Source organism: Burkholderia sp. GbtcB21, from assembly GCF_019091065.1.
GTDB lineage: Bacteria > Pseudomonadota > Gammaproteobacteria > Burkholderiales > Burkholderiaceae > Burkholderia > Burkholderia pyrrocinia_C.
Window position 1 is genome coordinate 193,508 of sequence record NZ_JAGXKA010000011.1, and the last position, 87,373, is coordinate 280,880.

Annotated in this window: 80 protein-coding genes and 4 pseudogenes (1 of these 84 only partly in view); 43 read left to right on the top strand and 41 right to left on the bottom strand. The window is 65.1% G+C overall.

Translation table 11 applies throughout. The annotated features are described in order from the left end of the window. Positions 1-1,028, bottom strand: partial view of a replication initiation protein gene (locus KVT39_RS23835; protein WP_034181505.1) — the 5' portion only. Its footprint begins 340 nt before the window's first position; only the first 1,028 of its 1,368 coding nucleotides appear in the window; its start codon is at positions 1,026-1,028; its stop codon lies off the left edge, out of view. 1,823 nt (positions 1,029-2,851) lie between these two features. Between KVT39_RS23835 and KVT39_RS23840 the strand changes: the two genes are divergently transcribed. Continuing rightward, on the top strand, positions 2,852-4,033 hold the full coding sequence (locus KVT39_RS23840) for a DNA-binding protein (protein WP_034181504.1): 1,182 nt from the start codon (positions 2,852-2,854) through the stop codon (positions 4,031-4,033). A gap of 138 nt (positions 4,034-4,171) precedes the next feature. Here KVT39_RS23840 and KVT39_RS23845 read toward each other — a convergent pair whose 3' ends face one another. The 3 genes from KVT39_RS23845 to KVT39_RS23855 form a co-directional block, all read right to left on the bottom strand. Next, positions 4,172-5,197: a tyrosine-type recombinase/integrase gene (locus KVT39_RS23845; RefSeq protein WP_217590338.1), complete on the bottom strand. Its 1,026-nt coding sequence runs from the start codon at positions 5,195-5,197 to the stop codon at positions 4,172-4,174. A 101-nt stretch (positions 5,198-5,298) separates the two neighbouring features. After that, a complete protein-coding gene (locus KVT39_RS23850) occupies positions 5,299-5,676 on the bottom strand; it encodes a DUF2471 family protein (protein WP_105391299.1) in 378 nt (125 codons plus the stop codon). A gap of 130 nt (positions 5,677-5,806) precedes the next feature. Continuing rightward, positions 5,807-6,418: a helix-turn-helix domain-containing protein gene (locus KVT39_RS23855; protein ID WP_217590339.1), complete on the bottom strand. Its 612-nt coding sequence runs from the start codon at positions 6,416-6,418 to the stop codon at positions 5,807-5,809. Between the two features lie 161 nt (positions 6,419-6,579). Here KVT39_RS23855 and KVT39_RS23860 point away from each other — a divergent pair, with 161 nt between their 5' ends. Continuing rightward, a complete protein-coding gene (locus KVT39_RS23860) occupies positions 6,580-7,779 on the top strand; it encodes a glycine C-acetyltransferase (RefSeq protein ID WP_072444974.1) in 1,200 nt (399 codons plus the stop codon). A 13-nt stretch (positions 7,780-7,792) separates the two neighbouring features. Continuing rightward, the gene (gene tdh / locus KVT39_RS23865) at positions 7,793-8,821 is read left to right on the top strand and encodes an L-threonine 3-dehydrogenase (RefSeq protein WP_034187547.1); all 1,029 of its coding nucleotides are present in this window, start codon (positions 7,793-7,795) and stop codon (positions 8,819-8,821) included. A gap of 389 nt (positions 8,822-9,210) precedes the next feature. On the opposite strand, the gene KVT39_RS23870 is transcribed toward tdh, so the two are convergent. Then, positions 9,211-9,627 carry a hypothetical protein gene (locus KVT39_RS23870; protein WP_131946016.1) on the bottom strand — a complete coding sequence of 139 codons (417 nt, stop codon included), beginning with the start codon at positions 9,625-9,627 and terminating at the stop codon, positions 9,211-9,213. Then, positions 9,624-10,262, bottom strand: coding sequence for a GNAT family N-acetyltransferase (locus KVT39_RS23875; RefSeq protein WP_217590340.1), 639 nt, complete (start codon positions 10,260-10,262; stop codon positions 9,624-9,626). The genes KVT39_RS23870 and KVT39_RS23875 overlap by 4 nt, the downstream gene beginning before the upstream one ends. A gap of 192 nt (positions 10,263-10,454) precedes the next feature. On the opposite strand from KVT39_RS23875, the gene KVT39_RS23880 reads away from it, so the two are divergent. Both KVT39_RS23880 and KVT39_RS23885 read left to right on the top strand, forming a co-directional pair. Beyond that, entirely contained in the window at positions 10,455-11,060 is a 606-nt protein-coding gene (locus tag KVT39_RS23880; protein ID WP_217590341.1) for a TetR/AcrR family transcriptional regulator, read from the top strand. 65 nt (positions 11,061-11,125) lie between these two features. Beyond that, entirely contained in the window at positions 11,126-11,605 is a 480-nt protein-coding gene (locus tag KVT39_RS23885; RefSeq protein WP_217590342.1) for a nuclear transport factor 2 family protein, read from the top strand. Between the two features lie 496 nt (positions 11,606-12,101). On the opposite strand, the gene KVT39_RS23890 is transcribed toward KVT39_RS23885, so the two are convergent. After that, a complete protein-coding gene (locus tag KVT39_RS23890) occupies positions 12,102-13,187 on the bottom strand; it encodes a tartrate dehydrogenase (RefSeq protein ID WP_072444984.1) in 1,086 nt (361 codons plus the stop codon). A gap of 116 nt (positions 13,188-13,303) precedes the next feature. Here KVT39_RS23890 and KVT39_RS23895 point away from each other — a divergent pair, with 116 nt between their 5' ends. Beyond that, positions 13,304-14,227 carry a LysR substrate-binding domain-containing protein gene (locus tag KVT39_RS23895; RefSeq protein ID WP_034181493.1) on the top strand — a complete coding sequence of 308 codons (924 nt, stop codon included), beginning with the start codon at positions 13,304-13,306 and terminating at the stop codon, positions 14,225-14,227. Between the two features lie 175 nt (positions 14,228-14,402). On the opposite strand, the gene argC is transcribed toward KVT39_RS23895, so the two are convergent. Then, entirely contained in the window at positions 14,403-15,341 is a 939-nt protein-coding gene (gene argC, locus KVT39_RS23900) for an N-acetyl-gamma-glutamyl-phosphate reductase (protein WP_217590343.1), read from the bottom strand. Between the two features lie 121 nt (positions 15,342-15,462). Between argC and KVT39_RS23905 the strand changes: the two genes are divergently transcribed. Then, positions 15,463-16,347 carry a LysR family transcriptional regulator gene (locus KVT39_RS23905; RefSeq protein WP_217590344.1) on the top strand — a complete coding sequence of 295 codons (885 nt, stop codon included), beginning with the start codon at positions 15,463-15,465 and terminating at the stop codon, positions 16,345-16,347. Between the two features lie 141 nt (positions 16,348-16,488). On the opposite strand, the gene KVT39_RS23910 is transcribed toward KVT39_RS23905, so the two are convergent. Together KVT39_RS23910 and KVT39_RS23915 are read right to left on the bottom strand one after the other, a co-directional pair. Continuing rightward, on the bottom strand, positions 16,489-16,953 hold the full coding sequence (locus KVT39_RS23910) for a hypothetical protein (RefSeq protein WP_034181490.1): 465 nt from the start codon (positions 16,951-16,953) through the stop codon (positions 16,489-16,491). Between the two features lie 67 nt (positions 16,954-17,020). Then, positions 17,021-18,238 carry a patatin-like phospholipase family protein gene (locus tag KVT39_RS23915; protein ID WP_034181489.1) on the bottom strand — a complete coding sequence of 406 codons (1,218 nt, stop codon included), beginning with the start codon at positions 18,236-18,238 and terminating at the stop codon, positions 17,021-17,023. Between the two features lie 86 nt (positions 18,239-18,324). On the opposite strand from KVT39_RS23915, the pseudogene KVT39_RS38080 reads away from it, so the two are divergent. Next, a pseudogene (locus KVT39_RS38080) lies at positions 18,325-18,456 on the top strand (RNA-guided endonuclease TnpB family protein); the annotation flags it as partial. Positions 18,457-18,514: 58 nt separating this feature from the next. Here the strand turns inward: KVT39_RS38080 and KVT39_RS23920 are convergent. Together KVT39_RS23920 and KVT39_RS23925 are read right to left on the bottom strand one after the other, a co-directional pair. Beyond that, entirely contained in the window at positions 18,515-19,300 is a 786-nt protein-coding gene (locus tag KVT39_RS23920) for a 3-hydroxybutyrate dehydrogenase (protein ID WP_105391308.1), read from the bottom strand. Positions 19,301-19,350: 50 nt separating this feature from the next. Next, complete coding sequence (locus tag KVT39_RS23925) at positions 19,351-20,091, bottom strand: acetoacetate decarboxylase (protein WP_034181487.1); 741 nt, start codon at positions 20,089-20,091, stop codon at positions 19,351-19,353. A 442-nt stretch (positions 20,092-20,533) separates the two neighbouring features. On the opposite strand from KVT39_RS23925, the gene KVT39_RS23930 reads away from it, so the two are divergent. Next, the gene (locus KVT39_RS23930; protein ID WP_034181812.1) at positions 20,534-21,115 is read left to right on the top strand and encodes an undecaprenyl-diphosphatase; all 582 of its coding nucleotides are present in this window, start codon (positions 20,534-20,536) and stop codon (positions 21,113-21,115) included. 26 nt (positions 21,116-21,141) lie between these two features. On the opposite strand, the gene KVT39_RS23935 is transcribed toward KVT39_RS23930, so the two are convergent. From KVT39_RS23935 to KVT39_RS23945, 3 genes are all read right to left on the bottom strand, one after another. Continuing rightward, a complete protein-coding gene (locus KVT39_RS23935) occupies positions 21,142-21,375 on the bottom strand; it encodes a hypothetical protein (protein ID WP_034181811.1) in 234 nt (77 codons plus the stop codon). A gap of 197 nt (positions 21,376-21,572) precedes the next feature. Further along, complete coding sequence (locus tag KVT39_RS23940; RefSeq protein ID WP_217590345.1) at positions 21,573-22,394, bottom strand: siderophore-interacting protein; 822 nt, start codon at positions 22,392-22,394, stop codon at positions 21,573-21,575. Between the two features lie 37 nt (positions 22,395-22,431). Next, positions 22,432-23,142 carry a PadR family transcriptional regulator gene (locus tag KVT39_RS23945; RefSeq protein ID WP_034181810.1) on the bottom strand — a complete coding sequence of 237 codons (711 nt, stop codon included), beginning with the start codon at positions 23,140-23,142 and terminating at the stop codon, positions 22,432-22,434. 808 nt (positions 23,143-23,950) lie between these two features. Between KVT39_RS23945 and KVT39_RS23950 the strand changes: the two genes are divergently transcribed. From KVT39_RS23950 to KVT39_RS23970, 5 genes are all read left to right on the top strand, one after another. Further along, a complete protein-coding gene (locus KVT39_RS23950) occupies positions 23,951-24,952 on the top strand; it encodes an FHA domain-containing protein (RefSeq protein WP_034181485.1) in 1,002 nt (333 codons plus the stop codon). Further along, positions 24,949-28,998 carry a TOMM system kinase/cyclase fusion protein gene (locus KVT39_RS23955; protein WP_217590346.1) on the top strand — a complete coding sequence of 1,350 codons (4,050 nt, stop codon included), beginning with the start codon at positions 24,949-24,951 and terminating at the stop codon, positions 28,996-28,998. The genes KVT39_RS23950 and KVT39_RS23955 overlap by 4 nt, the downstream gene beginning before the upstream one ends. A 33-nt stretch (positions 28,999-29,031) precedes the next feature. After that, the gene (locus KVT39_RS23960; protein WP_217590347.1) at positions 29,032-29,376 is read left to right on the top strand and encodes a BMA_0021/BMA_0022 family TOMM bacteriocin; all 345 of its coding nucleotides are present in this window, start codon (positions 29,032-29,034) and stop codon (positions 29,374-29,376) included. Positions 29,377-29,393: 17 nt separating this feature from the next. Further along, entirely contained in the window at positions 29,394-29,756 is a 363-nt protein-coding gene (locus tag KVT39_RS23965; protein WP_034181483.1) for a BMA_0021/BMA_0022 family TOMM bacteriocin, read from the top strand. An 88-nt stretch (positions 29,757-29,844) separates the two neighbouring features. Further along, positions 29,845-32,082, top strand: a complete 2,238-nt coding sequence (locus KVT39_RS23970) for a TOMM precursor leader peptide-binding protein (protein ID WP_217590348.1) — start codon at positions 29,845-29,847, stop codon at positions 32,080-32,082. A gap of 119 nt (positions 32,083-32,201) precedes the next feature. On the opposite strand, the gene KVT39_RS23975 is transcribed toward KVT39_RS23970, so the two are convergent. From KVT39_RS23975 to KVT39_RS24020, 10 genes are all read right to left on the bottom strand, one after another. Next, positions 32,202-32,774: an AidA/PixA family protein gene (locus KVT39_RS23975; protein WP_105391315.1), complete on the bottom strand. Its 573-nt coding sequence runs from the start codon at positions 32,772-32,774 to the stop codon at positions 32,202-32,204. 220 nt (positions 32,775-32,994) lie between these two features. Continuing rightward, entirely contained in the window at positions 32,995-33,549 is a 555-nt protein-coding gene (locus KVT39_RS23980) for an AidA/PixA family protein (protein WP_105391316.1), read from the bottom strand. Positions 33,550-33,782: 233 nt separating this feature from the next. Beyond that, complete coding sequence (locus tag KVT39_RS23985) at positions 33,783-34,943, bottom strand: NAD(P)/FAD-dependent oxidoreductase (RefSeq protein WP_175749682.1); 1,161 nt, start codon at positions 34,941-34,943, stop codon at positions 33,783-33,785. Between the two features lie 33 nt (positions 34,944-34,976). Then, positions 34,977-37,097: a LodA/GoxA family CTQ-dependent oxidase gene (locus KVT39_RS23990; RefSeq protein ID WP_175749683.1), complete on the bottom strand. Its 2,121-nt coding sequence runs from the start codon at positions 37,095-37,097 to the stop codon at positions 34,977-34,979. Positions 37,098-37,179: 82 nt separating this feature from the next. Continuing rightward, positions 37,180-38,460: a hypothetical protein gene (locus KVT39_RS23995; protein WP_146120842.1), complete on the bottom strand. Its 1,281-nt coding sequence runs from the start codon at positions 38,458-38,460 to the stop codon at positions 37,180-37,182. Positions 38,461-38,985: 525 nt separating this feature from the next. Then, positions 38,986-40,077 carry a porin gene (locus KVT39_RS24000; protein ID WP_217590349.1) on the bottom strand — a complete coding sequence of 364 codons (1,092 nt, stop codon included), beginning with the start codon at positions 40,075-40,077 and terminating at the stop codon, positions 38,986-38,988. A gap of 176 nt (positions 40,078-40,253) precedes the next feature. Then, entirely contained in the window at positions 40,254-40,976 is a 723-nt protein-coding gene (locus KVT39_RS24005; RefSeq protein WP_217590350.1) for an SDR family NAD(P)-dependent oxidoreductase, read from the bottom strand. Then, positions 40,954-42,075, bottom strand: coding sequence for a 2,3-butanediol dehydrogenase (locus KVT39_RS24010; RefSeq protein ID WP_217590351.1), 1,122 nt, complete (start codon positions 42,073-42,075; stop codon positions 40,954-40,956). The genes KVT39_RS24005 and KVT39_RS24010 overlap by 23 nt, the downstream gene beginning before the upstream one ends. 1 nt (position 42,076) lies before the next feature. Then, positions 42,077-43,381: an MFS transporter gene (locus KVT39_RS24015; RefSeq protein WP_217590352.1), complete on the bottom strand. Its 1,305-nt coding sequence runs from the start codon at positions 43,379-43,381 to the stop codon at positions 42,077-42,079. Between the two features lie 18 nt (positions 43,382-43,399). Then, positions 43,400-43,933, bottom strand: coding sequence for a 2,4'-dihydroxyacetophenone dioxygenase family protein (locus KVT39_RS24020; protein WP_217590353.1), 534 nt, complete (start codon positions 43,931-43,933; stop codon positions 43,400-43,402). Positions 43,934-44,117: 184 nt separating this feature from the next. On the opposite strand from KVT39_RS24020, the gene KVT39_RS24025 reads away from it, so the two are divergent. Continuing rightward, positions 44,118-45,098, top strand: a complete 981-nt coding sequence (locus tag KVT39_RS24025; protein ID WP_034181472.1) for a helix-turn-helix domain-containing protein — start codon at positions 44,118-44,120, stop codon at positions 45,096-45,098. A gap of 77 nt (positions 45,099-45,175) precedes the next feature. Here the strand turns inward: KVT39_RS24025 and KVT39_RS24030 are convergent, their stop codons facing one another. Beyond that, positions 45,176-46,123: an aldo/keto reductase gene (locus KVT39_RS24030; RefSeq protein ID WP_175749689.1), complete on the bottom strand. Its 948-nt coding sequence runs from the start codon at positions 46,121-46,123 to the stop codon at positions 45,176-45,178. A gap of 386 nt (positions 46,124-46,509) precedes the next feature. After that, a complete protein-coding gene (locus tag KVT39_RS24035) occupies positions 46,510-47,130 on the bottom strand; it encodes a LysE/ArgO family amino acid transporter (RefSeq protein ID WP_034181470.1) in 621 nt (206 codons plus the stop codon). 118 nt (positions 47,131-47,248) lie between these two features. On the opposite strand from KVT39_RS24035, the gene KVT39_RS24040 reads away from it, so the two are divergent. After that, positions 47,249-48,142 (top strand): LysR family transcriptional regulator ArgP, encoded by an 894-nt coding sequence (locus KVT39_RS24040; RefSeq protein ID WP_175749691.1) that lies wholly within the window; start codon positions 47,249-47,251, stop codon positions 48,140-48,142. A gap of 48 nt (positions 48,143-48,190) precedes the next feature. Here KVT39_RS24040 and fnr read toward each other — a convergent pair whose 3' ends face one another. The 4 genes from fnr to KVT39_RS24060 form a co-directional block, all read right to left on the bottom strand. Further along, complete coding sequence (gene fnr, locus KVT39_RS24045) at positions 48,191-48,937, bottom strand: fumarate/nitrate reduction transcriptional regulator Fnr (protein WP_034181468.1); 747 nt, start codon at positions 48,935-48,937, stop codon at positions 48,191-48,193. Between the two features lie 103 nt (positions 48,938-49,040). Next, positions 49,041-49,508: a universal stress protein gene (locus KVT39_RS24050; RefSeq protein ID WP_034181467.1), complete on the bottom strand. Its 468-nt coding sequence runs from the start codon at positions 49,506-49,508 to the stop codon at positions 49,041-49,043. Between the two features lie 399 nt (positions 49,509-49,907). After that, a complete protein-coding gene (locus KVT39_RS24055; RefSeq protein ID WP_175749692.1) occupies positions 49,908-50,075 on the bottom strand; it encodes a hypothetical protein in 168 nt (55 codons plus the stop codon). 29 nt (positions 50,076-50,104) lie between these two features. Beyond that, positions 50,105-50,515: a DUF3005 domain-containing protein gene (locus KVT39_RS24060; protein ID WP_175749693.1), complete on the bottom strand. Its 411-nt coding sequence runs from the start codon at positions 50,513-50,515 to the stop codon at positions 50,105-50,107. A gap of 277 nt (positions 50,516-50,792) precedes the next feature. Here KVT39_RS24060 and KVT39_RS24065 point away from each other — a divergent pair, with 277 nt between their 5' ends. Then, positions 50,793-51,026, top strand: a complete 234-nt coding sequence (locus KVT39_RS24065) for a hypothetical protein (RefSeq protein ID WP_034181465.1) — start codon at positions 50,793-50,795, stop codon at positions 51,024-51,026. A 138-nt stretch (positions 51,027-51,164) separates the two neighbouring features. Next, complete coding sequence (gene epsC / locus KVT39_RS24070; RefSeq protein WP_034181464.1) at positions 51,165-52,085, top strand: serine O-acetyltransferase EpsC; 921 nt, start codon at positions 51,165-51,167, stop codon at positions 52,083-52,085. 36 nt (positions 52,086-52,121) lie between these two features. Here epsC and KVT39_RS24075 read toward each other — a convergent pair whose 3' ends face one another. The 3 genes from KVT39_RS24075 to KVT39_RS24085 all read right to left on the bottom strand — a co-directional run bounded on the left by KVT39_RS24075 (position 52,122) and on the right by KVT39_RS24085 (position 54,579). After that, on the bottom strand, positions 52,122-52,925 hold the full coding sequence (locus KVT39_RS24075) for an SDR family oxidoreductase (protein ID WP_105391328.1): 804 nt from the start codon (positions 52,923-52,925) through the stop codon (positions 52,122-52,124). Then, positions 52,925-53,554 (bottom strand): GTP cyclohydrolase I FolE, encoded by a 630-nt coding sequence (folE, locus tag KVT39_RS24080; RefSeq protein WP_034181462.1) that lies wholly within the window; start codon positions 53,552-53,554, stop codon positions 52,925-52,927. The genes KVT39_RS24075 and folE overlap by 1 nt, the downstream gene beginning before the upstream one ends. Positions 53,555-53,652: 98 nt before the next feature. Beyond that, positions 53,653-54,579 (bottom strand): LysR family transcriptional regulator, encoded by a 927-nt coding sequence (locus tag KVT39_RS24085; RefSeq protein ID WP_217590372.1) that lies wholly within the window; start codon positions 54,577-54,579, stop codon positions 53,653-53,655. A 116-nt stretch (positions 54,580-54,695) separates the two neighbouring features. On the opposite strand from KVT39_RS24085, the gene pobA reads away from it, so the two are divergent. The 7 genes from pobA to KVT39_RS24120 all read left to right on the top strand — a co-directional run bounded on the left by pobA (position 54,696) and on the right by KVT39_RS24120 (position 61,659). After that, positions 54,696-55,928 carry a 4-hydroxybenzoate 3-monooxygenase gene (gene pobA / locus KVT39_RS24090; protein ID WP_217590354.1) on the top strand — a complete coding sequence of 411 codons (1,233 nt, stop codon included), beginning with the start codon at positions 54,696-54,698 and terminating at the stop codon, positions 55,926-55,928. Between the two features lie 141 nt (positions 55,929-56,069). Continuing rightward, a complete protein-coding gene (locus tag KVT39_RS24095; protein WP_034181459.1) occupies positions 56,070-56,786 on the top strand; it encodes a 3-oxoacid CoA-transferase subunit A in 717 nt (238 codons plus the stop codon). A gap of 13 nt (positions 56,787-56,799) precedes the next feature. Next, positions 56,800-57,456: a CoA transferase subunit B gene (locus KVT39_RS24100; RefSeq protein WP_047903702.1), complete on the top strand. Its 657-nt coding sequence runs from the start codon at positions 56,800-56,802 to the stop codon at positions 57,454-57,456. Between the two features lie 88 nt (positions 57,457-57,544). Then, complete coding sequence (locus KVT39_RS24105) at positions 57,545-58,918, top strand: 3-carboxy-cis,cis-muconate cycloisomerase (protein WP_217590355.1); 1,374 nt, start codon at positions 57,545-57,547, stop codon at positions 58,916-58,918. Beyond that, positions 58,918-59,703, top strand: a complete 786-nt coding sequence (gene pcaD, locus KVT39_RS24110; protein ID WP_175959826.1) for a 3-oxoadipate enol-lactonase — start codon at positions 58,918-58,920, stop codon at positions 59,701-59,703. The genes KVT39_RS24105 and pcaD overlap by 1 nt, the downstream gene beginning before the upstream one ends. Positions 59,704-59,713: 10 nt before the next feature. Next, complete coding sequence (gene pcaC / locus KVT39_RS24115) at positions 59,714-60,100, top strand: 4-carboxymuconolactone decarboxylase (RefSeq protein ID WP_217590356.1); 387 nt, start codon at positions 59,714-59,716, stop codon at positions 60,098-60,100. 200 nt (positions 60,101-60,300) lie between these two features. Continuing rightward, positions 60,301-61,659 carry an MFS transporter gene (locus KVT39_RS24120; RefSeq protein ID WP_217590357.1) on the top strand — a complete coding sequence of 453 codons (1,359 nt, stop codon included), beginning with the start codon at positions 60,301-60,303 and terminating at the stop codon, positions 61,657-61,659. A 57-nt stretch (positions 61,660-61,716) separates the two neighbouring features. Here the strand turns inward: KVT39_RS24120 and KVT39_RS24125 are convergent, their stop codons facing one another. From KVT39_RS24125 to KVT39_RS24135, 3 genes and pseudogenes are all read right to left on the bottom strand, one after another. Further along, a complete protein-coding gene (locus tag KVT39_RS24125; protein WP_111019268.1) occupies positions 61,717-61,965 on the bottom strand; it encodes a hypothetical protein in 249 nt (82 codons plus the stop codon). A gap of 106 nt (positions 61,966-62,071) precedes the next feature. Then, positions 62,072-62,689 carry a LysE family translocator gene (locus KVT39_RS24130; protein ID WP_175749696.1) on the bottom strand — a complete coding sequence of 206 codons (618 nt, stop codon included), beginning with the start codon at positions 62,687-62,689 and terminating at the stop codon, positions 62,072-62,074. A gap of 850 nt (positions 62,690-63,539) precedes the next feature. Continuing rightward, a pseudogene (locus KVT39_RS24135) lies at positions 63,540-64,754 on the bottom strand (IS3 family transposase); the annotation flags it as partial. Positions 64,755-65,475: 721 nt separating this feature from the next. Here KVT39_RS24135 and KVT39_RS24140 point away from each other — a divergent pair. The 6 genes from KVT39_RS24140 to KVT39_RS24165 all read left to right on the top strand — a co-directional run bounded on the left by KVT39_RS24140 (position 65,476) and on the right by KVT39_RS24165 (position 72,294). Then, entirely contained in the window at positions 65,476-67,008 is a 1,533-nt protein-coding gene (locus tag KVT39_RS24140) for a PAS domain-containing sensor histidine kinase (RefSeq protein WP_105391333.1), read from the top strand. Beyond that, positions 66,990-68,369, top strand: coding sequence for a sigma-54 dependent transcriptional regulator (locus tag KVT39_RS24145; protein WP_105391334.1), 1,380 nt, complete (start codon positions 66,990-66,992; stop codon positions 68,367-68,369). Before KVT39_RS24140 ends, KVT39_RS24145 begins: the two co-directional genes overlap by 19 nt. 334 nt (positions 68,370-68,703) lie before the next feature. Then, complete coding sequence (locus KVT39_RS24150) at positions 68,704-70,434, top strand: methyl-accepting chemotaxis protein (protein WP_217590358.1); 1,731 nt, start codon at positions 68,704-68,706, stop codon at positions 70,432-70,434. Positions 70,435-70,468: 34 nt separating this feature from the next. Then, positions 70,469-70,993, top strand: coding sequence for a hypothetical protein (locus KVT39_RS24155; RefSeq protein WP_217590359.1), 525 nt, complete (start codon positions 70,469-70,471; stop codon positions 70,991-70,993). Between the two features lie 99 nt (positions 70,994-71,092). Then, positions 71,093-71,629, top strand: a complete 537-nt coding sequence (locus KVT39_RS24160) for a chemotaxis protein CheW (RefSeq protein ID WP_217590360.1) — start codon at positions 71,093-71,095, stop codon at positions 71,627-71,629. 269 nt (positions 71,630-71,898) lie between these two features. Further along, positions 71,899-72,294, top strand: a complete 396-nt coding sequence (locus KVT39_RS24165) for a hypothetical protein (RefSeq protein ID WP_131945718.1) — start codon at positions 71,899-71,901, stop codon at positions 72,292-72,294. 26 nt (positions 72,295-72,320) lie between these two features. Here KVT39_RS24165 and KVT39_RS24170 read toward each other — a convergent pair whose 3' ends face one another. Beyond that, positions 72,321-72,542, bottom strand: coding sequence for a hypothetical protein (locus tag KVT39_RS24170; RefSeq protein WP_175746989.1), 222 nt, complete (start codon positions 72,540-72,542; stop codon positions 72,321-72,323). 31 nt (positions 72,543-72,573) lie between these two features. On the opposite strand from KVT39_RS24170, the gene KVT39_RS24175 reads away from it, so the two are divergent. From KVT39_RS24175 to KVT39_RS24215, 9 genes are all read left to right on the top strand, one after another. After that, positions 72,574-73,715, top strand: a protein-coding gene (locus KVT39_RS24175; protein WP_175746988.1) for an IS3 family transposase whose coding sequence is annotated in 2 segments (ribosomal slippage) — positions 72,574-72,826 and positions 72,826-73,715 — 1,143 coding nt in all. Because the reading frame shifts where the segments join, the coding sequence is not laid out codon by codon here. 224 nt (positions 73,716-73,939) lie between these two features. Continuing rightward, a complete protein-coding gene (locus KVT39_RS24180) occupies positions 73,940-74,287 on the top strand; it encodes a DUF4148 domain-containing protein (RefSeq protein ID WP_034181451.1) in 348 nt (115 codons plus the stop codon). 321 nt (positions 74,288-74,608) lie between these two features. Beyond that, positions 74,609-75,520 carry a LysR family transcriptional regulator gene (locus tag KVT39_RS24185; protein WP_217590361.1) on the top strand — a complete coding sequence of 304 codons (912 nt, stop codon included), beginning with the start codon at positions 74,609-74,611 and terminating at the stop codon, positions 75,518-75,520. A gap of 426 nt (positions 75,521-75,946) precedes the next feature. Then, positions 75,947-77,695 (top strand): D-lactate dehydrogenase, encoded by a 1,749-nt coding sequence (gene dld / locus KVT39_RS24190; protein ID WP_217590362.1) that lies wholly within the window; start codon positions 75,947-75,949, stop codon positions 77,693-77,695. A gap of 211 nt (positions 77,696-77,906) precedes the next feature. Next, positions 77,907-78,650 (top strand): (Fe-S)-binding protein, encoded by a 744-nt coding sequence (locus KVT39_RS24195; protein WP_105391342.1) that lies wholly within the window; start codon positions 77,907-77,909, stop codon positions 78,648-78,650. Next, the gene (locus KVT39_RS24200) at positions 78,647-80,020 is read left to right on the top strand and encodes a lactate utilization protein B (RefSeq protein WP_131946223.1); all 1,374 of its coding nucleotides are present in this window, start codon (positions 78,647-78,649) and stop codon (positions 80,018-80,020) included. The genes KVT39_RS24195 and KVT39_RS24200 overlap by 4 nt, the downstream gene beginning before the upstream one ends. Further along, positions 80,017-80,616: an LUD domain-containing protein gene (locus KVT39_RS24205; protein WP_131946222.1), complete on the top strand. Its 600-nt coding sequence runs from the start codon at positions 80,017-80,019 to the stop codon at positions 80,614-80,616. Before KVT39_RS24200 ends, KVT39_RS24205 begins: the two co-directional genes overlap by 4 nt. A 17-nt stretch (positions 80,617-80,633) precedes the next feature. Continuing rightward, the gene (locus KVT39_RS24210) at positions 80,634-82,790 is read left to right on the top strand and encodes an FUSC family protein (RefSeq protein WP_217590363.1); all 2,157 of its coding nucleotides are present in this window, start codon (positions 80,634-80,636) and stop codon (positions 82,788-82,790) included. Beyond that, positions 82,787-83,959, top strand: a complete 1,173-nt coding sequence (locus KVT39_RS24215) for a porin (protein WP_217590364.1) — start codon at positions 82,787-82,789, stop codon at positions 83,957-83,959. Before KVT39_RS24210 ends, KVT39_RS24215 begins: the two co-directional genes overlap by 4 nt. Before the next feature lie 225 nt (positions 83,960-84,184). On the opposite strand, the pseudogene KVT39_RS24220 reads toward KVT39_RS24215, so the two are convergent. Next, positions 84,185-84,544 (bottom strand): annotated as a pseudogene (locus KVT39_RS24220) (porin); the annotation flags it as partial. A gap of 85 nt (positions 84,545-84,629) precedes the next feature. Here KVT39_RS24220 and KVT39_RS24225 point away from each other — a divergent pair. Beyond that, positions 84,630-84,773: pseudogene (locus KVT39_RS24225) on the top strand (chromate resistance protein ChrB domain-containing protein); the annotation flags it as partial. Between the two features lie 4 nt (positions 84,774-84,777). Here KVT39_RS24225 and KVT39_RS24230 read toward each other — a convergent pair. Next, complete coding sequence (locus KVT39_RS24230; protein ID WP_217590366.1) at positions 84,778-85,251, bottom strand: DUF4426 domain-containing protein; 474 nt, start codon at positions 85,249-85,251, stop codon at positions 84,778-84,780. A gap of 222 nt (positions 85,252-85,473) precedes the next feature. Next, entirely contained in the window at positions 85,474-85,941 is a 468-nt protein-coding gene (locus KVT39_RS24235) for a CreA family protein (protein ID WP_254640620.1), read from the bottom strand. Positions 85,942-86,212: 271 nt separating this feature from the next. Here KVT39_RS24235 and KVT39_RS24240 point away from each other — a divergent pair, with 271 nt between their 5' ends. Together KVT39_RS24240 and KVT39_RS24245 are read left to right on the top strand one after the other, a co-directional pair. Then, positions 86,213-86,689 (top strand): carboxypeptidase regulatory-like domain-containing protein, encoded by a 477-nt coding sequence (locus tag KVT39_RS24240; protein ID WP_217590368.1) that lies wholly within the window; start codon positions 86,213-86,215, stop codon positions 86,687-86,689. Between the two features lie 281 nt (positions 86,690-86,970). Continuing rightward, the gene (locus KVT39_RS24245) at positions 86,971-87,312 is read left to right on the top strand and encodes a DUF1924 domain-containing protein (RefSeq protein ID WP_254640629.1); all 342 of its coding nucleotides are present in this window, start codon (positions 86,971-86,973) and stop codon (positions 87,310-87,312) included. Positions 87,313-87,373 lie beyond the last annotated feature (61 nt).

Sequence of the window (87,373 nt, forward strand, 5' to 3'; positions counted from 1 at the left end):
TCGACCGACTCGACCGGCGGCGCGTAACCCTTCTTCAACGCATCCTTGAACAGCGCCGGCGCGCTGCGCACCGGCGGCAGCGTCGTGCTGCGCAGCCGCTGCTCGGTCATCTGCAGTGCGGCGCGAATCCGGTTCTCTTCGCTGTCCGCGTAGAGCGTCTGCGCTTCCTTCAGCGGGATCCCGAGTTTCACCATCCGGTCGACCAGCGTGCTGTCGAACACGTTCGGGTGTTCGTCGAGCGCGAGCATCGGCTGCTTGCGCTCAGTCACGCGGAACTGGATCTCCGCGACCCGGCGCCCTTCACGGTGCTCGATCAGCTCGACGAAGATGTTGGTGACCGCGTTGACTTCCGCGATCGCCGGACGCAGATAGTCGCGCTTGAAGTACTTGTACTCGCGCTTCGCCTCGTCGCCGGCTTCGGTGTCGGGCGTACCCGACAGGATCGGCCGCCACCATTCCCACGGCTCGCGCATCGTCAGGTGGCTCGGGTTCGTCAGATAGCGCACGCAGATCTCGTACAGCGCGAGGCCGGCGCTGCTGCGCAGCTGGCTCTGGAACTGCAGGCTCAGGCGCGCATACTGGACCGGGTCGAGCAGCTTTTTCTTGATCTTCGGTGCGAACGAGAATTCGACCCACACGCGGCGGGTCGCCGGATCCTCGAGAATTTCCGCGTCGGCGATCAGCGTCGAGATCCCCCACTTGCGGCCCGGCTTCTGGCTCGACGTCCCCGTACTCCATTCGACCTGCACCGACACCATGCGGCGCAGGTGTTCCTTCACCAGGGCGGTGTCGTTCGAATCGAAGGCGGAGTTTGCGACGATATCCGACAGCAGCGCGCGATACGTATCGCCCGAGTCGTCGGCCTGCTGCGCGACGGCCAGCAGGACGTTGAACAGCTTGCGGGTCAGGAGCGTGATCTTGCCGCTCTTCGGCTGAATTGCGATCGCCTCGACGGCCTTGCGCAACTCGGCTGAACTGGCACTCACCACATCCACATCGGTTTTCTTGGCGCGCTTCGTCGTGGCCATACGTCGGGTCGGAGGAGAAGTTTTCCGGAAGGATAGCGCCTGCGGTGATGTGCGTCCAGAACGACATGCTCACCATAGCCGGTGAAGCGCGCGTGCAAAATGACACTCACCCCAACCGCTCCCGAAAACGCTCACCGGTCCGGAATTGCGGCGTTCCGGACTCGTCCAGACGTGCCGCGGGATGCGCCGATTCACAGAATTTCCCCTGTGCATGACACGTGCGAAACTCGCTCCCGTATCGGCTCACCTTTCGATTTGTCGTAATTTTGCGACTGCACGTCCGTGAGTTCGCCACAGGGTCGCGATCGCACCTCACGGGACGTCCCCGACCGCGCCGCATCGGGCTGTATGCATGTACAGGCACGGCTCGCAGAGAGATCGTGATCGCATCCAGCACCCGGAAACGCGCCGTCGGAACCGGCCCGCGCCGCCCGATCGAACCTGCTTTGCCGGCCCGGGCGCGCATTGTACAGCGCCCAAATCGAGCCGGGTCCCGAAAATGCTCACCTTGAGCACAGCTTGCCCTTTCGTCTCGATGCCGTCGAATGTCCGGCACACGCGGGATTGGCTACCGGAGTCTCCCGAAAATGCTCACCTCATTGAAAAAATGCGGCACAGCAACGGGCACGGAAAGAGCTCCCGAAAAACCTCACCGTAACTGTCGCGGTATCAAAAACTCCAATGCCTTCCGATACTTATGCACAGAAGGCATTTGGCTGTGCCCGACAGACATCCCCCCGAAAAACCTCACCTTTCGACGGGAGTCCTTCATACGACGACCGTATGTCAGCTCCCGAAAATTCTCACCTGTGCCAAAAAGGGGCACAGCAAAAACGAGATTTCTTCCAGTCCTGGCGGGCTTTTCGGCGAATCCGACCGCTCACAGGTCCCGAAAAGCCTCACCTTTGACCATTTTTCGAGCAAATACCGTTCCCGAAAATGCTCACCTGTGGCCACGATCACAGCCTGTGATCCATGCCCCGAAAAAGCTCACCTCAGCGAGACCAGGGCAGGAAAACCCGGATTTCCCTCCCGAAAAGCCTCACCTTTAGTGCATCACAGGCCCCGGAAAGCACTTTTGCTGTGCAAAATGGCATTCGTTTCCCGGAAATCCTCACACCAAATTCCCGTGGAGTCCCGTGAAATCTCACCTTTCGCCAAAATTGCCTAAAAGATGGGCAGAATAGGGGCGCGAAGAGGGTCCCGCAAATTCTCACCTATGTCTGCACAGGCAGAAAACTGTGCAGTCAGGCACAGCACGGGTTCTGTGGCTGTGAGGCCCCGAAAACCCTCACCTTTGGGAAATCTCGTGTTTCACTGTGATCCCGAATCCGCTCACGACCTTTCCTGCAACGGCTCACGCAGCTCCCTGAACCCCATCACGTCAGCTCCCGCAGAAGATCACCTTGGCTCCCGTAAAACTTCACCTTGCCGGCCGGAAAGCCTTGCTACATAAGGCTGTGCCATGGCGTTAACGTTTTTAACTAAGGGTTCAAGGGTGTTTACTTCTAATACTCTCAAGACATCGGCTGACGAGTTTTCCACAGAGACCCCAAACCCTGAACACCCACAGGGAATCGGATCTGTCGTCATGTGAAACAAATGCCGATTTTCGGAGTCTGCTGGAAAACGCTTGCATTACAAAGACTTGGCTGACTTTCTTCGCTTTGTTTCACGGAATTCTGGACCACGTTCGTCCAGATAGGCTCACAGACCTGATTTCTGTGCGAAGCGACGTAAATTCACAACGTCGACCCGAAACAGGTATCAATAGATACGTATTTCGTTATGATTGACACATTTCAATGTCTACGAGCTCTGCCATGACCCTGGACGAAATGCGCCAAGTCATTCGGGACGAACTGGAATCGCTGCGTGCAAGCGGTGCGCGGCGCCAGGAATTGTCATTGCATGCGTGCAAGCGCCTGTTCTTCGATCTCGGCATCCGGCCGTCGGCGGCCAACGTCCGCGATCTCACCCAAACCGGCAGCGCAAGCGACATCCCGAAAGACATCGATCATTTCTGGGAGCGCATCCGTTCTGCATCCAAGATCCGGCTCGACGGTGCGGCAATTCCGAAGGCCGTCGAGGAAAAAGCCGGCGCGCTGCTCGGTGCACTCTATGAAGAAGCGTTGAAAGCGGCCCGCGACAGTCTCGATGGCGACCGCGAACAGGTTCGCGCCGGCATTGCCGACGCCGAACAGCGGTTGCGCGATGCAACCGTCCGCCACGAGACGCTCGAAAGCGCGCTCGCGCGCGGCGAAGCCCGGAACGAGCAACTGCAGGCGCGCGTGACCGAACTCGAGGTTCAGCTCGCATCACAGACAACGCACGGTTCGGCAAGCGAAGCGACGTTGCTCACCACAGTCGCCCGACTGGAGAAGGAACTGGCCGCCGCAGCCGGCCGCGTCGACGCCGAACAGGCGCAAAACGCCGTGCTGCGCGACCGCATCGATGCGCTGCAAGCCGAATTGCAGCAGCGCACCGAGCACTACGCTCAGCAAATCAAGGACGCGGTGGCCGAAGCAGAACGCCGCGTCAAGCCGATGCTGGTCGAGCTGGACTCGCTGCGCAGCATGGCGTCGACCTACCAGAGCGGTTTGCGCGACGTCCAGCGGAAGGAATTCGATTTCCTGCAGCAACTGAGCTCGGCCAAGGCCCGCGCCGACCGGCTCGAAGAACAGTTGCGCAGCCAGAGCGACGAACTGGAGCGTGCGACGCGCGACGCGAGTTCGTTGCGCGCGAGCCGCGGGATGAATCCGGAAATTGCCGCGCTGATCCGGCGCCTGGCCGATGCCGGGCAACTGGATGCGGACGCGTTTGCCGCGATCGGCACGTCGCTGGATCAAGAGATTCCGGTACCGGCCCAGTGTCCGCGTTGCGACGGCGAACCGGAGCTGTCGCAGAGCGAAGAGGGTTTTGAAGTGGCGTGCCCGGAATGCGAGCACGCTTCGGGCGCATGGCCGTCCCGATTCGAAGCTATCGCGCGTTTTGCGCACACCTGACCAGAAGATCTGGCGGCACCTGCACAGGTGAGACGATCCGGGACGCTTGAGGTGAGGTTTTTCGGGAGCCGTGAAACGGTGAGGCTGTGCCGGGCAAGGCTGCTCACGGATCGTGTCGCGTGAGCAGCCGTTTCCGGATCAGTGAGTTTCGTCGCTGTCGGACGCGTCACCGTCACCGTTGTTGTCGGTCAGGCCATCGCGCCAGTTTTTCCATGCGCGATGCAGGCGGTTCGACGAGATCGGCCGCATGAAGCCCAGCCATTTGCCGACCCGTTCGGGCGGCACGTCGTTTTCGAACAGTTCGGCCGCATAGGTATTGCGTAGCGTCTGCGGGCTCGCGCGCGCGGTGCGCGACGACGTGAGCCCGGCCGATTCGACGATCGCATCGATGGCGCGCAGCATCGTCGCCTTGTGCATCGGCCGCCCGGCATGCGACGCAGGGAACACAAGCTCGCCCGGGATGTCCTGGCGCTTGCGCTCCGTGAGCCACGCTTCGAGCAGCGCGATCGCGAACGACGCCAGATGGGTTTCGCGCGCGTAAGCCGGGTGCGCCGACTGGATCTGCAGCGACGTTCCGCTCGTATTGACGCAACTAATCGTGAGCGCACGCGCTTCGCCGGTTTTAATGCCGGCGCCGAGAAACGCGGCCACGAGCGCGCGGTCGCGCCGCTCTTTCCAGTACGCGGAACCGGATACGCCGATCGGCGAAAACAGATACGCGAGCAACGTCGCGCGTTCGGCCGGCGTCAGGAAACCGGTCGGCTCGTTGTCGCGCGCCTTGCGCCAGTTCGCTTCGCCATCCTGAGCAATGAAACGGGCCGGGTTGGTGGATGCGTACTCGGTGCGCCGGATGTGGTCGAGCACACGCTCGATCAGCCTCAGATAGCGCAATCGCTGGGTTTTCCGGATCGGCAATTCGCCGACGAAGTTCGCGATCGTTGCCGTATCGACCGTTGCCAGATTTTTCTGATGCGAACGCATCCACGCGAGAAACGCGCCCCATTGCGTGCGATAGACGTCGGCCGACGAGCGGCGATAGTCCTGCATGGCCAGCCACGCATCGAATGCGGCTTCGGGCGATACGATCCAGTCGGATGCACCGCGGTCGAACAGATCCTTTTCTTCCGGGCGTGCCGGAGTGTCGGGAGAGGCGGGAAGGGACATGTTATTTATTCCGTTAGTTGCGTATATGGTAGCCCTTTTCGCAACGTCTCGGGCAGCAAGAGGCTGGACAGGCCGCCATGCGCGGCGGCCCGGGTTGGCAGTCAGTCGCCCCACGCCTTGGACGGACGGTGAGCACGCTCGCGGGGCGCCGTGTCATGCGACGTTGCCGCCGCTTCGTATGCGAGAACCGCGAACGAAAAGACGGCGGGCAGCGCATTCGAGCGCCCGAAGTCGATCGGATCGTCCGTTTCGGGAAACACCATGTCCGACGGCCGTTCGAACAATTGACGCATGCCGGCTTCGTGCCGGCTGGCAAAGCCGAGATCGGCGAGCGCCTCGGCTTCGATCGCGTGCAGCAGGCGCCACGTCAGCGGGACGCGCTGACGGATATAGCGCCCGGCAATATGGCGAACGATCAGCTCGAGGTCGTGTGCGGCAGCCTTGAAGCTGAGCGCGGCCAAATCTTGTTCTTCTGTCATCGCAGGCTCCTGTCGACCGGGGCGGGCGCCTCCGTGCGCCGGCTCCGGCCCATGCATGGCGGAATGTCCGTATACTGTACAAACATACAGTTGTTTCCGCAACAGGCCCTTTGGCCAGCTATACGCGCCGTCAGCGATGTATCACGATCAGCAGTGCCCGCGCTTCGGCCTTGCCGGGATTGCGGATTGCGTGCGGCTCGTCGGCCGGGTAGCGCGCAGTGTCGCCGGCCTTCAGGCGCCGGCTGGCCGCCGCGGCTTCGATTTCCATCGCGCCCTGCAGCACGGTGAGGTGTTCGCGCGTGCCGGGTTCGTGCGCATTCGATACGAGTGCGCCGCCGCCAGGCAGCGTCAGCTCGTACCACTCGAACTTGCCGGCGAGGTCGATCGGGCCCCACACACGCAACTGGTACCGGCCGTCGTGCCCGGCGAGCGTCGGAATGTCGTGCGGGCCGTCTACACGGATCGTCTCCGGCGCTTTCGGTTGCGAGAACAGCTCGTCGAGCGTGATGCCGAGCGCGTTGGTCAGCCGCCAGGCGACGGCGATCGTCGGGTTGGCCTTGTCGCGCTCGATCTCGGAGAGCATCGATTTCGATACGCCGGCCGCGCGCGACAGGTCGTCGAGCGTCAGCTTGCGCTCGCTGCGCAGCCGCTGGATCTGCTCGCCGACACGCGGCGGCGTGGCGGCCGGCGGCTGCGATGCGGCGCCGGCAGGCGTGCGCCGCGATCCGGAGGAACTTGCCATTTGGATTCCGTTCGCTTAGAGTTGTTCGGTATTTCGAATTCTAGTTCGGAATATCGGATAAATGCGGTCAACCGAACGACCGACTATAACAGTAGCAGGCCGTTGCGCCGCCGCCACGAGCGGCGCGCCGCGGAATGCGAATCCCTGTCAGGAGCTTTGCGATGCGTGATGCCTTTCTCGCCCAGGTGCGCGGGACGCTCGACCAGATCCGCGCGGACGGTTTTTACAAGACCGAGCGCGAGATCGCGAGTCCCCAGGCGGCGGCCGTGCGGCTTGCCGGCGGTGCCGGCGTGCTCAATTTCTGCGCGAACAACTATCTGGGTCTGGCGAACGATCCGCGCCTGATCGACGCGGCGAAAGCCGGCCTCGACCAGGACGGCTTCGGCATGGCATCGGTGCGCTTCATCTGCGGCACGCAAACCGTGCACAAGCAACTGGAAAGCGCGCTGGCCGCGTTTCTCGGCACCGAGGACAGCATTCTTTACTCGAGCTGCTTCGATGCGAACGGCGGGCTGTTCGAGACGCTGCTCGACGAGAACGACGCGGTGATCAGCGACGAGCTGAACCACGCGAGCATCATCGACGGCATCCGCCTGTGCAAGGCGAAGCGCTTCCGCTACCGGAACAACGACCTGTCCGATCTCGAGGCGAAGCTCAAGGAAGCCGATGCGGCGGGCGCGCGCCACAAGCTGATCGCGACCGACGGCGTGTTCTCGATGGACGGCATCATCGCCGACCTGAAAGGCATCTGCGATCTCGCCGATCGTTACGGCGCGCTCGTGATGGTCGACGATTCGCACGCGGTCGGCTTCATCGGCGCGCACGGCCGCGGCACGCCCGAGCATTGCGGCGTCGAAGGCCGCGTCGACATCATCACGGGCACGCTCGGCAAGGCGCTCGGCGGCGCATCGGGCGGCTATGTCGCTGCGCGCCGCGAGGTCGTCGAACTGCTGCGCCAGCGCTCGCGCCCGTATCTGTTCTCGAACACGCTCACGCCGAGCATCGCCGCAGCATCGTTGAAGGTGCTCGAACTGCTCGGCAGCGACGAAGGCGCGAAGCTGCGCGAGCGCGTGCGCGAGAACGGCGCGCGTTTTCGCGAGCAGATGACCGAAGCGGGCTTCACGCTCGTGCCCGGCGCGCATCCGATCATCCCGGTGATGCTCGGCGACGCGCAGCTCGCGACCAACATGGCCGACAAGCTGCTCGGCGAAGGCGTCTACGTGATCGGCTTCTCGTTCCCCGTCGTGCCGCGCGGCCGCGCACGCATCCGCACACAGATGAGCGCCGCGCATACGCCCGAACAGATCGACCAGGCGGTTGCCGCGTTCGTGCGCGTCGGCAAGTCGCTCGGCATCGTCTGACGGAGGCGCGACCATGAAAGCACTGGCAAAGCTCGAGCGCGGCCCCGGACTCACGCTCACGCGCGTGAAGCGCCCCGAAGTCGGCCACAACGACGTGCTGATCAAGATCCGCCGCACGGCGATCTGCGGCACCGACATCCATATCTGGAAGTGGGACGACTGGGCGCAGAAGACGATTCCCGTGCCGATGCACGTCGGTCACGAATATGTCGGCGAGATCGTCGAGATGGGGCAGGAAGTGCGCGGCTTCGCGATCGGCGATCGCGTGTCGGGCGAAGGCCACATCACGTGCGGTTTCTGCCGCAACTGTCGCGCGGGGCGCCGGCATCTGTGCCGCAACACGGTCGGCGTCGGCGTGAACCGCGAAGGCGCGTTCGCCGAGTATCTGGCGATTCCGGCGTTCAACGCGTTCAAGATTCCGCCCGAGATCTCCGACGATCTCGCGTCGATCTTCGATCCGTTCGGCAATGCGACGCACACGGCGCTGTCGTTCAACCTCGTCGGCGAAGACGTGCTGATCACCGGTGCGGGCCCGATCGGCATCATGGCCGTTGCGATCGCGAAGCACGTCGGCGCGCGCAACGTCGTCATCACCGACATCAACGATTACCGGCTGGAACTCGCGCGCAAGATGGGCGCGACGCGCGCGGTCAACGTCGCACGCGAGTCGCTGCGCGATGTGATGGCCGACCTGCACATGACCGAAGGCTTCGACGTCGGTCTCGAGATGTCGGGCGTGCCGAGCGCGTTCACGAGCATGCTCGAGGCGATGAACCACGGCGGCAAGGTCGCGCTGCTCGGTATCCCGCCCGCGCAGACGGCGATCGACTGGAACCAGGTGATCTTCAAGGGGCTCGAGATCAAGGGCATCTATGGCCGCGAGATGTTCGAGACCTGGTACAAGATGGTCGCGATGCTGCAGAGCGGCCTCGACCTGTCGCCGATCATCACGCATCGCTTTGCGGCCGACGATTACGAGCAAGGCTTCGCCGCGATGCTGTCCGGCGAAAGCGGCAAGGTGATTCTCGACTGGACGGCCTGAGTGCCGAAGGGGCTGCGCGGCTCGCTCGCCGCCTGCCCCGCTTTCGTTTGCATGTGCGTCGTCACGATCGGAACGCGCGAATCCGGGCTTGAGGTGAGATTATTCGGGAGCTGTGTTTGCGCGTCGAATCGCGACGCGATCGCACATCATCGGTGACTTGCAATCGCGCGTTCGCTTCACCTGTCAGCCCCCGCCTCGCTTCACCCCATCACGCCAATCGGCGCCTGTTCTTCTTCCCCCGCACGCTTCCCTGCTTCGCTTGTCGAGCGATCGCTGCCTACGCACCGTATGCAATGCCGTGCCGAACCGGGACGTCAACCGTGAGTCGGTGAACCTCGTTACGACTCACTCATACGCAACGCAATCTGCCTCGAGCGGTGCGCGGACCGCTACCTGGTTTGTTCACCGTTCAACCATCGCGGCTCGAGCTGGAGATTCAACACGACGAGCCAGCGCTTCGGGCACTGCGGTGCAACGTCGATCAGATCGCCGTGCGTGCCGGAAACCGTGACGAACCCATGCTGCGCCGCATACCGATAGGCGCGCAGCGCATCGGCTTGCAGCCAGAAGCTGACGAGTGCGCAGGTCACGAAGCGGAACAGCAGCAACGTCGCGGTTTCGGGCGCGAAACCGGCCGCGACGAGCAGGCCTTCGAACGCGAACGTCAGCGCATGCGCGGCCGCGATCGTGACGATCGTCAGCTTCATCACGCCGCGCAGCCGCAGCGCCGCACGTACGCGTGCCTGCCGGACAGCGAGCTGCGCGCGATCGTCATCGCCATCATGCTTCTGCACTTCGTGTTTCATGATGCCGCACCGGCTTGCCGCGCAACGTCGATCTGCGCCCTGTCGCAGGCACGCATGCGGTCGCCCGCGACGCCGACGGATTTGCACAGGATCGCGCTGTCGTAGTTGTGTCCCGGGAAGCGCATCACGTCGACCGGTTGAAATCCTTCGCGACGATAGAAATCGATGAGCCGGACCGCTGCGGACGGCGCGTCGAGCGCGAGGTGCGTCGCGCCGCGCGCGGCCGCCCGCCGTTGCGCGAACGCGAGCAGCGAGCGGCCGATGCCGCGTTGCTGCCAGACGGGGTCGACGGCCAGCTGGCCGAGCGTCGCGACGTGCCGGCTGCGATACGGATCGCAGCGCGAATCGGGATCGTGCGAATGCATCGTCATCGTCGCGACCAGATGCGCGTTGCCGAGCGCGACGAAACATTCGCCGGTGAGCACGCGTTCGCGTGTCGCCGATGCCGGCTGGTCGACGCACGGGCAGTTGAAGCCCAGTGCGCCGAGCGGCGCGAACGCGCGATGCAGCAGCGCGGTCAGCGCGTCGTACGAATCGCTGCGCGGATCGAAGCGCCGCACGACGACGCGGCCGTCGAGCCGCTTTGCATAAGCCGCATAGGCGCGAGCGGGGCGCGCGGATTCCGGTCGCTGCATGATGTCCTTTCGCCCAGACAGGGTGACCGAAGTGTAGTGAGCGTCACGCATCTACTTCAAGAAAAAATGTCGTAAACGCGGCGGGTCGCGTCGCAGGCCGCTGTGCAGCCAGGCCACGATTCAGCCCTTTCGCCGATATGGCCATTTCACACAGGAGTTGACGGCGGAGAACGATCGTTCTACCGTAGACGCATGAACACACGACACGACACTTCCGGCGAACCGGGCGTTCGCGACCGGCTGCTCGATGCGGCCGAAGCGCTGATCTATTCGGGCGGCATCCACGCAACGGGTGTCGACGCGATCGTGAAGCGGTCCGGTGCGGCACGAAAGAGCTTTTATTCGCAGTTCGAATCGAAAGAGGCGCTGGTGGTCGCCGCGCTCGAACGCCGCGACGAGCGCTGGATGCGCTGGTTCGTCGATGCAACCCGTGCGCGCGGCAACGCGCCACGCACGCAGTTGCTCGGCATGTTCGACGTGCTGCGCGACTGGTTCGGGCAGCCCGACTTTCATGGCTGCGCGTTCCTGAACGCATCGGGCGAGATTCCCGATGCCGACGATCCCGTGCGCGTCGTCGCGCGTATGCACAAGGCGCGCCTGCTGGCATTCGTGCGCGAGCGGTTCGACGCGTATGCCGACGCAACGGGCATCGAGCGCCGCGGGCTCGCGCGCCTTGCGCGTCAGTGGCTCGTGCTGATCGACGGCGCGATCGGCGTGGCGCTCGTCAGCGGCGATACCAATGCCGCGCGCGATGCGCGCGCGACGGCCGAACTGCTGCTCGACACCGTTTCGCGGTAGTCGATGCAGCGAATCCGAACCGGCCGCGGGTGTCCGTGGCCAGAACCCTGAACAGGAGCAAATCCATGTCCGCTTCCCCCGAAGTCCGTCCGCCCGTTCCGCCCTTTACGCTCGAATCGGCACGCCAGAAGGTGCGCGCCGCCGAGGATGGATGGAACACGCGCGATCCGCAGCGCGTGGCGCTCGCCTATACGCCGCAAAGCCAATGGCGCAATCGCGCGGAATTCGTGACCGGCCGCGACGAGATCGTCGGGCTGCTGCAGCGGAAATGGGCGCGCGAGCTCGACTACCGGTTGATCAAGGAGCTGTGGGCGTTCGGCGGCAATCGCATCGCGGTGCGCTTTGCGTACGAATGGCATGACGACGCCGGCAACTGGTTCCGCTCGTACGGCAACGAAAACTGGGAGTTCGACGAAAACGGCCTGATGGCGCATCGCCACGCGAGCATCAACGATCTGCCGATTCGCGAGGCGGACCGTCTCTATCACTGGCCGCTCGGCCGCCGTCCGGACGATCATCCGGGGCTGTCCGATCTCGGGCTGTGACGTTCTCGCCGCGCCGGTTCAGCGGATCGGTTAACGCATCGGCTGTGCTCAATGGTGAGGAAATTCGGGAGCCGGTGCGCTGAAGGTGAGATTTTTCGGGACCAGGTGAAATGTCGCGTCGGACCGTGTGCTTCGTGCAGATCGAAGCGGCATCGCTCCGGATGAAGCGGACATGTCGCTCATGTCGATATCGCGTGATGCACCTATCGATGCGCAGCGGTGTGCTTCACCACGCAATGCATCTCACCGATCGAACCGGATCGACGGTCTGTTGGCGATCGGTGTGCGTGAACATGATGTGCAACTCACCGATCGGATCGATTTCAACGAAAGACACTGCAAGCAGTGCGCGTTGCAGTGTGTCGTTGCTCACCGCTCGACGTCAGCGTGCACGCATCGGAACCCGCACGGGTGCGCAACCGTATCGCGTGTTACTCACCGCCGGCTGATTCGCGAAGCCGCAGCCCGGCGCGATCGCTCGCGCCGGGCCTGACCGTCAGCCTGCGATCCGCGCGGCGATCGCCTCGCCCACTTCCTGCGTGCCCGCATTGCCGCCGAGATCGCGCGTATGCGGCCCGGCGCGCAGCACGTCCTCGATCGCGGCGACGATCGCGTCGTGCGCTTCGCGTTCGCGGCCCGCACCGTTGCCGAGGAAGTCGAGCATCATCGCCGCCGACCAGATCATCGCGACCGGATTCGCGATGTACTGCCCCGCGATGTCGGGCGCGGAACCGTGCACGGGTTCGAACAGCGACGGAAACGTGCGGTCCGGGTTCAGGTTCGCCGACGGCGCGATGCCGATCGTGCCCGTACAGGCCGGCCCGAGATCCGACAGGATGTCGCCGAACAGGTTCGACGCGACGACGACGTCGAAGCGGTCCGGCTGCAGCACGAAGCGCGCGCACAGGATGTCGATGTGCTGCTTGTCGACGGCGATTTCGGGATAGCGTTCGGCCATCTCGGCCGCGCGCGCGTCCCACCACGGCATGCTGATCGCGATGCCGTTGCTTTTCGTCGCGACGGTGAGACGCTTCGCGCGCCGCTGCGCGAGCTCGAACGCGAATTTCAGCACGCGCTCGGTGCCGTGACGCGTGAAGATCGACTGCTGCATCACGACTTCGCGGTCGGTGCCTTCGAACATCGTGCCTCCGACCGACGAATATTCGCCCTCGGTGTTCTCGCGCACGATCATGAAATCGATGTCGCCCGGGCGGCGGCCGGCGAGCGGCGACGGTACGCCGTCGAACAGGCGCGCAGGCCGCAGGTTGATGTACTGGTCGAACTCGCGGCGGAATTTCAGCAGCGAGCCCCACAGCGAAATGTGATCGGGCACCGTTGCGGGCCAGCCGACCGCGCCGAACAGGATCGCGTCCATGCCCGACAGTTGCGCCTTCCAGTCGTCCGGCATCATCTGGCCGTGCTGTGCGTAGTAGTCGCAGCTCGCCCAGTCGATCTGCACGAAATCGAAGCGGATGCCGAAGCGCGCGGTCACGGCGTCGAGCGCGCGCAGGCCCTCGGGCATCACTTCACGGCCGATGCCGTCGCCGGGGATCACGGCAATTCTGTAAGTCCTGTCGGTCATGCAAAGCTCCTTGGCTGGTCGGCCTGCTGCCGGGGATGCAGTGGCACGTCACGCCATTTTATTTATTTCCATTCGGATTAAAATCGCACGAAAGGTTAATCGACTTTCCACGAATCGTGAATAAATCACCGAACCTCGACGACCTGCGCGTGTTCAGCCTGGTCGTCCGTCTGACGAGCTTCAGCGCGGCCGCCGAGCAGCTCGCGGTGTCGCCCGCCTACGTCAGCAAGCGCATCGCGCTGCTCGAGGCGCAACTCGGCACGCGCCTGCTGCATCGGTCGACGCGCCGCGTGACGGTCACGGAAGCCGGCGAACGCGTGTTCGCGCGCGCCGAGAAGATTCTCGACGACGTCGATCATCTCGTCGAGGACGTGTCGACGACGCGCACGGTGCCGCGCGGCACGCTGCGCATTTCGAGCAGCTTCGGCTTCGGCCGGCACGTCGTCGCGCCGGCGCTGCTCGATTTCTCCGCACGCTATCCGCAACTGAACGTGCGGCTCGATCTGTTCGACCGGCTGGTCGACGTCGCGGGCGAAGGCTACGACCTCGACGTGCGTATCGGCGACGAAATCTCCGATCACCTGATCGCGCGCCGCCTCGCCGCGAACTACCGCGTGCTGTGCGCGTCGCCCGACTATCTCGCACGGCGCGGCACGCCGCGTTCGCTCGCGGATCTCGCGTCGCACGACTGTCTCGCGATCAAGGAGCGCGATCACCCGCTCGGCGTCTGGCGGCTGAACGTGCGCGGCGAAATGGCCACGGTGAAGGTCGGCGGCGCACTGTCGACGAACCACGGCGAGGTGGCCGTGCAATGGGCGCTGGCCGGGCGCGGGATCGTGTTGCGCTCGATCTGGGAAGCCGGGCCGCTGATCGAACGCGGCGCGTTGTGCCGCGTGCTGCCGGACGCGATCCAGCCCGCGAACATCTGGGCGGTTTATCCGGAACGCGTCGCGGCATCGGCGAAAGTGCGCGTGTGCGTGGATTTTCTGGCGGAGGCGCTGGCCGGCCTGAATGCCGCCGCGGGTGACGATATGGCGTGAGGCCGGTCAAAGGTGAGCTTTTACGGGGGCGTGTGCGGGCATCGGCAGACGCCCTTTCGCAGCTCGCGAACGGCGTCGCGAGCATGCAGCGTGCAGCGCGTACAGAAGCATTGCCGGCTGCGCCGCGCTGTCGATCCGCTCGCCGGGCCGGCTTTCGACGGTGCCGGTGGGCGGGTCATGCCGCACTCGACGCACCGAGCATCAGGTCGAGATTCTGCACGGCTGCGCCGGATGCCCCTTTGCCGAGATTGTCGAACACGGCGGACAGCAGCACCTGACCGTGATCGGCATTGACGAACACGCCGAGCCGCAGGTCGTTGGTGCCGTTCAGCGCTTGCGGATCGAGATGCGTGATCGCGCGCGTGTCCGCGAGCGGCGTGACATCGACATGACGCGCGTCCGCGTAGTGATGTGCGAGACACGCGTGCAGCCGCTCGCCGGTCACGCCGGCCGGGAGAAGGCGCAATTCGATCGGCACGGTCAGCACGATGCCTTGCCGATAGGCGCCGTAAGCCGGCACGAACAACGGACGGTGCGCGAGCCCGGCATGCAGCTGGATCTCGGGCACATGCTTGTGCGCGAGTGCGAGGCCATAGACCTGCAGCGGTTTCGCGCGCGAAGCCCCGTCCGATTCGAATTCATCGATGGCGGTCCGCCCGCCGCCGGAGTAACCGGAGACGGCATGGATGCTCACCGGATAGTCGCGCGGCAGCAGGCCACCCTGTTGCAGCGGCCGAAGCAAGCCGATCGCGCCTGTCGGGTAGCAGCCCGGATTGGTGACGCGCCGCGCATGCGCAATTTTCTGCGCGTGCCCATCGACCATCTCGGGAAAGCCGTAGACCCATTCCGGTTCCGTGCGATGGGCCGAACTCGCGTCGATCACGCGTACCGCCGGATTCCGGATGAAGCCGACCGCTTCGCGCGCGGCTGCGTCGGGCAGGCACAGAATTGCGATATCGCACGCGTTGATTGCCTCGGCGCGCCGTATGGGATCCTTGCGTTCGGCCGCCGGCAGCGTGAGCAGTTGCAAATCGTTGCGCTCGCGCAGGCGCTCGTGGATCTGCAGTCCGGTCGTGCCTTGATCGCCGTCGATATAGACAGTGGGGAGGCTCATGATGGTCGCGTTCCTTGCGTTCGGTCGTCGGGAGAAACCGTATCGTCCAGCGAACGCCTAGAATAGGAAAAGTTGAATTTACTGATTGTTGGATTCAGTTTTCCTGAACGAGAGGTGGGAAATGCGGGAGATCAGTCTGGACCGCCTGCGCACGCTGGTCGCAATCGCCGACCAGGGATCCTTCGCGGCCGCGGCACAACTGCTTCATCTCGCGCCGCCGACCGTCAGTCTTCACATAGCCGAACTGGAAAGCCGCATCGGCGTGCCGCTGCTGTCCCGCACGCGCGGAAACGTGCGGCCGTCGACCATCGGTGAAGTGCTGGTGGAGCGGGCGCGCCGTCTGCTGGCCGAGGTCGAGTCGACACTCGACGACGTGCAGCGTCAGGTGCAGGGGCTGACCGGACGGGTGCGTCTGGGTGCGTCGACCGGGGCGATCGCGCACCTGCTGCCGCAGGCAGTGGCCCGGCTGCGCGAGCAACATCCGGACATCGATGTCCAGATTGCGGTGCTCACGTCGCAGGACACCCTGGCGCGGATTGCGCAGGGCGTGCTCGACGTCGGGCTGGTGGCGCTGCCGCAGGCGTCGGTCGCGGGGCTGTCGATCCGCGCGTGGCGGCGTGATCCGGTGATGGCTTTCCTGCCCGCGGACTGGCGGCTCCCGGCTCGCGTGACGCCGGCCTATCTGGCCGCGCGTCCGCTGATTCTCAACGATGCGACCACGCGTCTGTCGCGGCTCACGACGGAATGGTTCGCGCTCGGCGGCCACCGGCCCGAGCCGCGCATCGAACTCAACTACAACGATGCGATCAAGAGCCTGGTCGCCGCCGGCTACGGCGCGACGCTGCTGCCGCACGAGGCGGGTGCCCCTTTGCCCGACGCACGTATCGTCATGCGGCCGTTGCGCCCGACGTTGTGGCGCGAACTAGGGATCGCCCATCGGGCCGGCCCGGTCGAGCGGCCGACGCAGCACGTGCTCGATGCGTTATGGGCGCTCGGCGCACGATAGGAAGGCAGCGCCGTTCAGGACGCGCGCCGCAGGTGCGAACCGGTCGGACGCAACATGCGCCACGCCGATTGCTTCAGCGTGTCGCCCAGTGCGTCTACGTGCGGGCAGCCCGCGCCGGCGCCCGCTCGCGGCCATGGCCCGTTACAGCCGGTTGTCCTTCGCCAGCGTCAGCACACGCGCCCAGCGCTGCGCATCGCGCTTGTCCGTCATCGGCAGCTTCCATTCGCTGCGCACCGCGTCGCGCACGTGCACGACGAGATGCCAGCGGCCGCCGATCGGCGCGGCCTGGCAGCCGTCGAGCTGCGACAGCGTATAACGACCGTCCGCGCCGTCGTGCGACAGCCACAGCAGCCCTTGCGTCGCAGACACACGCAACTCGCCCCACGCGCGATGCACGATATGCGTCCAGCCTTCTTCCCTGGTATTCGGTGCGATGTCGCGGCGACGCTTGATCCACCACGCGACCAGCGCGATCAGGATCGCGCCGGCGAGCACCGCGGCCGCGATCGCGACCGGCTGCCCGAACTGCGCGGCGATGACGTGAAACAGGTGAACCGCGCCCCATCCCAAAGCGATGAGCGCGAACAGTGCGATGAAAATCGGCATGTCGAATCGGAGATTGGAGAAGAGGACGGACCGGTGCATGCATCGCACCGATCCGTCGCACACGGCATCACCGGCGGCGGTGAATGTCGTGCGTCACGAAGCCCGCGTCGTTGTTGGGCAGCGCGAGGCCGTCCTTCACCGCGAGCGTCTTGCGGATGTCGTCGAGACCCGCGGACCAGTGGTCGCGCATCGTCGACAGACCGAACTGATAGTCCTTGTAGTGATGCTCGTACGCTTTCTGCTGATAGATCAGGTGCTGGATGTTGTACTTCTTCCCGCTCGACATCGCGTCGGCCTCGACGCACCACGGGTCGTTCTTGCGCTGCTCTTCCGGCACCTGCTCGAGCACGTGGCGCAGCACGTTGCGGTAGCGCTGTTCGCGCTGCAGCGTATCGGTGACGAAACGCGTGCGGCTCGAATACTGCACGTCCTTCGTGCGTTCGGCGACGTCGGCCATCGTGCGCGGCAGCGGCCCGCGCGCGCTCCACAGATCGACCTGGAACGCGAGCGTGTCGCTGCGCGGCCGTGCGCGGAGCACTTCCATCAGCGGCGTGTTCGACACGACACCGCCGTCCCAGTAATACTCGCCGTCGATCTCGACCGGCGGGAACGCGGGCGGCAGCGCGCCGGACGCCATGAAATGCTCGGGTGCGAGACGGATGCGCGAGTTGTCGAAGTACACGAAGTTGCCGGTGCCGACATTGACCGCGCCGACCGATATGCGCGTCTCGCCCGAATTGATCCGGTCGAAGTCGCACAGCTTCAGCAGCGTCGTGCGCAGCGCCGACGTGTCGTACCAACTGATCTTTTCCGGATGGTCGGACACGCCCGGCAGCGGCGGCGGGAAGCGCGGCGAGAAGAAGCCCTGCTGGCCCTGCATCATCGCGCTCGCAGCCTGCGACGCGGTGAAGAACGTGCGGATCTGGTCGATGCTGTTGAACAGCGCGAATTCGAACGCGGCCGGAATCGCCGGAAAGAACGCCGGCTGGCAGATCGTTTCCCAGAACTCGCGCAGCCGCTCGACGCGATGCTCGGGCGCATTGCCGGCGATCAGCGCGGTGTTGAGCGCGCCGATCGAGATGCCCGCGATCCAGTCGAGCGGAATGCCCGCCTCGTGCAGCCCTTCGAACACGCCGGCCTGATACGCGCCGAGCGCGCCGCCGCCCTGCAGGACGAGCGCGATCGTTTCGTACGGCAATGACCGCGCAGTGGCCGGCGGGCCGGCTTCGTGATGCAAGTCCGTCGCATCGACGGCCTGCTTTTCTGTACGGGCATGCGGTTTCATCAGTTGCTCCGAGAAATCCCGCCATCGATGGCGGAGAGGAAAGGAGTGACGTCGACAGACGGCATTCCATCGTTGGAATGATCGGTATGATCCTTGTCTACCGCTATCGCGTGAAGTCGCCCGACGGACTCCTGAACAAACGGAGCCGTGCGGTGAACTACGTCTGGAACTTCTGCAACGACACGCGGAAGCACACGCTCGAGCGGAACAGGAAGTTCCGGTGCGGACGTGCGCCGCCGGGTGCGGGAATCGCCTCCCGTCAGGGAGGCGAGGACGTTACTGCATGAACCAGCCGTGGCTGACGATGAACGACTGGCCGGTGAGCGCGGCGCTCGGGAACGCCGACAGGAACAGCACCGTCTGCGCGACGTCCTGCACCGTCGTGAACACGCCGTCGACCGTGTTGCCGAGCATCACCTTCTTCACCACTTCCTCTTCGCTGATCCCGAGCTCCTTCGCCTGCTCCGGAATCTGCTTGTCGACCAGCGGCGTGCGCACGAAGCCCGGACACACGACGTGCGAGCGCACGTTGTGCTTCGCGCCTTCCTTCGCGAGCACGCGTGCGAGGCCGAGCAGCCCGTGCTTGGCCGTCACGTACGCCGACTTCAGCGGCGACGCTTCGTGCGAGTGCACCGAACCCATGTAGATCACGACGCCGCCGCGATCGTCCTTGTACATGTGCTTGAGCGCGGCCTTCGTCGTCAGGAATGCGCCGTCGACGTGGATCGCCTGCATCTTCTTCCAGTCGGAGAACGCGTAGTTCTCGATCGGGTTCACGATCTGGATGCCCGCGTTCGACACGAGGATGTCGACCGAGCCGAACGTTTCGGCAACCTTGTCGATGCCGCTGTTCACGGCTTCCTCGTTCGTCACGTCCATCGCGACGCCGATCGCCTTGCCGCCTGCCTTGTTGATCTCGTCGGCGACCGCATTCGCGCCGTCCTGGTTCAGGTCGGCGATCGCGACGGCCGCGCCCGCTTTCGCGAGCTCGAGTGCGATTTCCTTGCCGATGCCGCTCGCGGCGCCCGTGACGACTGCGGTCTTGCCATTCAGGTTGCTCATTTCGAATTCCCGTGGTGAAAGGATTGACAGGGAGAAGGACTGCGGACGTGTTACTGAGCCAGATAATCGTAGACGACTTCGCCGAGACCGAGTGTCAAATCTGCGACGAGGTGCCGGGCTTCGACGATCTCGAGCACGGGCAGGTCGGCTACCGGCGCGAGCGCGTGCGGCGCCAGCTCGAGCGATGCGGGGCCCGTCCACGCGCCCTTCATCTTGATGTCCTGCATGTAGTAGCGCACCAGTTCGCATACGCGCGCGGTGCCGTCGACGTGCGGAATGATCTTCAGCAGGAAATTGGGGCCGGCGAGACGCTTCGTCTGCTCGTCGATGTCGAGTTCCTTGTGCTTGTAGCCCATCGTGCCGGTCGCGACGCGCACCTTGCCGTAGTCGAGCGTGCCGAGCAGGTGATCGGTGTTCACGTGCAGGGTGGGCGACGCGAGCTTCTTCGGGAAGCCCCATAGCTCGCGGCCGCCGGCGATCGGCGGGTGATCGTCGAGATACATCGCGAGCGTGTAGCCGCCCGGCTGGCCGTTGTATTCGACGGGAATCACCTGGCCGCTTTCGGTGTAGTCGCCGAAGCCGGTCGAATCGGCCATGCGGATGAATTCGTAATGCACGAGCGGCTCGGTGATCTGCAGCGGCTCGGGGACAATTTCACGGAGACGGTCCGGATCGGTGCGATACGTGATGATCAGAAACTCACGGTCGACGAAACGGTACGGGCCCATCGGGAAGGCAGGGCTGGTCAACGGCATCGCAAACGCTTTCGATCGGACATCGCTGGGTTTCATGCGGACTCCTTGTTGTTGATCGCTTCGTGGATGAGTGCTCGTAATCGTATGCCTGTGCGTTGCCGTTGTGCGATGCCGCATTTGGAATTAATTGTTGCCGATTTCGACGGATTTACCGCGCAAATATTGAGACGAACGACGCAAACGGCGTGGATGGCGCCCGGCGCCCCGATGCTCGCACACGTCGATGACGCCACGATGTGAAAAAGGTGAGCCTTTACGGGATGTCAGGTGAGCCTTTCCGGGAGACGGTCGCGCGTGAATATGACAATTTCGTGAACTTGTATTGCACTGCGCGCTCTAACTGCGTTCGCCACGGCGGTCGCGCCCTGTCCCGCAGGCCTGCCGCATTCATTAAGCATCGCTTAAGCGGGCGCGCCCTAGCATCGTTCGTATCCGACCGGGCAACCGGTCGAATCTTTCGCTCCACGCAACCGGATTCATGCAGAACCTCAATCTCGCCCTCTTTTCCGCCATCAACGCCGGGCATGCGCCGCAGCCGGGCGTGGCCCGCGTTGCGATCTTCGCCGCCGACTGGCTCGTCTATGCGCTGCCCGCGATGCTGCTGCTGACCTGGATCTTCGGCGCGCGCCCGACGCGGCGCCAGGCGATCGAAGCCGGCGTCGGCGTATGCGCGGCACTCATACTCGCGCAGCTGCTCGGGCATTTCTGGTTCTCGCCGCGGCCGTTCATGGCCGGCGTCGGCGCGCAGCTGATTCCGCATGCGCCGGACAGCTCGTTTCCGAGCGATCACATGACGTTCGCGTGGAGCATGGCGGTCGGCCTGATGCTCGGCGGCACGACCCGGCTCACCGGGTTCGTGATGGCCGCGATGGCCGCGGCGATTGCGTGGGGGCGTATCTATGCGGGCGTGCACTGGCCGTTCGACATGGCGGGCGGCGTGCTGGTCGGCACGGCCGGCGCGCTGGCTGCGCACCTGTACGGGCAACGTGTGACCGCGCTGCTCGAACGGTTCGGCGATTCGGTGCACGCGGTCGTGATGGGGCGCCGGCACGCGCCGTAAGCGGAAGGAAGTCGGGCAGGACGCCGTCAGCCGGGCGAGCCCGGCGTGTGGGCCGATTCGGCCGATGCGGACGGGCCGCCGCCCGCATCGTGCAGTTCGGGCGTATCGGCCGGATGCTGCGCGGCGTCGCGTTCAAGGGCGCTTTCCTTCAGGATCGCGCACATCGCGACGAACAGCGCGAGTACGACCGCGGCGAGGCCGCAATAGCCGGCGATCTTCAGGTTGCGAAGGAAAGGCGAAGCGTGGCTTTCTTTTGTCATGACCGGGCGCTCCTGGACGGGCTGCGGCGGCTGTCGCGTGACAGCGGCGACGCAGACGTACATATATACCAGCCGCGATGCCGATGCCAAGCCCGTTGGTGCGCCGGCGCCACGGTTGTATCACCCGTTCGCCGGCCGGGGAGCCTGTCTGCCGGATGCCCGTGGCCGGGAGCCCGTATGCCGGGGTGCCCGTCGCGTCAATCTTCCAGCGTTTCGTGCACGGCCGCGGCGCCGCGCTTCCAGTAGGCCGCCGCGCGGATGCGCGACTTGTCGACGCCGCGCTCGCCGGTCAGGTGCTGACGCACCGCGCGCATCGACAGCGCTTCGCCGGCCGCCCACACGTAGCCGTCGCCGGACGGCGGCAGCGGCAGGTCGCGAACCGCATTCAGCAGCACGTCGCCGTTCGCCGCGTCGGCTTCCGCGCGGAAGCGCCAGATTTCATGCACGTCGGCGCGCGTATCGAACGCAATCTGCGCGGTGCGATCCGCGACTTCCAGCACGACCGCCGCGCGCGCGCCGGCCGGCAGTTCCTCGAGACGCCGTGCGACAGCCGGCAGCGCCGTATCGTCGCCGATCAGCAGGTGCCAGTCGAAACCGGTCGGGACGACGAACGAACCGCGCGGCCCGCCGATACCCAGCCATTGGCCGACGCGCGCCTGCGCAGCCCACTGCGATGCGGGGCCGGGATGGTTCAGCACGAATTCCAGATCCAGTTCGCACGCGGCGCGGTCGAAGCGGCGCGGCGTGAAGTCGCGCGCGACCGGCTTCGGTTCGCCTTCGGGAAACTCGGGGCCGTTTGCGCCGAGCGTCGGCATCGCGGGCCGTTCGGCGCCGGGCGGCGGGAAAAACACCTTCACGTGATCATCGAACGATTCGGATTCGAAATCCGCGAGATCGGAGCCGCCGAGCGTGACGCGCAGCAGATGCGGCGTCACGGCATGCACGCGCAGTACCTGCAGCAGGCGGAACTTGAGGGTATGGCGCACGCGGGTCACGGTGCGCTCGGATGTGCTCTGCATCAATCCATTCTCCTTCGGTTTGGCGGCGCGGCGCGGATTACGCGCCGGTGCCGCCTTCGATTTCGGCCGTCGCGCGGCGCATGATTGCCGCGATGCGGCGCTGTTCGTCGGGGCCGGCTGCGCTCTTGTGCAGCAGCGCCCGCTTGAGCGCGACGCGCGCCTCGACGAACTCCGGCAGCCAGCCGGCCTGCGATTCGTCCTGCGCGTCGTTGCCCGCCGATTCCCCGGCGAACGCACGACGCATGAATTCCATCTTGCGTGCGAGGTGCGTGAGGCGCGCGAACAGCGTGTCGACGCGTTCGCGTTGCGCGTCGAGATGCGCGCGGCCGGCTTCGGTCAGCGCATAGCGCTTGCGATTGCCTTCCGCCTGCGATGCGACGAAGCCGACTTCCTCGAGATACGTGAGCGCCGGATACACCATGCCGGGGCTCGGGCTGTAGAAACCGTTCGAACGCGTGTCGAGCGCCTTGATCAGCTCGTAACCGTGGCTCGGTTGCTCGGCGACCAGCGCGAGCAGCAGCAGCTGGAGATCGTCGGACGTGAACTGGCGGCCGCGCGGCATGCCGTCGTCGCCGAAATCGCCAAAGCCGCCGCGCCCGCCACGGCCGCCGAACGGGCCGCCGCCGAACGGATCGTGGCCGCGACGGTGCCGGCCGATCGCGTACCAGAGACCGGCGAACCAGTCAGGGCGGGCATGCGCACCATGACCGTCGCATCGGGCATGGCCGCGGGAGGGGTTGTGTCGCATGATCGTGTCCTGTGTGTCGTAAAACATATCTAAAGATATATATCGAAAGATAGGGCGTCAAGGGGATTTATTGGGGTTGGATGGAGGGGCGACCGTGTCCGTCTGCTTGCGATGAAGGCTCTCGTCGATGCGTTCCCTCAACCCCTTTGGCGAGCCGATCGGACGATCGCCGTAAGGTCTGATTTCCCCGTTGCTGCGAGCCATTGATCGTGAGGCACAACCATACCGCCCCTCATTCGCCTACCGATGACACTGCGAGAAACTCGCCGTGGTGAAACGGCCTGTCGGAATAAATGAAGCAATGCTGATTTTAAAAACGTCGGCGGTAATTATTTAAATTACCGAAATGGTTTAATTTATTTCCGATTCATCAAACAAAATTTCCGCGGCGGCAAAGGTGTTTGAATCCGGCCCGTCATTCAATGTGATCTCATCCAGGCAACGCACGTCGGTCGCGGCTTGCACGCCGATGAAGATTTTCGACCCTTTATTTGCAACCCGATAATTCGTCGAAAATGTAAAGCATTGCAATATAAAACCCGGGATTGAGTATTCCGGTTGCGGCGCGTGATTTTATTTGGCAGGATTTTCAACAAGTTGCTCGATTTTAAAACAACAAAACAGTCGACCATTCAATTGACCGAAATAACAGGTGCCGGATGAGCAACGATTCGAAAGGAAGCTGACGAGAAATCAGGTAACGAAGCGGCGAACAGTCGACATTGTTCGCGATCATCGAATCAATCGCTCGCCCGGCAGCGCCGATGCGTCACTTGAGCGATCCGGGCGAATCCGACGCGGGGCGACCATGGCGATACTCAAGAACGATTCATCCGGAGAAGCGTGCCTGCTCCGCGCCTATCACGTGTTCGGCCGCGATGCCGCGCGCTGCGACACGGTCATCCGGGACGCGTCGGTGTCCCGAGTCCACGCTCTTATCCGCTGGATCGGCGGGCGGTGGGAGCTCCACGATCACAGCAGCAACGGCACGTCGGTTTCGGGCGTGCCGTTGCGCCACGGCGAGCACGCGGTGCTTCAGCCAGGCGACGTGATCCGGTTCGGCAGGGCGGGTATCGCGCCGTGGCGCGTCGATGCGCTCGACGATCCGGCCGATACGCTGTGGCCGATACGAGGCGCCGCGCATCCGATCGTGCTCGCGCCGCGCCAGATCCTGGCTGCACGCGCCGCGCAGCCGGTCACGATCGTCCGGTCGCCGGCCGGCGAATGGCTGTGCGACGACACGTTGCCGCCGCGCGCGCTTCATGACGGCGATGAAGTATCGACCGGCGACGTCACGTGGCGCCTGGCGGTCGTGCGCAACGGCTCGACGATGATGCTCGCCGCGCCCGCGGATACGGCCGCGCCGGCGCAACTGCTCGAATTCTTTGTCAGCCGCGACGAAGAGCACGTGCGCATGCTGCTGCATGTCCGCGGCGGCGTGGTCGATCTCGGCGAGCGCGCCCATCACTACAGTCTCGTCACGCTCGCCCGGGCGCGCGCGGCCGACATGCAGGCCGGCTACGACGCCGCCACGCAAGGCTGGATCGAACTCGACCGGCTGGCGCGCATGCTCGGCATCGATACGTCCCATGTCAACGTGCAGATTCACCGCGCCCGGAGCCAGTTCGCAGCCCTGCCGGGGCTGGACGCGAGCCAGCTCGTCGAGCGCCGGCGCGGCAGCGTCCGGTTCGGCGATTTTCCGTTCCGCGTCATGCGCGGCGAGCATCTCGAATGCCAGTCGGTGCCGGCCGCCCTGCCGCGTATCGGCGTGCATCGTCCGGCGCCGGACCCGGTCGCCCACTACTCGTGAGCACGGGAGAACCGGCCGTGTTGCCGACCGTGTCCCGCGCGCCCGTCGTGCCGGAAGCACTTGAACCCCGGCAACCGCGCCAGCCCGCCGCGCCTTTCGCGGAACTTGCCGGCAAGTGGCATTACCGGCTCGGCTCGCTGCTCGGCGAAGGCGGCAATGGCGTGGTGTTTCGCGCGACCTGCAGCGAGACGGGGCAGGACGTCGCGATCAAGCTGATGCGGGACGACGCCGCGCATACCGCGACAGAGCGCGCGCGCCGGCGTGTGCGCTTTCAGCGCGAGACGAGCCTGTGCGAAGCGCTGCGGCACCCGAACATCGTGGCGTTGCTGGACAAGGGGGTAGCGCCCGACGGCCGGCTGTTCGCCGTATTCGAGCTGGTACAGGGCCGGACCTTGCGCGACCGGCTCACAGCGCAGGGGCCGCTGTCGGCCGTCGACACGGGCCGGCTGATGACGGAGGTGCTCGACGCGCTCGCGGCCGCGCATCGGCGGGGCATCGTACATCGGGACCTGAAGCCGCAGAACATCGCGATCACGATGGCCGACGACGGGCCGCACGCGATGCTTCTCGATTTCGGCATCGGCGCGTTGCTGCCCGGCACGGAAGACATCGCGCGTCAGACTTCGACGCTGGCGACCGAGGTGCTCGGCTCGCCGCCCTACTGCGCGCCAGAGCAATTGCGCAACGAGCCGCCGACGCCCAGGAGCGATCTGTATGCGTGGGGTCTGATCGTGATCGAATGCCTGACGGGCGATGTCGTCATGCACGGCGCGAGCGTGGCCGACATTCTCTATCAGCAGCTCAGCCCGGTGGATGTCGCGCTCCCTCGGTCGATCGCGTCGCATCCGCTCGGCTCGGTACTGCGGCGCGCGCTGAGCAAGAATCCGGAACAGCGCGCCGCGTCGGCCGACGAACTCGCGGAGCCGTTTCGCGCGCTCAACTTCGCCGCGCTCGTCGGCCAGTTCGATGCCGGCCGCGCAAGCGGGCAGACGCGTCCGCGCCCGTTCGCGCCGCGCGGCGAGACGATCGCAACGGTGGGCGAGTACCGTCAGATCACCACGCTGTGCTGTTGCGTGACGATCTCCGGAGAGGGGCGGCGGCGCCACGCCGGAACCGATCACGGCGACTTGCTCGACGGCTACGAGGAGCAATGGCTGACGAAGTGCGCCGACATCGCCGTCGGTTATGGCGCGCAGGTCGACGGACGGCTCGGCGACACGCTGCTGTTCCATTTCGGCCTGCACGGCGACATCGACCGGCCGGCGCGCCGTGCGGCGCGCGCGGCGCTCGACATGGTGCGGGTGGCCGAGCGCGCACGGCTGCCGGCGTCGGTAGCGGCCGGCGGCGAAGGCTGGCGCGTCGAAGTGGCCGCCGCGATTCACGTCGGGCAGGTTCTCGCTCATGCGTCGCGCATGTCGGGCATCTCGACGCCCGCCGCGGCGGCGCGGCTGCTGCGGCTTGCCGGGCCCGGGCAGATCCTGATCAGCGACGATGCGCGGCTTGCGCTCGAACGGCATGCCGACTATCGGCCGACCTCGTTGCGGCTGGCGCGGGCGGGCCTCGTGCCGCAGCCGGTTCATGAATTGCTCGGCGAGCGTCGCGCCGATACGCCGTTCGATTCGCTCGACGCCGGCATGCGGGCGCCGATGGTCGGCCGCGCGCGCGAACTCGACGCGCTGTTGCGCGCGTGGCAGGAGACGCTTGCACGGCATCGTCGCGTGATGCGCGGCGAGCCTGCGCCGCACGGTGTGCCGCGGCTCGTCGTCGGCGACGCCGGAATCGGCAAGTCGCGCCTCGTGCACGAGTTGTGCGACGCGGTCCGGATTCAGGGCCACGCCTTCGCGCATTGCGGGTGCCTGCCCGAGCGGGAGAATCATGCGCTGTTTCCGATCCTGCGATTCATCGGCGCGCATTGGCATATCGACGCCGACAGCCCGGCCGGTCCCGCGCTCGCTGCGATCGACGCGATGATCGCGCCGCTCGAATGCGATCATGCGGCGGCCCGTGTCGCGCTCGCGACCTGGCTGGGGCTGCCCTGCGATGCGAAGGGGTTCCTGTGGTCGAGTGCGCGCGAACAGCACGCGCTGTTCGATGTCCTCGGGCAACTGATCGTGTCGCTCGGCAACGGCGCGCCGGTACTGCTCGTTGTCGAGGACGTCCAGTGGATCGATCGCTCGACCGAGGACTTTCTTGCGTACCTGCAGCGCTCGCCGCACGCGGCGGCGCTCGGCATCGTGTTTACGTCGCGCCCCGACAAGCTCGGGCGCTGGCGCGGCGCGACCGAACGCGTGGTGCTGCGCCGCCTGCCGCGCGACGACGCGCAGCGCCTGATGTCGGCGTGTCTGGGCCGGGGCGTGCTCGATCCGGCCTGGCTCGACCAGCTCGCCCAGCGCACGGCGGGCATCCCGCTGTTCATCGAGGCCGTCGCGCGCGAGCTGACGATGAACGGCACGGATGGCGCGGACGGCTCGCTCGCGGGGCTGCGGGCAACGGACCCTTATCCGCTTCCGCTCAGCCTGGGCGGCATGCTCGGTCTCGCGTTCGACCGGATCGACGACGCGCGCGACACCGCGCAGCTCGCCGCGACCATCGGGCTCGAGGTGGATGCGCAATTGCTCGCCGACGCATCGCCGCACGATCGCACCACGCTCGACGCGCATCTGCGGCTGCTGCTCGAAGAGCGGATCGTGTACGCGCAACATCGGCGCGATCGCGTGTTCTATTCGTTCCGCCACGCGCTGATTCGCGATGCGGCCTATGAATCGATGCCGCCCGCCGTGCGGCGCGGCAACCACGCACGCGTCGGCCGCGCGCTGGTCGTGCAAGCCGACCGCGGCGCCGGTGCGCATGCGTTCGGTGTCGCCGGGCATTTCGCGCGCGCCGGTGCCTTCACCGACGCGGTCGCTCACGGCATCGACGCGGCGCGCCGCGCACTCGAACGTTCCCGCTACGACGATGCGATCCGCTACGGGCAGGCCGTGTTCGACTGGCTCGGCAACGCCGACTACGCGCAACGCGAGCACGACAGCGCGCGGATTCGCGCCACGTTGACGCACGCAACGATGGCACGGTTCGGCTGGGCGGACCCGCAGGTGCGCGAGCATGCGGAGCAACTGTTGCGGCAGATGCAGACGCTCGACGACCCGGAGCTCGAGATCAGCGCGCTATGGACGCTGTCGACCTACTATCACGTCGCCGGCGATCGTCCCACCGTGCGCGGGATCGGCATGCGGCTCGACGCGCTCGCGACCGAGCGCGGCGATGCCGGCGTCCAGGTCGCGGCGGACGCGATGCGCGGCATGAGCCTGTGGGTCGACGGCGACTATGCGCGCGCCCGCGCCGCGTTCGACGCGGTGCTGGCCGGCTACGACGTGCGGCGCGACGCGGACCATCGGCGCATCCTGGGGCTCGATACGCGCGCGTGGACGATGGCGTCGCTCGCGAGCGTGCGCTGGTGCATGGACGACGATCCGCAGGCCGCGCTCGCGATGGCGCGCGACGCGGTGTATTGCGCGACCTGCCTCGACCATCTGCCGACGCTCGGCGTCACGATGATGTACCTCGCACGCACGTACCAGCTGGCGGGCGATCGCGACGCGGCCCGCACGCTGTCGGAAGCGATTCTGCGTCTGTCGGACGTGCATCGGCTGCGCGCGGTCGGGCACTACGCCGCGATCATTCATGCGTGGGCGCAAGGCGATCGCGAGGGCGTCGTCGCGCATCTCGATGCGCAGCGGCAGTCGGGCGGCCTGCTCGGGCTGACCTACTACGCGTCGCTGCTGGCCGAGCTGGATGCCGAGCACGGCGACTACCGCGCCGCGCTCGCGCAGATCGAGCAGTGCCTCGCATGGTGCGAGTCGACCGGAGAACGGTATTACGAAGCACAGCTGCTGCTGAAGAAGTGCGAGTACTTGTGCCAGGCCGACCCGCGATGCGGCGGCGTGGCCGCGCTGGCCGCGTGCCGGCGCGCATGCGAAGTTGCAACAACGGCGGGCATGGGCCGCATTGCCAGGCTCGCCGGAGCGATGTTGCAGTCGTTGCCGTAAGTCGTTCCATTCATCAATCAGGAGAACATACCGATGAGCAAGGATCTGCGATTACCGACGTACGAACAGTTTCTCGAATACCGGGCAACCGTCATTCGGGCGATCGCCCTCGCGTGGCATTCCCCGGCGTTTCTCGAAGAACTCGAGGCCGATCCGGTCCACGCACTGCGCGAGCATTTCGACTATCACTTCCCGTTCAAGCTCGACCTGAAGGTGCAGACCAAGTCGTCGGCCTGGACACCGGGCGTCAACGGCGACTGGACGGCCGGCCAGAAAAACAAGCTCACGTTGTTTCTGCCGCCCGCGCCGGCGAACGAGAAGCAATTCGCGCAGGCGCTGGCCGCCTACAACGCGAACCACATCACCATCATGGAATGACTTCAGGGGAAACCGATATGGCAAAGGAAAACGCTAATCCGACGCTCGAATCGATGCTGGAGTTTCAGAAGGTCTATCTGCGTGCGATCGCGCTTTCATGGCGAAACCCGGACTTCAAGGGCGAGCTGCTGGAGAAGCCGCTGGACACGCTCGCGAAATACTTCGGTTACCAGTGTCCGTGGATCATCGACATCGAGGTCGTCGAACCGGACGGCGATCATGGCTGGAGGGACAACGGGAAGGACGGCGGGAGCTGGCACCTGCCGCGCAACGTGATGACGGTCGGCATACCGGAACAGCCGTTGAGCCGGGACGAAGAGGCCGTTGCACTCGCGGCGTACAGCGACGCCGGGTCGACTTACCTGTTCACCTGCTGCTGATCCGGCGCGGTCGCGCCGCGCACCGTCGCGTGCCCGGGCCGGCTGCCCGGGCCGCGATGTTTGCTTACCCGCTGCACGGAACCCGACGATGCTTGATGACCTTTCGCGCGTGTTGCGCTTCAAACCGCATTTGCTCGTGCTCGATGCGGGCCCCGAGACGCTGTTCGTCGTCGACGAATTCAAACGCGCGATGCTGTCGGGCGCGATCTTCGTGCGGATCGCCGCCTGCCTGCGGGCGCGGATGACGATCGCCGAGATCGTCACATCGCTTGCCGGCACGTTCGGAGAATGGGACGTGCTCGCGCGGCTCGATCATCTGGTGCGTCGCGGCTACGTGCGCGCCGACACGCCGCACGACGACGATGCGGCGCGCGGCTTCTTCGAGCGCACCGGACTCGACGGCGACGCGGCCTGCGCGCGCGTCGTGCAACTGCGCGTCGCGGTCGAGGCGTTCGGCGCCGACGATGCGGCGCTCAGGCGCGCGCTCGACACGGCCGGCATCGACGTCGTGCCGGACGCCGAATTGACCGTCGCGATCACCGATACGCACGACCGCGACGATCTCGCCGCGTGCGCCGCCCGCGTGGCGGCGCGCGGTGGGGCATTGCTCGTCGTGGCGGCCGGTGGCGTGCAGACGCTGATCGGGCCACTGCTGGCCGGCGGCGGTGCGCTGGCCGACGCGCCGTGCATCGAATGCGTGCGCTACTGGATTCGCATCAATCGGCCTGTCGAGGCGCTGCTTGCGCGCCATCACGGCAGCGACGCGACGCGTCTGCCGCCGGCCGCCTCGCGTGCCGGGGCAGCAGCAGCGGCGGCGCTCGTGGCGGCGACGGTCGAGCAGATCGCGGTCAACCGCACGGTTTCGGAACGGTCGCAAACGCATATCGTGGCGCAGCGCATCGACACGTTGGCCGCCGAGCGGCACCGCGTGCTGAAGCGTCCGCAATGCCCGTGCTGCGGCAATCCCGCGTGGATGCGCGAGCAGGCGGCGCGGGCGCCGCAACTCGCCGATCATGCGCCGTTGGCGCGTGCCGACGGCGGCTACCGTACCGCCGATCCGCAACAGGTGTTCGAGCGTTACGCCCATCTGATATCGCCGGTCAGCGGCGCGATCGCGTATCTGCACCCGATGCCGAAGCGACACGCGGGCCTGCGCAAGGTCTATGCGTCGGGTTTTCTCGTGTGCCCGGCCGCCGTACCGGGCAGCAACCGGTTCGACAGGATCTGCTCCGGCAAAGGTCGCACCGACGAACAAGCCCGGGTGAGCGCGCTATGCGAGGCGCTCGAACGATACAGCAGCGTGTATCAAGGCGACGAGGCGACACTGACCGGAAGCATCGAAAGCCTGCTCGCCGATCCGGCATGCGATGCCGTGCCGATTCACGTGAACGATCTTCAGCAGTTCAGCGAACGGCAATTCGACGCGCGCGATGCGATCAACGCATTGACGCGCGATGTTCGAAAGCAGGTGCCGCCGCGTTTCACCGCGCGCGACGTCATCGACTGGACGCCGGCCTGGTCGCTCGTGACCGGCAGGCGCCATCTCGTGCCGCTGAGCTACTGCTATGCGGAAACGCCCGACAGCGCGCAGGCGCCCGCCGCATGCGTGCACAATCCCAACGGTTGCGCGGCGGGATCGAACGTCGACGAGGCGATTTTGCAAGGCATGCTCGAATTGATCGAGCGCGATGCGGTCGCGATCTGGTGGTACAACCGGATCCCGCGCCCCGGCGTCGATCTCGCGAGTTTCGACGATCCGTATTTCGATGCGCTCGTGCGTGAATACGCGACGTTCGGGTGGCGTTTGTGGGCGCTCGACATCACCACCGATCTCGGGGTGCCGACCGTGGCCGCGCTGGCGGAAAATCCGCAGGACGGGCACTTCTCGATCGGCTTCGGCTGCCATCCGGACGGCCGAATCGCGGTGCAGCGCGCGCTGACCGAAGTCAACCAGTTGCTCGATGTCGCGGCGGAGGCGCCGCACCCGTGGGATCGCGACAAACTGTCGGAAACCGAATTCCTGTATCCGGCGAACGGCGTGCGCTGCACAACGTGCTCGACGTGGCGGCCGAGCGACGCTGCGTCGTTGCCGGCGGCGCTCGCGCATTGCGTCGGGCGCATCGCGGCGGCCGGCATCGACGTGCTCGTCGTCGACAAGACGCGGCCCGACATCGGCTTGTCCGTGGTGCAGGTCATCGCGCCGGGGTTGTGCCATTTCTGGCCGCGGTTTGGTGCGCGACGGCTTTACTCGGTTCCAGTGGAATTGGGATGGCGCGCGCAGCCGTGCGACGAACAGGAACTGAATCCGGCACTGCTGTTTCTTTGACTTGGCCGGTTGTCCGCCGGCGGCGGCTCCTGGCGGTCGGGCAGATTCCACCCGCCGGGAGCCGCCCGGCGCCGGGTTCCGAGCGCGACGTCGGTCGCGTCGGAGGCGCCGGCTGGAGGTCACCGGTTGTTGATGGTGATGTACGGATCCCACGTGACGTAGCCCTTCAGCTGCGCGTGCCGGTCGTAAATGGCGACGACGAACGTATAGGTTTCGTCGCCGGGACTGAGCACGGTGGCTTGCGCGTAGTAGTCCGCGCGCGGCTCTTCGTTCACACGGTTGTTTTCGGGCCAGCCCGGTGCGGGGTAAGGCTCGGTGATGTTGGCGGTGATGTACGAGACCTCGCCCAGCCGATTGGTGCCGATAGCCTTGAAGCTGTACAGGAAGCACTTGTAGTCCGCCGTGTCGGTCAGCGACACGGTGCGCCAGCGAATCACGTCGTTGACGTTGGCCTTGATCCGCAAATTGCTGCCGGCCTCGCCCTGGTTCGTGCCCGGCTTCGGGCCCTGGCCGTAGCCATACGCCGCATTCGCCAGCGTGGTAATCATGTAGACGGTATCCGGATTGTTCCCGAGGGACGTCGCCGCACCCGGATTCGAACTGAGCGAGTTGTTGTTCCTTCTCAGGATTTCCTCGACATCGAACGCGGTCAGGACATCGATGATGCTGTAGGTACTCAGAATTTCAGGCATGGCAGTTCCTTTCGAGTGTGAGTGTTGAAACAACGGTGTATTGCGTAGCGGCCCTTCCGGTTTTCGAGCCGCCTGGGTGCAGCATGGTTGAACGTTCGCATAGCTAACGTTCGGGAATTGCCGGAAGCGAACGGCGGGCCGGTTAAGCCTGCCCGCCGAAAACTGCCGGGCGCCCTTGGTCGGCTCCGGCCTTCACGGCATTCAAGGCGCCCGTTCGCGCTCAGTAGCGGATCGTGATGGACGGGTCCCACTGGAAGTAGCCCACCAGCTCGCCGTGGCGCTGGTACACGGCGACGACGAACGTATAGGTCGCCGTGCCCGGGCGTCGCGCGGTGGCGTGCCAGTAGAAATCCGAGCCCGGTCGTTCCTTCACGCCGTTGTTCGGCCAGCCCGGCGCGGGATCGGGCTCGCTCGGGTAGCTATGCTCGAACTTCGGGGAGGACAGCGGCGGGTCTTCCGGGGCCGTGACGGACATGATCTTGAACGTGTGAATGAAGCACTTGTAGTCCGCCACGTCGGTCAGCGAAATCGTGCGCCACCGGATGACGTCGTTGACCTCGGCGCGCATGCTCAGATTGCTGCCGGCCTGGCCGGAAATGACATTCCGGTCCGTGGTGATCATGTAGACCTCGTCGTAGCCGTTGGACGGCAACAGGGTCGGTGTTGACGGATCCTTGCTGAGTTGATTGTGCGGCTTTTGATAGCCCAGGATTTTTTCCACATCGAACGCGGTCAGGACGTCGACGATGTTGTAGGTACTCAAGATCTGAGACATGGCAGTTCCTTTCACGCTTTATCGTTGGCGAAACACACTGCTGAGTGACGCCGCTCGTGGCGCCTGCACCTCTCCCATCCTGCGAAGCGGCGCCTGCGGAGAAATCGGGCGCGCGGAAGAGTATCGACAGCGTACGAAGGATTGACCGGAGAATCGATTACACGTGGTTACAGTGAGCATATGACGCGGTGCGTGACGGTGCCGACGCAGGACAACGGTGTCGCGGGCGCACGTCATCCGAGGTTCGACGATTCGGTGCACTGCCTCCAGAAATCCGCTGCCGGCCAACGCTGTTCGAGGCTGTAGAAGTGATGCCGCATCTGCAGGTACTGCCGGTATTGCGCTTGCACCATCCGCGAGAACGCGTCCAGCGCATCAGAATCGCCGCCTATCCGCTTCCGGATCGCTTCCGCCGCCGCGACGCCATGCGATAGCGACTTGATGATGCCTTGAGCGGTGATGGGATCGTAGGCCGACGCGGCATCGCCGATTGCCAGCCAGCGATCGCCGTACAGTCGGTCGAGATGTTGGGACGGCGCGGGATACGATTTCAGGCGCAGATCCAGCAGATTCAGGCCCAGGTCGCACACGAGCTGCCAGGTGCGCCGTGCGGCCCGCAGCATGCGATGCCAGGGTTCCGGCTGATGCAGCCGCATCGTCCGGACTGCCTGCGCATGCGTGGCGAACATGACGACGACCGTATTGCCGGGCACGGACGCGAGATACCACCAGCCATGCTCGGCCGCCTCGAGGTGAGTCAGCATCGAAGCAGGCGCGCCGGTATCCGGTCGCGCAAGCCTTGCCGCAATGCAGATCAGCGGATTCGAATCGAGCCGTATCGCGCCACGCTGCCGTGCAAATACCGAGCGTGCGCCGCTGGCGTCCACGACGAAATCCGCCTGGACCCGCGACGCGACATGTGCCGCGCGCCCCAGGCTCAACGCGTACCCGGACGGGGCGCCCGGCCCGGACGCCAGAAGCGCATGCCCGGTCAGCAATTCCGCGCCCGCGGCGCGCGCTTGCGACGCGAGGAATGCGTCGAACCTGCGCCGGTCGAGATGCCAGCCATGCCCGTGCGGGCTCAGCACGGAATCGTTATAGCCGCGCTTGTCGCTGCCCCAGTATGAGCAGCTGCCGTAGCAGGGCTCGTGCGCCTGCGCGACGAAGGCTTCGTCGATGCCGAGGTGCCGGAACAGTATCCGGCTCTCCGGCGGAATGCTCTCGCCGATCCGTGCGTCGGCATAGGAACCGGCTTCGACGACCAGGACGTCGGTGATGCCGGCTCTTGCCAACGCCAGCGCACAACTGCTGCCCGCCGGCCCGCCGCCGATCACCGCGACCCGGTAGCGGGCCTGGCCGGGCGCCAGCGCATCCGGGCGTTCGATGGTCGGCATTGGCGTGACCCGTTCGGCGCGCATCTCGTGACCTCAGCCGTTATCGGGCGGCAGGAGCGTGTCGGTCACGGTGTTGGGCCATGGTTGAACGAGGTTGCTGTAGTCCCTCTTGAAGAGGCTTTGCACTTCGAGATAGTAGTTCGGCGGATAACTGCTGTCGTACCGATCGATCGCCACTCCCTGGATGACGAAGCCGATCTTGTCCCAGTTGAGCAGGAAGTCGGGGCGATTCTGATAGCGCCCGACATTCATGGGCGGCGAGTTGAAGGTCCTGGTCGAATCCTGCTGAATGGCGGCTGTGCCTTCCCCGCGTAACGAGTAACGCTGCACGGGCAACTCGCCGTGGTTCGCGACCAGGTCGTCGTAGGTGTAAACGGCCACCGGCCGCTGCGCGGGCCAGGACCAGTACAAGGTCGTGTTCACGCCGCTATAGACGTTGCTGCCGTCCGGATTGATTTCGCCGCCGGGATTGGGCGAAGGCAAGTGCGTCGAACAGGAGTTGTAGTCGGTGTGCCACGGAATCGACATGAACTTGCACAGATCGCCCGGCTCGACCTTGGCGTCGCGCCGCGGGAAATAACCGACACCGAGGAACGGCTTGTTTGCGCTGACGGTCGTGTAGTCGAGCTTGCGCATGTTGATGCGGAACGGGCCGACCACCGGGCCGACCGCGTGATCGGCCGACCAGCTCGGGTTGTACAGGTTGGGATCGCGGACGATGAACGTCAGGTCGATGCCGGGGCTGAGACGTCCGCCGAGGCAGTTCGAGAGCACGATCCTGTCGAGCGCTTCGCCGGGGCCGTACGACGCCGGCGTGGCTTGCTCGGACATGCCGTTCGCCCATTGCTGGACGAAAAAGTACTGTGAGTCGGTCAGGGTCAGGAAGCTGCTCTGGTTGTCGCCCAGCGCGAGCGGCATCAGCGGCGAGCCGACCGTCGACGATGGCGAATTCGGATGCGGACTCCGGATGAACGACATGATGTTGAAGGGCGGCCTGGCGGCCGTCAGCTGGTCGATATTCTCGTGGCTCTTCATTGCCTTGGCCGGCAAATTGGTATTCCACATCTGCAAGGACGCCGCGCGCAGGATCGGGAAGACATGTTCGTCGAACGACGGCCGGAAGTCCTGCCGGTAAACGAGGCCATTGTGGATGTCGGGCCGCAGCATGAATGTCTCGATCCAGGTGGTCAGGATCTCGTCCCACAGCGTCACGACGTTTCTCGTCTGAGGCGCGTATGCCGGATCGGTCGAGACCACCCACGCGCTGCTGTCGGCGGCGCGCACGGTGTCGTCGCTGAAAACGATCCACGCGGTCACCGGGCCGTCGCCGGTATCGTCGAGCCAGTTGTCGTTGTCGACATCCTGCCCCAGGGCGGCGTCGGCGGTCGCGCGGCCGTTGGCGTCGAACCCGCACGCAAGGCCGAATGCGCCCAGCACGAGCAGGCGTCCGTTCGGCTCCGTGGTCATCGCGCCGAGCGTGGTGATCGGTGTGCATCCCGATGCGGGCGGCAAGCTCGCCACGTTCGACGCGGGAAACGAGATCGGATAGCGCGGCACGTCGACCACCTCGCCGGAGGACGAGCCATAGCTCGCCCGCGTGTTCTTGTCGAACTCGACGGTTCCGCCCGCGGATGCCTTGATCGCGCGCGGCCCCGCATCGATGACGAGCTTTTGCAGCCGCGTCGTGTTCGAAGGATCGGACGTCGACGCAAAACCCGCGTTGCGGATCGGCGGATGCTTGTCGTTCTCGTAGGCGGGCAGTCCCGCGGGCGTCGACTCCAGCACCCAGCAGTTGGCCTTCTTGTTGGCGAGGTGCACGGTCCAAACGATGTCCTTCACGACCTTGCCGTCGACCGAAGAGCCGATCACGACTTCGGTGCCCGACCCGGACGGATAGCGGTTCAAAGTCGCGTCGTCATACTGATAGATTCTGAAGCGCGCGGCTTGCCGCTTGAGGCGCCCCCGGGCATCGCGCAGGTCGCCGCTGGTGATCGGTGTATTTTCCGTGCCCGGCTTGATCGGCAGCCCTCCCGTGAGAGCTTGCCCGGCGATCGGCAGCCCGGCCGAGGTTTCCGGCGCAATGTAGTACTCCTGGCTGCTACCGACACGCGCGAATCCGATAGCGGGATGGATGCGTAACTTCGTATTTGACATGACGGGCCTCTGGAAGCTCGATGGCGGTCGTGCAGGATGTCGCCGTCCTGCACGGATGGACTGAAGCGGAACCGTGCCGGCGCTATCGCTGGATCTGCGGGTTGTTCATGTACTTGCGCAGCAGGATGTGGCTGGTGCTGATTTCCTTGCCCGGCAGCGTCAGTGTCAGGTCGTTGGTGTCGGTGACGGCCATTGAGTTGTGACAGCTGAAGCATTGATTCTTCGAAACCTGGTTCTGCGTGAAGGTCTCGATGACCGAGTTGGACAGTTTCGGCGCGCCGCGGATGGGCGCGGGGTCGAAGTTGGGACTCCAGTCGGGGCGGAACGGCTCGTCGGGATCCTTGATCCAGACTGCGCCCACTTCCCTGTAGTACTGCCAGACGGAATTGCGCTTCTTCAGACGGGCCAGGATGTCGCTGTTGAGTTGCTCGATGTTGGGCTGGTTTATTTTGATGTCTGCCCCGCCGAACTGGTATTGCCGGCACACCTGCGTGATCGGGGTCAGTATCTGGGTCTGCTCGTCGATCGTCACCCGCGTCGCATTGTTGACGTTGCAATCCGAGGCCTTGGTGCCCGCCTTGTAGAACGTGAACGACTTGTCGGAGACCGGCTGCGACGGTTGCTGGTCGGACTTGAAGTCCGGCGCATTGTCGACGTGCTCGAACGTCGACCAGATCGCCTCCGGATGACCGTTGACGACCCACGCGATATGAAACCCGACGAGCGCGACCTTCACGGTGGCGGTCCTGGGTTGCGGCGGGATGCCGACGGAATTGCCCACCTTCGAGAGCAGCTGGATCTTCGCGGTGGTCGTATAGAAGCGGCTCGTGTCTTCATTCGCACCGACGATTTTCCACGCTGCTTTGAGCGACAGCGCACCGTTCGTGAATTCGAGCTTGGGTGACGCGTTCTTCATGCCCGCACGTGTATACAACTGATTCGTGATCGCGAAATCGCGATAAATGGAATTGATGTACATGTTCGTGTAGACCGCTCGGCCGTTCTGGTCGACCACGATGCCGAGCGAATCCGCCTGTTGCACGCCGTCGAGCACGTGCTCGGTAGGCGCCGCCGCGTTCGGGTCGATTGCCGCATCGGAATACAGGCTGTTGAAGCGCGGCGCGCCGTTCAGCGTGTCGGTCAGCCACAGGAACGCGTGCCAGGAGAATCTGTGGAAGTTGCAGTTCTCGTTCTTGGGGTCATTCTTATCCTGGAACTGGGGATCGAGGAAATTCGGCTCGGTGATGCCGGCGGACGTGAACCACTTGTCGAATGCCGTGCACGTTTGTACCGCCGCGGCCTGACTGAAATCGGCGCAGCAGCTCATCAAGGCGATCGCCACGCAAGTGCCAAGGCTTTTCATGCTTTTCTCCGCTCGTTAAATTGTCAGTGGGGCAAGACGCCGGATGCGGTTCGACGCGTTGCGCTTGCCTTACCGGCTGGCGTCGCAATGCGAGGCGATCGGTTCGCTTCATCGATGGAGGAAATGGAGCGACGACGTGTCGTTCCGGATCGCGCATGCCGCCGCGTCCGGGCGTTCCGGTTCATGACGCGCGAGTTGCACCGAAAGCAGGCCGGCGCGTGCCGGGCTGCGCGGCGCCGTCATCATTCAATCGGGCAATTCCCGTTCGAATCCAAGGCTAGATGGACGATGCGGTCGAATCAATTACACGCGATTACGCCGTCGGACCTGTCGCGCGTTGTGCCGCCGATACGGGTCATTGAACAGAAAGGAGAACGACGAGCCGCTTCCTGAGCGGCCGGTTTTTCTGCGAATTTTGGCCGTCAACAGAGCGACAGCGACATGGCGTCCCGAATACACCCTCGAATACTGGGGGCAGGCAATCCGGCCGCGGGGTCGCCACCAGGATTCACCGGGGGCTGGAACCTAGAACCGCGTACTGAACCCAATCCGCGCGATCGACTGCAGCGCGCCGCTCGACGCGCCGTTCGCATCCATCACGCCGTTGATCTGCGCGTTGCTGCCGCGGCTTGCGCGCTGATGCACGCCCGCCACGTACACCATCGTGCGCTTCGACAGCCAGTACTGAACGGCCGCCAGGATCTGATGCGCATGCGCGTTGTCGAGCGTGTCGTTGCCCTTCATGTACGTGTACGACGCGCCGACCACCCACGCAGGCGACGGATGCCACGCCGCGCCCGCTTCCGCCGACCAGACGCCCGCGCCGTTCTGCGCGTTGCGTACGGTTGTGAAGAGCGCCTTCCCCGTGACCGTGCCGAGCGTGTAGTGCACGCCCGCGCCCCAGTTGCGCACGCTGGTCGGCGTCATCCCGGCCGCCGCGCCGTATTTCTGGTTCGTATAGGCCGCGCCCGCGCCGAACGGGCCGTTGTCGTAGCTCGCGCCGACGCTGACCGTGTTGTTCGCGCCGATCGACCCCGCGACGTTGCCGAAGCCGTACAGCGCGCCGAAGATCAGACCCGACAGCGACGGGCTCGTGTATTTGACGGAATTCGCGACGCGATTGCTGCCTGCGACGCGATCCCAGTCGAACGCGCCGGTCGGGTTGTTCGGCAGCGCGAGCTGGTCGAACGGCCCGTTGCGAAAACCGTACAGGCCGACGAGATCCTGCGCGATCTCGTTGCCGCTGGCGGCGAGCGCATCGACCATGAACTCGTACTGGTTGCCGAGCGTGAGCTTGCCGTAGCGGTCGTTTTCGAGCCCGACGTAGGCCTGCCGCGCGAACAACCCGCCGCCGATGATCGAACCGTTGCCGAGCGAATACTGGTTGACGAGCCGGAAGATCGCGCGCGTGCCCGCTCCGAGATCCTCCTTGCCTTCGAAACCGAGCAGGTTCGGAAAGAAGATGTTGTCGTCGAATTTCGCGTTTCCGTGGCCGCCTTCGTTGCTGACATAGCTGATGCCGGCATCCATCAGCCCGAACATCGTCACGCTGCTCTGTGCGAACGACGCGGCCGGAATCGCACAGGCCACGAGTGCCAGAAGGGTCTTTTTCGTCATCTCCAGATGCTCCTCACATGTTTCCGATCGAGTCGGATATTTTTGATTGGACTACTGATTGATATGAATAAGCCTGAACCGGGATGATTCCGATTCGGGTGCAACCGAAGGGGAATGGGCTGCGCACGGCGCATCGGGAGCGACTGCCTGCCCGTCGACACGGCGTGCGCCGGGCGCTATACCGTCGAATACCCGCCGTCCACCGGCACGACCGCGCCGGTCACGAACGACGCGCCGGGCGAGCACAGGAACAGGATCACTTCCGCGACTTCGTCGGCCGTACCCCAGCGCCCGAGCGGTGTGCGCTCGAGGATCTGTCGCGAGGCCTGACTGTCGGCCATCAGCCCGCTGCTGAGCGGCGTGTCGATCCAGCCGGGCGCAATCGCGTTCACGCGGATGCCGCGCTCGGCCCACGCCTGCGCGAGCGAGCGCGTGAGCTGCGCGATGCCGCCCTTGCTCGCGCTGTACGCGGGCCGGTCCTTGCTGCCGAAGTACGTGTACATCGACGCGATGTTGACGATGCTGCCGCCGTGCGCCGACAGCGCCGGCAGCGCGGCGTCGGATGCGCGCATCACCGACGTCAGGTTCACGTTCAGCACGAGCTCGAACTGGTCCATCCGGTATTCGTCCGCGTGCCGGCTGATGCCGGCGCCGTTGACGAGCACGTCGAGTCGCGGCAGCGCGGCGATCGTGCGCGTCAGCGCATCGCTGTCGGTCACGTTCAGTTCGATGCACCGAATGCGCTCGTGCACGGGCGCATGCGGGCCGGCGGCGTCGAGCCCGAGCGCGACGACCGATGCGCCGGCTTCCGCGAACCGCCATGCGGTGCGCGCGCCGATGCCTGATGTGCCGCCCGTCACGACGACGGTCTTGCCTTCAAACGCCAACGGACGACTCATGCTCGATGCTCCCGACGGTGTGTGCGCGGCGGGCGCACCGCTGCGCGGGGGAAACCAGGATCTTGATCTGCGTGCGATCGGCGAGCAGCGCGTCGAAGCCGTCGGCGACGGCATCTTCGAGCGACACGGTGCGCGTGACGATCGACGTGAGGTCGAGCGCGCCCGACGCGACGATGCGCAGCAGGTCTTCGTATGCATGCCGGTAGCCGACGCTCGCCGTGAAGGTCAGTTCATCGTTGACCGCGCGGAACGCATCGAAGCCCGCATGCGGCATCAGGCCGACCATTACGACGCGGCCGCCCTTGCGCAGCGCGTGCATCGCCGCTTCGAACGTGGCGGGCAACCCGGCCGCCTCGAAGCTCGCATCGACGCCGAGCCCGCCCGATGCCTCGCGGATCGCGTCGCGCAGCACGGACGCGTCGAGCGAGCGCGCGTTGAACGTGTGCGTCGCACCGAGACGCGCGGCGGCCGCGAGGCGCTCGGGCGACACGTCGACCGCGACGATGGTCGTCGCGCCCTGCAGCTTCGCGAGCTGGATCAGCAGCAGGCCGATCGGCCCGAGCCCGAATACCGCGCAGGTGTCGCCGAGCCGGAGTTCGGCGCGGCGCAACGCATGCAGCGCGACGGCGGCGGGTTCGATCACGGCGGCCTGTTCGAGACTGACGCCGTCGGGCAGCCGATGCAGCATATAGGCCGGCACGACCGCGAAATCGGCCATCCCTCCGTCGCCCATCAGGCCCGCGAAGCCCATCGACACGCACAGGTTGTACGACCCCGTGCGGCAGTACGCGCATTGGTGGCAGCGATATTCGGGCTCGACGGCGACGCAGTCGCCCGGGTTCAGTGTCGTCACGCCCTCGCCGACTTCGACGACGGTGCCGCAGAACTCGTGGCCGAGCGTCAGCGGCGCGGTGCGCCGCGACAGCGGGTGCGGCGTGTCGACCGGAATCGCGTGCGGGCCGTCCGCGTATTCGTGCAGGTCGCTGCCGCAGATGCCGCAATACGCGACCGCGATGCGCACCTCGCCCGGCCCGACGCGCGGCGTGTCGATTTCCACGAGACGGACGTCGCGCGGGCCATGCCATTGAAGTGCACGCATGTCAGCGTCCTCCGAGGTTCTGCGTATCGAGACGGTTCGCGGCGGCGCCGGCGGGCGCGCGCTTGCGCAGCACGGCGGGCGCGGTTTCGACGAGGCCGAACGACAGCACGCACGCGAGAATCGCGCCGGTTGCCGACGTCCACATCGCGAACTGCAGGCCGTAGCGGTCGGCCGCGAAGCCGGCGACGGTCGGCGCGACGAAGCCGCCGATCAGCTCGCCGGCGCCCATGATCAGCCCGAGCGCGCTGGCGATCGCGCGCGGCGGCACCGTTTCGGCCGGGATCGTCGCCATGAACAGCGTGAAGCAGCCAAGGCCCGTGTAGGTCGCGAGCACGAGCGCGCAGAGCGCCCACAGCGAATTCGCGTGAATCATCGCGACCGGGCACGCGGCGGCGACCAGCGCAAACACGATCATCGTCGGCCTGCGGCCGATCCGGTCGGAGATCGCCGGCACCGCGAAGCCCCAGAACACCCATGCGGCGCCGAGGCAGGTCATCACGACGCCCATGTCGGACGGCGAAAGATGGCGGCTGTCGACGAGGAAGACCGGCGCGAACGAGATGATCACGACGAACCACGTGAGGAAGAAGCAACTGATCAACACGCAGAGCAGGATGTTGCGTTCCTTCAGCAGCGCCCAGCGGCTGACGGCCGCGCCGCCCGCCGCTGCCGCGCCGACGGTGTCGGCCTGCGCATGCCGTGCGCCGCCGGGCGGCATTTCGCGAACCCAGCGCCAGATGCAGAAGGCGATCAGGAAGCCCGGAATGCACGATACGTAGAACGCCTCGCGCCAGCCGTACGCGGTTGCGATGCCGATCACGATCGGCGGGCCGATCATCGCGCCGAGCAGGCCGGCGGCCGAGCCTTGCAGCAGGCCCATGTTCAGCCCGCGGCGGCTCGGCGTCGAACTCTCGACCATCAGCGACTGCGACAGCGGCAGCACGGGGCCTTCGGCGATGCCCATCAGCGCACGGAATGCGATCAGGCTCGCGAAGCCGCCGACGAACCCCGACAGCGCCGAGCACACGGAAAAGCCGAGCACGGCCGCGATCAGCAGCGGCTTGCGCGTGCCGCGCGCGTCGGACCACGCACCGGTCGCGGCGCCGGACAGCGCCCACGTGAGCGCGAGCGCGGACGACACCATGCCGAGCTGCGCATTCGTCAGGTGCAGTTCGGCCGACATGAACGGGAACAGGAACGACAGCGCGAGGCGGTCGAAGAACACGAAGCCGAACGTCATGAACAGGATCAGCAGCAGCCTGTTCTCGTACGTCCATGCGAGTTTGGGGGAAGGGTGGGATGTCATGGCGGGCCCCGTCGCGCGTCAGCGGAACAGCTTCTCGATCGCTTGCGCGCCGAGGCCGACCTTCTCGTAATGCGCCTTGCACATCGCGATGTACGAATGCACGTCGAAATAGCCGTCGGGGTTGCCTTCTTCGTCGAGCCAGATCAGCGGCCCCTTGACGATGAAGAACGCGCGCATCGGCTCGGGGTGATCGAACGCGACGAGCGTGTGGCCTTCGCCTGGCGTCTCGTACACGAAATCGCCCTTCGTCGCGGTCCATTCGTGCTCCAGATAGCCCCATTTGCCGGACAACGTGTACGCGAATACCTCGTGCGGGTGATAGTGCCGGTTCACGAGCCCTGCTTCCTTTGCCATCAGGATGTCGCACCATTTGTTCTGCGACGGCGAGATCCACAGCGGCCGCGACGAAACCGTTTCGGTGAACGGAACGTAATAGCGCTTGTCGTCGGTGGCCGCGTTCGCGATGTAGGCTTCCGGCAGCGCATCGGGCTTGAACGGATTGGCAATCGGCGGGATGTTTTGCCAGAATTCGGCTACGGCTTTGTCGACCACGGTTCGTCTCCTTGTGTTTGGATGTCGTGGGCTCGACTTTAGCCAGCCGGTGCGCGCCGCTCTTGACTGGGCTGGACGAATTGCTTGATCGGGCCGGACATCGCACCGCACGACGTTTAAACGATCCATCCCCCAATTCCGCAATGCATGCCGCTCTGGACGACGGGCGTCAGCAGGAGGCGACGTGACGAATTCGACCGTTTTTTCACGCACGCGAGGCTCGACGGCCGACGTGCCGGCGCGCGACAGGATGGCGTACTGGGATGCGTTCAACGCGGCGACGCTGGTCGGCCTGCGCTGCTCGTCGCTGTCGCCGGCCGGGCTCGAAGTCGAGAAGACCGACATCGCGCTGCCGGGCCTCGGCATCGCCGACATCAGCGGCCAGGATCACGTGATCGAGCGCAGCCCTGCGTTGGTGCGCCAACTGCCGAAGGAATCGCTGTTCGCGTGCCAGATCCTGAGCGGGCGCGCGTATTTCATCCAGCGTGACCGGTGCCTGCTCGCGGAAGCCGGCGATGTCGTCGTCTACGACACGCGCGTGCCATATCTGTTCGGATTCCTGACGCCGATGCGGCAGCTGCTGATCGATGTCCCGATCGCGACGTTCGACGACCGGCTCGACGCGGAGCTGGCGGCGCTGCCGCTGCGGATCGCGCCGAAGCCGGGCGCGGGTGCGATGCTCGGCGCGACGCTGAGGGCGAGCGTCGAGCGCTTCATGAAGGATCCGGTCGAGTGCGATGCCGCGCGCTTTGCCGAGCGCACGCGCACGCTGGTCGCGGAACTGATCGACACGGAAGTGAACGGTGCGGGCGCATCGCGTGCTTCGCTGTCGTACCTGCTGACCGCGAAGCAGTACATCGCGACGCATCTCGGCGAGCCGGAGCTCGGGCCGCAGGCGGTTGCCGACGCGGTCGGGCTGTCGCTGCGTCATCTCGGCCGGCTCTTTGCGGCCGAAGGCGAGTCGATCACGCAGCACATCTGGTCGGAACGGCTGGCGCACGCGCATCGCGAGCTGACGGATGCGCGGCTGCGCAAGACGAGCGTCGGCGAGATCGCGTTTCGCTGGGGGTTCTCGAGCCAGGCGCATTTCAGCCGCGCGATTCGCGAGCGCTACGGCGCGTCGCCGATGGCGCTGCGCGATGCGGCGCCGCGCGGCGCCGTTTAGCGGAGCGCGGATGACGCAGGCCGATCGCGGAACCGCAAGACCGCGCGATTCGATCGACCGGCCTGCCGCCCACGACGTCAGGTTGCGCTGGCCTCGTCGATCTGGCGGATGTCGTCCTGATCGAGCCGGATGCGGATCGCTTCGCCGAGCAATGCGAGCTGCGCGAGCGACGTCGCGCTCGCGATCGGCGCGGTGATCGTCGGCCGCGCGATCTGCCACGCGAGCGCGATTGCGGCCGGCTGCGTGCCGTGCTTCGCCGACACGGCGTCGAGCGCGGCGAGAATGCGCAGGCCGCGTTCGTCGAGATAACCGGCGACGCGATCGCCGCGCACGCTCTTCTTCAGGTCGGCCTCGCTGCGGTACTTGCCCGACAGGAAACCGCTCGCGAGCGCGTAATAGTTGACGACGCCGAGCTTCAGGTCGCGCACGACCGGCTCGAGATCGCGTTCGTAGTCGGCGCGGTCGATCAGGTTGTATTCGGGCTGGATGACCTGGTACGCGGGCAGGCCGTCGCGCTTGCTGATGTCGGCGGCTTCGCGCAGGCGCGCGCCGCTGTAGTTCGATGCGCCGATGATGCGCACCTTGCCCGCGTCGATCAGCGTCTGGTATGCGCCGAGCGTTTCCTCGAGCGGGGCCGTATCGGCGAGGTCGCGGTGCGAGAAATACAGGTCGATGTAGTCGGTCTGCAGGCGGCGCAGCGAATCGTCGGCGGCCTGCAGGATGTTGTCCTTCGTCAGGCCCGCGCGTGTCGAAAGCAGGCCGACCTTGGTCGCGATCACGACCTGCTCGCGCTTGCCGGAACGCTTGAGCCACTTGCCGATGATCGTTTCCGATTCGCCGCCGCTGTTGCCGGGCGCCCAGGCCGAATAGACGTCGGCCGTGTCGATGAAGTTGATGCCGGTGTCGGCGAGCGCGTCGAGCAGCGAAAACGACGCGTTTTCGTCGACGGTCCAGCCGAAGACGTTGCCGCCGAACGCGAGCGGCGAAACCTGGATGTTCGACGTGCCGAGAGTGCGTAGTGCCATGTTCTGCTCCGATATCGGTGGGGTGACGGGATTGAACTGAGCGATTGGCCAGGTCGAGCGCGACGAGACGGCGGGGTGCGCGGTGCGGTTCCGCCGTTGTCGCAGGACACCGGTCATTCTCTCCGATCGATCGGATTCGTGCAGGCGGCGTGTCGCCGCGATGATGGACGGCTTGGGACAGATGACGGACGCATCGTCCGTCACGTTGGCGGTCCGTACGGCTGCGTTGGATCCGGAGCTGAATTTCGCGGCGGCGATGCGCTGCGGGAAGCGAGATGCCGTGTCGGCGGAAGCGGGCGGGGGCGGGAGGGACGGATGCCCCGACGTTGCGCCGGAGCGGATCGGCAGACGGGCGGCACGCGGCCGCCCGTGCGACGGCGAGTCGGTCAGCGCAACTGCACCGCCGCGAGAAACAGCACCATGCTGCCGATCGCGCCATCCAGCACGCGCCACGCAACGGCCTTGCGGAACCACGGCGCCAGCAATCGCGCACCGTAGCCGAGCCCGAGAAACCACACGACGCTGACCGCCATCGCGCCGATCGCGAACGCGAGCCGTGCGCCTTCCGGCTCGCGCGCGCCGGCCGTGCCGATCAGCAGGAACGTGTCGAGATATACGTGCGGGTTGAGCCACGTGAACGCGAGCGTCATCAGCACGATCGCGAGCCCGCTCTGCGGCGGCGGCGCGACCGCGTCGCCGCGCACGTCGAGCGTTGCGTGGCCCGGCTTGAACGCGCGGCGCAGCGCGTTGATGCCGAACCATGCGAGATACGCGAGGCCGACGTACAGCACCGCGTGGACGAAAGTCGGATACCGCTCGACCAGCACCGATGCGCCGCCGACGCCGGCGCCGATCAGGATCATGTCGGATAGCGCGCACAGCAGCACGATCTTGCCGACATGCGAGCGCATGATGCCTTGCCGGAGTACGAACGCGTTCTGCGCGCCGATGGTGACGATGAGCGACGCGCACAGTGCGGCGCCGTGGGAAAAAGCGAGCCAGTTCATGGTGGTGACAGCGGTAGACGCAGTAGAAGCAGTAGACGGATGAATCGGGTAGCGCTAGTCTGCGGTCAGCATGAAAATAAGAGAAGCTAATTCACCTAATGCGGATTAAGGAAATCTAATGCTCGATTACGCCCTGCTCGATGCCCTCGCGGCCGTGATCCGGTACGGCTCGTTCGAGCGCGCGGCCAAGGAGCTGAACGTCACGCCGTCGGCGGTGTCGCAGCGCGTGAAGCTGCTGGAGGAGCGTGTCGGCAGCGTGCTGGTCAAGCGCGGGCAGCCGTGCGTCGCGACGACGTCGGGCGCGCTGCTGTGCCGGCATACCGAGCGCGTACAACTGCTCGAAGCCGAACTGGGCGGCCGGATGCCGGCGCTGCCGGGCCAGATTGCGAGCGCATGGCCGATGTTGCGCGTGGCCGTCAACGACGACAGCGTCGCGACGTGGTTCATCGACGCGGTGGGGCCGTTCTGCACGGAGCGCGAAACGTTGCTCGACCTCGTGATCGACGACCAGGACTACACGGCCGCGCGCATCCGCGACGGCAGCGTGCAGGGCGCCGTGACCGCGCAGGCCGAGCCGATCCAGGGATGCCGGTCGGAGCGGCTCGGGCGGATCCGCTATCGCGCGGTGTGCTCGCCGGCGTTTTACGAACGCTATTTCGGCGCGGGCATCACGCGCGATGCGCTGCGTCGCGCGCCGTGCGTGATGTTCAATCCGAAGGACGGGCTGCAGGCGCGTTTCATCCGGCGCGTGACGCGCGCGGATCTCGATCCGCCGCAGCACTGGATACCGCACGTCGCGGGCTATCTGCGCGCATGCGAAACGGGATTGGGATGGGGGATGTGCCCGGACCGGATGGTCGACCGCCAGCTGGCGGCGAGCGAACTGGTCGACATGTCGCGCGGGCGCACCGTCGACATCGATCTTTACTGGCAGAGCTGGCGTCTGTCGATCGGCTGGCTCGACGATTTCAGCGCGGCGCTGAAGGCGCGCGCCGCGCTGTTTCTCGATTGATCGGTAACGTCACACGGGCGGCGCGCGAGATGCGCGCGCCGTGCGGGATCAGACGTGATGCAGGCCGTCGAAGTCGATGATCTGCACGTGGCGGCCCTGCATTTCGATCAGGCCGCGCTTCTGGAATTTGGACAGCGTGCGGCTGACCGTTTCGAGCGTCATGCCGAGATAGCTGCCGATGTCTTCGCGCGTCATCCGCAGGTTGAATTCCGACGGCGAGTAACCGCGCTTCAGGTAGCGCGACGATACGTCGAGCAGGAACGCGGCGACACGTTCTTCGGCATTCAGCGAACCGAGCAGCATCGTCTGCGACGTTTCGCGCACGATCTGTTCGCTCATCAGCTTGTGCATGCGCAACTGCATCGAGCCGGCTTCCGAGCACAGTGCCTTCAGCGCGCTGTACGGAATCACGCAGACGGAGCTGTCTTCGAGCGCGACCGCGGTGCGCGGATGCGTGTCGTCGCAGATGCCGTCGAGGCCGAGCGCTTCGCCCGCGAGATGCAGGCCCGTGACCTGTTCGCGGCCGTCGTGGCGCGTGGCGACGGTTTTCAGCGAACCCGAGCGTACCGCGTACAGGTTGTCGAATGCGTCGCCTTCGCGGAACAGCGCTTCGCCGCGCTTGACGGGGCGCGCCGCGCAGATGACCGACTCGAGGCGGCTGAGCGCTTCGGGCGCCAGGCCCTGCGGCATGCACAGGTGCCGCATCGCGCACGACGAGCAGTGCGCGGCCTGGCGAGGAGCCCAGCTGCCGGCATGAGGCGTGGCGGCGGTACGTGTGGCGACGGGCGTCAGCATGATCGTTTACTCCGGCGTTGAATCGACTGAATCATTGTCCCACCGCAAGTTGTCGCTGTCGGGTGACAAAACGTCGCGACCGGCCGCGGATGCCGAACGCCGTTCATGCGGCTTGCTCGTCCGTGTTGGCGGCGGCCGGAATCAGCAGCACGGGCAGCGTCGCGTGCCGCACGCATTGTTCGGCGATGCTGCCGAGCACGAGACGGCGGAACCCGCGGCGGCCGTGCGTGCCGAGCACGAGCAGATCGGCGCCGAACGCCTTCGCGCCCTCGAGGATCAGCTGCGACACATCGTTGAGCGACGTCGCTTCGGCCAGCTTCGTATCGCCTTTCACGCCCGCTGCCTGCATCAGCTTCGTGAAATCCTTCGCGAGCTCGTTGCCTTGCGCGACGAGCTGATCGCGCAGCACGGACGGATCGTAGCCCGGCACGTTGTAGTAGATCGCGGCGTTCTCGACGACGTAGAACGGTTGCAGCTCGGCGCCGTGCGCTTTCGCGAGCGCCAGCGCGGCATCGAACGCATGGCGGGACGTGTTGCTGCCGTCGACGGCAACCAGAATACGCTTGTACATAGTGTCTCCGAGTGGCGGGTTGAAACGAAGTCGGCCGGATGGCCGATCTGTCTGAGCAATGCTGCGAGGCAGGGTAAACCAACGGCGGGGACTTTGCAGTGCGGTGCCTGTGCTGCCGCGCTACAGCAGCGCCTCCGGCATCGCGGTGCACGGCCATGCACGCAATGCATGCCGCACTGCGCGACGCATTTCGCATGGCTGCATCGCATCCGTCGTTCGCGTGGCCGCCGCGCGGCTCGCGATAGCGGTTTCGAGCGATGGTGGATGAGGACCGCACCGTCGCCGGGAACGAATGCGCAGGCATCGAAATCCCGCGTTGCACCGGCGCACGCATCGCGGCGCGCGCATGCCGCACCGACACGGTGCGAAATCACGCCGATGAACCGCGCGCATCGTCATTCAATCGCAACCGCGCCGTTTCGACATGACTTCGATCAATGGATGTGCGTCGGCGCGATTCGCGGCATGCATGAAACCGCCGATGCCGACGCGCGGAATCGTTCGCTTGAGCACCTGTCGCGTGCGCCGATCCACCGGCATCGATCGTCGACCGATGCCGATCTGCAAACGAACGATCGATTCAAACGCCGCGCCGGCTACCTCGGCACGGCCGTCAGCTCGATCACGCGTTCCGGCCGCCGTCCGTGGCCGGGCCAGTACGCGCTGCCGTACATCCGATGGACGGGGCCGAACTGCGCATCGTCCGCGGGCGACGGCGCGGCGAAGCCTTTCTCGATCACCACATAGCCCGCGCGCAGCGCGAACGCCGGATGGTTGCCGCCGGTGCGGCTGTCGAAACCGGCGAGGCCGTCGCCGGCTTCGGGCATCGCATTGACGAGCGACGCGTTGCTGCCCGTGATCTGGTCGGGCGAGATCGGCCCGCCGCCGGCGAGAAGCCAGGCCTCGCGGTTCTTGCCGTCGGTGTCGACCGTGCTGTCGTGGGTGTCGTCGTTGTCGAGCTCGACGCTGTGCGGATGCAAATGACCTGCTTGACCGGATGATTCCATCACGGCTCTCCTGGCGGCGAAGCGCTTCGGATCGAAGCAAATCCCGTTCCGGGTTCGACGGGAAAAGGCGCGCGGGCGACCGCCGCGGTCGCGCGACGCGCACTGATTTGTCATGATTTATTTCAGCTAGAAGACGCGTTTTCTACAGAGTATGATTCTTTTCCTGCGAAGCGGCGACAGGGGATGCGATCTCGCCGCCTCTGCCCGCGCCGGGGCGCCGCAGCACCCTTAAAGACGGGTAGTGAACAACAAACAAGGGACTAGAGGTGGCGGATTCATGCAAGCGACTACTGCCTTCACGCACCGCGGTTATCTGTTGAATTGCGCGCCCGCGCGCGCCAGTGACGGTTCGTTCAAGCCCTACGTCGTGATCTCCCGATCGAGCGACGGGGAGTTGGTTGCGAACCGTTTTTTCCCGACCGAGCTCCAGTTCAACGACGAAGGCGCCGCGATCGCGCACGCGCGCGACTGGGCCGTGCGCTGGATCGACGCGAGCAGCATCGTGATCTGACGCCGTCGCGTTTCCGGCATCGTCGGCCGTTCGGCCGATCCCCGGTGTGCCGCTCCCGGACAAAAAACGCGGTAATCTTGCGGAACCCGTCACTTTATTAGCGGCCGTGCGACCGAGCGCGGCCGCCTGCATTTGCATATGTCGACATCACCCGTCCGTCAGTGGGGCCTCGAAGAAATCGTCGCCGGCTTGCGCGAGTCGCGCGAGGAACTCCATCGCACGCGCCATCCGCGCGGCATCCGCGAACTGCCGTCCCGCGATGCGATCTGCAAGATTGTGACCGGCCTGCGCGCGTCGATGTTTCCGACGCATTACGGCGCGCCGGATCTCACCGACGAAAGCGTCGACTACTACGTCGGCCACACGCTCGAAAGCACGCTGCGCGTGCTGTGCGAGCAGATTCGCCGCGCGCTGCCGTTCCTGCCCGAGCATGCGGACACGCCGTTCGCGGAACTCGACGAGCGCGCGTTCGAGATCGCGCGCGAGTTTGGCCGGCAGTTGCCGGCGGTCCGCGCGCTGCTCGTCAGCGACATCCAGGCCGCGTACGCGGGCGATCCGGCCGCGCAGCACATTACCGAGATCCTGCTGTGCTATCCGGGCGTGCTGGCGATGATGCACCACCGGCTCGCGCACGCGCTGCACCAGCTCGGCGTGCCGCTGCTCGCGCGCTTCATCAATGAAATCGCCCACTCGGCCACCGGCATTGACATCCACCCCGGCGCGCAGATCGGCCCGAGCTTCTTCATCGACCACGGCACCGGCGTCGTGATCGGCGAGACGGCGATCATCGGCGAGCGCGTGCGCCTGTACCAGGCCGTCACGCTCGGCGCGAAGAGCTTCCCTGCCGATGGTGAAGGTGCGCTGGTCAAGGGCAACGCACGGCACCCGATCGTCGAGGACGACGTGGTGATCTATGCGGGTGCGACGATTCTCGGCCGTGTGACGATCGGGCGCGGCTCGGTGATCGGCGGCAACGTGTGGCTCACGCACAGCGTGCCGCCCGGCACGAGCGTCGCGCAGACCAGAGCCCGCGAAGGCGGCAGCGCCGAGAAGCCGTAACGCGGCGCGCGGCCGCCGGCCGCCGCCGCGCGTGCGTCAGTGCTTGCCGGCGGGCGAGCGGTGCTTGTACAGCACGTCCTGGTCTACACGGATCAGGTTCTGCCCCGCATCCACCACGAAATCCACGCCGTTGTAGGCGTTGCCGGTCAGCAGCAGGATCGCGCTCGCGACGTCGTCGGGGCCTGCGATGCGCGCGAGCGGCGTCGATGCGCGGCTCGCGTGTTCGAAGTCGGCCTGCGTCTGGTCGTCGCTCGGCAGCATCAGCCCCGGGAACACCGCGTTCACGCGCAGCACGGGCGCGCATGACAGCGCGAGCATCTGCGTGAGGTTGCCGAGCGCGGCCTTCGCGACCGTGTAGCTGAAATGGTCGCGGTGAAAGTTTTCCTTGATCTTCTGGTCGACCACATTCACGACGACGCCCTGCGTGCCGGCCGCGCGCGCCCGTTCGTAGAATGCGCGCGTGAGCAGGATCGGCGCGCGGCAGTTGACGGCCCATGCCTGGTCGAACGCCGCGAGATCGAAGCTCGGGAAATGGTCCTGCCAGAACACCGACGCGTTGTTGACGAGCACGTCGAGGCGCCCGAAGCGCGCATACACCTGGTCGATCAGCGCGGTGATCTGCGCGGCATCCGACAGGTCGGCCTGCAGCGCGATCGAATCGTGCCCGCGCTCGGCAATCGCGCGGGCCGCCGCGCGTGCGGCATCGGCCGAACGATCGTAGTGAACCGCGGTGCGATAGCCGTGTGCGGCGAAATACTCGGCGAATGCGCGCCCGGCCCGGCGCGCGGCGCCGGTGACGAGCACGACGGGCGCGTGCGCCGTTTGCTTCGTCGACTCCATTACGTATTCGTCAGGTTGACTGAAGAAGGATTGGCAACGATCGACAGGAATTCGCGCCGCGTCGACGGATCGGTGCGGAACGAGCCGAGCATGCGCGACGTGACCATCTCGACGCCCGGCTTGTGCACGCCGCGCGTCGAGATGCACTGGTGCGCGGCTTCTAGGATCACGCCGACGCCCTTCGGCTGCAGCACGTCGAACAGCGTATCGGCGATCTGCACGGTCATCTTTTCCTGGATCTGCAGGCGCTTCGCGAACGCGTCGACGAGGCGCGCGAGCTTCGAGATGCCGACCACGCGATGGTTCGGCAGATACGCGACGTGCGCGCGGCCGATGATCGGCACCATGTGGTGCTCGCAGTAGCTCTCGAAGCGGATGTCCTTCAGCACGATCATCTCGTCGTAGCCGTCGACTTCGCTGAACGTGCGCGCGAGGATGTCGCGCGGCTCCACCGCATAGCCGGCGAAGAACTGCTCGTACGCGCGCACGACGCGCGCGGGCGTGTCGACCAGGCCTTCGCGTGCGGGATCGTCGCCGGCCCAGCGCAACAGCACGCGGACGGCGGCCTCTGCTTCTTCGCGGCTCGGCCGGGATGCGGCCTGCTCGGGCCGTGCGGATTTTTTACCCATGTAGTGGCTCCATCGAAGGCCGCCTGCGGCGGCCGATATCCGCCAATTGTTTCATGCTTTCGCGGGTCGTGCGTGCCAGCGCGAACAGGCCCTGGCGCTCACTTCGGCCATTCGTCCTGCTCGTCGTTGAACAGCGACGCGACGACGCCGCGCAGCCACGCGGTGCGTGGATCGTTGTGGTACTTGCGATGCCAGTGCTGCTTCAGGTCGAAGCGCGGCAGCGCGAGCGGCGGCTCGACGGGCACGATGAACGCATGCTCGGCTGCATACGCATAGCCGATTGCATGCGGCACCGTCGCGATCAGGTCGGTGCGGCTCAGGATGAACGGCAGGCTCATGAAGTGCGGCGTCTCGAGCACCGCGCGGCGCTGCATGCGCTGCTTCGCCAGGTATTTCTCGAGCACTTCCTGGCTGCGCCCTTCGGCGCGCACCACCGCGTGCCCGCACGCGAGGAACTGCTCGACCGTGAACGGCGGCGTCCGTTCGAGCGGATGGCCGCGGCGCATCAGGCACACGAACCGGTGCGTGAACAACCGTTGCTGGAAGAAGTTGTTGCCGTCCAGATCGGGGAAGTAGCCGACCGCGAGATCGATCGACCCGGCTTCGAGGCCGCGTCCGACTTCGTCGTGCGCGAGCGAGACCGAACGCAGGTTCGCGTGCGGCGCGCGCGTCGCGAACGCCTGCAGCAGCTTCGGCAGGAACACGATCTCGCCGACGTCCGACAGCGCGATCGAGAACGTATGCGTGCTCGCGGCCGGATCGAAGTCGTGCGGCGCGACGAGGCCGCGCTCGATCTGCGCGAGCGCGTCGCGTGCGGCCGGCAGCAGCGCGAGTGCGCGCGGCGTCGGCTCCATCCCGCGCGACGTGCGCACGAACAGCGGATCGCCGAAATACTCGCGCAGCCGGCCGAGCGCCGTGCTCACGCGCGGCTGGCTCACGCCGAGCAGGTCGCCGGCGCGGCTGACGTTGCGCGTGTCGTCGAGCGCGACGAGGTAGGGAATGAGGTTCAGATCGAGCGAATCCATCATCGGGCCAATATCTTCAAAACGTATACAACATATCTCCTGAATCGCGTTGCCGCATAGTCGGGAAAGCGCTCAAATGTGTTCCATTACTCGAACCAATGTTCAGGAGACGAACAATGCGCACCCAAGTCGCGATCATCGGCGCCGGTCCGTCCGGCCTTCTGCTTTCCCATCTGCTGCGCCTGCAAGGCGTCGATTCCATCCTCGTCGAAGCGCGTTCGCGCGAATACTGCGAGAACCGCATTCGTGCCGGCGTGCTGGAGCAGGGCACGGTCGATACGCTGAACGAAGCCGGCCTCGGCGACCGGATGCGCCGCGAAGGGCTCGAGCATCACGGCATCGAGCTGCTGTTCTCCGGGCAGCGCCACCGCATCGACCTGTCCGAACTGACCGGCGGGCGCGCGATCACCGTCTACAGCCAGCATGAAGTCGTGCGCGACCTGATCGCGGCCGGCGTCGAGCATGGCCACCAAATGCACTTCGAAGTCAGCGACGTCGCGCTGCACGACGTCGAAGGCGAACACCCGTTCGTCACGTTCAAGCACGCGGACGGCCGCGCGGACCGCATCGACTGCGACTACATCGCCGGCTGCGACGGCTTCCACGGCATCGCGCGCCAGTCGATCCCGGCCGAGCGGCTGAACACGTTCGAGCGCGTCTACCCGTTCGCATGGCTCGGCATCCTCGCCGACGCGGCGCCGTCGCTCGACGAACTGGTGTACGCGCATCACGACAACGGCTTCGCGCTGTTCTCGATGCGCTCGCCGACCGTCACGCGCCTGTACCTGCAATGCAAGCCCGATGAAAACCTCGCCGAATGGTCCGACGCGCGGATCTGGGACGAACTGCACACGCGCTTCTCGAACGACACGGGCTGGACGCCGACCGAGGGCCGGATCACGCAGAAGAGCGTGACGCCGATGCGCAGCTTCGTGTCGGAGACGATGCAGCACGGCCGGCTGTTCCTTGCCGGCGACGCCGCGCACATCGTGCCGCCGACCGGCGCGAAGGGGATGAACCTCGCGGTCGCCGACGTCCGCGCGCTGTCCCGTGCGCTCGGCGCACGCTACCGAACGGGCGATGCGACGCCGCTCGACACGTATACGGCGACCTGCCTCGAGCGCGTATGGCGTGCCGAGCACTTCTCGTACTTCATGACGAACATGCTGCATTCGTCGCCGGAGGATTCGCCGTTCGTCAATCGCCTGAAGTTTGCCGAGCTGAAATACGTGACGCGTTCGCGGGCCGCCGCGCAGTCGCTCGCCGAAAACTACGTCGGGCTGCCGTTCGATGATGCAGGGACCCCCGAGGCAACCCGCCTTGACAACGCGCTGTGCACGACTCTATGATCGGCCATCGTTCGCTAATCGAATCTAGGTTCGAATAGCGAACAAATGCCGGGGTCGAAATCGGCCCGGCGCGGCACGCGGCACGCGCGTGTCCCCTCGACAGGCCGCGCATCGTGCCGCGGGTTCGTATCAGGAAGAGACATGGTCAACAAGATTTTCGAATCGCTTCAGTCGGCGGTTGCCGACATTCACGATGGCGCGACGATCATGATCGGTGGCTTCGGCACGGCCGGCATGCCGTCCGAGCTGATCGACGCGCTGATCGAACAGGGCGCGCGCGACCTGACGATCGTCAACAACAACGCGGGCAACGGCGAGACGGGCCTGGCGGCGCTGCTCAAGGCGAAACAGGTGCGCAAGATCATCTGCTCGTTCCCGCGCCAGAGCGACTCGCAGGTGTTCGACGCGCTGTACCGCGCGGGCGAGATCGAGCTGGAGCTCGTGCCGCAGGGCAACCTCGCGGAGCGCATCCGCGCGGCGGGCGCCGGCATCGGCGGCTTCTTCACGCCGACGGGCTACGGCACCAAGCTCGCGGAAGGCAAGGAAACGCGCGTGATCGACGGCAAGCCGTATGTGTTCGAGACGCCGATCCACGCCGATTTCGCGCTCGTGAAGGCGTACAAGGGCGATCGCTGGGGCAATCTCGTGTATCGCAAGACCGCGCGCAACTTCGGGCCGATCATGGCCAGCGCCGCGAAGGTCGCGATCGTGCAGGTGTCGGAAGTCGTGCCGCTCGGCGCGCTGAACCCGGAACACATCGTGACGCCGGGCATTTTCGTCCAGCGCATCGTCGAGGTGCCGCAGGCCGCCCATGCGGCCGAGCTGGCCGCCGAACACGCTGCATCGCAAGCCGCTTGAGGGAGATATCCAGATGAAACGACTGACCCGCGATGAAATGGCCAAGCGCGTCGCGCAGGACATCCCCGAAGGCGCGTACGTGAACCTCGGTATCGGCGTGCCGACGCTGGTGGCGAACCACCTCGACCCGAGCAAGGAAATCTTCCTGCACAGCGAGAACGGCCTGCTCGGCATGGGCCCCGCGCCCGCGCCCGGCGCAGAAGACGACGAACTGATCAACGCCGGCAAGCAGCACGTGACGCTGCTCACCGGCGGCGCGTATTTCCACCATGCCGATTCGTTCGCGATGATGCGCGGCGGCCACCTCGACTACTGCGTGCTCGGCGCGTTCCAGGTGTCCGCGAACGGCGATCTCGCGAACTGGCATACGGGCGCGCCCGATGCGATTCCCGCCGTCGGCGGCGCGATGGACCTCGCGATCGGCGCGAAGCAGGTGTTCGTGATGATGGAGCACCTGACGAAGCAGGGCGAAAGCAAGATCGTCGCGCAGTGCTCGTATCCGGTCACCGGCGTGCAATGCGTGAGCCGTATCTATACGGATCTCGCCGTGCTCGACGTGACGGCCGACGGCCTCGCGGTGAGCGAGATCTTCACCGACCTGTCGTTCGACGAACTGCAGAAACTGACCGGCGTGCCGCTGATCGACGCGACGCAAAAGGCCGCTGCCTGAACCGCAGGCGTGCCGGCGCGCGCGATCGAGCGCACGCCGGCACGCTTGGGTGGACAATAGGCGCACGCCGTTTCCCCAATCTGATGCCATGCTCGAAGACAGCGCCCGCCTGACCTCCCTCATCTGCGGCACCGAGCCGCTCAACCGGATGTGGTCGCCGCGCGCGACGATCCAGCGGATGCTCGACGTCGAGGCCGCGCTCGCGCGTGCGCTCGCCGCGCAGCAGGTGATTCCCGCCGCCGTGGTCGCGCCGATCGAACGCGCATGCGACGCAAGCCGGCTCGACGCCGACGCGCTCGCGCACGGCGCGGCGCTCGGCGGCAATCTCGCGATTCCGCTCGTCAAGCAGCTCACCGCGCAAGTGAAGGCCGACGACCCCGAGGCCGCGAAGTTCGTGCACTGGGGCGCGACGAGCCAGGACATCATCGATACCGCCACCGTGCTGCAGCTGCGCGACACGCTCGACGTGCTCGAGCCGATGCTCGATGAAGCATGCGCATCGCTCGCGGCGCTCGCGCGCGCGCATCGCGCGACGCCGATGATCGGCCGCACCTGGCTGCAGCAGGCGCTGCCGATCACGCTCGGCCTGAAATTCGCCCAATGGCTCGATGCGCTGCTGCGCCATCGCGCGCGCTTCGCCGAATTGCGCGAGCGCGTGCTGGTGCTGCAATTCGGCGGCGCGGCCGGCACGCTCGCGAGCCTGCGCGAGCACGCGCGTGGCGTCACGGCCGCGCTCGCGGCCGACCTGAAGCTCGCCGTGCCGGCCGTGCCGTGGCATACGCAGCGCGACCGCATCGCGGAAGCCGCATCATGCTTCGGGATGCTGACCGGTACGCTCGGCAAGATCGCGCGCGACGTGTCGCTGCAGATGCAGACCGAAGTCGGCGAACTCGGCGAGCCGGCCGCCGCCGGCAAGGGCGGCTCGTCGACGATGCCGCACAAGCGCAACCCGGTCGGCTGCGCGGCCGTGCTGACCGCCGCCGTACGCGCGCCGAACCTCGTCGCGACCGTATTCGCGGGGATGGTCCAGGAGCACGAGCGCGCGCTCGGCGGCTGGCAGGCCGAATGGGATGCGTTGCCCGACCTCGCGCGCCTGACGGGCGGCGCGCTCGCGCAGATCGCGCAGATCGTCGCGGGCCTCGACGTCAACACCGAACGCCTTGCCGCGAACCTCGACCTGACGCACGGGCTGATCCTCGGCGAAGCCGTGATGCTCGCGCTCGGCGACCGGATCGGCCGGCTCGATGCGCACCACGTCGTCGAGCATGCGTCGAAGGAAGCCGTGCGCACGGGCGCGACGCTGTTCGACGTGCTCGCCGCCGATGCAACCGTATCGGCCCACCTGTCGCGCGACGCGCTCGCGCGGCTGCTCGATCCCGCACATTACGTCGGCGAGGCGCAGGCCTATGTCGACGCCGTGCTCGCGCTGCATGCGGGCACGACCCAACCAGGAGAACATTGATGCCTTTCGCCACTGTCAACGGCGTGAAACTGCATTACCGGATCGACCGTGCCGCGCGCGACGACGCGCCGTGGCTCGTCTTCTCGAACTCGCTCGGCGCCGACCTGCAGATGTGGGCGCCGCAGATCCGTCCGCTCACGCAGCACTTCAACATCCTGCGCTACGACACGCGCGGCCACGGCCATTCCGATGCGCCGGCCGGTTCGTACACGATCGACCAGCTTGCGGGCGACGTGATCGGCCTGCTCGATCACGTCGGCATCGCGCGCGCGCATTTCTGCGGGATCTCGATGGGCGGGCTGACGGGCGCCGCGCTGGCCGCGCGCTACCCGTCGCGCATCGTTCGCGCGGTGCTGTCGAACACGGCTGCAAAGATCGGCTCGCCGGAAGTGTGGGCGCCGCGCGCGCAGAAGGCACGCGCCGAAGGGATGGCCGCGCTCGCCGACGCCGTGCTGCCGCGCTGGTTCACCGATGCGTTCGTCGAACGCGAGCCGCGCCTGTTCGACGCGATCCGCGACACCTTCGTGCATACCGACAAGGACGGCTACGCGGCGAACTGCGACGCGCTGAACGCGGCCGACCTGCGCGAAGAGGTGAAAGGCATTACGCTGCCGGTGCTCGTCGTGACCGGCGCGAAGGACATGTCGACGCCGCCCGACCAGGGCCGCGCGCTGGCTGCCGCGATTCCCGGTGCGCTTCACGTCGAATTCGACGCCGCGCACATTTCGAACATCGAGTGCACCGGCGGCTTCAACCGCGCGCTGCTCGATTTCCTGACTGCGTGAGGCACCGACGATGGACGACCAGGAACGTTACGAAGCAGGGATGAAGGTGCGCCGCGCGGTGCTCGGCGATGCGCACGTCGACCGTTCGCTCGAGAACCGCACCGAGGTGACCGACGAATTCCAGAACCTGATCACGCGCTATGCGTGGGGCGAGATCTGGACGCGTGAAGGCCTGCCGCGCCATACGCGCAGCCTGCTGACCATCGCGATGATGGTGGCGCTGAACCGCGGCGAGGAACTGGCGCTGCATCTGCGCGCCGCGCGCAACAACGGCGTGACGCGCGACGAGATCAAGGAAGTGCTGCTGCAGACCGCGATCTATTGCGGCGTGCCGGCCGCGAATTCCGCGTTCCATCTCGCGGACAAGATCTTCAAGGAACAGGACGCGGCCGCGTAAGACGGCCGGTCAGGAGCGGTCGGCTGAGGGCGGCCGCAACCCGATCGCGTGGCCCGCTTTCGCAAGCGGGCCGTCGACGACGGGATCGATGAACGCGCCGGCAGAGTATCGGCGCGCGGCACACCGGATGGCCGGTGGGCGAACAAAGTAAGGGCGCGGCAACCATGCCGTATTGCTCATATATATTCAGGAGACACGCGATGAATCGCGCAACCGTGGTCGATGTCCAGACCTTCATCAACGAGCAGCCGTTCGGCGGCTTTCAATGGCTCGTGTTCCTCATGTGCTTCGTGATCGTGCTGCTCGACGGCTTCGATACGGCCGCGATCGGCTTCATCGCGCCGTCGCTGCTCGGCGAATGGAACCTGACCAAGCCCGATCTCGCGCCCGTGCTGAGCGCCGCGCTGTTCGGCCTCGCGTGCGGCGCGCTCGTGTCGGGCCCGCTGTCCGACCGGCTCGGGCGCCGCTCGCTGCTGCTCGGCTCGGTATTCCTGTTCGGTGTCGCGTGCTTCGTGTCCGCGTTCTCGACGACCATCGGACACCTGACGATCCTGCGCTTCATCACCGGCCTCGGGCTCGGCGCGGCGATGCCGAACGCGGTCACGATGATGGGCGAATTCTGTCCGGACAAGCGCCGCGCGACCGTGATCAACCTGATGTTCTGCGGCTTCCCGCTCGGTGCCGCGTTCGGCGGTTTCCTGGCCGCATGGATGATTCCGCATTTCGGCTGGCGCAGCGTGCTGATGCTCGGCGGCGTGACGCCGCTGCTGCTCGGCGTGCTGTTGCTGCTGAAGATGCCTGAATCGGTGCGTTTCATGGTCGCGAGCGGCCAGGCCGTCGACAAGATCCGCGCAACGCTCGCGCGCATCTCGCGAGACGCGCTGAATGCCGGCTCGTTCGCGATGACCGAGGCCGCGCCGCAGACGGGCGGCAAGGGGCTCGGCGTCGTGCTGTCGCGCTCGTACATCGTCGGCTCCGTGATGCTGTGGATCGCGTACTTCATGGGCCTCGTGATCTTCTACGCGTCGATCAACTGGATGCCGATCCTGCTGAAGGATGCCGGCCTGACGCCGAAGAGCGCGACGCTGATCTCGGCGCTGTTCCCGCTCGGCGGCGTGGGCGCCGTGCTGTGCGGCGTGCTGATGGACCGCTTCAACGCGAACCGCGTGATCGCCGTGTGCTATGCGCTGACGGCGGTGAGCGTGTATGCGATCGGGCAGGCGGCCGGCAACGTCGGGCTGCTCGTGCTGGTCGTGTTCGTGGCCGGCGTGCTGATGAACACCGCGCAATCGTCGATGCCGGCGCTTGCCGCCGCGTTCTATCCGACCGAGGGGCGCGGCACCGGTGTCGCGTGGATGCTCGGCGTCGGCCGCTTCGGCGGGATTGCCGGGTCGTTCCTCGTCGCCGAACTGACGCGCCGGCACTTCACGTTCGCGGGTGTGTTCGCGACGATTGCCGTCGCGGGCGTGCTCGCGTGCATCGCGCTGCTGATCAAGCAGATGGCGCGGCCGCATGGCGTCGCGCAGCCGACAGGCAAGATCGAATCGCTCGGACATTGAGCGAAGCGCGGGCCGGCGCGATGCGCCGGCCCTTTGCGAACGGCGCCTTTCGCGCCGCTATTCCTCCGCGTCGTGTTCCTTGACGAAGTTGCGCAGATACGCGCGCAGCGCGGCCTCCCGGCCGCGATGATCGGCGAGGTTCGCGGCGCCCATCTCTTCCTCTTCGCCGAACAGCGTGGGCGGCGCGCAGTAAATGCCGACTTCGATGTTCTCGCGCAGCACGCGGATGTCGTGCGTGAGCGGGCGATACTCGGCGATCCAGTGCATCCCCTCGATGTGCTCGCCCGTCCTCAGCATGGGTTTCATCGGCTTTCTCCCGGCAGCAGCGGCGCGACCGCGAAGCGGCTGCGCGCGCCCGTACCGAAAGGGTACGCCTGCATTACATGAATCTCAACGGGCGCGCTGTATCCGCTCACTGCGGCAGCAGGTGCGCGATGAGCGGATACAGCGACAGGATCAGCAGCACGGCCATCGTCACGTTGAAGATGCGCAACGCGCGTTGGTTCGACAGGAAGCGGCGCAGGCCGAGGCCGAACGCGGCCCACAGGCAGATGCACGGAAAGCCGATCAGGATGAACACGACGGCCATCCACGCGGCGTTCATGCCGTAGTCGGCGGACAGGCGGACCGTCGTCGCGGCGGTCAGCACCATCATCCAGGCTTTCGGGTTGACCCACTGGAACGCGGCGGCTTCGACGAACGTCATCGGCCGCGGCTTGCCGCCGTTCGCCTTCACTTCGCCCGACGTGCCGATGCGCCACGCGAGGTAGAGCAGGTACGCGACGCTTGCGACTTCGAGGATCGTGTACAGCAGCGGCATGCGCTTGAACGCTTCGCCGAGGCCGAAGCCGACGCAGAGCATCAGGATCGCGACGCCGATGCTGATGCCGAACAGGTGCGGCATCGTGCGGCGGAAACCGAAATTGACGCCGGATGCGAGCAGCATCGTGTTGTTCGGGCCGGGCGTGATCGACGTGACGAGCGCGAACAGCATGCCGGCTGGCAGCGCGCTCAGGGTGAGGAATTCCATCGCGGATTCTCCATTCGATTCGAGACTGGGATGGAGGTCAGTTTAGCGACGGTTGGCGGTACAGTACCGATACAGTTGGATTGACGATTGCCGGTACGGGAGGGGTTAGGGCCGGCGACGGTGTGTGTGTTTGTTTGTTGTCTCTCAGAAAAGATGTCCGCAGTCTCGATATGTTGTCTTTGAATAAAAGGCGACATCTCGGCGACTGTCAGCTCAATTTATGCCATTCCGAGCGGATACGAGGTCAATCGTTGCAATCGAAGAACTTTTGCGCAATTTTCGATCGATAACATCGTATCGTTGACGTCTCATTTGACAGTGAGCGCAGCGGTTTCGCCCCCGGCGTGTGTGCAAGGTCGCCGGGCTGTCTTCGTTGCAGGGTGCCAGTGCAGTGGGGGGAAGTTTTGTGGCGAGAGTCGGCACACGATCTTGGGAGTTCGATCTTTCTCGACACGAGATAGCGGGTACTAATGCGGCGTCTTGTGTTGCATCGATCGCTCATGGTTCGCCATCAGCTTCTAGCGGCATGAACGACCGATGCAGCGTCTTCGTCAGAGAGCGCTGCTAAGGCGCGCTCTTAGCCCAACAGCCAGCGAGTGATATTGGCGATAACGCGCCGGATGCCTGATCGCTCTGCCGGTCCTGCCGGTACCGCTTGAATTGCAGGCGCTGCATCCATGGGGGCACGTGCGGCATCCCTGGATGAGCCAGCATCGTGGCCATAATGCAAAGCTTTTGCTGCTTTGTCTCGTCGCACCTCAGCGTCGACCATCTGACGTGTCCACGGGCCTGCCTCTCGGACGACATTTCGACTAATCACGTAATGTGATTGGCATGGCAGGTTGCTGTCGGCCACTGTCTCGATCGCTGCATCGAGCATGGTATTCACAAGCTCGGCGTCCGGACGCGTGCCGATCGACCAACTGACAACGAGCCCATCGAAGCAATCGATCACAGGCGATAAATACACCTTGCCGGCTGGAATCTGGAATTCCGTAATGTCGGTGAGCCACTTTTTATTCGGCGCTGCCGCCCGGAAATCACGATTGATGAGGTTCTCTGGCGCGGGGCTTATTTCTCTTTGATAGGAGCCGTAGCGACGCCGGTGGGCACTGCCAGCGGCCAAACCTTCTTGGCTCATCAAACGTCGCACGACTTTCTCCGATATGAAGACCCGCTGCTTACCGAGCGCCGCGCGTATCCGGCGATAGCCGTAGCAACGGTAATTGAGTTCGAAGATGTCTGTGATGACACGACGCACGCCAGCATACTTGTCAGCGACAAGCAGTCGTGCGCGATGGTAAAAGTAGGAACTGCGCGCAAGACCCAATACGGCGAGCAGTTCTGGCAGTGCATAGATTTGCCGCAAGGCATCAACCAGCGTCGTCTTCTCCCGATTGCTCAGGAGCCGCGGGTCGATGCCCAGGCCTTTTTTTAACAGTTCATTGGCCTTCTTCAGGATGTCGTGTTCGAGTTGCAACTGCCGTATGTCGCGTCGAAGCGATTCCAGCTGCTGCTCCAGTTCCGCCCGCTCAGGGGCCGATGCCAGATTCTTATGGCGTTTCATGGATGCCGGAGCCTCACGACCGAGTAGCTTATTTTGCCAGTTGTATAGCGTCGGCCTGCTCACGCCTATCTTTTCCGCGATCACGCGTGCACCTCCGTTTCTGGTGCACAGCTCAATGACCGCTGCCTGCTTCAACAGTGGGGACGACGGCACATTCGGAGCATTGCTGACAAGACGTTTCCGAATATCGGGGCGCAGCTCGTGGCCCCACGCGGCCAGCACTGCGCGACATGGATACCCCAGTGCTCTCGTGGTCCCGGCAAAATTGCAGCCATGACTCAAATAATGGTCGACCGCGATCTGCTTCTGTTCGGCGGAGTATCGTGGCCTGGAGCGGCGGTAGCCCGCCGGCAAATCGCCGGCCTCAATGAACGCACGGTACCATCGTGCCAAGTTCTTGCGCGAAGGATATCCCAGCTCGCGAATAGTTGCCGATGCGCTCCTACCGTATTTGATGTAGAGCCGAACCGCTCGAACGCGGTCTTCGTACGAATACATGAACTACCTCCAAGGTAGTCCAAGATTCTGTCCGCACCCCCTTGGCGGTTTGCTTTCGTTGAGCCAGATCCACGATCACGTGCTCGGCGTCGGCCTGCGTGATCTTGCGTTGCTTCTTGCCCGGTTCGGCGTCGTTTCGATTGGTGCGCAAGCGCAAACGATTGCACAAAAGACGACAATAAAAAGTTTATGTACCATTCAGATAATAAGGATCACTTCAAGATAAGAAAAGAACCTGGTCTGACACATGACTTTCGTTATCTACCTAGGGCTTGCGTGAAACAGAACGCTCGTCTCCATGTGCCCCGCGTGAGTGTTTCCGAGCGTCCACATCCCGGATATTGCACGCACCGGCTTCCAGAATGCATCGAGCTTGGCCGAAATCGGCGGTCTCGTCCGTCGCTCGATCGTGCTGGACGAGGATGGCAACCCATCCCCAGCCGGCATTGGTCGGCATGAGTACACACGAGGGCTCGCGGGCGGACGGTTGGAGTGTGTTGAAGTCCATCGATTGTTGTCTGCCAAAACCAGACAAACGAGCAATGCGAGTCCGTGCGTACCGCATACCATCGTGTGCTTCAAATGCGACCGACCTGTCACATCGTCCCCACGGCCGCCATACTATCCTTGACCGAACGTCGATGCGGGTGCGAACGCGATTGCACCGCATTCCGCAGACCATTTCCATGAGAACAGACGTAGCACCATTCACCGCAAGACCATGACGCTAGTCAGACCGAAATTTTCAACTCAATTGTCGCTACTCAGGGCACTTGCCGCAGCGTTGTGCGCATCGCTGGTCGCAATCGTATGGTTAATGGCGAGTTGCACCGAAGGCCACCGGATCGCATCCGCCAAGCAGCGCGCGAGCGACGCGTGCGAGGCGATTGCTTCCGACTACACGCTGTCGTTGCCGCATTCGATGGAGCCGAACGCTCAACTGTTGCACGACGTGCTCAACGCGACCCTTGTCGCATCCGCTGGTATCGAGGGGGGATTCTGGCGGGCTGCCGCGTCGCGTTCCGCGCCGCCGGCGAGTGCGTCGGAGAAAGCCGGTGGATTCCTGGCTTACGCGTTTCCGTCGTACCCGGGCAGCGGCATCAAGCGCGATATTCCGGAGGCGGAAACGCCGCTGATTCTGAGCGCGCTTTCCGCAGCGTCCACCGGCACTCGTCCCGCCGCCGAAATAGTCGGACGAAATCGCGAGGCAGTCATCGCGACCGCATGTCCCGTGAACGGACATACCGGGCTCTACGCGTGGACACTTGCGCGCGCGCAATCGATGTTGGTCCGTGACGGTGACGCCATCGTATCGACATTCGCCGTCGTTCTGGCAGCTCTGTTCGCCGTTTCCTTGTATCTCGCCTTCGCACTGGCCGCATGGAGCGAGAAACTGGTGAGGCTCGACACGGCGCTCTCGAACGACGCCGAAGAATCGGCCGGCAGTATCCGCTGCCCGGGCGACCCGGAACTGGATCGGATCGCGCACGCGATCAACCGCTGGATTGCGCGTGAGCGCGATTCTCGCGAGCAGGCGAGCGAACTGGAAACACGCCTCGCTCAGGCTCATCGTGTCGCGCTGCTCGGCACACTGGCCGCCGCGGTTGCCCATGAAATTCGCAATCCGGCTGGTGCGATACGATTGAAAGCCGAGAATGCGCTCGCCGGCGATGCCACTCGGCAGCAATCGGCGCTGCGCTCGATATTGGGCCAGATCGAGCGCATCGAAATCCAGGTATCGAGGCTCCTGGCGCTCACCCAGCCCGTTACGCCGCGCATGGAGCCGGTTGATCCAGCCACGTGGCTTCCGGAAAGCGTGCAGACACACGACGAGCTCGCGCGCAGCCAGGATGTCGCGTTGACGGTGGCCTGCAATATGCGGGCGGAATCCACCAGCGAAACGACCGATCGCCCCGTATTCGACCCCGCCCAGATGCGTCGTGCGCTCGACAATCTGATCGTCAATTCGCTGGCGCACGTTCGCCCGGGCGGCAAGGTTCACATCGAAGCCAGCCGTCGAGCTTCGCCATGCGGCATGCGTTTCGTGCTCGAAGTCGCCGACGACGGCCCCGGCGTTGCCGAAACCCAGCGCGCGCGCATCTTCGAACCCTTCGTCAGCGCGCGGCCCGGCGGCTGCGGGCTGGGTCTCACTCTGGTTCGAGAGATTGCATCGTCGCACGGCGGCAATGCCTATCATACCGCCACCCCTACTGCCTGCTTTGTCATCGATATTCCATGGCGACCATCCTGCTGATCGACGACGACGATGCCTTCTGCGAAGGATTGTCCGAAACGCTGACCGATCTCGGTTACGAAACCCTATGTGCCGGCACGGGCGAGCACGCGCTCGCCTGCGTCGAACAAGGTCTGCAACCCGCATGCATATTCCTCGACATCAGGTTGCCCGACATGGACGGAATAGCCGTGCTCGAGAAACTGCGGCGCGTCCATCGCCTCGCGACGGTACCCGTCGTGGTACTGACCGCCTATGCCCGCAGCGGCAACACTATCGCTGCCATGCGCCTCGGCGCCTTCGACCACTTGACGAAGCCGGTCGGTCGCGACGATATCTCGAGCCTGCTCGAGCGCATCTTCGCGGTCCATCTGCCGTCCGATGCCGCTTCCAATGCGCAGGCGAATGTCGACGCATTCGACGAGCCTGGCGGTTCGGAGCCACGCTTGCTTGGCATCAGCGCGGCGATGCGCGAAGTACAAAAATGCATCGGCCGCGCCGCGGCGTCGGACGCGACCGTTCTCGTCACCGGAGAAACGGGAACCGGCAAGGAAGTCGCGGCCAGGGTGCTCCACGCTGTGTCATCGCGTAGCGCTGGCCCGTTCGTTGCCGTCAATTGCGCCGCGATTCCTCATGAGCTTCTCGAAAGCGAGCTCTTCGGCCATTGCAAAGGCGCTTTCACGGGCGCCACGGCCGCACGGACGGGCCGAATCGTCGAAGCCCACGGCGGCACGCTTTTTCTGGACGAGGTCGGCGACATGGCGACCTCCATGCAGGCTAAGCTGCTGCGCGTCCTGCAGGAACAGCAAGTCACCCCGCTCGGCGTCAACCGGTCCATTGCGGTGAACGTCCGCGTGATTGCGGCAACCCACCGAAACCTGCGGACCATGGTCGCGAACGGAACGTTTCGCGAAGACCTGCTTTATCGGCTAAACGTCATACCCATTCATCTGCCGCCGCTGCGCGAGCGGCTGGCCGATATCCTGCCGCTCGCAGTCCATTTTCTCGACACGACGTCGAGCTCGGGTACAACGAAGCGGCTGTCCGTTCAGGCAGAGCGTCGCTTGAACGCGTATGCGTGGCCAGGCAACGTACGCGAACTGCGCAACGTGATCGCGCGCGTGAATGCGCTCGCGCCCGGAGCCGTCGTCACCGAACGCGATCTCGCGTTTCTCGACGAGCCGGGTGTCCCGTCGCGCGACCCGCTGCTACCTGCCGCGATGCTCAATCGTCCGCTGTCGGAAGCACTCGCCGCCATCGAGCGCGAGATGATCCTGCGCACGCTGGGCCTCACCGGCGACAATCGCGCGGAAGCAGCGAAGCGGCTCGGCATCAGCCGTCAGTCTCTGTACACGCGCATGGCGAACCTCGACATCGGTTAGCGTCCGAATTCCGGACACGCTTGTCCGGGCGCGTTGACACGCTTGCTGCCGCACTGCCGGCAAAGCCTTGTCCGACGGCACCCTTTATGTGGCACACCGCTTGCATGTATTTCCCGGGAACGATCTCGCAGATCGCACCGGGCATGCAGTGCTCCACCCTTCGCGAACGGCCGCGAAGCAATCGAAGCACGGCACCGGTCCCTGCGTGGTCGCGATATCAACAACGGGGGCGCGGATAAGCGTGGACGCATGTCGACGCCTTCCCGACCCCGACGTTCATAACAAGCACAGCCACAACCGCCCGATCAGGGCGAACGACAGGGGAAGACCAAACATGAGCGTTGGACAATTGACCGTGCGAATGAAACTCGCGCTGACCTTCGGCATGATGGCCGCGCTGGTGGTTCTGGTTTCGGTGCTCGCACTCGGTGCGCTCGGGGACGAGAACGACAGCTTCGCCAGCTACGTCGACGGAGCGCGTGCACGCGCGGAGTTGACGGAGAAAATTCGTGCGGCGGTACTTCGGCGTGCGACCGCCGTGCGTAATCTCGTGCTCGTGACGAAGCCCGACGATATCGAAGCAGAACGCGTTGCGATGACACAGGCGCACGAGGAAGTGCAGGCACGGCTTCGCCAACTGAACGAAGCAATCGCCACGAATCCCGACGTGACGGCGAAGGCCCGTGCGCTGGTGGCCGAGATCAACCGCATCGAGTCGCGATATGGCCCGGTGGCCGTCACGATCGGCGACGCTGCGTTGCATGGCCAGCGCGACCAGGCGATCGCGATGATCGTCGATCAGTGCCGGCCGCTGCTGAACGAACTCGTCGCGGCAACTGGCACCTATGTCGATTTCGCGAGCAATCGGGCGGCTGAAAGCAAGCAGGCGTCCGTGCAACAGTACGGCAGACACCGCGCGCTGCTGATCGGCATCTGTCTCGCCTCAGTCGCGGTCGCCGCCGTTGCAGCGTTCCTGATCACGCGCAGCATGACACGTGCGCTCGGCGCGGAGCCCGGCGACCTGAGCGACGTCACGCGCCGCGTCGCGGCCGGCGACCTCGGCACCGTCGATGGCGCCGCGGCTGCGCCGCGGGGCAGCGTGCTCGCATCAATGGGAGAGATGCAGGCGAGCCTCGTCCGGCTGATCGGGCAAGTCCGTACCGCCGCGGACGGCATCGCGACGGGATCCAGTCAGATCGCGGCGGGCAACCAGGACCTGTCGTCCCGCACGGAGCAACAGGCGGCGGCGTTGCAGGAGACGGCATCGAGCATGGAACAACTCACCGCCACCGTGCGTCAGAACGCGGAGAGCGCGCAACATGCGAGCGCCCTGGCCGGCGGTGCGTCGGACGTTGCGCACAAGGGCAGCGCGGTGGTAAGCCAGGTCGTGGAAACCATGACCGACATCAGCCACAGCTCTTCGAAGATAGCCGAGATCACCGGGATCATCGAAGGCATCGCGTTCCAGACCAATATTCTCGCGCTGAACGCCGCCGTGGAAGCTGCCCGTGCGGGTGAGCAGGGTCGCGGCTTCGCCGTCGTGGCGAGCGAAGTGAGAAGCCTCGCGCAACGTTCATCGAGTGCAGCCAAGGAAATCAAGGCGCTGATCGGCGCATCCGTACAGAAGATTCAGGACGGCTCGCGTTTTGCCGACGATGCGGGCCACACGATGGCCGAAGTGACGAAAGCCGTGGCGCGCGTGACGGACATCATGGGCGAAATCGCCGCGGCGTCCTCCGAACAAAGTCGCGGAATCGAACAGGTCAACATCGCGATCACGCAGATGGACGAAGTCACGCAACAGAACGCGGCACTGGTGGAAGAAGCGGCGGCCGCGTCGAAGTCGCTCGAAGATCAGGGCCATCGATTGACCGAGGCTGTCTCGTTCTTCCGCGTCGGATCCGCGGATAGCCACGCATACGAGCAGCCGGCGGCGCACCGGGGTGCAATAACCATGGCGGTCGTGCCACGGCCGGTTCGAGCCGGCCGCACGCCCGTGGCGGAGGCAAAAACACCGTCGCCCCGTGCCGCGGCGAACACTGCATCAGACTGGACCGCCTTTTGATACGGCGCGAACCATTCCGTTTTCGGAACATGCGATGACAGAACCCAAAGCGACCGTATCGGATGCGCCGCGCTGCGACGACGATGAAGAAGCCGCAGTGCCGGTGCCGGTCACGTTCCTGCGCGGCGATGAGGGGAACGGTATCGAGATCGCGTTTCGGACACGCCTTCTCGAACTCGCTGCCGCGGTGGTAGCGGCTTGTGTCCGATCAACCGGTCGCAGTGTCGAAGAAGCGGCAATCGAATTGACCGCGCTTGTACAGCGCGCACCAAGCGAAGCGAAAGCAATCGAAGGCCAGCCTGCCTCGTCCGCACAGGAAATTCGTGTCGCCGCGCATCTCGCCGGCGACTCCATCTGCATGACGACCCAAGCCGTCGGCACCGCGGCGCGGGTGACAGGTATCGGAGGCCGGATCGCCACGACCTCCGTGAACGGAACAGCGGCATCGAGCAGATCGACGACACGATCCCTCTGGCGGGCGAGGCCTCATCGCCGGACGCGACATTGGTGGAAGAGGCGGCGGTCAACTCGAAACCCTTCGAACACCGGCCGTCCTTAATCGGGACGAGAACGACATCCTCGCATGTGTGAGCGCACGCGACGGGCAACTGAAACGCCAATTGATTCGGCACGAACCATCCTATTTGGGGAGCATGACATGACGGAAGCAGTTGAAATCGGGTACGTCGCGTCCGTATGCGATGGCGCCGACCAAGCGACCACGCAGGTATTTGTCTCCTTCGTGCTCGGCAACGAGGAATACGGAATCGATATCTCGAGTGTCCGAGAGATTCGCCCCTATATAGAACCGACGCCCGCCACCGATGCGCCACCGTTCGTCAAGGGCACGATCAATCTGCGCGGCCTCGTCATACCGATCGTCGATCTCCGAATGAAGTTCTCGCTGAACCCGGCCAACGACGCCGTACCGACCGCCATCATCGTACTCAATGGTGCAGAACAGGCGGTCGGTCTGATCGTCGACTCGGTGAGCGGCGTCGTCGATGTCGATCTCTCTGCTCGCCGCCCTGCGCCGGCGTCCGGGACCGCATTGCAAATGGAATTCATCGCGAGTCTCGCCATCCACGAAGGAGACGACGGCGAACAAGTGATAATCCTGCTCGACATCGACCGACTGATGGAAACGATTGATGTCGGCGCGCACAGGAACTGTCCGCGCGTGGCTCCAGAGTGAATCGTGCGTCGCACGATTGTCCGACCCCGCGACTGCGCCGAGGCGTGCGGGCAGTCCTCTGAACGAAGTTGAGGCTTGCATCCCGCACGCCGTGTCGGATATGTGATTGGCGCGGCGTATTCCAAGCGCCCGTCTCTCCGCCCATTTCAAGCCGTTGATCCGCGCGATCGATCCGGGTTCCGGCCCGATCGATCCAAGGTCCGCTGTTTGATCGGATATGTAATTCCGCGATCGACCGACTTGGCGATCATTTAACATATGTTCAAGCGATGACAGCAGACAAGCAGCGATCGCCGACATGGCGGCCCATCCAGTTTTTGCCGATCCTGTTCTATCTGGTCGACGCTCAACTGGACGAAGCCCGGGCGACCCACGACAAATTGACCCGACACATCATGGAAGAACGCATCCCGGACCGGGCGATGCTCGAGCGAGTCAGGCATTACTACACCGAGCAACGAAAGCTGTTGCCGATTCAATACGAGCAATTCATGCGTTGGCAATGGGAAGCCATGACTGCGGAGCAACGGGAAATGCTGAGTCGGGCCGGTGCGCACGCGGATCAACTCTCCGCGCTATTCGATTCGCTCATCGCGTTGCTCGACGAGCTGTCCCAGGCAACATCCGGCGTCACGAGGCCGAACGATTCGTCGACGTTCGCCTAACCTCGATTTGAGCCGGCGCCATGAGCCTATGCTTGCGGGTTTTCCGCTTCAACCCGCCGAGCGATTGCCCCGGTGCTGGCGACACGGATTTCGCTCATCGTCTCGTTGATGCAGCGGATATTCGCGAACTGGACAACGCCATACAGCAATAAGCGAAAAATGACGAACCGTTCGCTTTTGCCATAACACAAATAAGATTGACCCTGACCCAAGAAATAGTCCGGTTCAAAAGTAGAGAAATTCGGCATGATGTGTCCACGCGGACACGAAGGCCATGCCATGAAGACGAGCAAGTTTACGGAAGAGCAGATCGCATTTGCACTGAAGCAGGCGGAGCTGGGGACGAAAGTCGAAGAGATCTGTCGCAAGCTCGGGATCAGCGAAGCGACGTTCTACAACTGGAAGAAGAAGTTCGGAGGGCTGGGGCCCTCCGAACTACGCCGGCTGCGGCAGCTTGAAGAGGAAAACGCGAAGCTGAAGCGGCTCGTGGCGGACCTGAGCCTTGATAAGGCCATGTTGCAGGACGTCCTGGCAAAAAAGCTCTAAAGCCGGCCCGTCGGCGCATGTTGATCGACGAATTACGCGATCGCTATCGAACCAGCCTGACGAAGACCTGCGCATTGTTCGGCATGTCGCGCTCGCTGTATCGATACCAGTCGATCGCGCGTGATTCATCGGCACTGCTCATGCGTATCAAGGAGATCACCGCCACACGCGTGCACTACGGGTATCGACGCGTTCACGTGGTCCTGCGACGGGAAGGCTGGCGAGATAATTGCAAGCGCGTCTACAGGCTATATCGGGCGGAAGGCCTGTCGCTGCGGCATAAGCGCCCACGACGCAACAAATCGGCTCGGCTACGACAACCCAAGCATATCGTGACGGCAATCAATGAAATCTGGAGCATGGACTTCGTTGCAGATGCATTGTTCGACGGACGACGTCTTCGGACACTGACCGTCGTCGACAACTACACACGGGAATGCCTGGCCATCGAGGTCGGCCAGAGTCTGAAGGGGGAACACGTAGTCGAAGCGCTGACGCGTATCACCGCCATGCGCGGGCTCCCTGCTACGATCAAGGTCGACAATGGCAGCGAGTTCATCTCGAAGGCAATGGATCGCTGGGCATATGAACATGGCGTTGAACTGGATTTCAGCCGGCCGGGCACGCCCACTGACAACGCCAAGGTCGAAAGCTTCAACGGGCGCTTCCGTCAGGAATGTCTGAACGCGCATTGGTTCTTGTCATTGGCTGACGCGCAGAGCAAAATCGACGACTGGCGCACGTACTATAACGAGGTTCGTCCCCACTCCGCATTGCAGTGGATGACACCCGCCGAATTTGCCCGTCAGGCAAGGGAAACCGCCTCGCCCGACAACTCAACCAAGCCGGAAATCTCCATTTCCGACCGGGACTAATTCTGGTTCAGGGTCACGGGAATTTCCGCGTCCAGGCCCAATCGGTGCGACTCCGCCGGCGTTCCGGGGGGCTGCTCCGTGGTCCATGATTCCATGAGCAAGCAGCAACAATCTCTTCCTCGCCGCCCTATAACTCTCGAGTGATCGCCTGCCTAGACTTGAGTCATCGGTAACGAACAAGGTGTTCGAAGCCAGACAACCAGACAAAGTCGGAGGTAAGTATCATGAAGAACCTGATTCAAGCCGTTGTTGTTGCTGCCGCCCTTGCTGCTCCGGTCGCCGTTTTCGCTCAGAGCAGCGCGCCGCTCACTCGCGCGCAAGTCCGCGCCGAACTGATCGAACTGGAAAAGGCGGGCTACAACCCGGCAGTCGGCGAAGACCCGCACTATCCGGAAGACCTCCAGGCTGCCGAAGCTCGCGTGGAGCAACAACATGCGCTTGCCCGTGCGCAAGGTGTCGACAACAGTGGTATCGGCAAGGACGCGCAAGGCGCCGTTGCGTCGGGCAAGCCTGCGAAGGTGGTGGCCCCGCGCGCCAATGACGAAATGAAGTCGCTGTATCGCGGTCACTAAACGCCGATTGAACGGCGCTGCCTGCGAGCGGGATGCCGTCCCCGGCGGTCCCGCGTCAAACCCGCGGCTCGCTATTTCGATCCTTGCGCGATCGTTGCAATAGCGAGCCGATTCCAGTTCGATAATTCGAGCGTCGTGCCCGGGCTGGCGGCCGGGCACGTTTCGTCGAGCCGTGTGCGTCACCCCCATCGTCGCGGCGAACGGCCTCGATGCGCTTCCTGATATGCCTCCGAGGAGGTGCGGTCCGTCCGGATGTAGACGCGCCGAGTCGGGTTAGAATCGCCCGCCCGATCCTCTACGCCTTCCCGAGACGAAAACCGTATGGAATTCCGTCAGTTGCGCTACTTTCTCGCGGTGGCCGAGTATCTTCATTTCACCGAGGCCGCCGAGTTTCTCGGCATCGCGCAACCCCCGCTCAGCCAGCAGATCCTCAAGCTCGAACGCGAAATCGGCACGCGCCTTTTCGTACGCCATCCGCGCCGGGTCGAACTGACGGACGCAGGCCGGCTGTTCAGGGAGCGCGCGAGGCGTATCGTCGAAGAAGCAGAACTGGCGCTCGCGGAAGCGCAAAACGCCGGTCGCGGCGAAAGCGGCCGGCTCGTGCTGGGGTTCGCCGGCTCGATCGTGTTCCATCCGCTCGTCGCGTCGCTGATGCAACGCTACCGGCGCGACTATCCGGGCGTGCTCATTCACTGCGAGGAGAGCAACAGCCCGGCGCAGGTCGACAAGGTGCTCGAGGCACGTGTCGATGCGGCGTTGGTGCGTTTGCCGGTGGATTGCCGGGACCTGGCGGTGCAGCCGCTCGTCGAAGAGCGGTTTCTGGCGGTGTTGCCGTCCGGCCACCGCCACGGCGGCGAGCCGGTGCTCGCGTTGCACGCGCTGTCCGACGATCCGCTCGTACTGTTTCCGCGCGCGATCGGCCCGGCCTTGTATGACGCGATCGTCGGCGCATGCTGGACGGCCGGCTTCACGCCGGCCATCGGAATGGAGTCGCCGCAGATTCCGGCCGCGGTGAATCTGGTCGCGGCGGGGTTCGGCGTCACGCTGATTCCCGAGTCGGTGCGTCAGGCGCCGACAGGCGGCGTCACATACCACGCATTGCAGGGCGAACCGCTCCGATCCCCGATCGCGCTCGTCCACCGGCCAAGAGAAAAGTCGCCGGTGATTCATCACCTCGTACGCGCCGTTCGTGCGCTCGCTCGCGAAACGGCCGACCGCACCGCCTTGCCGTGACGGACCTCGCCGACGGCTGGCGCTGTCGCTAGCAGCCGTGCGCCAGCCGGCGTAACGCCGCAGGCCGCGCGTGCGCCGTCTCCGGGCGAGCATGGCGTTTCCGTCTCGTCCCCGCCACCTCCGTGCTTCCGATGCTTCGCGCGTGCGACGCTGCCCACGGGTGTCTTCGCTCGTGCGGCGCGGCACGTGCACGTCTTCACGCGCGCGCCGCGCACCCTCACGTGCCCCGTGGACCGCTGCGCCGTACAACGATCGATATGCATTTCGTCTTGAAGTCGCGTCCGCGCGATATTGGACTTCACCGGCTCGCACGCCTAGCCTTACGGGATTCGATCGGAGTGCGGTTCGGCGGTGCGCCGGCCGCCGCGGCGCCGTTCAGTCCATTACCCGCGCGCATCGCGATGCGCGGCCAACAGGAGAATTCACGTGTCAACCGTTTCAGGCGAATCGTATTCGCCGCCGACGCCGCGGAACAGGCGGCAGGAGGCGTTCATTCATTCGCTGACGGAAATCGTCGGACACCAGGAGGTGCTGACGAAGGAGCCGGATACCCGACGGTACCGGACGGGCTTCCGGTTCGGCGATGGTCGGGTCCTGGCGGTGGTGCGGCCCGGTACGCTGCTCCAGCAATGGAAGGTGCTGCAGGCCTGCGTGGCCGCCAACGTGATCGTCATCTGCCAGGCGTCGAACACCGGGCTGACCGGCGGATCCACGCCGGACGGCAACGACTACGACCGCGATATCGTGATCGTCAGCACGGCCCGGATCCGGACGGTCCACGTCATCAAGGGCGGCACGCAGGTGATCTGTCTGCCGGGCGCGACGCTCGATCAGCTCGAGCAGACGCTGAAGCCGCTCGGGCGCGAGCCGCATTCGGTGATCGGCTCGTCGTGCATCGGCGCATCGGTGATCGGCGGTGTCTGCAACAACTCCGGCGGCGCGCTCGTGCAACGCGGGCCGGCTTATACGGAGATGGCCCTCTTCGCGTGTGTCGGCGCGGACGGGCGCCTGGCGCTCGTGAACCACCTCGATGTCCGTCTCGGCGCCGTCCCGGAGGAAATCCTCGCGCGCCTGGACAAGGGCGAGTTCGCGGAGAAGGACATCGTCGACAGCGGCGCGTCCGCGTCCGATCACCGCTACGCCGAGCACGTGCGGGACGTCGATGCGGACACCCCGGCCCGTTACAATGCCGATCCGCTGCGGCTGCACGAAGCGTCGGGCTCGGCGGGCAAGGTCATGGTGTTCGCGGTGCGCCTCGATACGTTTCCGATCGAGGCGGGTGCGAAGGTGTTCTATATCGGCACCAACGACATCGACGAACTGACCGACATCCGCCGCCACGTTCTCACGCAATTCAGCCGGCTGCCGATCTCGGGTGAGTACCTGCACCGCGATGCGTTCGACATCGCGGAGAAGTACGGGAAAGACACGTTCCTGATGATTCATCACTTCGGCACGCAGCGCATGCCGATGTTGTTCGCCTTCAAGAGCAAATGCGACGCGTGGTTCGACCGGCTCGGCTTCCTGCCCCGGCATCTGAGCGATCGCGTGATGCAGGCGGTCAGCCGCCTGTTCCCGAAACACCTGCCCAAACGCATTCGCGACTACGGGACGCGATACGAGCATCACCTGATGCTCAAGGTGTCGGCCGATACCGCCGACGAAGCGCGGACCTACCTGACCTCGTTCTTTGCCCGGCACACGGGCGCGTTCTTCGAATGCACGCCGGCGGAGGGTGCAAAGGCGTTCCTGCACCGGTTCGCGGCCGCGGGCGCGGCGATCCGTTACCGCAACGTACACACCCGTGAGGTCGAAGACATCGTCGCGCTCGACATCGCGCTGCGCCGCAACGACCGCGACTGGTTCGAAACGCTGCCGGACGAGATCGACGCGCCGATCGCGATCAAGCTGTATTACGGTCATTTCCTCTGCCACGTCTTCCATCAGGACTACATCGTCAGGAAGGGCAACGATTGCCTCGCGCTCGAACACGCGATGTGGAAACTGCTCGACGCGCGGCGCGCCGAGTATCCGGCCGAGCATAACGTCGGGCACCTGTACCACGCGAAGCCCGCGCTCAAGGCTTTCTACGAAGGGCTCGACCCGTGCAACTGCTTCAATCCGGGCATCGGCCAGACGTCGAAGTTCGCGAACTACCGCGAAGCACACGACTGATTCGACGCGGGGCGGCGCGCGCGTGTCGTTCGAACCGGCGTGTGCGGCCCGCGTCAGCCGGTCCTTCCTGCCGTCGATGGCCGGCCACGTCCGCCGCTTCTTCTTGCGCCGAGCGTCGCCGGTCGAGTTGACGTAGCGGGCATCGCGTGGCGTCGTTCCAGGTGGCCATGCCGAACGTTGAACCTGCAAACCCGTATCAGGAGTCGCTGCATTGAAAGTTGCCTTGTTCATCCCGTGCTTCATCGACGCATTTTTTCCCGACGTCGGCATCGCGACGCTCGAACTGCTCGAGCGCCTCGGCTGCGACGTCGATTATCCGCTCGACCAGACCTGCTGCGGCCAGCCGATGGGAAACAGCGGCTGCGAAAAGCAGGCCGCGGCCACCGAGAACTTGTTCGTCAGCAACTTCGCCGGATATGACTACATCGTCGCGCCGAGCGGTAGCTGCGTGCATCACGTTCGCGATCACCTGAGCGCGGCCGACCAGACGCCCGGCGCGATCGAGGTCCGGCGCAATACATACGAGCTGGTCGAGTTCATTCACGATGTGCTGCAGGTTCGCGAATTTCCGTGGGCGGAATTTCCGCACAAGGTGGGCCTGCACAACAGTTGCGGGACGCTGCGCGGCCTGAAAACCGCCAGCATGTCCGAAATCAACGGCCCGTTCTTCTCGAAACCCCTGGCGCTCCTGAAGGGCGTGAAGGGCATCGAGTTCATCGAGCCGGATCGTCCGGACGAATGTTGCGGCTTCGGCGGCACGTTCTGCGTGTCGGAGGAGCCGGTATCCGCGCGCATGGGGGCGGACAAGGTGCGCGATCACGCGCGCAACGGCGCCGAGTACATCGTGTCCGCCGACTCTTCTTGCCTGATGCATCAGCAGGGCTGCGCCGAGCGTCTCGGACTCGGCCTGAAGTTCATCCACATCGCGAGCATCCTGAATGGGGCACCCGAATGAAACGCATCGACCATGCCGGTTACTCGAAGAAGTTCATCGCGGACGAAAAACACGTCGAATTCCATGACAAGCGCCTGTGGGGCCTGCGCACTGCGCGCGATGCGGCGGTGCACGCGATTCCCGAGTGGGAAACGATGCGCGCGCTCGCGTCGGCGATCAAGGAGCATACGCTCACGCATCTGGCCGACTATCTCGAGCAGTTCGAGCGCAATGCCGTCGCAAACGGCGTGATCGTGCATTGGGCGAAGGACGCCGAGGAGCACAACCGGATCGTCTACGGCATTCTGCACGGGCGCAACGTGCGCACGCTCGTGAAGAGCAAGTCGATGCTGACCGAGGAGTGCGACATGCGCCCGTACCTGGAGGCGCGGGGCATCGCGGTCGTCGAAACCGACCTCGGCGAGCGGATTCAGCAACTCGACGACGAGCTGCCGTCGCACATCGTCGTGCCGGCCGTGCACAAGCTCGCGACGGACGTGGCCCGGACCTTCGCGGACTCGTTCGGCACCGATCCCGCCGAAAGCAGCATCCCCCGGCTCGCCGAGGCGCAGCGACAGGCCACGCGCCCGCTCATCCTGGCGGCGGAAGCCGGCATGACCGGGTGCAACTTCGCGGTGGCGGAGACGGGCGGCATCACCGTCTGCACGAACGAGGGCAACGCCGACCTGAGTGCCAACGTGCCGCCGCTGCACATCGCGTCGATCGGCATCGAAAAGCTGATTCCGAAGCTCGAACACCTGGGCCTGTTCATCCGCATGCTGTCGCGCAATGCGCTCGGCGCACCGATCACGCAGTACACGTCGCATTTTCGCGGCCCGCGCGACGGCGGCGAAATGCATTTCGTGCTGGTCGACAACGGCCGCTCCGAACGGCTTGCGATGGACGATTTCTGGTATTCGCTCAAGTGCATCCGGTGCGGCGCCTGCATGAATACATGCCCGGTCTACCGGCGCAGCAGCGGCCTGAGCTACGGTGGCGTCTACTCCGGGCCGATCGGCGCGATCATCAACCCGACCTACGACCTGAAGAAATACAGCTCGCTGCCGTTCGCGTCGACGATGAACGGCAGCTGCACCAACGTCTGTCCGGTCAAGATCAACATCCACGAGCAGATCTACAAATGGCGGCAAATCGTTGCCGAGCGGCACGCGCTGCCATTCGTCAAGCAGGAAGCGATGAAGGTGGCCGGCCAGGTGCTTTCCAGACCGGCGCTCTATCGCGCGGCGATCAAGGGGGCCGCCGGCGCGATCGCGACGTTGCCGCGCGCGGTGCTCTACAACCCGCTCAACGCGTGGGGCAAGCAGCGTGAACTGCCGGAGCCGCCGACCGAAACCTTCCGTGACTGGTATCTGAAGAGGAACAAGAAATGAGCAGCCGCGACCTGATTCTTTCCCGCCTGCGGGGCGCCGGACGGTCGCCGCAACCGCTGCCGGCGGTGCCGTTGTTCGATCGGGATTTGCCGCCCGCCATCGACGCGTTCAAACGATCGCTCGACCGCGTGGGCGGCGTCTGGTGCGACGCGCCCGCGGACGGCGACATCGAAGCGCTGATCCGCGCGCGCTTTCCGGATGCACGGACCTTCTGTTCGGCGGTGCCCGAAGTGGCCGGCACGCGGCGCATCGAAGCGGTCGAGCGTCCGCACGACCTGAACGATGTCGATGTCGGGATCGTGCGTCCGGCGTTCGCGGTCGCGGAGACCGGCTCGCTTTACCTGAGCGAGCGCGAGTATCGCGTGAACGCGCTCGGGTATCTGTCGCAACATCTGGTCGCGCTGCTCGATCCGGCGCGGATCGTCGGCAACCTGCATCACGCGTATCACCGCAGCGAGTTCTTCGATGCGCGCTACGCGTGCCTGATGAGCGGCCCGTCGGCGACGGCGGACATCGAAGGCGTGCTGATCCGTGGTGCCCAGGGCGTCCGGTCGCTGACCGTGATCCCGGTCCCGCTCGCGGGTGCGGCGCGATAAGCGGTCGGGAGGGAAACATGGGCCTTGTCTCGACCGCCCGCGACCGGGTACGGCGCTTTTTCAGTCTCGGACGGCGCCATCTGCCGATCGCGGAAGCGCTGCGGGGCGGCCTGATCTGCGTCGTGCCGGCCGTGGCCGCGGCGCAACTGCACATGCCGATGCTGTGCTGGTCGGCGATCGCCGCGTTCTGGACCTGTCTCGCCGACGAGTCCGGCCGCCCGGCAGCGGAGCGCCTGGCCAAAGGCCTGTGGTTCGGCATGCTGGGCGCCGCGGCGTCCGCGATCGCGATCGCGACCCACGCACTGCCGGTGCTGTCGATCGTCATCGTCGGGGCCGTCGCGTATCTCGGCGCGTCGGCGCGCAAGCGGGGCGCGGCGTCGGGCCTGCGCGGCATTCTGACCGCAACCGCCTGCGCCGTCGCCGCGTGCTTTCCGGTGCATGGCATCGCGTCCGCCGCGCAGTACGCGCTGTTCTACTTCGGCGGGTGCGTCTGGGCGGCGTTGGCGGGCATCGGCCTGTGGCAGACCGACGGCAGCGCACGGGCGCGTATGGCCACGATGGCTTTTCTGCACGCGATGGCGACCTTCGTCGAACGGCTCGCGCGTGCTGCGAACGGCGATCTTGCGTCGCTCGAGAGCGGCCGTGCGGCATTGCGCTCGCGGCTCGACGCGATGATCGCCGCGTCGGCGAACCGCCGCGGCGGTCTTCCGCCTCTCTGCGGGAAGTGGGTTGCCGATGCGGAGCGGGCGATGGCGTTGCTCGCCGGCCTCGAGTCGCGCATCGCGGCCGCCAGCGTCGGCGAGCGGCGCGAGGCCGCCGCCGTGCTCGCGCCGGTTCTCGCGCAACTCGCACGTCTCGTCGAAGGCTGCGCCCTCGCCGGTGACGCGGCGCAGGCGCTCGCGCGCGACCGCGCCGGGCTACTGGATGCGCTCGCGCGCCGTGTCGCGCAATACCGGAACCTGCATGACGACGAGGGATCGGCCTGGTTGCGCGCATGCGAAACGTTGATCGCGCGATTCGGGGCCGTGCTGCTGCAGCCGGTGAGCGACGAGATCGCGCCTGACGACGCGGCGCGAAACGAGCCGGCAAAGGGGAAACCCGCGGGCGGCGCGGGCCGGCTCGTCGCGCTGCGCAACGAGATGGCCGCGCCGAACGTGTTCCATCGCTACGCTTCGCGTCTTGGCGTTGCCGCGATGATCGCCGTCGCATTGGCGCGCATCTCCGGCGTGCAGCAGGGATACTGGCTCGCGTTGACCACGATGTTCATCCTGCAGCCGACGCTGTCGCAGACGGTGAAGCTGTCCGGACTTCGCATCGGCGGTACGTTGCTCGGCGCGGTGCTGGCGTCCATGTTGTCGCTGCTGGTCCATGATCCGTTGCTGCTGGCATTGGCGATCCTTCCGCTGGCCACCGGCACGCTCGCGGCCCGCAGCGTGAGCTACGTGTCGTACATCCTGTTCCTGACGTCGCACTTCATCCTGGTCGCGCACCTCGGGACGCCGGTCGGCCCGTCATGGATGCTGGCTGCGCTGCGGGTCGGAAACAGCCTCGCCGGCGTGCTGGTCGGCGTGATCGTCAGCCTGCTCGCATGGCCGGACCGCGAGCATCACCGCATCGGCGAGGTCGCCGATCACGCGATATCGGCCACCGCGACCTACTTGCGCGCGGTCGGCGACGACGATCCGGCGCGTGCCCGCGCGGGCCGGGGCTCGCTGACCGCGCTGCGGCGACGGGCGTGCGTCGCGATCGATATGCTCGATGCGACCATCGCGGCGACGCGCTTCGAATCGATTGCGGCGGACCCGCGCACGGCGAGTGCGAGCGTCGCGATGCAGCAGATGAAAGCGCTGGTGGGCGTGCTCGCGCCGGTCGAGTATCTCGACGATACCCTCGACGCGATCGACCGCGCGGCGATTGCCGCGACGGCGCGCGAGGCCGGGCGACTGATCGCCGGCGAGCCGCCGGCCACCGCGCACGGGACGCGGCCGGCGGGATCGAGCGGGCTCGACCGGGTGTCGGGGCACGCGCGCGAGATCCAGCGGGAAGTCGCGGAGCGCGCGTGGATCGTGCACGTATTGCGCGCGCGCATTGCGACCGGACAGGGTGTGTCCGAGCGTCGCCAAGCGGAAAGGGTGCCCGGCCGTCCGTCGACCCCGTCCAGGCAGAGCGGATGAAACGACGGATTCGGGCGTCCGTGCGCTGCTGCATCGTCGCGCTGTGTGTCCCCGCCGCCGCGCGTGCGCAGGGCACCGTGGCCCTGTCCGGCCTGATCGACGGCGGGATCGCGTTCGTCGACAACCTCGGCAGTCGCCACGGCGACGCGCATGCGTTGCAGGCGAAATCGGGTGACGTGAACGTGAGTCGGTTGACTCTTTCCGGCAACGAGCCGATCGGCGCCGATCTCAACGTGGTGTTTCTGCTCGCGAGCGGCTTTTCGGTCACGAACGGTGCCATCGGCCAGCAAGGGCGTCTGTTCGGCTTCCAGTCCTACGCGGGGCTTGCATCCCGCAGATACGGCACGGTGACGGTCGGCCGCCAGTTCGATTCGACGCTGCAGCTCGTGCAGCCGTTCGCGCTGGGCGGAACGCCCTTCGGCGGAGTCGCGTTCGCGCATCCGTTCGACAACGACAACCTGGCGAACTACACCCGCAGCAACAACGCGGTGAAGTACACCAGCCCGCTACTCGACGGCGTCCGGTTCGGCGCGACCTACGGATTCTCGAACGCGGCGGGCGGCTTTGCGGACAACCGCGGCTACGCGCTGGCCGCCACCTACGAGCGTGGCGCGTTTACCTTCGGCACGAGCTATCTGGCATTCGACCACGAAGGCAATCTCCCACCGGCCAATGCCGACGGCATGGAGCCGGCCGGTGCGCCGTTCAACGCGGCCCGGCAGCGCACCGTCAGCGCGGCGGCCGCCTACACGTGGGGCCGGTTGCGGATCTCGGCCATCGCGACGCGAACGCGGCTCGACGAGGCAACGTCGATCAACAACGTCGCCGATACGCCAGTCGTGCTGCACGACGCGGACATCACGTTCCGCAACGCGGAGGTCAACGCGCGCTATGCGCTGACGCGCCGGTGGACCGTGGCGGCGGCCTACACGTTTACCGTTGCGTCGTTCGACGGCCCGTCCGGACATGCGCGGCCGAACTGGCAGCAAGCCGGAATCATCGGGATCGATGCGCTGTCACCGCGCACCGACGCGTATGCGGAAGCGCTGTTCCAGCACGTGAACGGACTTGACGGAACCGGCATTTCGGGTGCGCAGATTTCGAACTTCTCGCGCGCGTCCGGTGCGAATCAGCTGGTGCTGGCCGTCGGCATGCGACATCGGTTTTGAGTCGGGCGAGGGCTCGGTGTGAACGCGATCGAACGATGTGAAGCCGCTGCACGAACGGGGCGGGCGCTCGTTCTTCAGCAGGTCTTCGGCGGAGAACGGGTTGTGATCGATCGAGTCGATCTCGATAGAACCCGTCCCGTCGAATGCTACGGTCGGCATTCTGCCGAAGAGCGAGGTGCTCGAAGCGACGTGGAAAAACGCTTCCAGCCGTTATGCGAGCTCGAATCAGAACAGGTGCTGGATGTCCGCGTAGATGCCCGTCTGGCTATGCCCGGGTGTCGGATTGTCGTTGTAGCCGCCGCCGGCGGCGGCGTTCGACTCCAGACCGAAGTTCGCGTTCTTACTGTTGCGAACGGTAGCAATCTGCATGTCGAGGAGCGTGCGCTTCGAGATGTTGTAAGTGCCGCCAATCGTGCAAATGTTGGCGTTGCCACCGCCATGATTGGCATTGACGTGATAGACGGCGCCGGTCAAGGCTGCGGCCGCTGTAGCCTGCCACGTCACGCCGCCCCAGACTTGCTGCGTCGAAGTGGTGCCGTTGTTGGCGGCCGGCGCGCCATTTGCGTGCGATGTCTGATGGACGCTGCCGGTGATGCCGTCACGCTGGAACAAGTGCCCGCGCCGGTAAAATCGACGATCGAGCGAAAGCGACAAGGTGGAAGCGCCGAGTCAAATCGGCGCGATCCCCTACGGCGCACCCGACGTCGAGCTTGGACGCCACGGTAAGCGTTGCAGCTTCGATGCGTTTCTCGACAAGCACCAGATGGATGACCCGGCGCGACTCAAACTCGTCGAGATCGTGCGTGGTGCCGATCTCATCAAAACTGTTGTTCGTAGTTGAGCAACACGTGCTCGGGATGCGCTTCTCCATTTTGGGTGATCGACAGTTCGATGTGGTAGGTCCCTTTCCAGCGCGCATCGAACACGTTCCCGTATGTGATCGCACCGCCCTCCCGCACTGGGTCTAGCTGCATCGTCACAGCCTTGGAATGCACCCGGCTGGCCTCGCCGCGAGGTCCTCTGACGACGGCTACGACGTGTGCATCTTCGATGCGTTTTCCTGTCGATTTGTCAAAGAGCGCGACCGTCAGCACGTATAGGTTCACGTTGTGTATTGCTTGCGGGCTGCTGCGGGTCGGCGCCGAGGCTTGGCTCGTCGGGACAACCCCGTAATGGATCGAAAGATCACGAGTCGTCACGCTGCGTGTGAGATCGTCCGCATAAGCAGCCGATATGTTGCCAACCAGCATAAGCAGCCAGACAAGCAGGATCGAGTTAATTCGCAGTCGCATCGGGATCTCCTCACTGAGGCCACAGCTCGCAAGTCCGTGAACGGAGTGGCCAATCGCTGAGTTTTATGCTGGCGCAGAATGAAGGTTTGAGCTTGATGCAGATCAAGCCCCGTCGGCTACGCACCGAATCAGTCGCAGTATCTACTGCATTTCCTCTTTGAATGAGCGCTGCTTTGGGGGAAGTGAGGCGCATCACCGCAGTCGATCGAATCGCGCTCCGAATCATTCGGCTGACGAGCTTTGCTTTTCAGAACGTACGGGAAGGCGAATGACGTCGACATGTCCCGGTAGATCGCCGGCCACGTCGCTCTCGGCGTATGAGAAGTACAACACGACGAGACGCTTCATATCGAGAATACGAATTACGTGTATCGATCGAAATACGGGGTCTATCGATTCGTCGAACACTTGTGCCTGTTGCGGCACATGCGCCGTAGTCGCGAGTGCTCCGACTTGATGGCAGGACACCGACGATTCGCCGTTGCTATGTCTGTCGCGGAACCCGGGGCGTTGGCCGCTTGTATGCGGTTCCGAAACGAAGCACGTCACCCCCTTGAGCAGCGGATCGTCGTACGCGGAAATTCCGATATGGATCCCGTAGCGCTGAGAGTGAGTAGGTATGCGCGCCAATTCTTCAGCAGTGGCAGTTGGCGCGGCGAGCATCGCAAAAACCGTGGAAGCAATCCACATGGCTGTTCGTGGCGTGATCATCGCGGGAGTCCTCAACTGATCATCAAGCTCGTTTCGCCCGCTGTTTGTGGCGTCGAGGCCGATTTGATAACCAGCTTAGGTTTCTGCGTGCGTCGATCGCTTGATTTGAGTCAAGGTCGAACTGGTGGGCGGCAGGATGCTTATGGCGAGAGCAGCGAGATTCGTACGCGTAATCTCCGCGGCCGTCCCGCATCGTTCGTATCCGGGCAATAACGGATGCAAAAGATGCCATGTGCAATCGGAGATGATCATGTGGACCAGAATCGTCGGCGCGCTGTGCACATCGATATGCCTTCTTGCCATGGCAACGAGTACCTTTGCCGATTCGGTGTTGACGCCGGTCGAGCACGACGGGGTAACGTATGTGACGGGCGGCATCGGTGCCGACGAGGCAAGTGCGTTTCGCGAAGTGGCCTCCCGTTATAACTTGCGGATGACCTTTGCATCGAAGACAGGCGAGTACCTGTCCGACGTGGATGTCGAGATCTCGGAGGGTGTACGGCATATCCTCACGGTTCGGACGACGGGGCCGTTCCTGTATGTGCGTCTGCCAGCGGGTCGCTACACGGTATCGGCACGCGATCGTCATCTTAACGAGACGAAGCACGTCCGTATCGATTCTCGTCGAGCCGTCGATGTCAAATTTTACTGGGAAGATCCTGATCGGCACGATGTCATGCGCCTTTGCACAGGGTGCGCGAAGACGGGCCGGCGTATTGCGCGATGACGCGGGTCAGATCTGTTCCGATTGTCCTGGCTGGCAATAGCGCTTGGCGAACCCGATATCGACTGCGTCAAGCCGTCGATACGGCAATCTCCGGTCGGGTTCCTCCGAGTGTTCGAATCGATCGAGCAGGTTGCAGTACGACATTGCGCTGACCACCGGACGCCTGGACGTTAAGAATCCGGTAAGGAATCCGCCCGAACATGAACGCATCGCTCAGGAGAATCACGATGCGGATATCCCATTCATTTCGCGCGCTTTGCGACCCTTGCCTTTGGGCTGCGATGCTGGTTGCCGCCATTGCCAGCGCACATGCCGAAACGCCAGCGCAGTTGCTGAGCGGCTATACAGCGCAGGCAGGCGCGGGTGCAACGCCATCGCGAGGTCAACAGTTCTTCACGTCTCGACACGGGCGCGACTGGAGTTGTGCGACCTGTCATGGCAGCACGCCGACCGGCCCAGGCCGGCACGTCGTCACTGGCAAGGCCATCGAGCCGCTCGCTCCCGCGTTCAATCCGGCCCGGTTCACTGACGGGGCCAGGACGGAAAAATGGTTCCGCAGAAACTGCAAGGACGTCGTCGGACGCGAATGCTCGGCGGCCGAAAAGGCTGACGTCCTTATATGAACACCTCCCTGTTGGCAAGGTCGGGTTTTAGTGTGCGAGACATCGAGGTTGCGTTTGCAGT

Coding starts and splice junctions, on each gene's coding strand:
- KVT39_RS23840 (WP_034181504.1), top strand. CDS start 2,852: ATGACCCTGGACGAAATGCGCCAAGTCATTCGGGACGAACTGGAATCG.
- KVT39_RS24155 (WP_217590359.1), top strand. CDS start 70,469: ATGACAGAACCCAAAGCGACCGTATCGGATGCGCCGCGCTGCGACGAC.
- KVT39_RS23910 (WP_034181490.1), bottom strand. CDS start 16,953: ATGCCGATTTTCATCGCACTGTTCGCGCTCATCGCTTTGGGATGGGGC.
- KVT39_RS23880 (WP_217590341.1), top strand. CDS start 10,455: ATGAACACACGACACGACACTTCCGGCGAACCGGGCGTTCGCGACCGG.
- KVT39_RS24125 (WP_111019268.1), bottom strand. CDS start 61,965: ATGAAACCCATGCTGAGGACGGGCGAGCACATCGAGGGGATGCACTGG.
- KVT39_RS24235 (WP_254640620.1), bottom strand. CDS start 85,941: ATGTGGATTGCTTCCACGGTTTTTGCGATGCTCGCCGCGCCAACTGCC.
- pobA (WP_217590354.1), top strand. CDS start 54,696: ATGCGCACCCAAGTCGCGATCATCGGCGCCGGTCCGTCCGGCCTTCTG.
- KVT39_RS24015 (WP_217590352.1), bottom strand. CDS start 43,381: ATGACATCCCACCCTTCCCCCAAACTCGCATGGACGTACGAGAACAGG.
- KVT39_RS23905 (WP_217590344.1), top strand. CDS start 15,463: ATGCGGGAGATCAGTCTGGACCGCCTGCGCACGCTGGTCGCAATCGCC.
- epsC (WP_034181464.1), top strand. CDS start 51,165: ATGTCGACATCACCCGTCCGTCAGTGGGGCCTCGAAGAAATCGTCGCC.
- KVT39_RS23860 (WP_072444974.1), top strand. CDS start 6,580: ATGCGTGATGCCTTTCTCGCCCAGGTGCGCGGGACGCTCGACCAGATC.
- KVT39_RS24040 (WP_175749691.1), top strand. CDS start 47,249: ATGCTCGATTACGCCCTGCTCGATGCCCTCGCGGCCGTGATCCGGTAC.
- KVT39_RS24075 (WP_105391328.1), bottom strand. CDS start 52,925: ATGGAGTCGACGAAGCAAACGGCGCACGCGCCCGTCGTGCTCGTCACC.
- KVT39_RS23875 (WP_217590340.1), bottom strand. CDS start 10,262: ATGCAGCGACCGGAATCCGCGCGCCCCGCTCGCGCCTATGCGGCTTAT.
- KVT39_RS23890 (WP_072444984.1), bottom strand. CDS start 13,187: ATGACCGACAGGACTTACAGAATTGCCGTGATCCCCGGCGACGGCATC.
- KVT39_RS23970 (WP_217590348.1), top strand. CDS start 29,845: ATGCTTGATGACCTTTCGCGCGTGTTGCGCTTCAAACCGCATTTGCTC.
- KVT39_RS23930 (WP_034181812.1), top strand. CDS start 20,534: ATGCAGAACCTCAATCTCGCCCTCTTTTCCGCCATCAACGCCGGGCAT.
- argC (WP_217590343.1), bottom strand. CDS start 15,341: ATGAGCCTCCCCACTGTCTATATCGACGGCGATCAAGGCACGACCGGA.
- KVT39_RS24160 (WP_217590360.1), top strand. CDS start 71,093: ATGACGGAAGCAGTTGAAATCGGGTACGTCGCGTCCGTATGCGATGGC.
- KVT39_RS24060 (WP_175749693.1), bottom strand. CDS start 50,515: ATGGAATCATCCGGTCAAGCAGGTCATTTGCATCCGCACAGCGTCGAG.
- KVT39_RS24105 (WP_217590355.1), top strand. CDS start 57,545: ATGCTCGAAGACAGCGCCCGCCTGACCTCCCTCATCTGCGGCACCGAG.
- KVT39_RS24010 (WP_217590351.1), bottom strand. CDS start 42,075: ATGCGTGCACTTCAATGGCATGGCCCGCGCGACGTCCGTCTCGTGGAA.
- KVT39_RS23995 (WP_146120842.1), bottom strand. CDS start 38,460: ATGAAAAGCCTTGGCACTTGCGTGGCGATCGCCTTGATGAGCTGCTGC.
- KVT39_RS24130 (WP_175749696.1), bottom strand. CDS start 62,689: ATGGAATTCCTCACCCTGAGCGCGCTGCCAGCCGGCATGCTGTTCGCG.
- KVT39_RS24210 (WP_217590363.1), top strand. CDS start 80,634: ATGGGCCTTGTCTCGACCGCCCGCGACCGGGTACGGCGCTTTTTCAGT.
- KVT39_RS24215 (WP_217590364.1), top strand. CDS start 82,787: ATGAAACGACGGATTCGGGCGTCCGTGCGCTGCTGCATCGTCGCGCTG.
- KVT39_RS24100 (WP_047903702.1), top strand. CDS start 56,800: ATGAAACGACTGACCCGCGATGAAATGGCCAAGCGCGTCGCGCAGGAC.
- KVT39_RS23985 (WP_175749682.1), bottom strand. CDS start 34,943: ATGCCGACCATCGAACGCCCGGATGCGCTGGCGCCCGGCCAGGCCCGC.
- KVT39_RS24005 (WP_217590350.1), bottom strand. CDS start 40,976: ATGAGTCGTCCGTTGGCGTTTGAAGGCAAGACCGTCGTCGTGACGGGC.
- KVT39_RS23950 (WP_034181485.1), top strand. CDS start 23,951: ATGGCGATACTCAAGAACGATTCATCCGGAGAAGCGTGCCTGCTCCGC.
- KVT39_RS24085 (WP_217590372.1), bottom strand. CDS start 54,579: ATGGATTCGCTCGATCTGAACCTCATTCCCTACCTCGTCGCGCTCGAC.
- KVT39_RS23920 (WP_105391308.1), bottom strand. CDS start 19,300: ATGAGCAACCTGAATGGCAAGACCGCAGTCGTCACGGGCGCCGCGAGC.
- KVT39_RS23975 (WP_105391315.1), bottom strand. CDS start 32,774: ATGCCTGAAATTCTGAGTACCTACAGCATCATCGATGTCCTGACCGCG.
- KVT39_RS23980 (WP_105391316.1), bottom strand. CDS start 33,549: ATGTCTCAGATCTTGAGTACCTACAACATCGTCGACGTCCTGACCGCG.
- KVT39_RS23940 (WP_217590345.1), bottom strand. CDS start 22,394: ATGCAGAGCACATCCGAGCGCACCGTGACCCGCGTGCGCCATACCCTC.
- KVT39_RS24170 (WP_175746989.1), bottom strand. CDS start 72,542: ATGCCGAATTTCTCTACTTTTGAACCGGACTATTTCTTGGGTCAGGGT.
- pcaD (WP_175959826.1), top strand. CDS start 58,918: ATGCCTTTCGCCACTGTCAACGGCGTGAAACTGCATTACCGGATCGAC.
- KVT39_RS24140 (WP_105391333.1), top strand. CDS start 65,476: ATGACGCTAGTCAGACCGAAATTTTCAACTCAATTGTCGCTACTCAGG.
- KVT39_RS23925 (WP_034181487.1), bottom strand. CDS start 20,091: ATGAAACCCAGCGATGTCCGATCGAAAGCGTTTGCGATGCCGTTGACC.
- folE (WP_034181462.1), bottom strand. CDS start 53,554: ATGGGTAAAAAATCCGCACGGCCCGAGCAGGCCGCATCCCGGCCGAGC.
- KVT39_RS23960 (WP_217590347.1), top strand. CDS start 29,032: ATGAGCAAGGATCTGCGATTACCGACGTACGAACAGTTTCTCGAATAC.
- KVT39_RS24205 (WP_131946222.1), top strand. CDS start 80,017: ATGAGCAGCCGCGACCTGATTCTTTCCCGCCTGCGGGGCGCCGGACGG.
- KVT39_RS23935 (WP_034181811.1), bottom strand. CDS start 21,375: ATGACAAAAGAAAGCCACGCTTCGCCTTTCCTTCGCAACCTGAAGATC.
- fnr (WP_034181468.1), bottom strand. CDS start 48,937: ATGCTGACGCCCGTCGCCACACGTACCGCCGCCACGCCTCATGCCGGC.
- tdh (WP_034187547.1), top strand. CDS start 7,793: ATGAAAGCACTGGCAAAGCTCGAGCGCGGCCCCGGACTCACGCTCACG.
- KVT39_RS24245 (WP_254640629.1), top strand. CDS start 86,971: ATGCTGGTTGCCGCCATTGCCAGCGCACATGCCGAAACGCCAGCGCAG.
- pcaC (WP_217590356.1), top strand. CDS start 59,714: ATGGACGACCAGGAACGTTACGAAGCAGGGATGAAGGTGCGCCGCGCG.
- KVT39_RS24000 (WP_217590349.1), bottom strand. CDS start 40,077: ATGACGAAAAAGACCCTTCTGGCACTCGTGGCCTGTGCGATTCCGGCC.
- KVT39_RS24050 (WP_034181467.1), bottom strand. CDS start 49,508: ATGTACAAGCGTATTCTGGTTGCCGTCGACGGCAGCAACACGTCCCGC.
- KVT39_RS23850 (WP_105391299.1), bottom strand. CDS start 5,676: ATGACAGAAGAACAAGATTTGGCCGCGCTCAGCTTCAAGGCTGCCGCA.
- KVT39_RS24200 (WP_131946223.1), top strand. CDS start 78,647: ATGAAACGCATCGACCATGCCGGTTACTCGAAGAAGTTCATCGCGGAC.
- KVT39_RS23915 (WP_034181489.1), bottom strand. CDS start 18,238: ATGAAACCGCATGCCCGTACAGAAAAGCAGGCCGTCGATGCGACGGAC.
- KVT39_RS24065 (WP_034181465.1), top strand. CDS start 50,793: ATGCAAGCGACTACTGCCTTCACGCACCGCGGTTATCTGTTGAATTGC.
- KVT39_RS23945 (WP_034181810.1), bottom strand. CDS start 23,142: ATGCGACACAACCCCTCCCGCGGCCATGCCCGATGCGACGGTCATGGT.
- KVT39_RS24180 (WP_034181451.1), top strand. CDS start 73,940: ATGAAGAACCTGATTCAAGCCGTTGTTGTTGCTGCCGCCCTTGCTGCT.
- KVT39_RS24030 (WP_175749689.1), bottom strand. CDS start 46,123: ATGGCACTACGCACTCTCGGCACGTCGAACATCCAGGTTTCGCCGCTC.
- KVT39_RS24095 (WP_034181459.1), top strand. CDS start 56,070: ATGGTCAACAAGATTTTCGAATCGCTTCAGTCGGCGGTTGCCGACATT.
- KVT39_RS24230 (WP_217590366.1), bottom strand. CDS start 85,251: ATGCGACTGCGAATTAACTCGATCCTGCTTGTCTGGCTGCTTATGCTG.
- KVT39_RS23855 (WP_217590339.1), bottom strand. CDS start 6,418: ATGGCAAGTTCCTCCGGATCGCGGCGCACGCCTGCCGGCGCCGCATCG.
- KVT39_RS24240 (WP_217590368.1), top strand. CDS start 86,213: ATGTGGACCAGAATCGTCGGCGCGCTGTGCACATCGATATGCCTTCTT.
- KVT39_RS24145 (WP_105391334.1), top strand. CDS start 66,990: ATGGCGACCATCCTGCTGATCGACGACGACGATGCCTTCTGCGAAGGA.
- KVT39_RS24120 (WP_217590357.1), top strand. CDS start 60,301: ATGAATCGCGCAACCGTGGTCGATGTCCAGACCTTCATCAACGAGCAG.
- KVT39_RS23990 (WP_175749683.1), bottom strand. CDS start 37,097: ATGTCAAATACGAAGTTACGCATCCATCCCGCTATCGGATTCGCGCGT.
- KVT39_RS24185 (WP_217590361.1), top strand. CDS start 74,609: ATGGAATTCCGTCAGTTGCGCTACTTTCTCGCGGTGGCCGAGTATCTT.
- KVT39_RS23885 (WP_217590342.1), top strand. CDS start 11,126: ATGTCCGCTTCCCCCGAAGTCCGTCCGCCCGTTCCGCCCTTTACGCTC.
- KVT39_RS23870 (WP_131946016.1), bottom strand. CDS start 9,627: ATGAAACACGAAGTGCAGAAGCATGATGGCGATGACGATCGCGCGCAG.
- KVT39_RS23845 (WP_217590338.1), bottom strand. CDS start 5,197: ATGTCCCTTCCCGCCTCTCCCGACACTCCGGCACGCCCGGAAGAAAAG.
- KVT39_RS24150 (WP_217590358.1), top strand. CDS start 68,704: ATGAGCGTTGGACAATTGACCGTGCGAATGAAACTCGCGCTGACCTTC.
- KVT39_RS24165 (WP_131945718.1), top strand. CDS start 71,899: ATGACAGCAGACAAGCAGCGATCGCCGACATGGCGGCCCATCCAGTTT.
- KVT39_RS24035 (WP_034181470.1), bottom strand. CDS start 47,130: ATGAACTGGCTCGCTTTTTCCCACGGCGCCGCACTGTGCGCGTCGCTC.
- KVT39_RS23965 (WP_034181483.1), top strand. CDS start 29,394: ATGGCAAAGGAAAACGCTAATCCGACGCTCGAATCGATGCTGGAGTTT.